This window comes from Pseudomonas sp. ADAK7, from assembly GCF_012935675.1.
Classification (GTDB): domain Bacteria; phylum Pseudomonadota; class Gammaproteobacteria; order Pseudomonadales; family Pseudomonadaceae; genus Aquipseudomonas.
In genome coordinates this window covers 2,161,916-2,274,422 of record NZ_CP052861.1, presented here as the reverse complement: position 1 = coordinate 2,274,422, position 112,507 = coordinate 2,161,916, and the positions used below count along the sequence as shown (strand labels likewise).

105 protein-coding genes and 2 pseudogenes are annotated in these 112,507 nt (G+C 59.0%); 54 read left to right on the top strand and 53 right to left on the bottom strand.

What is annotated here, in order from left to right; translation table 11 throughout:
* Positions 1–40 precede the first annotated feature (40 nt).
* The 5 genes from HKK53_RS10565 to ccoG form a co-directional block, all read right to left on the bottom strand.
* The gene (locus HKK53_RS10565; protein WP_169370778.1) at positions 41–724 is read right to left on the bottom strand and encodes a sulfite exporter TauE/SafE family protein; all 684 of its coding nucleotides are present in this window, start codon (positions 722–724) and stop codon (positions 41–43) included.
* Entirely contained in the window at positions 717–935 is a 219-nt protein-coding gene (gene ccoS / locus HKK53_RS10560; protein ID WP_047531427.1) for a cbb3-type cytochrome oxidase assembly protein CcoS, read from the bottom strand. Before ccoS ends, HKK53_RS10565 begins: the two co-directional genes overlap by 8 nt.
* A 24-nt stretch (positions 936–959) precedes the next feature.
* Positions 960–3,410 (bottom strand): heavy metal translocating P-type ATPase, encoded by a 2,451-nt coding sequence (locus tag HKK53_RS10555; protein ID WP_169370777.1) that lies wholly within the window; start codon positions 3,408–3,410, stop codon positions 960–962.
* A 146-nt stretch (positions 3,411–3,556) separates the two neighbouring features.
* Entirely contained in the window at positions 3,557–4,096 is a 540-nt protein-coding gene (locus HKK53_RS10550) for a FixH family protein (protein WP_169370776.1), read from the bottom strand.
* Between the two features lie 11 nt (positions 4,097–4,107).
* Positions 4,108–5,523, bottom strand: a complete 1,416-nt coding sequence (gene ccoG, locus HKK53_RS10545; protein ID WP_169370775.1) for a cytochrome c oxidase accessory protein CcoG — start codon at positions 5,521–5,523, stop codon at positions 4,108–4,110.
* A gap of 740 nt (positions 5,524–6,263) precedes the next feature.
* On the opposite strand from ccoG, the gene HKK53_RS10540 reads away from it, so the two are divergent.
* Positions 6,264–7,280 carry a metallophosphoesterase family protein gene (locus HKK53_RS10540; protein WP_169370774.1) on the top strand — a complete coding sequence of 339 codons (1,017 nt, stop codon included), beginning with the start codon at positions 6,264–6,266 and terminating at the stop codon, positions 7,278–7,280.
* 120 nt (positions 7,281–7,400) lie between these two features.
* Here the strand turns inward: HKK53_RS10540 and HKK53_RS10535 are convergent, their stop codons facing one another.
* From HKK53_RS10535 to ccoN (HKK53_RS10490), 10 genes are all read right to left on the bottom strand, one after another.
* Positions 7,401–7,811 carry a type II toxin-antitoxin system VapC family toxin gene (locus tag HKK53_RS10535; RefSeq protein WP_169370773.1) on the bottom strand — a complete coding sequence of 137 codons (411 nt, stop codon included), beginning with the start codon at positions 7,809–7,811 and terminating at the stop codon, positions 7,401–7,403.
* Positions 7,811–8,065 (bottom strand): type II toxin-antitoxin system Phd/YefM family antitoxin, encoded by a 255-nt coding sequence (locus HKK53_RS10530; protein WP_178117483.1) that lies wholly within the window; start codon positions 8,063–8,065, stop codon positions 7,811–7,813. Before HKK53_RS10530 ends, HKK53_RS10535 begins: the two co-directional genes overlap by 1 nt.
* Before the next feature lie 179 nt (positions 8,066–8,244).
* Positions 8,245–9,228, bottom strand: a complete 984-nt coding sequence (ccoP, locus tag HKK53_RS10525; RefSeq protein WP_169370771.1) for a cytochrome-c oxidase, cbb3-type subunit III — start codon at positions 9,226–9,228, stop codon at positions 8,245–8,247.
* Entirely contained in the window at positions 9,225–9,410 is a 186-nt protein-coding gene (locus HKK53_RS10520) for a CcoQ/FixQ family Cbb3-type cytochrome c oxidase assembly chaperone (RefSeq protein WP_003175465.1), read from the bottom strand. The genes ccoP (HKK53_RS10525) and HKK53_RS10520 overlap by 4 nt, the downstream gene beginning before the upstream one ends.
* 5 nt (positions 9,411–9,415) lie before the next feature.
* Complete coding sequence (gene ccoO / locus HKK53_RS10515; RefSeq protein ID WP_054054085.1) at positions 9,416–10,024, bottom strand: cytochrome-c oxidase, cbb3-type subunit II; 609 nt, start codon at positions 10,022–10,024, stop codon at positions 9,416–9,418.
* Complete coding sequence (ccoN, locus tag HKK53_RS10510) at positions 10,024–11,466, bottom strand: cytochrome-c oxidase, cbb3-type subunit I (protein ID WP_133836741.1); 1,443 nt, start codon at positions 11,464–11,466, stop codon at positions 10,024–10,026. Before ccoN (HKK53_RS10510) ends, ccoO (HKK53_RS10515) begins: the two co-directional genes overlap by 1 nt.
* A 481-nt stretch (positions 11,467–11,947) precedes the next feature.
* Entirely contained in the window at positions 11,948–12,901 is a 954-nt protein-coding gene (ccoP, locus tag HKK53_RS10505; RefSeq protein WP_169370770.1) for a cytochrome-c oxidase, cbb3-type subunit III, read from the bottom strand.
* Positions 12,898–13,116: a cbb3-type cytochrome oxidase subunit 3 gene (locus HKK53_RS10500; protein WP_169370769.1), complete on the bottom strand. Its 219-nt coding sequence runs from the start codon at positions 13,114–13,116 to the stop codon at positions 12,898–12,900. Before HKK53_RS10500 ends, ccoP (HKK53_RS10505) begins: the two co-directional genes overlap by 4 nt.
* A 3-nt stretch (positions 13,117–13,119) precedes the next feature.
* A complete protein-coding gene (gene ccoO / locus HKK53_RS10495) occupies positions 13,120–13,728 on the bottom strand; it encodes a cytochrome-c oxidase, cbb3-type subunit II (RefSeq protein ID WP_169370768.1) in 609 nt (202 codons plus the stop codon).
* 10 nt (positions 13,729–13,738) lie between these two features.
* The gene (ccoN, locus tag HKK53_RS10490; protein WP_169370767.1) at positions 13,739–15,163 is read right to left on the bottom strand and encodes a cytochrome-c oxidase, cbb3-type subunit I; all 1,425 of its coding nucleotides are present in this window, start codon (positions 15,161–15,163) and stop codon (positions 13,739–13,741) included.
* Positions 15,164–15,258: 95 nt separating this feature from the next.
* On the opposite strand from ccoN (HKK53_RS10490), the gene HKK53_RS10485 reads away from it, so the two are divergent.
* Entirely contained in the window at positions 15,259–15,936 is a 678-nt protein-coding gene (locus tag HKK53_RS10485) for an alpha/beta family hydrolase (protein WP_169370766.1), read from the top strand.
* Between the two features lie 130 nt (positions 15,937–16,066).
* Here HKK53_RS10485 and HKK53_RS10480 read toward each other — a convergent pair whose 3' ends face one another.
* From HKK53_RS10480 to acnA, 3 genes are all read right to left on the bottom strand, one after another.
* Positions 16,067–17,632 (bottom strand): methyl-accepting chemotaxis protein, encoded by a 1,566-nt coding sequence (locus HKK53_RS10480; RefSeq protein ID WP_169370765.1) that lies wholly within the window; start codon positions 17,630–17,632, stop codon positions 16,067–16,069.
* Between the two features lie 103 nt (positions 17,633–17,735).
* Entirely contained in the window at positions 17,736–18,527 is a 792-nt protein-coding gene (locus HKK53_RS10475; RefSeq protein ID WP_169370764.1) for a CPBP family intramembrane glutamic endopeptidase, read from the bottom strand.
* 142 nt (positions 18,528–18,669) lie between these two features.
* Positions 18,670–21,411 (bottom strand): aconitate hydratase AcnA, encoded by a 2,742-nt coding sequence (gene acnA / locus HKK53_RS10470; protein ID WP_169370763.1) that lies wholly within the window; start codon positions 21,409–21,411, stop codon positions 18,670–18,672.
* 210 nt (positions 21,412–21,621) lie between these two features.
* Between acnA and rlmM the strand changes: the two genes are divergently transcribed.
* Positions 21,622–22,695: a 23S rRNA (cytidine(2498)-2'-O)-methyltransferase RlmM gene (gene rlmM, locus HKK53_RS10465; protein WP_133836750.1), complete on the top strand. Its 1,074-nt coding sequence runs from the start codon at positions 21,622–21,624 to the stop codon at positions 22,693–22,695.
* 185 nt (positions 22,696–22,880) lie between these two features.
* On the top strand, positions 22,881–23,132 hold the full coding sequence (gene tusA, locus HKK53_RS10460; protein ID WP_123403368.1) for a sulfurtransferase TusA: 252 nt from the start codon (positions 22,881–22,883) through the stop codon (positions 23,130–23,132).
* Here tusA and HKK53_RS10455 read toward each other — a convergent pair.
* Positions 23,129–24,538: an MATE family efflux transporter gene (locus HKK53_RS10455; RefSeq protein ID WP_169370762.1), complete on the bottom strand. Its 1,410-nt coding sequence runs from the start codon at positions 24,536–24,538 to the stop codon at positions 23,129–23,131. The two genes, tusA and HKK53_RS10455, sit on opposite strands and share 4 nt — an antisense overlap.
* A gap of 162 nt (positions 24,539–24,700) precedes the next feature.
* On the opposite strand from HKK53_RS10455, the gene pdxB reads away from it, so the two are divergent.
* Positions 24,701–25,843, top strand: coding sequence for a 4-phosphoerythronate dehydrogenase PdxB (gene pdxB / locus HKK53_RS10450; protein WP_169370761.1), 1,143 nt, complete (start codon positions 24,701–24,703; stop codon positions 25,841–25,843).
* Positions 25,844–25,979: 136 nt separating this feature from the next.
* On the opposite strand, the gene HKK53_RS10445 is transcribed toward pdxB, so the two are convergent.
* The gene (locus tag HKK53_RS10445; protein ID WP_169370760.1) at positions 25,980–26,159 is read right to left on the bottom strand and encodes a PA1571 family protein; all 180 of its coding nucleotides are present in this window, start codon (positions 26,157–26,159) and stop codon (positions 25,980–25,982) included.
* Between the two features lie 257 nt (positions 26,160–26,416).
* Here HKK53_RS10445 and HKK53_RS10440 point away from each other — a divergent pair, with 257 nt between their 5' ends.
* Complete coding sequence (locus HKK53_RS10440) at positions 26,417–28,204, top strand: ABC transporter transmembrane domain-containing protein (RefSeq protein WP_169370759.1); 1,788 nt, start codon at positions 26,417–26,419, stop codon at positions 28,202–28,204.
* A gap of 18 nt (positions 28,205–28,222) precedes the next feature.
* A pseudogene (locus HKK53_RS10435) lies at positions 28,223–28,777 on the top strand (Fic family protein); the annotation flags it as partial.
* A gap of 169 nt (positions 28,778–28,946) precedes the next feature.
* Here HKK53_RS10435 and HKK53_RS10430 read toward each other — a convergent pair.
* Complete coding sequence (locus HKK53_RS10430; RefSeq protein WP_169370758.1) at positions 28,947–30,875, bottom strand: transglycosylase SLT domain-containing protein; 1,929 nt, start codon at positions 30,873–30,875, stop codon at positions 28,947–28,949.
* 213 nt (positions 30,876–31,088) lie between these two features.
* Between HKK53_RS10430 and HKK53_RS10425 the strand changes: the two genes are divergently transcribed.
* Positions 31,089–33,005: an ATP-binding cassette domain-containing protein gene (locus HKK53_RS10425; RefSeq protein ID WP_169370757.1), complete on the top strand. Its 1,917-nt coding sequence runs from the start codon at positions 31,089–31,091 to the stop codon at positions 33,003–33,005.
* Positions 33,006–33,090: 85 nt separating this feature from the next.
* Here HKK53_RS10425 and HKK53_RS10420 read toward each other — a convergent pair whose 3' ends face one another.
* Positions 33,091–33,528 (bottom strand): universal stress protein, encoded by a 438-nt coding sequence (locus tag HKK53_RS10420; RefSeq protein WP_008151425.1) that lies wholly within the window; start codon positions 33,526–33,528, stop codon positions 33,091–33,093.
* A 104-nt stretch (positions 33,529–33,632) separates the two neighbouring features.
* Between HKK53_RS10420 and HKK53_RS10415 the strand changes: the two genes are divergently transcribed.
* From HKK53_RS10415 to HKK53_RS10385, 7 genes are all read left to right on the top strand, one after another.
* Positions 33,633–34,070, top strand: coding sequence for a hypothetical protein (locus HKK53_RS10415; protein WP_169370756.1), 438 nt, complete (start codon positions 33,633–33,635; stop codon positions 34,068–34,070).
* Between the two features lie 540 nt (positions 34,071–34,610).
* Complete coding sequence (fadB, locus tag HKK53_RS10410; RefSeq protein WP_169370755.1) at positions 34,611–36,758, top strand: fatty acid oxidation complex subunit alpha FadB; 2,148 nt, start codon at positions 34,611–34,613, stop codon at positions 36,756–36,758.
* A 32-nt stretch (positions 36,759–36,790) separates the two neighbouring features.
* Positions 36,791–37,966: an acetyl-CoA C-acyltransferase FadA gene (gene fadA, locus HKK53_RS10405; RefSeq protein ID WP_010456360.1), complete on the top strand. Its 1,176-nt coding sequence runs from the start codon at positions 36,791–36,793 to the stop codon at positions 37,964–37,966.
* 100 nt (positions 37,967–38,066) lie between these two features.
* Complete coding sequence (locus tag HKK53_RS10400; protein ID WP_092270764.1) at positions 38,067–38,303, top strand: DUF1653 domain-containing protein; 237 nt, start codon at positions 38,067–38,069, stop codon at positions 38,301–38,303.
* 114 nt (positions 38,304–38,417) lie between these two features.
* Positions 38,418–41,045: a type I DNA topoisomerase gene (gene topA / locus HKK53_RS10395; protein ID WP_133836760.1), complete on the top strand. Its 2,628-nt coding sequence runs from the start codon at positions 38,418–38,420 to the stop codon at positions 41,043–41,045.
* Positions 41,046–41,187: 142 nt separating this feature from the next.
* Positions 41,188–41,712, top strand: a complete 525-nt coding sequence (locus tag HKK53_RS10390; protein ID WP_149660501.1) for a DUF6586 family protein — start codon at positions 41,188–41,190, stop codon at positions 41,710–41,712.
* Positions 41,713–41,865: 153 nt separating this feature from the next.
* Positions 41,866–42,099: a hypothetical protein gene (locus HKK53_RS10385; protein ID WP_123403749.1), complete on the top strand. Its 234-nt coding sequence runs from the start codon at positions 41,866–41,868 to the stop codon at positions 42,097–42,099.
* 93 nt (positions 42,100–42,192) lie between these two features.
* On the opposite strand, the gene sulA is transcribed toward HKK53_RS10385, so the two are convergent.
* Both sulA and lexA read right to left on the bottom strand, forming a co-directional pair.
* Positions 42,193–42,666 carry an SOS-induced cell division inhibitor SulA gene (gene sulA, locus HKK53_RS10380; protein WP_169370754.1) on the bottom strand — a complete coding sequence of 158 codons (474 nt, stop codon included), beginning with the start codon at positions 42,664–42,666 and terminating at the stop codon, positions 42,193–42,195.
* 10 nt (positions 42,667–42,676) lie between these two features.
* Positions 42,677–43,285 carry a transcriptional repressor LexA gene (lexA, locus tag HKK53_RS10375; protein WP_092270751.1) on the bottom strand — a complete coding sequence of 203 codons (609 nt, stop codon included), beginning with the start codon at positions 43,283–43,285 and terminating at the stop codon, positions 42,677–42,679.
* A gap of 229 nt (positions 43,286–43,514) precedes the next feature.
* Here lexA and HKK53_RS10370 point away from each other — a divergent pair, with 229 nt between their 5' ends.
* The 3 genes from HKK53_RS10370 to HKK53_RS10360 all read left to right on the top strand — a co-directional run bounded on the left by HKK53_RS10370 (position 43,515) and on the right by HKK53_RS10360 (position 46,141).
* Positions 43,515–44,222: a TetR/AcrR family transcriptional regulator gene (locus tag HKK53_RS10370; RefSeq protein ID WP_169370753.1), complete on the top strand. Its 708-nt coding sequence runs from the start codon at positions 43,515–43,517 to the stop codon at positions 44,220–44,222.
* 158 nt (positions 44,223–44,380) lie between these two features.
* On the top strand, positions 44,381–45,391 hold the full coding sequence (gene nagZ, locus HKK53_RS10365) for a beta-N-acetylhexosaminidase (RefSeq protein ID WP_169370752.1): 1,011 nt from the start codon (positions 44,381–44,383) through the stop codon (positions 45,389–45,391).
* Positions 45,392–45,403: 12 nt separating this feature from the next.
* The gene (locus tag HKK53_RS10360) at positions 45,404–46,141 is read left to right on the top strand and encodes an S-methyl-5'-thioinosine phosphorylase (RefSeq protein ID WP_169370751.1); all 738 of its coding nucleotides are present in this window, start codon (positions 45,404–45,406) and stop codon (positions 46,139–46,141) included.
* Positions 46,142–46,258: 117 nt separating this feature from the next.
* Here HKK53_RS10360 and HKK53_RS10355 read toward each other — a convergent pair whose 3' ends face one another.
* From HKK53_RS10355 to mfd, 3 genes are read right to left on the bottom strand one after another with little or no spacing between them, the layout of a single operon-like run.
* A complete protein-coding gene (locus HKK53_RS10355) occupies positions 46,259–48,949 on the bottom strand; it encodes a DEAD/DEAH box helicase (RefSeq protein ID WP_169370750.1) in 2,691 nt (896 codons plus the stop codon).
* A gap of 10 nt (positions 48,950–48,959) precedes the next feature.
* Positions 48,960–49,526, bottom strand: coding sequence for a CsiV family protein (locus HKK53_RS10350; RefSeq protein ID WP_169370749.1), 567 nt, complete (start codon positions 49,524–49,526; stop codon positions 48,960–48,962).
* A 10-nt stretch (positions 49,527–49,536) separates the two neighbouring features.
* On the bottom strand, positions 49,537–52,986 hold the full coding sequence (mfd, locus tag HKK53_RS10345; RefSeq protein ID WP_169370748.1) for a transcription-repair coupling factor: 3,450 nt from the start codon (positions 52,984–52,986) through the stop codon (positions 49,537–49,539).
* Between the two features lie 364 nt (positions 52,987–53,350).
* Here mfd and HKK53_RS10340 point away from each other — a divergent pair, with 364 nt between their 5' ends.
* Positions 53,351–54,814: a glyceraldehyde-3-phosphate dehydrogenase gene (locus HKK53_RS10340; protein WP_123403407.1), complete on the top strand. Its 1,464-nt coding sequence runs from the start codon at positions 53,351–53,353 to the stop codon at positions 54,812–54,814.
* A gap of 170 nt (positions 54,815–54,984) precedes the next feature.
* On the opposite strand, the gene HKK53_RS10335 is transcribed toward HKK53_RS10340, so the two are convergent.
* Positions 54,985–56,286: an MFS transporter gene (locus HKK53_RS10335; RefSeq protein ID WP_169370747.1), complete on the bottom strand. Its 1,302-nt coding sequence runs from the start codon at positions 56,284–56,286 to the stop codon at positions 54,985–54,987.
* A gap of 294 nt (positions 56,287–56,580) precedes the next feature.
* On the opposite strand from HKK53_RS10335, the gene HKK53_RS10330 reads away from it, so the two are divergent.
* A complete protein-coding gene (locus HKK53_RS10330; protein ID WP_169374223.1) occupies positions 56,581–57,570 on the top strand; it encodes an FAD:protein FMN transferase in 990 nt (329 codons plus the stop codon).
* A gap of 207 nt (positions 57,571–57,777) precedes the next feature.
* Positions 57,778–59,172, top strand: coding sequence for a Si-specific NAD(P)(+) transhydrogenase (sthA, locus tag HKK53_RS10325; RefSeq protein ID WP_007907752.1), 1,395 nt, complete (start codon positions 57,778–57,780; stop codon positions 59,170–59,172).
* 42 nt (positions 59,173–59,214) lie between these two features.
* Here the strand turns inward: sthA and HKK53_RS10320 are convergent, their stop codons facing one another.
* On the bottom strand, positions 59,215–59,937 hold the full coding sequence (locus HKK53_RS10320) for a glycerophosphodiester phosphodiesterase (protein ID WP_169370746.1): 723 nt from the start codon (positions 59,935–59,937) through the stop codon (positions 59,215–59,217).
* Positions 59,938–59,950: 13 nt separating this feature from the next.
* Positions 59,951–60,532 carry a PilZ domain-containing protein gene (locus HKK53_RS10315; protein WP_169370745.1) on the bottom strand — a complete coding sequence of 194 codons (582 nt, stop codon included), beginning with the start codon at positions 60,530–60,532 and terminating at the stop codon, positions 59,951–59,953.
* 94 nt (positions 60,533–60,626) lie between these two features.
* On the opposite strand from HKK53_RS10315, the gene HKK53_RS10310 reads away from it, so the two are divergent.
* From HKK53_RS10310 to HKK53_RS10300, 3 genes are all read left to right on the top strand, one after another.
* Positions 60,627–61,877, top strand: coding sequence for a lipoprotein-releasing ABC transporter permease subunit (locus tag HKK53_RS10310; protein WP_169370744.1), 1,251 nt, complete (start codon positions 60,627–60,629; stop codon positions 61,875–61,877).
* A 7-nt stretch (positions 61,878–61,884) separates the two neighbouring features.
* Positions 61,885–62,568 carry a lipoprotein-releasing ABC transporter ATP-binding protein LolD gene (gene lolD, locus HKK53_RS10305; RefSeq protein WP_169370743.1) on the top strand — a complete coding sequence of 228 codons (684 nt, stop codon included), beginning with the start codon at positions 61,885–61,887 and terminating at the stop codon, positions 62,566–62,568.
* A 66-nt stretch (positions 62,569–62,634) separates the two neighbouring features.
* Positions 62,635–63,879, top strand: coding sequence for a lipoprotein-releasing ABC transporter permease subunit (locus HKK53_RS10300; protein ID WP_169370742.1), 1,245 nt, complete (start codon positions 62,635–62,637; stop codon positions 63,877–63,879).
* Positions 63,880–64,003: 124 nt separating this feature from the next.
* Here HKK53_RS10300 and HKK53_RS10295 read toward each other — a convergent pair whose 3' ends face one another.
* Both HKK53_RS10295 and HKK53_RS10290 read right to left on the bottom strand, forming a co-directional pair.
* Positions 64,004–65,344 carry a heavy metal sensor histidine kinase gene (locus tag HKK53_RS10295; RefSeq protein WP_169370741.1) on the bottom strand — a complete coding sequence of 447 codons (1,341 nt, stop codon included), beginning with the start codon at positions 65,342–65,344 and terminating at the stop codon, positions 64,004–64,006.
* Positions 65,344–66,024 (bottom strand): heavy metal response regulator transcription factor, encoded by a 681-nt coding sequence (locus HKK53_RS10290; protein WP_169370740.1) that lies wholly within the window; start codon positions 66,022–66,024, stop codon positions 65,344–65,346. Before HKK53_RS10290 ends, HKK53_RS10295 begins: the two co-directional genes overlap by 1 nt.
* Before the next feature lie 155 nt (positions 66,025–66,179).
* Here HKK53_RS10290 and copI point away from each other — a divergent pair, with 155 nt between their 5' ends.
* Entirely contained in the window at positions 66,180–66,701 is a 522-nt protein-coding gene (copI, locus tag HKK53_RS10285; RefSeq protein WP_169370739.1) for a copper-resistant cuproprotein CopI, read from the top strand.
* A gap of 61 nt (positions 66,702–66,762) precedes the next feature.
* Positions 66,763–67,593, top strand: a complete 831-nt coding sequence (gene queF / locus HKK53_RS10280; protein WP_169370738.1) for an NADPH-dependent 7-cyano-7-deazaguanine reductase QueF — start codon at positions 66,763–66,765, stop codon at positions 67,591–67,593.
* A gap of 65 nt (positions 67,594–67,658) precedes the next feature.
* Here queF and HKK53_RS10275 read toward each other — a convergent pair whose 3' ends face one another.
* Positions 67,659–67,922 (bottom strand): DUF4404 family protein, encoded by a 264-nt coding sequence (locus tag HKK53_RS10275; protein ID WP_169370737.1) that lies wholly within the window; start codon positions 67,920–67,922, stop codon positions 67,659–67,661.
* Positions 67,923–68,031: 109 nt separating this feature from the next.
* Complete coding sequence (locus HKK53_RS10270; protein ID WP_169370736.1) at positions 68,032–68,652, bottom strand: HAD family phosphatase; 621 nt, start codon at positions 68,650–68,652, stop codon at positions 68,032–68,034.
* Between the two features lie 199 nt (positions 68,653–68,851).
* On the opposite strand from HKK53_RS10270, the gene HKK53_RS10265 reads away from it, so the two are divergent.
* The gene (locus tag HKK53_RS10265; RefSeq protein ID WP_169370735.1) at positions 68,852–69,541 is read left to right on the top strand and encodes an MlaA family lipoprotein; all 690 of its coding nucleotides are present in this window, start codon (positions 68,852–68,854) and stop codon (positions 69,539–69,541) included.
* A 62-nt stretch (positions 69,542–69,603) separates the two neighbouring features.
* On the opposite strand, the gene HKK53_RS10260 is transcribed toward HKK53_RS10265, so the two are convergent.
* Entirely contained in the window at positions 69,604–69,903 is a 300-nt protein-coding gene (locus HKK53_RS10260; protein WP_169370734.1) for a PilZ domain-containing protein, read from the bottom strand.
* Between the two features lie 276 nt (positions 69,904–70,179).
* On the opposite strand from HKK53_RS10260, the gene rssB reads away from it, so the two are divergent.
* Positions 70,180–71,361 (top strand): two-component system response regulator RssB, encoded by a 1,182-nt coding sequence (rssB, locus tag HKK53_RS10255; protein WP_169370733.1) that lies wholly within the window; start codon positions 70,180–70,182, stop codon positions 71,359–71,361.
* Positions 71,361–71,843 carry an anti-sigma factor antagonist RssC gene (gene rssC, locus HKK53_RS10250; protein WP_123403442.1) on the top strand — a complete coding sequence of 161 codons (483 nt, stop codon included), beginning with the start codon at positions 71,361–71,363 and terminating at the stop codon, positions 71,841–71,843. The genes rssB and rssC overlap by 1 nt, the downstream gene beginning before the upstream one ends.
* A 237-nt stretch (positions 71,844–72,080) precedes the next feature.
* Here rssC and tal read toward each other — a convergent pair whose 3' ends face one another.
* Together tal and HKK53_RS10240 are read right to left on the bottom strand one after the other, a co-directional pair.
* Positions 72,081–73,007 (bottom strand): transaldolase, encoded by a 927-nt coding sequence (gene tal, locus HKK53_RS10245; RefSeq protein ID WP_169370732.1) that lies wholly within the window; start codon positions 73,005–73,007, stop codon positions 72,081–72,083.
* Between the two features lie 186 nt (positions 73,008–73,193).
* Positions 73,194–74,147 (bottom strand): glycosyl hydrolase family 5, encoded by a 954-nt coding sequence (locus HKK53_RS10240; RefSeq protein ID WP_169370731.1) that lies wholly within the window; start codon positions 74,145–74,147, stop codon positions 73,194–73,196.
* Positions 74,148–74,445: 298 nt separating this feature from the next.
* Here HKK53_RS10240 and HKK53_RS10235 point away from each other — a divergent pair, with 298 nt between their 5' ends.
* The 8 genes from HKK53_RS10235 to HKK53_RS10200 all read left to right on the top strand — a co-directional run bounded on the left by HKK53_RS10235 (position 74,446) and on the right by HKK53_RS10200 (position 84,103).
* Entirely contained in the window at positions 74,446–74,886 is a 441-nt protein-coding gene (locus tag HKK53_RS10235; protein WP_169370730.1) for a low molecular weight protein-tyrosine-phosphatase, read from the top strand.
* Positions 74,887–74,925: 39 nt separating this feature from the next.
* A complete protein-coding gene (locus HKK53_RS10230) occupies positions 74,926–77,145 on the top strand; it encodes a polysaccharide biosynthesis tyrosine autokinase (protein ID WP_169370729.1) in 2,220 nt (739 codons plus the stop codon).
* Positions 77,146–77,184: 39 nt separating this feature from the next.
* Positions 77,185–78,267, top strand: a complete 1,083-nt coding sequence (locus HKK53_RS10225; protein WP_169370728.1) for a glycosyltransferase — start codon at positions 77,185–77,187, stop codon at positions 78,265–78,267.
* Between the two features lie 14 nt (positions 78,268–78,281).
* Entirely contained in the window at positions 78,282–79,394 is a 1,113-nt protein-coding gene (locus HKK53_RS10220) for a polysaccharide pyruvyl transferase family protein (protein ID WP_169370727.1), read from the top strand.
* Positions 79,391–80,611 (top strand): phosphoribosylaminoimidazole carboxylase, encoded by a 1,221-nt coding sequence (locus HKK53_RS10215; RefSeq protein WP_169370726.1) that lies wholly within the window; start codon positions 79,391–79,393, stop codon positions 80,609–80,611. Before HKK53_RS10220 ends, HKK53_RS10215 begins: the two co-directional genes overlap by 4 nt.
* Entirely contained in the window at positions 80,608–81,705 is a 1,098-nt protein-coding gene (locus HKK53_RS10210) for a hypothetical protein (protein ID WP_169370725.1), read from the top strand. The genes HKK53_RS10215 and HKK53_RS10210 overlap by 4 nt, the downstream gene beginning before the upstream one ends.
* A gap of 12 nt (positions 81,706–81,717) precedes the next feature.
* Positions 81,718–82,749: an acyltransferase family protein gene (locus tag HKK53_RS10205; protein WP_169370724.1), complete on the top strand. Its 1,032-nt coding sequence runs from the start codon at positions 81,718–81,720 to the stop codon at positions 82,747–82,749.
* A gap of 223 nt (positions 82,750–82,972) precedes the next feature.
* Entirely contained in the window at positions 82,973–84,103 is a 1,131-nt protein-coding gene (locus HKK53_RS10200; RefSeq protein ID WP_169370723.1) for an SGNH/GDSL hydrolase family protein, read from the top strand.
* Between the two features lie 125 nt (positions 84,104–84,228).
* Here the strand turns inward: HKK53_RS10200 and HKK53_RS10195 are convergent, their stop codons facing one another.
* Entirely contained in the window at positions 84,229–84,651 is a 423-nt protein-coding gene (locus HKK53_RS10195) for a mannose-1-phosphate guanylyltransferase (protein WP_169370722.1), read from the bottom strand.
* 45 nt (positions 84,652–84,696) lie between these two features.
* Positions 84,697–85,530, bottom strand: coding sequence for a UTP--glucose-1-phosphate uridylyltransferase GalU (gene galU / locus HKK53_RS10190; RefSeq protein ID WP_169370721.1), 834 nt, complete (start codon positions 85,528–85,530; stop codon positions 84,697–84,699).
* Between the two features lie 309 nt (positions 85,531–85,839).
* On the opposite strand from galU, the gene galE reads away from it, so the two are divergent.
* The 6 genes from galE to HKK53_RS10160 all read left to right on the top strand — a co-directional run bounded on the left by galE (position 85,840) and on the right by HKK53_RS10160 (position 92,036).
* A complete protein-coding gene (gene galE, locus HKK53_RS10185) occupies positions 85,840–86,856 on the top strand; it encodes a UDP-glucose 4-epimerase GalE (protein WP_169370720.1) in 1,017 nt (338 codons plus the stop codon).
* A 235-nt stretch (positions 86,857–87,091) separates the two neighbouring features.
* Entirely contained in the window at positions 87,092–87,328 is a 237-nt protein-coding gene (locus tag HKK53_RS10180; RefSeq protein WP_169370719.1) for a hypothetical protein, read from the top strand.
* An 83-nt stretch (positions 87,329–87,411) separates the two neighbouring features.
* Entirely contained in the window at positions 87,412–88,527 is a 1,116-nt protein-coding gene (locus HKK53_RS10175) for a polysaccharide biosynthesis/export family protein (protein ID WP_429514163.1), read from the top strand.
* 10 nt (positions 88,528–88,537) lie between these two features.
* Positions 88,538–89,203, top strand: coding sequence for a YjbF family lipoprotein (locus HKK53_RS10170; protein ID WP_169370717.1), 666 nt, complete (start codon positions 88,538–88,540; stop codon positions 89,201–89,203).
* Positions 89,200–89,961, top strand: a complete 762-nt coding sequence (locus HKK53_RS10165) for a capsule biosynthesis GfcC family protein (RefSeq protein WP_169370716.1) — start codon at positions 89,200–89,202, stop codon at positions 89,959–89,961. The genes HKK53_RS10170 and HKK53_RS10165 overlap by 4 nt, the downstream gene beginning before the upstream one ends.
* Positions 89,958–92,036 carry a YjbH domain-containing protein gene (locus HKK53_RS10160; protein ID WP_169370715.1) on the top strand — a complete coding sequence of 693 codons (2,079 nt, stop codon included), beginning with the start codon at positions 89,958–89,960 and terminating at the stop codon, positions 92,034–92,036. Before HKK53_RS10165 ends, HKK53_RS10160 begins: the two co-directional genes overlap by 4 nt.
* 114 nt (positions 92,037–92,150) lie before the next feature.
* Here the strand turns inward: HKK53_RS10160 and HKK53_RS10155 are convergent, their stop codons facing one another.
* The 4 genes from HKK53_RS10155 to HKK53_RS10140 all read right to left on the bottom strand — a co-directional run bounded on the left by HKK53_RS10155 (position 92,151) and on the right by HKK53_RS10140 (position 96,079).
* Complete coding sequence (locus HKK53_RS10155; RefSeq protein WP_169370714.1) at positions 92,151–93,545, bottom strand: undecaprenyl-phosphate glucose phosphotransferase; 1,395 nt, start codon at positions 93,543–93,545, stop codon at positions 92,151–92,153.
* A 323-nt stretch (positions 93,546–93,868) separates the two neighbouring features.
* Positions 93,869–94,540: a winged helix-turn-helix domain-containing protein gene (locus HKK53_RS10150; RefSeq protein WP_169370713.1), complete on the bottom strand. Its 672-nt coding sequence runs from the start codon at positions 94,538–94,540 to the stop codon at positions 93,869–93,871.
* Between the two features lie 18 nt (positions 94,541–94,558).
* Positions 94,559–95,314 (bottom strand): EAL domain-containing protein, encoded by a 756-nt coding sequence (locus HKK53_RS10145; RefSeq protein WP_169370712.1) that lies wholly within the window; start codon positions 95,312–95,314, stop codon positions 94,559–94,561.
* A 24-nt stretch (positions 95,315–95,338) separates the two neighbouring features.
* Positions 95,339–96,079 (bottom strand): helix-turn-helix domain-containing protein, encoded by a 741-nt coding sequence (locus HKK53_RS10140; protein ID WP_169370711.1) that lies wholly within the window; start codon positions 96,077–96,079, stop codon positions 95,339–95,341.
* Between the two features lie 530 nt (positions 96,080–96,609).
* Here HKK53_RS10140 and HKK53_RS10135 point away from each other — a divergent pair.
* Positions 96,610–97,443, top strand: coding sequence for an undecaprenyl-diphosphate phosphatase (locus tag HKK53_RS10135; RefSeq protein ID WP_169370710.1), 834 nt, complete (start codon positions 96,610–96,612; stop codon positions 97,441–97,443).
* 10 nt (positions 97,444–97,453) lie between these two features.
* Here HKK53_RS10135 and dusA read toward each other — a convergent pair whose 3' ends face one another.
* The 6 genes from dusA to HKK53_RS10105 form a co-directional block, all read right to left on the bottom strand.
* On the bottom strand, positions 97,454–98,449 hold the full coding sequence (gene dusA / locus HKK53_RS10130; RefSeq protein ID WP_169370709.1) for a tRNA dihydrouridine(20/20a) synthase DusA: 996 nt from the start codon (positions 98,447–98,449) through the stop codon (positions 97,454–97,456).
* A 215-nt stretch (positions 98,450–98,664) separates the two neighbouring features.
* Positions 98,665–98,964, bottom strand: coding sequence for a DUF3077 domain-containing protein (locus tag HKK53_RS10125; RefSeq protein WP_169370708.1), 300 nt, complete (start codon positions 98,962–98,964; stop codon positions 98,665–98,667).
* Positions 98,965–99,557: 593 nt separating this feature from the next.
* A complete protein-coding gene (locus HKK53_RS10120; RefSeq protein WP_169370707.1) occupies positions 99,558–99,704 on the bottom strand; it encodes a hypothetical protein in 147 nt (48 codons plus the stop codon).
* A 152-nt stretch (positions 99,705–99,856) separates the two neighbouring features.
* On the bottom strand, positions 99,857–100,144 hold the full coding sequence (locus HKK53_RS10115) for a hypothetical protein (RefSeq protein ID WP_169370706.1): 288 nt from the start codon (positions 100,142–100,144) through the stop codon (positions 99,857–99,859).
* 52 nt (positions 100,145–100,196) lie between these two features.
* Positions 100,197–100,532 carry a DUF6572 domain-containing protein gene (locus tag HKK53_RS10110; protein ID WP_169370705.1) on the bottom strand — a complete coding sequence of 112 codons (336 nt, stop codon included), beginning with the start codon at positions 100,530–100,532 and terminating at the stop codon, positions 100,197–100,199.
* A gap of 131 nt (positions 100,533–100,663) precedes the next feature.
* Entirely contained in the window at positions 100,664–101,368 is a 705-nt protein-coding gene (locus HKK53_RS10105; protein ID WP_169370704.1) for a murein L,D-transpeptidase catalytic domain family protein, read from the bottom strand.
* Between the two features lie 77 nt (positions 101,369–101,445).
* Here HKK53_RS10105 and HKK53_RS10100 point away from each other — a divergent pair, with 77 nt between their 5' ends.
* The 3 genes and pseudogenes from HKK53_RS10100 to HKK53_RS32865 form a co-directional block, all read left to right on the top strand.
* Positions 101,446–103,179: a L,D-transpeptidase family protein gene (locus HKK53_RS10100; protein ID WP_169370703.1), complete on the top strand. Its 1,734-nt coding sequence runs from the start codon at positions 101,446–101,448 to the stop codon at positions 103,177–103,179.
* Between the two features lie 27 nt (positions 103,180–103,206).
* Complete coding sequence (locus tag HKK53_RS10095) at positions 103,207–103,728, top strand: AAA family ATPase (protein ID WP_169370702.1); 522 nt, start codon at positions 103,207–103,209, stop codon at positions 103,726–103,728.
* Between the two features lie 16 nt (positions 103,729–103,744).
* A pseudogene (locus tag HKK53_RS32865) lies at positions 103,745–103,819 on the top strand (cupredoxin domain-containing protein); the annotation flags it as partial.
* Between the two features lie 146 nt (positions 103,820–103,965).
* On the opposite strand, the gene HKK53_RS10085 reads toward HKK53_RS32865, so the two are convergent.
* Entirely contained in the window at positions 103,966–104,448 is a 483-nt protein-coding gene (locus HKK53_RS10085; protein ID WP_169370701.1) for a hypothetical protein, read from the bottom strand.
* Positions 104,449–104,606: 158 nt separating this feature from the next.
* Here HKK53_RS10085 and HKK53_RS10080 point away from each other — a divergent pair, with 158 nt between their 5' ends.
* The 4 genes from HKK53_RS10080 to HKK53_RS10065 all read left to right on the top strand — a co-directional run bounded on the left by HKK53_RS10080 (position 104,607) and on the right by HKK53_RS10065 (position 107,205).
* Entirely contained in the window at positions 104,607–105,272 is a 666-nt protein-coding gene (locus tag HKK53_RS10080) for a ribonuclease T2 family protein (protein WP_169370700.1), read from the top strand.
* Between the two features lie 171 nt (positions 105,273–105,443).
* Positions 105,444–105,941: a PAAR domain-containing protein gene (locus tag HKK53_RS10075; protein WP_169370699.1), complete on the top strand. Its 498-nt coding sequence runs from the start codon at positions 105,444–105,446 to the stop codon at positions 105,939–105,941.
* Positions 105,942–105,944: 3 nt separating this feature from the next.
* A complete protein-coding gene (locus HKK53_RS10070) occupies positions 105,945–106,673 on the top strand; it encodes an alpha/beta hydrolase (protein WP_169370698.1) in 729 nt (242 codons plus the stop codon).
* Position 106,674: 1 nt separating this feature from the next.
* Positions 106,675–107,205: a hypothetical protein gene (locus tag HKK53_RS10065; protein WP_169370697.1), complete on the top strand. Its 531-nt coding sequence runs from the start codon at positions 106,675–106,677 to the stop codon at positions 107,203–107,205.
* Between the two features lie 20 nt (positions 107,206–107,225).
* Here HKK53_RS10065 and HKK53_RS10060 read toward each other — a convergent pair whose 3' ends face one another.
* Positions 107,226–108,077 carry a LysR substrate-binding domain-containing protein gene (locus tag HKK53_RS10060; protein WP_169370696.1) on the bottom strand — a complete coding sequence of 284 codons (852 nt, stop codon included), beginning with the start codon at positions 108,075–108,077 and terminating at the stop codon, positions 107,226–107,228.
* 108 nt (positions 108,078–108,185) lie between these two features.
* Here HKK53_RS10060 and HKK53_RS10055 point away from each other — a divergent pair, with 108 nt between their 5' ends.
* Together HKK53_RS10055 and HKK53_RS10050 are read left to right on the top strand one after the other, a co-directional pair.
* On the top strand, positions 108,186–108,890 hold the full coding sequence (locus HKK53_RS10055) for a haloacid dehalogenase type II (RefSeq protein ID WP_169370695.1): 705 nt from the start codon (positions 108,186–108,188) through the stop codon (positions 108,888–108,890).
* Between the two features lie 17 nt (positions 108,891–108,907).
* Positions 108,908–109,675 (top strand): aldolase, encoded by a 768-nt coding sequence (locus HKK53_RS10050; protein ID WP_169370694.1) that lies wholly within the window; start codon positions 108,908–108,910, stop codon positions 109,673–109,675.
* 61 nt (positions 109,676–109,736) lie between these two features.
* On the opposite strand, the gene HKK53_RS10045 is transcribed toward HKK53_RS10050, so the two are convergent.
* Positions 109,737–110,378: an HAD family hydrolase gene (locus HKK53_RS10045; RefSeq protein WP_169370693.1), complete on the bottom strand. Its 642-nt coding sequence runs from the start codon at positions 110,376–110,378 to the stop codon at positions 109,737–109,739.
* 156 nt (positions 110,379–110,534) lie between these two features.
* Between HKK53_RS10045 and HKK53_RS10040 the strand changes: the two genes are divergently transcribed.
* A complete protein-coding gene (locus tag HKK53_RS10040) occupies positions 110,535–112,103 on the top strand; it encodes a sensor domain-containing diguanylate cyclase (RefSeq protein WP_169370692.1) in 1,569 nt (522 codons plus the stop codon).
* Positions 112,104–112,162: 59 nt separating this feature from the next.
* On the opposite strand, the gene HKK53_RS10035 is transcribed toward HKK53_RS10040, so the two are convergent.
* Positions 112,163–112,483, bottom strand: a complete 321-nt coding sequence (locus HKK53_RS10035) for a hypothetical protein (RefSeq protein ID WP_169370691.1) — start codon at positions 112,481–112,483, stop codon at positions 112,163–112,165.
* Between the last annotated feature and the right edge of the window lie 24 nt (positions 112,484–112,507).

The following is a 112,507-nucleotide window of genomic DNA, read 5'->3' as shown; positions in this document are numbered from 1 at the left end:
CGCAGCCTCGCAGGCTCGGCAGCTGCTAAAGGGCTGCGATCTAATGCCCCATGAGCCAATGCTGATGCGGCCCCGGCAATGTCCAGATCCCGAACAACATCACCAACAAACCGCCACTCATCCGCACACTGCGTTTGCGCAACAGCGCCGTGACGCGTTCGGCCGCCAGCCCCGTGGCCAATAAAACCGGCCATGTCCCCAGCCCAAACGCCAGCATCAACAACGCACTATCCAGCGCATTGCCCTGGCTCGCCGCCCACAGCAACGTGCTGTAAACCAGTCCGCACGGCAACCAGCCCCAGAGGGCGCCCAGCAGCAGGGCGCGGGGCAGGCTCGACACTGGCAGCAGTTTGTTGGCAACCGGCTGAATATGCCGCCACAGGCCGCGACCGAGGCTTTCAATGCGGGTCAGGCCGCTCCACCAGCCGGCCAGGTACAAACCCATGCTGATCAGCAGCAATCCGGCGAGGATGCGCATGAACATCGCCGCCGGGCTGTTGGCCACGGCCCAGCCGGCGAGCCCGATCAACAGGCCCGCGGTGGCGTAACTGAGAATTCGGCCCAGGTTGTAGGCCAGCAATAATCTGAAGCGGCGGCTGCGTTGTTCCTTGGGGATCGCCAGGGTCAACGCGCCCATCAAACCGCCGCACATGCCCAGGCAATGGCCGCCGCCGAGCAGGCCGAGGATCACCGCAGACACCAGCAGAGGCGCCAGTTCAAGCATGGGGTGGCGCCTTGTCGTCCGGTTTGGCTGGGTGACCGCTGGCCTCATCGACCGCAGCGGTGTGGTTTGGGTCCTGGTCGTCGAACAGAATGCTGTGGGCCGGGCCGTCGAGGTCGTCGTACTGACCGCTGTCGACCGCCCAGAAGAAGATGTAGACGGCGATGGCGACGATCAGCAGCGCGGCCGGGATCATCACGTAAAGAGCTGGCATTGGAAGACTCCATGCCCGCGCGGCTCAGGCCGGCAGCGGGCGGGTTTCTGGCGTGGCGCTCGCCTTGGGCATGCTCGGCATCCGAGTCAGGCGCAGGGCATTGAGCACCACGGTCAACGAACTGATCGACATGCCGACCGCGGCCCACACCGGAGTGATCCAGCCGAGGGCGGCAAACGGCAACATGAGGCCATTGTACAACCCGGCCCACAACAGGTTCTCGATGATGATCCGGCGGGTGCGCCGCGCCAGGCTGAAGGCTTGCACCAACGCGTCGAGGCGGTTGGACAGCAGCACCGCGTCGGCGCTGGTTTTCGCCAGGTCCGTGGCTGAACCCATGGCCACGCTGATATCGGCCGCGGCCAGCACCGGCACGTCGTTGACCCCGTCGCCGAGCATCAACACCTTGCGTCCTTCCTTGTGCAGCTGTTGCAGCACTTGCAACTTGTCGTCGGGACGCAAGCCGCCACGGGCTTCGTCAATCCCCAATTCGGCAGCGACGCTGGCGACCATCGGCGAACTGTCGCCGGACAGCAACAGCGTGCGCCAGCCGCGCGCCTTGCAGGCAGCGAGCAGGGGCGGGGCATCGGCGCGCAAGCGGTCGTCGAGGACAAACCACGCCAACGGCCCGGTTTGATCGCCCAACAGTAGCCATTGGCCGGCCTCGTCCGGCATCAGCGGTACGGCAGCGCCGCTGAGTTCACAGACAAAACCCGGCTGGCCGATGCGCAGCCGTTGCTCACCCACCAAGCCTTCAAGGCCCAGTCCTGGTGTGCTCAGGACTTCTTCGGCGGCCAATGGTGCGCGGCCAAAGGCGCGGGCGATCGGGTGTTCGGAGCGATTTTCCAGTGCTGCCGCGAGCCCCAGGCATTCATCGCTGCCGAGGGCGCCGAGCGGGCGAATCGAGCGCAGCGCCAGGCGACCTTCGGTCAGCGTGCCAGTCTTGTCGAAAATCACCGTGTCGATCTGGTTCAGACCTTCCAGCACATGGCCGCGGGTCAGCAGCAAGCCGAGTTTATGCAGTGTGCCGGTAGCGGCGGTCAGCGCGGTCGGCGTCGCGAGGGACAGGGCGCATGGGCAGGTCGCGACGAGCATGGCGAGCACGATCCAGAACGCCCGCGACGAATCCAGTTCCCACCACAGCAAGCCAATAGCGGCCACAGCCACCAGCGACAGCAACAGGAACCATTGGGCGGCGCGGTCGGCGATTTCCGCCAGGCGCGGTTTCTCCGCCTGGGCGCGGTCGAGCAGGCGGACGATGGCGGACAGTCGCGTGTCGTGCCCCAGCGCCAGCACTTCAACGGTCAATGCGCCTTCAACATTCAAGGTGCCGGCGGTGACCGCATCGCCGAGGGTGCGCGGTTGCGGCAGGTACTCGCCGGTGAGCAGGGACTCGTCGATGCTCGACTGGCCGTCGAGGATCTTGCCATCGGCCGGTAGGATCGCGCCAGGGTGCACCAGCACCTGATCACCGACGCGCAACTCGCTGAGCAGGATGCGTTCGCTCTGGCCATCGGCACTCAGGCGCAAACACGAAGCGGGCAATAGATTCACGAGCTGCGCGGTGGCGGCGGCGGTGCGTTCCCGGGCGCGACGTTCCAGGTAACGCCCGGCCAGCAGGAACAGGGCAAACATGCCGACGGCATCGAAATACAACTCGCCGACCCCGGTGATCGAAGTCCAGATCCCCGCAAGGTAGGCGCTGCCGATGGCCAGCGACACCGACACGTCCATGGTCAGGTGCCGGGTGCGCAAATCGCGCATGGCGCCCTTGAAGAATGGCGCGCAGCTGTAAAACACGATCGGCGTGGTCAGGAACAGCGCAACCCAGCGCAGGATGGTGTGCAGCTCGGGGCTGAGGTCGATGTTGAATTCCGGCCAGGTGGCCATGGTCGCCATCATCGCCTGGAACCACAGCAACCCCGCCACACCGAGCTGACGCAGGGCGAGGCGATTTTCGCTGGCCAGTTGTTCACTGGCGCGGTCGGCCTGGTAGGGGTGAGCGACGTAACCGATATGGCGCAACTCACTGAGCACTTGGCTCAGCGGTAATTGAGCGTCGGCCCAGCGCACGTGCAAGCGATGGTTGGACAGGTTCAGCCGCGCCTCGGCCACGGCGGGCAAACCGCGCAGGTGTTTCTCGATCAGCCAGCCGCAGGCGGCGCAACTGATGCCTTCCATTAACAATGTGGTTTCGGCGAGTTCGCCTTCGTGACGGACGAAGGGCTTCTGGACGTCGGCGCGGTCGTACAGCGCCAGTTCATCGACCAATTGCACCGGCAAGGACTCGGGGTTGGCCGAGGCTTCGCTGCGATGCTGGTAATAACTTTCCAGCCCACCAGCCACGATGGCTTCGGCCACAGCCTGGCAACCCGGGCAGCAGAGCTCGCGGGTTTCACCGAGGACGACGGCGGTGAAGCGGCTGCCGGCCGGGACGGGCAGGGCGCAGTGGTAGCAGGGGGTTGGGGTGGTCATGGGGTTTTCACAGGGTGTTGTCCGATGATCGTTCCCACGCTCTGCGTGGGAATGCCTCCCCGGACGCTCCGCGTCCGCTTCGGCTGGGACGCGGCGCGTCCCTGGCTGCGTTCCCACGCAGAGCGTGGGAACGATCAAAGTGAGGCTTACTTCTTCAGGTCTTCAGCGCCTTGCAACGGCTCGTCGCCCAGCAGCAGGTCTTTGTCGTGGCTGACCTGTTCTTCCTCGAACATGCGCCAGGTCTTGTCGTCCTGCACGCCCAGCAATTCGACAAAACGCCGACCTTCAACCTTGTCGCTCATCTGGCCGATGTAGCGGCCCTGTTCGGTTTCGCTGTGGGTCAGGGTGATCTTGCGATCCTTCTCCGGCTGGGTCGGCGAGATCAGGTTCAGCTCAACGGTCTTGGGTTGACTGTTGCCGCTCAGGCGCAGGTCGACTTCACCGGTCAGCTCATCCAGATGCACGCTGGCGCGCAGTAACAGGGTCTGGGCCAGCAACTCACGGTCCAGGGAACGGTTGATGCCTTTGCCGGCCTCGTAGTAGTTGTCGTTGACCAGGTTGTCCGGATTGTTGACCGCGATGGTCACCATGGACAGGGTCAGGGTCACCGAGCACGCGAGAATCCCGATGATGATCCACGGCCAAAGATGCTTGTACCAAGGGCTTGCGGCAGTTGCTGCGGGCATGATCACTTCTCTCAACGAATTTGTGGGCCGATGAATCGGCTCTTGGCTTCAACGTGGACGCTGTCGTCATCGGCATCCTTGAGGGTGAATTTCACCTCATTGGTGCTCGATGGCAATTGCTCCGGCGCGCTGGACAGCTCCACCGGCTGGCTGAAAATTTCCCCGGCGGCGACTTTGATTTCACGCCGGCCTTGCAGCTTGAGGTCCGGAAGGCCGCTGGCTTCCAGCACATAGGTGTGGTCGCGCTGGTCCTTGTTCATGATCTTCAGGCTGTAGACGTTTTCGATCCGGCCTTCGGCGTTCTCGCGGTACAGCACGCGGTCCTTGCTGACGTCGAAGCCCACCAGCGAACGCATGAAGAAGGCGGTCACCAGCAAGCCGATCATGGTCAGCAGCACTAACGCATAGCCGATCAGGCGCGGGCGCAGTTTATGGGTTTTCTGCCCGGACAGGTTGTGCTCGGTGGTGTAGCTGATCAGGCCGCGCGGGTAGTCCATCTTGTCCATGATGCTGTCGCACGCATCGATACACGCGGCACAGCCGATGCACTCGATTTGCAGGCCGTCGCGGATGTCGATGCCGGTCGGGCAGACCTGGACGCACATGGTGCAGTCGATGCAATCGCCCAGGCCCTGGGCCTTGTAATCCACGCCTTTCTTGCGCGGGCCACGGGATTCGCCACGACGCGGGTCGTAGGAAACGATCAGGGTGTCCTTGTCGAACATCACGCTCTGGAAGCGTGCGTACGGGCACATGTAGATGCATACCTGCTCGCGCAACCAGCCGGCATTGCCGTAGGTGGCGAGGGTGAAGAAACCGACCCAGAAGTACGACCAGCCATCGGCCTCGCCAGTGAAGAAGTCGATGGTCAGTTCGCGGATCGGCGAGAAGTAGCCGACGAAAGTCATGCCGGTAACGAAGCCGATCAACAGCCACAGGCCGTGCTTGCTGAACTTGCGCAGGAATTTGTTGGCGCTCATCGGCGCCTTGTCGAGCTTGATGCGCTGGTTACGGTCGCCTTCGGTGACCTTTTCGCACCACATGAAGATCCAGGTCCAGACGCTTTGCGGGCAGGTATAACCGCACCAGACGCGCCCGGCGTACACGGTAATGAAGAACAGGCCGAAGGCACTTATGATCAGCAGGCCCGAGAGCAGGATGAAATCCTGGGGCCAGAACGTCGCACCGAAGATGAAGAACTTACGTTCCGGCAGGTTCCACCACACGGCCTGGTGGCCGCCCCAGTTCAGCCACACCGTACCGAAATACAGCAGGAACAATCCGGCCCCGCCCATCATGCGCAGGTTGCGGAACAGGCCGGTAAAGGCACGGGTGTAGATCTTTTCTCGAGAGGCGTAGAGGTCGACGCTGTTGTTCGCGTTCTTGGCAGGCGGGGTAACGTCGTGTACCGGAATCTGATTGCTCATCATTGCATCCCACGGCAGTGGAAAAATGCCCCGGTCAGTACATGCCGACCGCGGTCAAAAAGAGGTGTTGCAGTGGCGCAATGATACGCCTGTCGCTCTAGCTCAAGGGTGCGACCTTTGGTCGCGTTGGGAGAAAAGCGAAGATGGTGTAGCAGATGTAACAAATCATGATCCAGATCAATTGACTATAGACGATCGACGATTTGCCTTGAGAGCAGCGCGTGGGCGCTGCTCTGCGTCAGGGGAGCCGTTAATTTCCCGGGAGACGACCGCCACCCAGGCCGTCCAGCCCACCTGTGCCGTTTCCAGGTTCCAGCGCCGAGAATAAAGGGATTGTTTCAAGTGACCGGGAGCGGGAATAGCTGTTTTCCGAATGGGACATGTCATTTCTTCCTTGGTGATTACCTGTGAATGCATCTCTCGTTCCTTGAAAACTCCACGTCGTGACGTGGGCGTTCAAGCTGAAGAAAAACTACAGGCCCCAAGGCATCCGGTCGATTAAAAGTCCGTCTCAAATTGTGAACGGTTTTGCCACTGCGTCGAATTCATCCATCTCATGGATTGATCACAGCAACACCGTTGAATTGAAAGTCACCGATGTGCCGGTAGTCGGGACACATTTTTTATTATAGTAAGACGGAGAGTTATTTGTTTTTAACGGGTGGCTGGCATAACGTTGGATCGAGAACTAACGAGGGTGCTCTGTTAGTGTGATTAATCAAAAACGGAAATGGATGTCTATGAATGTATTTGCAAGGACTGGGTCGTTATTGGGTCTGGTGTTGTTATTTAATGTGCCTGCGTACGCTGAACAAGTTAATTATTCACCTCGGCATCTGGTATTTGCTTCCGATCCACAATACCCCTGGACCGAAAATTCGGACAGCGGCGCCGCCCAGACTGACGGCGAACGGGATGCCCGTTCCAAATGGCTGATTGAAACCCAGTATTCGGATATCGCCAGTTTCAGGACATTTAATGGCGGTGCTTCGAAAGTGCCGGTAATGATTAACGGTGATATGACTGCCTTCGGCCATGGCTGGCAGAGATCGACCGTTAAACCGATTCTGGATAAATACCTGGCAGGGCAATACGACTACGGCCTGGGTAATCACGATTATGAGAATAACGTGGACGATTGTTTTTTAAATAATTGTGCGGCGGGCAGTGTTGTAGATTTCAAGGATCGTTACTTCGGTAAGTTGGACTCGCTCGATATGACGGCGGGGAGTGAGGGTTCTATTGTCGGGTCGGTAGCCGGTAGCCTGGCTTATTCCAGGACTTTTGGTGATGTCCATCTGGTGCAGTTACATAATGAGCCCACCTATGTCACTACCTTCACAGCTTGGGATTGGGGTGTACCGACCCTCTATAAAATTACCGACTCCCTCGACTGGCTGGAGCAGGACCTGAAGGCGGCCCGGCAAAAAGGGCGGGTCATCCTGCTCAATATGCACAAGCCGGATAAGTGGAAGTGCAGTCCTCAGCAGGTTGAGCGGTTCAGGTTGATGATTCAGAAGTACCAGGTGACCGCTGTCTTTGCCGGGCACTATCACCGGAGTGTCGGTACTTGGTGGGGCTATGACCAGCGCACTTTCTTTGGTGACGTGCCGGTTTTTCTGAGCGGTGGGGCTTCGCAGCAGACTTACCTGACGGCCAGCTTTTCCGAGGATCGCAAAAACCTTACGGTGAGAATGGTCAAGGAAAACAAATGGCCGAAGCAGACCGAGGTGAAGACAATCCCGGTTCACCGCTAGGATTATTGCGCCACTAAAAAAGGCTCCGTCAAATGATGATGGGGCCTTTTCGTATTGCGCTCAGGCGTTGGCCTTGCGGGCATCCGCCGCCGGAGCCGTCTCACGGTGATTGCGGCGCATTCATTCATCCCATGGGTTGATCAATGCGACACCGCTGGATTGAAAATCACCGGTGTTTCGGGTGACCACGGTCAGGCCATGCACCAGTGCAGTCGCAGCGATAAGGGCGTCGCTTTCATTTGCTTGATCCGGAACATGCAAGCTGGCACAGCGCAGAGCCACGGCGGCATCGACCGGCAAGATCCTGGCATCGAAGGCCGGTATGACGTGACGCTTCAACCACGTGCGTAACACTTTCCCCTGAGCGGGATCACGACGTTCCATTCGAAGAACTCCGGTCTCCAGTTCCTTCAAGGTAATGGCCGAAATAAACAGGCGTGGCGCAATGACGCTTTTGGCCCAGGCGACAACGTTCACATCTGCCTGGGGTTTACGCAGCTCAGAAATCACATTGGTGTCGAGTAGAAACATCAAGACAGGTCCACAGGTCGATGAGTGATCACGGCACGCTCGGTTTCGAAGTCAATGTCTGCCGCTTCTGGCATGACGAGCAGGTCGACGATATTGGCGTTGATGCCGGTGAGTTTTTGGTACTCCTCAATGCTTAGCAGTACGTGGGCTGGCTTGCCACGGTCGGTGATAATAACCGGCCCCTGACGCGTGGCTTTTTTGGCACTACTTGTATCCTGGTTGAATTCCCGGCTTGAAATCGTGGTGATGGCCATCATGGCAGCCCCCTCTTTAAAGTACTTTGTAGAAACGTTACTACTCGATGGCAACTCTCGCAACCCAGGAGGGGAGAGCGGCACTACCACTGGTCGCCATGGTCACGCGCGGCCACAAACAAAACGGCCCCGCCAATTCACATTGGCGGGGCCGTTTTTTATTGCTTCAAGCGTTTGCCTTACTGGGCATCCGCCGCCGGAGCCTTCTCACCGTGAGACAGGCTGTAGACGTAAGCGGCCAGCAGGTGAACCTTGTCGTTGCCTTGCAGCTGTTCTTGCGCAGGCATCTGGCCCTGACGGCCGTAACGGATGGTCTGCTGCAATTGAGCGAAGCTCGAACCGTAGATGAACGCGGCCGGGTGGGTCAGGTTAGGCGCGCCCATGGCTGGCGTTCCTTTGCCTTCCGGACCGTGGCACACCGCACAGTTGGCGGCGAACAGCTTCTGCCCGGCCACCGGGTCGGACTTGGTGCCTTCCGGCAGCTTGCGGCCATCGAGGTTGGTCAGCACGAAGCCGGCAACATCGGCAACGCCTTGCTCGCCGATCACTTCAGCCCATGCCGGCATCACGGCATGACGACCGCCCATGATGGTGGTCTTGATGGTTTCCGGTTCGCCGCCCCAGCGCCAGTCGGCGTCGGTCAGGTTCGGGAAGCCATAAGCGCCCTTGGCGTCGGAACCGTGGCAGACCGAGCAGTTGGAGGCGAAAAGGCGGCCACCCATCTTCAGGGCTTGCGGGTCCTTGGCCACGTCCTCAATCGGCATGGAAGCGAACTTGGCGAAGATCGGGCCGAACTTGGCGTCCGACTTGGCCATTTCCTTTTCCCACTCGTGAACGCCGGTCCAGCCGGTCTGGCCGTTGGCGAACGCGGTCTGCTTGTCGGTATCGAGGTAGTTGTAGCCCGGCAGCAGGCCTTTCCAGTTGCCCAGGCCCGGGTACAGCACCAGGTAGCCGAGGGCGAAGATGATGGTGCCCACGAACAGCATGAACCACCATTTCGGCAGTGGGTTGTCGTACTCCTCGATCCCGTCGAAGGAGTGGCCAACCGTCTCTTCGGTGGCTTCGCTGCGCTGGCCCTTGCGGGTGGACAGCAGCAGCCAGGTCAGGGCGAAGATGGTACCCAGGCTCAGGACTGTGACGTACAGACTCCAGAACGTAGTCATTCTTTGTTACTCCTAGAAGCTTGCTCGACGTGCTTGATGGCTTCGGGATCATCCGCGAAAGGCAGCAAGGTCGCGTCTTCAAACTCCGACTTGCGCTTGGGGCTGAACACCCACAACGCCAGACCGATAAAGGCCACCATCACGACAACGGTGCCCAGGCCACGAATCATCCCGATATCCATCTAGATCACCGTTTGCTTTTGATGATGGTGCCCAGGCCTTGCAGATAGGCCACCAGCGCGTCCATTTCGGTCTTGCCCTTCACCGCATCCTTGGCACCGGCGATGTCTTCGTCGGTGTAAGGGACGCCGAGCGTGCGCAGGACTTCCAGTTTCTTGGCGGTGTCCTTGCCGTCGAGCTTGTTTTCCACGAGGAACGGGTAGGCCGGCATTTTCGACTCAGGCACCACGTTGCGCGGGTTGTACAAGTGCGCACGCTGCCAGTCATCGGAGTAACGACCGCCGACACGGGCCAGGTCCGGACCGGTACGCTTGGAACCCCACAGGAACGGGTGGTCCCAGACGCTTTCACCGGCGACCGAGTAGTGGCCGTAACGTTCGGTTTCAGCACGGAACGGGCGGATCATCTGCGAGTGGCAGCCGACACAACCGTTGGCGATGAACACGTCGCGTCCTTCGACTTCAAGCGCGGGACGAGGCTTCATGCCTTCGACCGGCTTGTTGGTGACGTCCTGGAAAAACAGCGGAACGATCTGGGTCAGGCCGCCGATGCTGACGGCGATAACCATGAAGAAGGCCAGCAGGCCAATATTCTTCTCGACTGCTTCATGCTTCATCAGTGAGCTCCAACTACAGCAATCTGAGCGGCGGCTTCGGCTTCAACCGGGTTCGAGGCGCGTACGGTACGGAATACGTTGTAGGCCATGAACAGCATGCCGCTGGCAAAGAACGCACCGCCCAGGGCGCGAACGATGAAACCAGGGTGGCTGGCTTGCAGCGCTTCAACGAACGAGTAGGTGAGGGTGCCGTCATCGTTGATTGCACGCCACATCAGGCCCTGGGTGATGCCGTTGACCCACATCGAAGCGATGTACAGCACGGTACCGATGGTCGCGAGCCAGAAGTGCGTGTTGATCAGGCCGATGCTGTGCATCTGCGTGCGACCGAACAGTTTCGGGATCATGTGGTAGATCGCGCCGATCGAAATCATCGCTACCCAGCCGAGCGCGCCGGCGTGTACGTGGCCGATGGTCCAGTCGGTGTAGTGCGAGAGCGAGTTGACGGTCTTGATCGCCATCATCGGGCCTTCGAAGGTCGACATGCCGTAGAACGCCAGCGAGACCACGAGGAAGCGCAGGATCGGGTCGGTGCGCAACTTATGCCAGGCGCCCGACAGGGTCATCATGCCGTTGATCATGCCGCCCCAGCTTGGCGCGAGCAGGATGATCGACATCGCCATGCCCAGGGACTGCGCCCAATCCGGCAACGCGGTGTAGTGCAAGTGGTGCGGACCGGCCCAGATGTACAGGGTGATCAGCGCCCAGAAGTGCACGATGGACAGGCGATAGGAGTAGATCGGACGTTCGGCCTGTTTCGGCACGAAGTAGTACATCATCCCCAGGAAACCGGTGGTCAGGAAGAAGCCCACCGCGTTGTGGCCGTACCACCACTGGATCATCGCGTCCGTCGCACCCGAGTAGGCCGAGTAGGACTTGAACAGGCTGACCGGCAGCGACATGTGGTTGACGATGTGCAGCATCGCGGTCACGACGATGAACGCGCCGTAGAACCAGTTACCGACATAGATGTGCTTGGTCTTGCGCTTGACGATGGTGCCGAAGAACACCAGGCCGTAAACGACCCAGACGACGGCCAGCAGAATAGCCAGTGGCCATTCCAGTTCGGCGTATTCCTTGGTGGTGGTGTAACCCAGCGGCAAGGTGACGATGGCGCCGATGATCACCGCTTGCCAACCCCAGAAGTGGAAGGCCGCGAGGCTGTCGGAAATCAGTCGCGTTTGGCAGGTTCGCTGCACGACGTAATAAGAAGTGGCAAACAGTGCACAACCACCGAAGGCGAAAATCACCAGGTTGGTGTGCAACGGGCGTAAGCGTCCAAAAGTCGTCCACGGCAGACCGAAGTTCAATTCCGGCCATACAAGCTGTGAGGCGATGAAGACACCAAGCCCCATGCCAAGGATCCCCCAGACCACCGTCATGATGGCGAACTGGCGGACTACCTTATAGTTATAAGCAGTCGGACTGATTGCTGTGCTCATTCTAAGGTTCCACGGTTTGGGTGTTTTATTAGGATAAAAATCGGCCGCAAGTATGTAGAAAGCAGGGGGGCATTGCAACGCACCATGACCTGGGTCAATGCTTTCAGAAGCTGATTCTGCGGCCTTTCCATGCGCCGCGTAAGGACAAAATCGGCCCCGGACAAAATGTCGCAGCAGACGAAAAAGGCGAGGGGTTCAGGTCAGTTGTAACGGGGTGTGTTGAAACGCAACGAAAGGGTGAGCGATGGCATTTGGCACGACAGCCGGTATCTACCAGCCTTTGCGGCCTGTCATCGAGCAGATTCGTTGAACACATCGGCTAATGTCGACCTGGAACCGGTACTTTGCCAGTCCGCATCGAGCAAGCGTAGACCCGAATCCGGGGAACCGAAAGGGCGACTAATTGAGGGTGCGACAATGGGTCGCAAAGAAGCAGGGAACTGCCGCATCCGGGAGAATGCGGCAGCAGAGCGGTCAAGAATTATTCGCTTTTGCCTTCAGCCTGCAAGCGCTCGGTGCTGACACCGTTCGACAAGCTGAAAACATAGGCGGCCAGCAGTTGCACCTTATCGTTGCCGAGCAGTTCGTTCTGCGCCGGCATATGGCCCTGGCGGCCATGACGAATGGTTTGTTGCAGCTGCGCCAGGCTTGAACCGTAGATGAATCCGGCCGGGTGCGTCAGGTTCGGCGCGCCCATGGCTTCAGTGCCCTGGCCGTTTGCCCCGTGACAGGCTACGCAAGTGGTGCTGAACAATTGCTGACCGGCTTGTACATCGGCGTTGCTGTCGGCGGGCAACGGCAGGCCGGCCAGTTCATGACGCACATACGCGGCCACGTTTTTCACGCCAGCCTCACCGAGAATTTCACCCCAGGCCGGCATCGCTGCCATCCGACCGCCCATGATCGTGGTCTTGATCATGTCGGCGTCGCCGCCCCAGCGCCAATCACGGTCCGCCAGGTTGGGGAAGCCGAAGGCGCCCTTGGCGTCCGAGCCGTGACACACCGCGCAATTGGAGGCAAACAGGCGACCGCCCATTTTCAGCGCTTGCGGGTCTTTCGCCACTTCTTCCACCGGCATCGCGGCGAATTTGGCGAAGATCGGTCCGAACCGGGCGTCAGCCTTGTTCATTTCCTTTTCCCACTCGTGGACGCCGGTCCAGCCGTCCTCGTAGCCCGGCAGTACGCCTTTCCAGTTGCCCAGGCCCGGATACAGAACCAGATAGCCCACGGCGAACACCAAGGTGCCGGCGAACAGCATGAACCACCACTGCGGCAGCGGGTTGTCGTACTCCTCGATGCCGTCGAAGCTGTGGCCCATGGTCTGGTCGACGCTGCCCTTGGTCTCGCCCTTGCGGGTGCCGATCAACAGCCAGGTCAGGCCGATCAGGCTGCCGATGGTCAGTACGCAGATCCACGTACTCCAGAAGGTGGTCATGGCCGGGTACTCCTTGGTTCAGGTTCTTGGGTGGCGTCATCGGGGTTCAACTCGTCGGCGAACGGCAGCATTCGCGCTTCAGCGAATTCCGGGCTGCGCTTGCCGCTGAACACCCACAACGCCAGGCCGACGAAGGCCACGAACACCACGACCGTGCCCAGGCCGCGGATCATTCCGCTGCTCATCACGCTGACTATTTCAAAGGGAATGGCCATGGCTCACCTCTTGCTCTTGATGGCAGTGCCAAGCACTTGCAGGTAGGCGACGAGTGCGTCCATTTCGGTCTTGCCCTTGAGCGAGGCGACGGCACCGGTAATGTCGTCGTCGCTGTATGGCACGCCGAGGGTGCGCATGGCCTTGATCTTGGTTTCGGTGTGGCTGCTGTCGAGCGAGTTGGCGACCAACCATGGGTAGCCGGGCATTTTCGATTCCGGCACGACGTTGCGCGGGTTGTACAGATGCGCGCGGTGCCAGTCTTCGGAGTAGCGACCGCCGACCCGTGCCAGGTCCGGCCCGGTACGTTTCGAGCCCCACAGGAACGGGTGATCCCAGACGCTTTCACCGGCGACCGAGTAGTGGCCGTAGCGTTCGGTTTCGGCGCGGAACGGCCGGATCATCTGCGAATGGCAGCCGACGCAACCTTCGCGGATGTAGATGTCGCGACCTTCCAGTTGCAGCGCGGTGTAGGGCTTCATGCCTTCCACCGGTTTATTGGTTACGTCCTGGAAGAACAGCGGGACGATCTGGGTCAGACCGCCGATGCTGACGGCCAGGACCATCAGCAACAGCAGCAGGCCGACGTTTTTCTCGATGGTTTCGTGTTTCATGGCGGACTCCTCAGGCCATCTGCGCGGCAGCGGCGGCTTCGGCAGGCTGCGAGGCCCGCACGGTGCGCCAGGTGTTGTAGGCCATCAGCAACATGCCGCTGAAGAAGATCGCACCGCCCACCAACCGCACGACGAAGCCTGGGTGGCTGGCCACCAGGGTTTCGACGAAGGAGTAGGTCAGCGTGCCGTCTTCGTTGACAGCGCGCCACATGAGGCCCTGGGCGATGCCGTTGACCCACATCGACGCGATGTAGAGCACGGTGCCGATTGTCGCGAGCCAGAAGTGCGCGTTGATCAGGCCGAGGCTGTGCATCTGCTGGCGGCCGAAGATTTTCGGGATCATGTGGTACAGCGCGCCGATGGAAATCATCGCCACCCAACCGAGCGCGCCGGCGTGAACGTGGCCGATGGTCCAGTCGGTGTAGTGGGAGAGGGCGTTGACGGTTTTGATCGCCATCATCGGCCCTTCGAAGGTCGACATGCCGTAGAACGCCAGCGAGACCACGAGGAAGCGCAGGATCGGGTCGCTGCGCAACTTATGCCAGGCGCCGGAGAGCGTCATCATGCCGTTGATCATCCCGCCCCAGCTTGGCGCCAGCAGGATCAGCGACATCACCATGCCCAGCGACTGTGCCCAGTCCGGCAACGCGGTGTAGTGCAAATGGTGCGGGCCGGCCCAGATGTAGAGGGTGATCAACGCCCAGAAGTGCACGATCGACAAACGATACGAGTACACCGGACGCTCGGCCTGTTTCGGCACGAAGTAATACATCATCCCGAGGAAGCCTGCGGTCAGGAAGAAACCCACCGCGTTGTGGCCGTACCACCACTGCACCATGGCGTCGGTTGCGCCGCCGTACAGCGAGTAGGACTTGGTCCAGCTGACCGGGATTTCCAGGTTGTTGACGATGTGCAGGATCGCCACGGTGACGATGAACGCGCCGAAGAACCAGTTACCGACGTAGATGTGCTTGGTCTTGCGCTTGGCCAGTGTGCCGAAGAACACGATGGCGTAGGCGACCCAGACGATGGTGATCAGGATGTCGATCGGCCATTCCAGCTCGGCGTATTCCTTGGAACTGGTGTAGCCCAGCGGCAGGCTGACGGCCGCCAGGACAATCACCAGTTGCCAGCCCCAGAAGCAGAACTGGGCGATTCTTGGGGCAAACAGTTGGGTCTGGCAGGTGCGCTGCACCGAATAGAACGAACTGGCGAACAGGGCGCAACCGCCGAAAGCGAAGATCACCGCGTTGGTGTGCAGCGGGCGCAAACGGCCGAAGCTGGTCCACGGCAAATTGAAGTTGAGTTCGGGCCAGACCAATTGAGCGGCGAGAAAAACCCCGAGCCCCATGCCGACGATGCCCCACACCACCGTCATAATGGCGAATTGGCGGACCACCTTGTAGTTGTAGGCGGTACTGATAGAAGTGTTCATGGTTCCCCATCCACGGTTCAGCCGAAGTGAAGGCGCTGCGCAAGGCAAGCGCTTCCTTCGCCTGGAGTTATAGGCAGACTAAAAGCGAGGCAAGCATGGACAAAGAGCACAAGGCCAGTATTGACGGGGATCAATGGGCGCGGTGTGTGCAGGATCATGGCTGGCTGTGGAATGCCGCCTCGACGCCGTCATCGACCACGCTTATTCTCGCCCACGGCGCGGGTGCGCCGATGGACAGCGGCTGGATGAACGACATGGCCGCGCGCCTTGCCGCCTCTGGGGTCAACGTGTTGCGCTTCGAGTTTCCGTACATGGCACAACGGCGCATCGATGGCGGTAAACGCCCACCGAATCCGGCACCGAAACTGCTCGAATGCTGGCATGAGGTGTATGCCCAGGTGCGACGCCATGTCACTGGGCGCCTGGCCATTGGTGGCAAGTCCATGGGCGGGCGGATGGCCAGTTTGCTGGCGGATGAATTGGGCGCGGATGCGCTGGTCTGTCTGGGTTATCCGTTTTATGCCGTGGGTAAGCCGGAGAAACCGCGGGTCGAGCATTTGGCCGGGCTGAAGACCCGGACCTTGATTGTCCAGGGCGAACGGGATGCGTTGGGCAATCGCGAGGCGGTCGAGGGTTATGCGTTGTCACCGAGCATCGAGGTGTTCTGGCGAGTGGCGGGGGATCATGATTTGAAACCGTTGAAGGCTTCGGGGTTTAGCCATGAGCAGCATTTGGCGGCTGCGGCGCAGAAGGTGGCTGATTTCCTTCGCTAAGTGATCGTTCCCGCGCTCCGCGTGGGAATGCAGCCCGGGACGCTCCGCGTCCCAACAGCGGACGCAGAGCGTCCATTGAGGCATTCCCACGCAGAGCGTGGGAACGATCATCACGCCCTGGCAACGAAGATCAGCGGTTAAACCGCTCCACCAGCGAATACTGGGTACTGGCCGTCTTCGTCAGCTCTTCACTCAACAACGCCGAGTGTTGCGCCTGTTCAGACGTCTGGTCCGCCAGTTGCGAGATGTTGCTGATGTTGCGGCTGATCTCTTCGGCCACCGAGCTTTGCTCTTCGGTAGCAGCGGCGATTTGCGTAGTCATGTCGGTGATATGGGCCACCGCTTCGCTGATGCCGATCAAGGCCTGGTCGGCTTCCAAGACCCGCGCCACACCTTCTTCGGCCTGGCGATGCCCGGCGTCCATGGTTTGTACGGCGGTGTTGGCGGTTTGTTGCAGCTTGGCGATCAGCGCGTGAATCTGTCCGGTGGACTCGCTGGTGCGTTGCGCCAGTTGGCGCACTTCGTCGGCCACGACCGCGAAACCACGGCCCATTTCACCGGCGCGCGCCGCTTCGATGGCGGCGTTCAGTGCCAGCAGGTTGGTCTGGTCGGCGATGCCTTTGATCACATCGACCACGCCACCGATTTCGTCGCTGTCCTTGGCCAGTTGGGTCACGGTCAGGCCGGTTTCACCCACCACCACCGACAGGCGCTGGATGGCTTCGCGGGTTTCCCCGGCAATGTCACGACCGCGACTGGTCAGGCGATTGGCTTCCTGGGTAGCGTCAGCGGTGCGTTGCACGTGGCTGGCGACTTCCTGGGTGGTGGCGGCCATCTGGTTGACGGCGGTGGCCACTTGCTCGGTTTCGACGCGCTGACGTTCCAGGCCGTTGGAGCTGTTGTGCGCCAGGGTGTCGGACTGCTTGGCTTGCTCGGTCAGGTGCTCGGCGGTGTCCTGCAGACGGGTCAGGCAGGTCTTCAGACGCGCTTCCTGGCTGAGGATCGACATCTCCAGACGCGCCTGGGCACCACGGCTGTCGGTGTACATCTGCGCGATCAGCGGGTCGGATGTGGTTTGCCCGGCCAGGACCAGCAGGCGCTTGAGCCCGCGCTGTTGCCAGCTCAAACCCATCAGGCCCAGCGGCACCGACAAACCGGCGGCCAAGGCAAAACCCCACTGGGAGTTGAGCGAGGCACCGATCATGAAGCTGATCTGGCTGATCAGAATAAACGGCACCCAGTCCTGCAGGATCGGCAGCCATTTGTCTGACGAAGGAATCGCCGACTTGCCCTGGTTGATGCGTTGGTAGAGCGCTTCGGCCCGGCGGATCTGCTCGGCGGTGGGTTTGATCCGCACCGACTCGTAACCGACCACCTGATTGCCTTCGAACACCGGCGTGACATAGGCGTTAACCCAGTAGTGATCACCGGTCTTGCAGCGATTCTTGACAATGCCCATCCATGGCAAGCCTTGTTTCAATGTGCCCCACATATGCGCGAACACCGCTGCCGGGACGTCAGGGTGACGAACCAGGTTGTGCGGCGCACGGATCAGCTCTTCACGGGAAAACCCACTGATTTCGACGAAAGCGTCGTTGCAGTAAGTGATCACGCCCTTGGCGTCGGTCGTGGAAATCAACCGTTGCTGAGCCGGAAAGGTCCGTTCGCGTTGTGTAGTGGGTTGGTTATTACGCATGGCTTTTTCAATCCGCAAGGCTTTGACAGGGTGTCGGCATGGTCAGGAATTTATTGAAATTATTTTTCAATAATCAGCGCCGCGTCGCAAAACGACTGTTGCGTCATGCCGCGAGCATCGGATAGGTGAACAGGCCGAAATGCAGCAGGTTCAAGCCGAAATGGGTAGCGATGGCCGCACCCAACCCGCCAAATCGGTAGGCCAGACCATAGCCGACCCCTGCCAGGCCCGCCAGTAACACCCATTGCCAGCCAGCGCCCAGATGCGCCAAGCCGAACAGCAGCGAAGCGAGCAACAACGCGAGGTTTTCGCCATAGGGCAGGTGTTTGAAACGCCGGCTCAAACCGCCCTGGATGTAGCCGCGAAACAGCGCTTCTTCGACCAGGGTCACCAGCAGCAGATTGTTCAAGACCCACAGCCAGGCGTGGTCCGGCCATTTTGGTGCCCAACTGATCATGCCCAACAGCAAGGCACCACCGAGGGCGAGCACGACACTCAGGGTCAAGGCGAGGGCGGTGGCGTAGATCGACAGCCGCAGCGAGCGCCGGCCAACAATCCATGGGCAGACCAGCAACAACCAGAAACCAATCAGTGGTTTGTCCTGGTTCACATACATGGAAAACGGCACGGCATCGTCGGTGAACCGCTGCGGGTCGATGCCGCGACCGTTGTAGAAGCCCGGCAGCCAATGCATCGCCAGCGCCAGGGCCAGGACGATGAACAAGCCGTGGCCGATGTAGCGGCCGGCCTGAATCTTTTGCTGGCGTACGGCGAAACCGGCGAACAGCAGCAGTGCGACTGTTATCGCAGCGAGCCAGCCGAGCTGGCCGTAGATCAGCGCTATTGCATAGCCGATGGAGAGGAGTGCCAGGTGGAGCCATGGCAGAGCGAGCATGGGAAGTCCTTTTTGAGCGATGGTGCTTTTGTCGCCGCGAAGATCGAAGGCTGCGAACTTTTCTGGGGCGCGCGATTATAAGGACGTACACCGCACAAACAAAAACACCGCCCGAAGGCGGTGTCTCTGTCAGCAACGATGCTTACGAGGCAATCAACTGTCGCAACACGTAATGCAAAATCCCCCCGGCCTTGAAGTACTCCACTTCATTCAGCGTATCGATCCGGCACAACACCTCGATCTTCTCGCTGCTGCCGTCTTCGCGGGTGATGACCAGCGTCAGGTTCATGCGCGGCGTCACTTCAACGCCGGTCAGACCAAGAATATCCACAGTCTCCTTACCGGTCAGGTTCAGGCTTTTGCGGTTCTGATCCAGCTTGAACTGCAACGGCAACACGCCCATGCCCACCAGGTTGGAACGGTGAATCCGCTCGAAGCTCTCGGCGATCACCGCCTTCACCCCCAGCAGATTGGTACCTTTGGCCGCCCAGTCGCGGCTCGAGCCGGTGCCGTATTCTTGCCCGGCGATTACCACCAGCGGCGTGCCCGACGCCTGATAACGCATCGCCGCGTCGTAGATCGGCAGGCGTTCGCCAGTGGGAATGTAGATCGTGTTGCCGCCTTCTTCGCCGCCGAGCATTTCATTGCGGATACGAATGTTGGCGAAGGTCCCGCGCATCATCACTTCATGGTTGCCGCGACGGGAGCCATAAGAGTTGAAGTCCCGCGGTTCAACGCCTTTCTCGCGCAGGTAATGACCAGCAGGGCTGTCGGCCTTGATGTTACCGGCGGGGGAGATGTGGTCGGTGGTCACCGAATCGCCGAGCAGCGCCAGCACGTTGGCCTTTTTCACGTCCCGGATGACCGGCGGCGGCCCACCGATGTCATCGAAGAACGGCGGATGCTGGATGTACGTCGAGTCTTCCTGCCACACATAGGTCGCCGCTTGTGGCACTTCAATCGCCTGCCACTGTTCGTCGCCGGCAAACACTTCGGCGTATTCCTTGTGGAACATCGCGGTGTTGACCTGATTCACCGCGTCGGCAATCTCCTGGGTGCTCGGCCAGATGTCGCGCAGGTACACCGGGTTGCCGTTCTGGTCATTGCCCAGGGGTTCACTGCTGATATCGATCCGCACCGTGCCGGCCAGCGCATAAGCGACGACCAGGGGCGGGGAGGCCAGCCAGTTGGTTTTCACCAGCGGATGCACCCGGCCTTCAAAGTTGCGGTTGCCGGACAGCACCGAAGCGACGGCCAGATCGGCCTTCTGAATGGCTTTCTCGATCGGTTCCGGCAGCGGCCCGGAGTTACCAATGCAGGTGGTGCAGCCATAACCGACCAGGGCAAAACCCAGTTCATCAAGGTATTGGGTCAGGCCAGCCGCCTTGTAATAGTCGGTGACCACTTTCGAGCCAGGCGCCAGGGAACTCTTGACCCACGGTTTGCGTTTCAGGCCTTTCTCGATGGCTTTCTTCGCCACCAGCCCGGCCGCCATCATCACGCTCGGGTTGGAAGTGTTGGTGCAAGAGGTGATCGCAGCGATGACCACCGCCCCGTTCTTCAGGCGATAGGTATGGCCTTCGGACTCGTAGTCCGCCTCGCCGATCAGGTCGGCATTACCCACCGCGACGCCACCGCCGCCTTCACTTTCCAGGCGACCTTCTTCCTTGCTGGTGGGTTTGATCTGCAGGCCGAGGAAATCGCTGAAGGCCTGGGCGACATTGGGCAGTGACACGCGGTCCTGCGGACGTTTCGGCCCGGCGAGGCTGGCTTCGACGCTGGCCATGTCCAGTTCCAGGCTGTCGGTGAAGATCGGTTCCTTGCCCGGCAGGCGCCACAGGCCTTGGGCCTTGGTGTAGGCCTCGACCAGCTTGACCACTTCCGGTGGGCGGCCGGACAGGCGCAGGTAGTCCAGCGTCACGTCGTCCACCGGGAAGAAGCCGCAGGTGGCGCCGTATTCCGGGGCCATGTTGGCGATGGTCGCGCGGTCTGCCAACGGCAGGTCGGCGAGGCCGTCACCGTAGAATTCGACGAATTTGCCGACCACACCCTTCTTGCGCAGCATCTGCGTGACGGTCAGCACCAGGTCAGTGGCGGTGATGCCTTCCTTGAGCTTGCCGGTGAGTTTGAAGCCAATCACTTCCGGAATCAGCATCGACACCGGTTGGCCGAGCATCGCCGCCTCCGCTTCGATCCCGCCGACGCCCCAGCCGAGCACGCCGAGGCCGTTGATCATGGTGGTATGGGAGTCGGTGCCGACCAGGGTGTCGGGGAACGCGTAGGTGCGGCCGTCCTCGTCCTTGGTCCAGACCGTACGCCCGAGGTATTCCAGGTTGACCTGGTGACAAATCCCGGTGCCCGGCGGCACCACGCTGAAGTTGTCGAAGGCACTCTGGCCCCAGCGCAGGAAGGCGTAACGCTCGCCGTTGCGCTGCATTTCAATGTCGACGTTCTGTTCGAACGCGCTGGAACTGGCGAATTTGTCGACCATTACGGAGTGGTCGATCACCAGATCCACCGGCGACAGCGGATTGATCCGCTGCGGATCGCCGCCAGCCTTGGCCATGGCGGCGCGCATGGCGGCGAGGTCGACCACGGCGGGTACGCCGGTGAAGTCCTGCATTAATACCCGGGCCGGGCGGTACTGGATTTCACGGTCGGAGCGGCGTTCCTTGAGCCACGCGGCAATCGCCTTGAGGTCGGCGCCGGTGACGGTTTTTTCGTCCTCCCAGCGCAGCAGGTTTTCCAGCAGCACTTTCAACGACATCGGCAGCTTGTCGAGATCACCGAGGCTCTTGGCAGCGTCGGGCAGACTGAAATAGTGGTACGTCTTGTCGTCGATTTGTAAGGTTTTAAGGGTTTTCAGGCTATCGAGGGACGGCATTTGAAATAACTCCTTTGGGTCCGCACGGCTACGGACTGACGGGACAAACAGAGCCTTTAACCTAGCCCTGTTTTAAGTAGCTGGCTAATTACTGGACTCTATCGACAAGTCCAAGGTTCCGAACTCGGCTATCATGCGCCGGTTTTCGTGACAGGCTTTGCTACAGGGCAAGTTTGCGCATCGATCATTGCCGATTGCCCAGGAGATTCAATGAACACCCTCTTTATGCATTGCCGGCCGGGCTTCGAAGGCGAAGTCTGTTCCGAGATTTCCGAACACGCCGCACGGCTGAACGTGGCCGGTTATGCCAAGGCCAAGACCGCCAGCGCCTGCGCCGAATTCATCTGCACCGAAGAAGACGGCGCCGCGCGCCTGATGCGCGGCCAGCGTTTCGCCGAGCTGATCTTCCCGCGCCAATGGGCGCGCGGGATGTTCATCGACCTGCCGGAAACCGACCGCATCAGCGTGATCCTCGCGCACATCGTCGACTTCCCGGTGTGCGGCAGCCTGTGGCTGGAAATGGTCGACACCAACGATGGCAAGGAACTGTCGAACTTCTGCAAGAAGTTCGAAGGTCACCTGCGCAAGGCGCTGATGGCCGCCGGCAAACTGGTGGAAGACGCCAGCAAGCCGAGGCTGCTGCTGACTTTCAAAAGCGGTCGTGAAGTGTTTGTCGGCCTGGCCGAGTCGAATAACTCGGCGATGTGGCCGATGGGCATTCCACGTCTGAAATTTCCGCGTGACGCGCCAAGCCGTTCGACCCTGAAGCTGGAAGAGGCCTGGCACCACTTTATCCCCCGGGATCAGTGGGACGAGCGCCTGCACAGCGACATGACCGGCGTTGACCTCGGTGCCGCACCGGGCGGCTGGACTTGGCAGCTGGTCAATCGCGGGATGCTGGTGACCGCCATCGACAACGGTCCTATGGCCGAAAGCCTGATGGACACCGGCCTGGTGCAGCACTTGATGGCCGACGGTTTCACCTTCAAGCCGCGCCAACCGGTGGACTGGATGGTCTGCGACATCGTCGAGAAACCGGCGCGCAACGCCGCGATGCTGGAAGAATGGATTGGTGAAGGCCATTGCCGTGAAGCGGTGGTCAACCTCAAGCTGCCGATGAAACAGCGTTACGCGGAAGTGAAGCGCTTGCTCGAACGCATCGCCGAAGGCTTCAAGGAGCGCGGGATCAAGGTCGAGATCGGCTGCAAGCAGCTGTACCACGACCGTGAAGAAGTGACCTGCCATTTGCGCCGGATCGATGTGAAGAAACCCAAGTCCCGCTGAGTTTGCACATTGATCGTTCCCACGCTCTGCGTGGGAATGCCGCCGGGGACGCTCCGCGTTCCGCCTTTGGATGTGACGCGGAGCGTCACGGGATGCATGCCCACGCAGAGCGTCGGAACGATCAGCTGTCAGTGACTAGAACCCCGGCAATGCGCGACAATGCCGGCCAGTTTCAGGAGTGAATCATGAGTGAAATGATTGATACGCCGGTAGACGGCACCCTCGACGCCACCGGCCTCAACTGCCCGGAGCCGGTGATGATGCTGCACCAGCACATCCGTGACCTGGCGCCCGGCGGCTTGCTGAAGGTGATCGCCACCGACCCGTCGACCCGTCGCGATATCCCCAAGTTCTGCGTGTTCCTCGACCATGAACTGGTCGGCCAGCATGAAGAGGCAGGCACCTACCTCTACTGGATCCGCAAGAAACTCGCTTAACCCGCCGACTTGCTGATGCGGATCCGCTTGCGTGCACTGCGCGCCAGGCGGATCGACAGCATCAGCGCCGCGCAACTCAAGCCCACGATCAAACCCTGCCACAGCCCGCTCGGGCCGCTCGGTGCGCCGAGCCAGTCGGTCAGGCCCAGGGCGTAACCCACCGGCAAACCAATCCCCCAATACGCGAACAAGGTCAGGATCATCGTCACCCGTGTGTCCTGATAACCGCGCAGTGCGCCGGCCGCGGTGACCTGGATCGCATCGGAAAACTGAAACAACGCCGAGTACACAATCAGCATCGCCGCGACGTGAATCACCGTCGGGTCAGTGGTGTAGATCGTGGCAATGTGTTCACGCAGCAACAGCATCATGCTCGCCGACAGGCAGGCATAGGCCAATGCGCTGCCCATGCCGACGCCTGCGGCGAAGCGCGCTTCCCGCGGTTCATTGCGGCCCAGGGCCTGGCCAACGCGTACGGTGACGGCCATGCCCAGCGAGTAAGGAATCATGAACACCAGAGAGCTGACGTTCAGCGCGATCTGGTGGCCGGCGACGACGGTCGCGCCGAGGCTACCGATCAGCAAGGCGATCACCGCGAAGATGCTCGATTCGGCAAACACCGCGATGCCGATTGGCAAGCCGATGCTCAGCAGGCGTTTGATCACCGTCCATTGCGGCCAGTCGAAACGGCTGAACAGCTCGCTTTTTTGGTAGGCCGGGGCCCAGTGCGTATAGGCGACCATGCCGAGGGCCATGAACCACATGACAATCCCCGTCGCCCAGCCACAGCCGGCGCCGCCCATGGCCGGTACGCCGAAGTGACCATAAATGAACACGTAATTGAGCGGGATGTTCAGCGCCAGGGCGCATAACCCGAGAATCATCGCCGGGCGCGTGCGGCCCATGCCGTCACTGAAACAGCGCAACACGTGATAGAACGCGACAGCGGGCAAACCGGCGGCAATGCCGTGCAGGTATTGCATGCACGGACCGATCAACTCGGGGTCGACCTTCATGAGGTGCAGGATCGGTTCGGCAGCGATGAGCATGGCGGTCGCCATCAACCCCACCACCAGTGCCAGCCACAGTGCCTGGCGCACGATCGGGCCGATTTCGCTGTGCGTGCCGGCGCCGAAACGCTGGGCGACTTTCGGCGTGGTCGCCAGCAAGGTGCCGGTCATCAACAGAAACACCGGCACCCAGATCGAGTTGCCCAACGCTACAGCCGCCAGATCTCGCGGCCCGACCCGGCCGGCCATCACCGCATCGACGAAGCCCATGGCGGTGGTCGCCAATTGCGCGATCATGATTGGCAGCGCCAGGGCGAACAGGGTTTTCAGCTCCAGACGAATCCGGGCCGGACGGGTGAGGGCGGTTGCAGCGGGTTGATCAGTCACGGAATTCAAGGGCGAAGCGTCCAAGGGTATTTGATGCGCAAGGGCGGCGCATTCTACCCGTTGACGCAGTAGTCAGGAAAAGAGCTGTGTTAGGGATTTGTAATCCTTTGGTGTGCTAGGCGTGACAGGTCATCTACAACTACACTGCCGATCCGCCAAAGGAGCCTCGCCATGCTGATTGTTGCCGATGAAAATATCCCGCTGCTTGATGCCTTCTTCGAAGGTTTCGGCGAAATTCGCCGGGTGCCGGGGCGTTCCATCGACCGCGCCACGGTTGAACAGGCCGATGTGCTGCTGGTGCGTTCGGTGACCAACGTCAACCGCGCATTGCTCGAAGGCAGTAACGTGAAGTTTGTCGGCACGTGCACCATCGGTACCGATCACCTGGACCTGGATTACTTTCAACAGGCCGGCATTACCTGGTCCAGCGCCCCCGGCTGCAATGCCCGGGGCGTGGTTGACTATGTGCTCGGCAGCCTGCTGACCCTGGCCGAAATCGAAGGCGCCGACCTGACTCAACGCACTTACGGTGTCGTCGGTGCCGGTGAAGTGGGCGGGCGGTTGGTCAAGGTCCTGCAAGGCCTGGGCTGGAACGTGCTGGTCTGCGATCCGCCACGGCAAGCGGCGGAAGGTGGCGATTACGTCAGCCTCGAACAGATCATCGAGCAGTGCGACGTCATCAGCCTGCACACCCCGTTGAAGAAGCACGGCGCGCAATCGACCTGGCATCTGTTCGACAAACCGCGTTTGAACCGGCTCAAGCCCGGCACCTGGCTGATCAACGCCAGCCGTGGCCCGGTGGTGGATAACGCCGCCCTGCGTCAGGTGTTGCTGCAGCGTGAAGACCTGCAAGCGGTGCTGGACGTCTGGGAAGGCGAACCCGAAGTCGATGTGGCGCTGGCTGACCTCTGCGTCCTGGCGACCCCACACATCGCCGGTTACAGCCTCGATGGCAAGCAGCGCGGTACGGCGCAGATCTATCAGGCGTATTGCGATTTCCTTGGTCAGCCAGCCCAGGTCAGCCTCAGCGAGTTGCTGCCGGCACCATGGTTGTCGCAGGTAACCCTGCACGCTGACAGCGATCCGGCCTGGGCGCTGGCGATGATGTGCCGTGGCGTGTACGACCCGCGCCGCGACGATGCGGATTTTCGCCGCAGCCTTGTCGGTAATGTGAACGAGCAGCGGGCGGCGTTTGATGCGCTGCGCAAGCATTATCCGGCGCGCCGGGAGATTGATGGGTTGCAGGTAAGAATCGAGGGAGATTCGCCGGTGTTGAGCCAGATCGTGGCGGCGTTGGGTGCGACGGCTGTCTAGGGACCGCATTGGCCCTTTCGCGGGCAAGCCTCGCTCCTACAGGGTGGGCGACCGCGAATGCCGCGCCGCAATCTCCTGACGAACACCCATAAAAAACCCGGCCAACCTGGGCCGGGTCAAGAAGACGGTGGCTATATCACTTTTGTTCGGCAGGCTTGACCAATCGCTGTTCCAGTTCACGGCACGCGTCCTGGATCATGTGTTCAGTGATCGGTACTTCGCGCCCATCCTTATCGATAATCGAGCAACCCAGAGACTGGTCGGGCTGTGTGCGGATCACTTGAATCTTGTCTTCGCTGCTGTTTTGCAAGGACATGGCCTGTCTCCTCATCAGGTTGTGTGCTTACTCTAAAACCGCCAGGTGACCGGGCTATGACAACTCCCTACGGTCTCTCGAGGCCGGCAATATCAGTCCACCAGAAATACCGCGACCTTGCCACCCGGACTTTAGACCAATAGCGTCTAGCCGCTAGTCTCGGCGGGCATAATTAACCTGACTCATTGTGATTTACAGAGTTCCACCCCATTGAGTGTGTAGGCGGGCCCTATCAATCGCTTGGGCTGCGAACCTGGATGAACCCGATGCTCTCTTCCCGTCACCGTCGTGCCTTGCGCCTGACCAGTCATTTTCTTGCGCCGTATCGCTGGCCGGCCTTTGGTGCCTTGCTCGCGCTGATTGTCACGGCGGGCATCACCTTGTCCATGGGCCAGGGCATTCGCCTGTTGGTGGATCAGGGCTTCATGACGCAGTCGGCGCACTTGCTCAACCAGACCATTGGCTTGTTCATGTTGCTGGTGCTTGGCCTGGCCGTCGGCACCTTCGCGCGTTTTTACCTGGTGTCGTGGATAGGCGAGCGGGTCGTCGCGGATATTCGGCGCCAGGTGTTCAACCACCTGGTTTACCTGCATCCGGGGTTCTATGAAGACAACCGCAGCTCCGAGATTCAGTCGCGGCTGACCGCTGACACCACGCTGCTGCAATCGGTGATCGGCTCGTCGCTGTCGCTGTTTTTGCGCAATCTGCTGATGGTGATCGGCGGGATCGTGCTGCTGTTTATCACTAACCCCAAGCTCACCAGCATTGTGGTGATTGCCTTGCCCTTGGTGGTGGCGCCGATCCTGATCTTCGGTCGTCGGGTGCGCAGCCTGTCGCGCCTGAGTCAGGACCGGATCGCCGATATCGGCAGCTACGTCTCCGAAACCCTCGGCCAGATCAAAACCGTGCAGGCCTACAACCACCAGGTCCAGGACGAGCAACGTTTCGCCGCGACCGTGGAAGAGGCGTTCAACACCGCACGCAAGCGCATCTTCCAGCGGGCCTGGCTGATTACCCTGGTGATCGTGCTGGTGCTGGGCGCGGTCGGGGTGATGTTGTGGGTCGGCGGCATGGACGTGATTGCCGGGCGGATTTCCGCAGGTGAGCTGGCAGCGTTTGTCTTCTACAGCCTGATCGTCGGCAGCGCCTTCGGCACCTTGAGCGAAGTGATCGGCGAGTTGCAGCGAGCGGCCGGTGCGGCGGAGCGGATTGCCGAATTGCTGCGCTCGGAAAACATCATCCAGCCGCCGACCACGGGGTTGGTGACCTTGCCCGAGCGGGTCAAGGGCAATCTGGAATTGCAGGAGGTGCGCTTTTCCTACCCGTCACGTCCCGAAAGCTTTGCTGTCGATGGCTTGAATCTGACCATCAAAGCGGGGGAAACCCTGGCGCTGGTCGGGCCATCCGGCGCGGGCAAGTCCACGGTGTATGACTTGCTGTTGCGATTCTACGACCCCGCCGAAGGGCGCATCCTGCTCGACGGCGTGCCGCTGACGCAGCTCGATCCGCTGGACCTGCGCCGCTGCTTCGCCCTGGTCTCGCAAAACCCGGCGCTGTTCTTTGGCAGCATCGAGGAGAACATCCGTTACGGCAATCCGACTGCGACCCTGGCCCAGGTCCAGGAAGCCGCGAAAATCGCCTACGCCCACGACTTCATCGAACAAATGCCCAACGGCTACCAGACCCACCTCGGCGACGGCGGCCTCGGTCTGTCCGGCGGCCAGCGCCAACGCCTGGCCATCGCCCGGGCGCTGCTGGTCGACGCACCGATCCTGCTACTCGACGAAGCCACCAGCGCCCTCGACGCCCAAAGCGAACACCTGATCCAGCAAGCCCTGCCCAGCCTGATGAAAAACCGCACCACCCTGGTCATCGCCCACCGCCTGGCCACGGTGAAAAACGCCGACCGGATTGCGGTGATGGATCAAGGGAAACTGGTAGCCGTGGGCACGCATCAGGAACTGGTCGCGAGCAATGCGTTGTATGCGCGGTTGGCGGCGTTGCAGTTCAACGACGGCAAGGCCGAATTCGACCTTCACGCGTAGGCGCGGTGTAGGAGCGACTCCGACTGGCATCCGCTGATCATCAGCTGTATGTTTCATTACGAATTCGAATTCATCCATCCCTTTGCCGATGGCAATGGGCGGATGGGGCGGCTCTGGCAGACTTTGATCCTCAGTCAGTGGCGTCCCGTGTTGGCGTATTTGCCGGTTGAAGCGGTAATACGTGAGCAGCAGGATGCCTATTACGCTGCGCTGTCGGCGGCCGACCAGATGGCCGAGTCGACGCCTTTTGTTGAATTCATGCTCCAGTCATTGAGTCTAGCGCTCGCCGAAGCGGCTCGGAGCGAACCTATGACCGACCAAGTAACCGACCAAGTAACCGACCATGTAGCAAAATTGCTTCGGGTGCTTCATGACGGCAGTTCGCTCAAGGTCAATGAGTTGATGGCAGAGGTCGGTATGGCTCACAAGGCGACCTTTCGAGCTAACTATCTCAAGCCCGCATTGGTCGCCGGTTTGATCGAAATGACTGATCCCGATTCACCTAAGAGTCCGGCTCAACGCTATCGCCTGACCAAACCCGGCAAGGCGTTCGTAGGGGCTGGATCGGCGTAGGGGCTGCGTAGGTGCGGTGTAGGAGCTGTCGAGAGAAACGAGGCTGCGATCTTTTGATCCTGCTTTGAACCACAAACAAAAATGCCCGCATCGGTTGATGCGGGCATTTTTTAGAACCAAATCAAAAGATCGCAGCCTTCGGCAGCGCCTACATGATCGGCATCACCGATCATTGATCATCAAAATACCGCTCATGCCAATCCACCAGCGGTTGCGGCGAGTTGAGCTTCTGGCCGTAGATCACCGAGTACGACAGCACGTTCTGCACGTACTGGCGGGTTTCGTCGAACGGGATGCTTTCCACCCAGACGTCGAAGCTCAGGTGATCCGCGCCGCGCAGCCACTGACGCACGCGGCCGGGGCCGGCGTTGTAGGCGGCGGAGGCGAGGACGCGGTTGCCGTTGAACTGGCTGTGGACCTGGCTCAGGTACGCGGCGCCGAGCTGGATGTTCTTGTCCGGGTCGAGCACTTGCTGTGGCGAGGCCAGGGGAATGCTGAACTTGCGCGCGGTTTCCTTGGCGGTGCCCGGCATCAGTTGCATCAGGCCGCTGGCGCCGACGCCGGATCGGGCGTCGTCCATGAAGGCACTTTCCTGGCGGGTGATGGCGAACACCCAGCTCGAGTGCAGGCCACGGACCTTGGCTTCGCGCACCAGGGTTTCGCGGTGAGCCATCGGGAAGCGAATGTCCAGATCGTCCCAATATTGCGCCTGGCTAATGGTGCGGATCGCCGGGAAATACCATTTCAGGTCGTAGGCCAGTTTTGCCTGGGCGACCATCTCGTCACGGTTGAAGTGGCGGCTGACGTGGTACCACTCGCGACGACCGTCGACGATCTGCCCGCGGGCGTGGAATTCCAGGGCGCGACGTACGCCGGGGGTGTTGCGCACCTTGTTGATGATCGCCTGGCTGAGCACCAATGGCTTGTTGAGCAGCGAATAGGGCAGTTGCGAACGGTCCGCGGCGAGGAAGCCATAGAAATCACGCTCGCGGGCGAGGCCTTTGTAAAGCGTCTGCGCTTCCGGGTTCTGCGGCTGCGCCAGTTCCAGGCTGCGGGCCTGCCAGTAGCGCCAGCGGTTGGTGGTGGCCAGGTCCTGCGGCAAACGACGGGTCAACTGATAGGCGTCGTCCCAGCGGGCCAGACGCAGCAACAGACGCAGGCGCCATTCCGACACGGTGTTGTCGCGAAGTTCCGGGTCGTACTTGGTCATCACGTCCAGTGCGCGCGGGTCGTAGCGCCGGGCCAGGGTCAGGCCGATTTCCCGGGCGATCGCCACTTTTTCATCCCGGGAGAAGTGCATGCTGCTGGCATAACCGTCGAGCAGGTCCATGGCCTTGTCCGGGTCCTGCTTGGCCAGACGGCGTAAGCCGAGGCTGACGATGTCGGACATCGGCTCGTCGGCCGGGCTGAACCGCGACGGCTGATTAAGCAGTTCGGGTTTCTGCGCCACATCCACCAGCAAGCGACCGCGCGGGGCAAGGGTGGTCAGGCCGCTCACCAGGCTGTTGGCCAGTGGGTAGTTGCGCGCCTGGGCCGCGAGCTTGGTGCGTTCCCAGCGTTTCTGCTCGGTCAATTGACCTTCGGCGGCCCAGATTCCGAACAAGCCATCGCAGGCGGCGGGCTGGGATTTGCCGGTCAGCCAGAGCTTGTCGGCGTTGGCATAACCGACAGTCTTCTGGTTATGCCCGATCTGATATTGCGCGTTCAGGCAATCCAGTTCGGTGAAGTTGAGCTTGGGGTCGTAATACTTGACGAAGGTCGCCCAGTCACCGCGATCGGCCAGCCAGCGCAACCAGCGCAGTTTCATCCAGTTGGCCTGGGGCAGGTCACCGTGTTCGGCGAGGAATTTCTCGATCTCGGCATTGCTCGCGGTTTTAAGGCGCGCGGTCAGTTCGTCATAGGCGAGGTACGGTTCCAGCGGATAATCGCTGAGGGCCTGGCTGTAGCGGAAATAAGGCCCCGAATCGCCTTTGGCCAAGGCACGCTTGGCCTCATCGTAATACTGGCGTTGGGTGGACAGGTCTACCGCCTGGACTGATTGAGCGGCAGTGGCAGAAAGAAGCAAACACGATAAAAGACTGAAAAGGCGACTGCGCATGAGACATCCGGGCAGAAAAATCATGACAAGTGCTGACAGGGTCGGCACTGAATAATCTGTAGCTTAGCCTTTTGCCAGCAACGGGCGAAAGCTTTGCCGGCCTGTCGGTGCAAGATCGCAACAATTGTCATGCAGAGTGCTACAGAGGTGAAATTGCCGGCCTTCTGAAGCCTCAAGTCAGGTAGAATGCGCGCCCGGTTTTTGGAGAAGCTCATGACCCTGCTCAAATTCAGCGATGTGTCCCTTGCTTTCGGCTCTACGCCGTTGTTGGACAAGGTGTCCTGGCAGATCGCCCGTGGTGAGCGGGTGTGCATCATCGGCCGCAATGGCACTGGCAAGTCCAGCATGATGAAGCTCGTCAAGGGCGACCAGAAGCCCGATGACGGCTCCGTTTGGCGCGCACCCGGCCTCAAGATTGGCGAATTGCCGCAAGAATTGCCGGTAGCCGACGAGCGGACCGTGTTCGACGTTGTGGCTGAAGGCCTGGACGGTGTGGGCGAGCTGCTTGCGCAGTATCACCACCTGAGCCAGAACATCGTCACCGACGCCGACCTGGACAAACTGATGCACGTCCAGCACGACCTCGAAGCCCGCGACGGCTGGCGTTTGCAGCAATTGGTCGACAGCACCTTGAGCCGTCTGCAACTGCCGGCCGACAAGACCCTCGCCGAATTGTCCGGCGGCTGGCGTCGCCGCGTCCTGCTGGCCCAGGCCCTGGTTTCCGAACCGGACCTGTTGCTGCTCGACGAACCGACCAACCACCTGGACATCGGTGCGATCGCCTGGCTCGAAGAAGCGCTGAAGGATTTCCAGGGCGCCGTGCTGTTCATCACGCACGACCGTTCCTTCCTGCAGAACCTCGCCACCCGCATCCTCGAACTGGATCGCGGCGGCCTGATCGACTGGAACGGCGACTACGCCAGTTTCCTCGTGCACAAAGAAGCCTCGCTGGCCGCTGAAGATACCGCCAACGCGCTGTTCGACAAGAAACTGGCCCAGGAAGAAGTCTGGATTCGCCAGGGCATCAAGGCGCGCCGCACCCGTAACGAAGGCCGCGTCCGCGCCCTGAAAGCCCTGCGCAACGAGCGCAGCGAGCGTCGTGAGCGCACTGGCAAAGCCAACATTCAGCTCGATACCGCCGACAAGTCCGGCAAGCAGGTGATGGTCCTCGAGAACGTGAGTTTCGCTCACCCGGGCGGCCCGTTCCTGATCAAGGACTTCTCGATGGTCCTGCAGCGCGGCGACCGTATCGGTCTGCTGGGCGCCAACGGTACCGGCAAGACTACCTTGCTGAAACTGATGCTCAACGGTCTGCAACCCACCAGCGGCACCGTGGAAGAGGGGACGCGCATTGACGTGGCCTACTTCGACCAGTTGCGCCATCAGCTGGACCTGGAAAAGACCGTGATCGACAACGTGGCCGAAGGTCGCGACTTCATCGATATCGATGGTCAGAGCCGTCACGTGCTGAGCTACCTCGGCGACTTCCTGTTCAGCCCGCAGCGTGCCCGCACGCCGGTCAAGGCGCTGTCCGGTGGTGAGCGTGCTCGCTTGCTGTTAGCCAAACTGTTCAGCAAACCGGCGAACCTGCTGGTACTCGACGAACCGACCAACGACCTCGACGTCGAAACCCTCGAGTTGCTGGAAGAGGTCCTGCTGACCTTTAACGGCACTGTGCTGATGGTCAGTCACGACCGGGCATTCCTCGACAACGTTGTGACCAGCACCCTGGTCTTCGAAGGTGAAGGCAAGGTTCGCGAATACGTCGGTGGTTATCAGGACTGGCTGCGTCAGGGCGGCTCGCCGCGCCTGCTGGGCGTGACCGAGAGCAAGTCCGGCAAGGCCGACCTGACCTCCGCTGTGGTGACGGCCGAGGCGGCGCCAGTCGCTGCAGTCGAAGCGCCGGTGGCAAAGAAAAAGCTCAGCTACAAGCATCAGCGTGAGCTGGAAATGCTGCCGGCTCAGATCGAAGCCATGGAAACGCAGATTGCGGCGGTTGAAGCGCAGATGGCGGATTCCGCGTTCTATCAGCGCCCGGCAGCCGAGACGGCTGCGGTGATTGCTCAGCTTGAGCAATTGCAGGCTGAACTCGACGTGATGGTCGAACGCTGGGCCGAGCTGGATGCCTGATTGATCCTGCTGCATTAAAAAAGCCCGACCTCGGTTATTCGAGTGTCGGGCTTTTTGTAGGAGCTGCCGAAGGGAGTTTGTGTTGTCAGCTTTTGATCAGGCGTACGGCGAGCACATCACACGGCGCACCGTGCAGCACGTCGTTGGCGGTGGAGCCCAATAGCAGCGCCAGGCCATGCCGGCCATGGCTGCCGACCACGATCAGGTCGCAGGTCTGTTCCTTGGCCAAGTGATGAATCTCCTGGCGCGGCTGGCCGTAAGTCAGGTGGCTGTATTCCTTGGAGAGTTCCGGGTATTTCACGATCAGCCGATCAAGTCGCTCCTTGGCCTGGTCGAACTGCTGTTGTTGCAGTTGTGACAGGTCCATTGGCACGTCGCCGCCAAAGGCCATGGCCATCGGCTCGACAATGTGCACCAGGGACAGCTTCGCGCCGTTGCTCACCGACAGTTCGCGGGCGCGGTGGATAACAGGATCGCACTCTTCGGTTAGATCTACAGCGACCAGAATATGGTTGTAGGGCATGAGGTGCTCCTCCTGAGGATTGCAATATTGGTAAGTATGGCTGGTTTCAAGCGCAATGGTTCCAAAGTGACCCAAAGCGCTCATCAAGAATCGGGAGTACAGATATGACGGTCTGGATAGTGGTGTCAATCCTGCTGGTGGTCCTGAGTCCGCTGGCATGGTTGCGACCGTCCCGCCACCAGAGCGGCCGCATGGCCTTGCGCATGGAGGCGCGACGTATCGGGCTGGCCATGCAACTGGCGCCTCAGGAGTGGCCACACTGGCTGAGCCACGAGCCGCCGAGCCCGTGTGCGCAGTACCATCGACCGCGTCGAGGCAATCAGCCGAAGTGTTGGAGTTATTGGCAAAAAGCGCCAGGTGTGTGGGTCAATCAGTGGCAGGAAGTTTGTGAAGATCCGGCGTTGCTGATTCATTTCGAAAAATTGCCGGACAACGTCTACAAGATCGAAGCGGACAAGCAGATGATCACGTTGTACTGGGGCGAGAAGGGCGAAGCGACGGTTTTGCAGACGATTGATGCAGTGCTGAAAGCGCTGGCATGACGTGCGGAAATTTCGCGCTGCAATGGCGCGAAACGTCTGGCAGACAGGCAATAAAAAGCCCGACATCATCATCGGGCTGGAGTTGGCCAGGCAGGCCGGAAATTCTTTGTGGCGCTGATCTTACGCTGGGCATTCGCCAAAAGCGTTCAAAATTTTTCCTCAATGCCCCGCTAGCGTAGCTGCTTAAACACAGATTGCCGTGAATTAGGGCGACTTTTCTAACTATTGATTCTATGAATGGCTTCACATGCATCTGCGTGTTGTTGGCCTTCGTGTTACGGAAATGACTGGAAAGTCGCGTTTCAACCAGCATTTTGGGCGATTGACAATTGTCGGAAATTCCGTGAAGGTGGCGTACCCAAATCAAACGGGCGTATGAATTGAGCGTTTGTATTGCAGAACGCTCCTACAGAATCCCGACTATCGCGTTGGCGGGTGTGCCGGGTGGATTGGCGTTAGCATCGACGAAAAGCGTCCTGCCGAGCCATTCGCCTGCGTCCGACGTGTACTGTTCAGCTTCCATATCGTGGAGATCAGTTGATGATTTACGAAGGTAAAGCCATCACGGTTAAGGCTCTTGAAAGTGGCATCGTCGAACTGAAGTTCGATCTCAAGGGTGAGTCCGTCAACAAGTTCAACCGTCTAACCCTGAACGAACTGCGTCAGGCCGTAGACGCCATCAAGGCAGATGCTTCGATCAAGGGTGTGATCGTCAGCAGTGGCAAGGACGTGTTCATCGTCGGCGCCGACATCACCGAATTTGTCGAGAACTTCAAGCTGCCTGATGCAGAGCTTGTCGCTGGCAACCTCGAAGCCAACAAGATTTTCAGCGATTTCGAAGACCTCAACGTCCCGACTGTCGCCGCGATCAACGGTATCGCCCTGGGTGGCGGTCTGGAAATGTGCCTGGCGGCGGACTACCGCGTCATGTCCACCAAGGCCAAGATCGGTCTGCCGGAAGTCAAACTGGGCATCTACCCAGGCTTCGGCGGCACCGTGCGCCTGCCGCGCCTCATCGGTGCCGACAACGCCATCGAGTGGATTGCCGCCGGCAAGGAAAACCGTCCTGAAGACGCGCTGAAAGTCGGCGCCGTCGATGCCGTGGTTGCCCCTGAGAAACTGCAGGAAGCGGCCCTGGAGCTGATCAAGCGCGCCATCTCCGGCGAGTTTGACTACAAGGCCAAGCGTCAGCCCAAGCTTGAAAAGCTGAAGTTGAACGCCATCGAACAAATGATGGCTTTCGAAACCGCCAAAGGTTTCGTGGCCGGTCAGGCTGGCCCGAACTACCCGGCGCCGGTTGAAGCGATCAAGACCATCCAGAAAGCGGCGAACTTCGGTCGCGACAAAGCACTGGAAGTCGAAGCCAACGGTTTCGTTAAACTGGCCAAGACCTCTGCCGCGCAGAGCTTGATCGGTTTGTTCCTGAACGATCAGGAACTGAAGAAAAAGGCCAAGGCCTACGACGAAATCGCCAAAGACGTGAAGCAGGCCGCCGTATTGGGCGCCGGCATCATGGGTGGCGGTATCGCTTATCAGTCGGCGTCCAAAGGCACGCCGATCCTGATGAAAGACATCAACGAGCACGGCATCGAGCAAGGTCTGGCTGAAGCCGCCAAGCTGCTGGTGGGTCGCGTTGATAAAGGTCGCATGACCCCGGCGAAAATGGCTGAAGTGCTCAACGGCATTCGTCCGACACTGTCTTACGGTGATTTCGGTCACGTTGATCTGGTGGTTGAAGCGGTCGTCGAGAACCCTAAGGTCAAGCAAGCCGTACTGGCTGAAGTCGAAGACAAGGTCAAAGAGGACACCATCCTCGCGTCCAACACCTCGACCATTTCCATCACCTTGCTGGCCAAGGCCCTCAAGCGTCCGGAAAACTTCGTCGGCATGCACTTCTTCAACCCGGTGCACATGATGCCGCTGGTTGAAGTGATTCGTGGCGAGAAGTCCAGCGAACTGGCTGTTGCCACCACCGTTGCCTACGCCAAGAAAATGGGTAAGAACCCGATCGTGGTCAACGACTGCCCGGGCTTCCTGGTCAACCGCGTGCTGTTCCCGTACTTCGGCGGTTTCGCCAAACTGGTCAGCGCCGGTGTGGACTTCGTCCGTATCGACAAGGTCATGGAAAAATTCGGCTGGCCAATGGGCCCGGCCTACCTGATGGACGTGGTCGGCATCGACACCGGCCACCACGGTCGTGACGTGATGGCTGAAGGTTTCCCGGACCGCATGAAAGACGATCGCCGTTCGGCCATCGACGTGCTTTACGAAGCCAAGCGCCTGGGCCAGAAGAACGGCAAGGGTTTCTACGCTTACGAGACCGACAAGAAGGGCAAGCAGAAGAAAGTCGCCGACCCGTCGGTACTGGAAGTGCTCAAGCCGATCGTTTACGAGCAGCGCGAAGTCACTGACGAAGACATCATCAACTGGATGATGATCCCGCTGTGCCTGGAAACCGTGCGTTGCCTGGAAGACGGCATTGTCGAAACCGCCGCCGAAGCCGACATGGGTCTGGTCTACGGTATTGGTTTCCCTCCATTCCGTGGTGGTGCGCTGCGCTACATCGATTCGCTCGGTGTTGCAGAGTTCGTTGCCCTGGCTGACCAGTACGCTGATTTGGGCGCGCTGTACCACCCGACCGCGAAGCTGCGTGAAATGGCCAAGACTGGCCAACGGTTCTTCGGTTAAGCGTCCCAACTTTTGAGCGAGAGTGAAATTTTATGAGCTTGAATCCAAGAGACGTCGTGATTGTCGACTTCGGTCGTACTCCGATGGGCCGCTCCAAGGGCGGCATGCACCGCAATACCCGCGCCGAAGATATGTCGGCGCACCTGATCAGCAAATTGCTGGAACGCAACGTCAAGGTTGACCCGAACGAAGTCGAAGACGTGATCTGGGGCTGCGTGAACCAGACCCTGGAGCAGGGCTGGAACATCGCTCGCATGGCGTCCCTGATGACGCAGATCCCGCACACTGCCGCCGGCCAGACCGTCAGCCGTCTGTGTGGTTCGTCGATGAGCGCGCTGCACACTGCCGCGCAAGCGATCATGACCGGTAACGGTGACGTGTTCGTGGTGGGTGGCGTCGAGCATATGGGTCACGTGAGCATGATGCACGGTGTCGATCCGAACCCGCACATGTCCCTGTACGCGGCGAAAGCCTCGGGCATGATGGGCCTGACCGCTGAAATGCTGGGCAAAATGCACGGCATCACTCGCGAACAACAGGACGCTTTCGGCGTGCGCTCCCACCAGCTCGCCCACAAGGCGACCCTGGAAGGCAAGTTCAAAGACGAAATCATCCCGATGCAGGGCTACGACGAGAACGGTTTCCTGAAACTGTTCGACTACGACGAAACCATTCGTCCGGAAACTACCCTGGAAAGCCTGGCGGCGTTGAAGCCAGCGTTTAACCCGAAGGGCGGCACCGTGACAGCCGGCACGTCGTCGCAGATCACCGATGGTGCTTCGTGCATGATCGTGATGTCGGCACAGCGTGCCCAGGACCTGGGTATCCAGCCGTTGGCGGTGATTCGCTCGATGGCGGTGGCAGGTGTGGATCCGGCAATCATGGGCTATGGTCCAGTTCCGGCGACACAAAAAGCACTGAAGCGTGCGGGCCTGGGGATCAACGATATCGACTTCTTCGAGCTCAACGAAGCTTTCGCCGCACAGGCCTTGCCAGTGCTGAAAGATCTGAAAGTGCTCGACAAGATGAACGAGAAGGTTAACCTGCACGGCGGCGCAATTGCCTTGGGTCACCCGTTCGGTTGCTCCGGTGCCCGTATCTCCGGCACTTTGCTGAACGTGATGAAGCAAAATGGCGGCACCTTCGGGGTAGCCACCATGTGCATTGGTCTCGGCCAAGGCATCTCCACCGTCTTCGAACGCGTTTAAGCGTCTCGTTGATGGAAGCCGGGGCCAAGTGCCCCGGTTTTTGTTTTTCTGAATTTATTTTTTGTTTTTATTTTTAAAAGATTTGAGAGAGGGCCGAACCATGCCGATACAACCTGGGCTCTACCAACATTACAAAGGTCCGCAGTACCGTGTATTTAATGTCGCGCGGCATTCCGAGACCGAAGAAGAAGTGGTCTTCTACCAAGCCCTGTATGGCGATTACGGCTTTTGGGTACGTCCCTTGAGCATGTTCCTGGAGTCGGTCGAGGTTGACGGCGAACAGGTCCCACGCTTTGCTTTGGTGCAAGCCGAACCGAGCCTTTTTTCCAAGCCATAAGCTGAGTGCGCGCTGAACCCTGCGCTTGACCTCACCTTGTAGCCACTATATATAGCGGTGCCGCGTCAGGCGCCAACCGCCTTTCACTTCTAGAATTCAGGAATTTTCTGATCCATGGGCAAATCGCTGGTCATTGTGGAATCCCCGGCTAAGGCCAAGACCATCAACAAGTATCTGGGTAACCAATACGTGGTGAAGTCGAGTATCGGCCATATCCGAGACCTGCCCACCAGCGGTTCGGCTAGCGCCAGCAAAGAGCCAGCCGCCAAGCGCGGCAAGGCCGCCGCAGGTGAAGGTCCGGTGCTCACGCCGAAAGAGAAGGCGCGCAAACAGCTCGTCTCGCGCATGGGTGTCGATCCCGATCATGGCTGGAAAGCCAAGTACGAGATCCTCCCGGGCAAAGAGAAGGTCATCGAAGAGCTGCGCCGGCTCGCCAAAGATGCTGACACCATCTATCTCGCAACCGACTTGGATCGCGAGGGGGAAGCCATTGCCTGGCACCTGCGCGAAGCCATCGGTGGTGATGACAGCCGCTACAAGCGCGTGGTGTTCAACGAAATTACCAAGAAGGCGATTCAGGAAGCCTTCTCCAAGCCGGGCGAGCTGGACATCGACCGTGTCAACGCCCAGCAGGCGCGTCGTTTCCTCGACCGCGTCGTCGGTTATATGGTTTCGCCGCTGCTGTGGGCCAAGGTCGCTCGCGGTCTGTCCGCCGGTCGTGTGCAATCGGTTGCGGTAAAACTGGTCGTCGAGCGTGAGCGTGAAATTCGCGCGTTCAACCCGGAAGAGTACTGGGAAGTCCACGCTGATCTCGGCACCGCCAAGGGCGCCACCGTGCGCTTTGACGTGGCCCGCGAGAAAGGCGAAGCCTTCAAGCCGCTCAACGAAACCCAGGCCATGGCCGCGCTGGAGAAGCTCAAGTCTTCCAGCTACAGCATCGTCAAGCGTGAAGACAAACCGACCAGCAGCAAGCCGTCGGCACCGTTCATCACGTCCACCCTGCAGCAGGCCGCGAGTAACCGCCTGGGCTTCGGGGTGAAGAAAACCATGATGATGGCCCAGCGTTTGTACGAAGCGGGCTACATCACGTATATGCGTACCGACTCCACCAACCTCTCGGTTGATGCGGTGGCGATGGCGCGTACTTATATTGAAGGCGAGTTCGGCAAGAAGTACCTGCCGGAAAACCCGAACGTCTACAGCAGCAAGGAAGGCGCACAAGAGGCTCACGAAGCGATTCGTCCCTCCGATGCCAATACCGAGCCAAGCAAGCTGTCGGGCATGGAGCGTGATGCTGAGCGGCTCTACGAGCTGATCTGGCGCCAGTTCCTCGCTTGCCAGATGCTGCCAGCCCAATACCTGTCGACCACGGTGACCGTGGGTGCCGGTGATTTCGAGCTGCGCGCCAAGGGCCGCATCCTGAAGTTCGACGGTTACACCCGCGTCATGCCGCAAATCGCCAAGCCTGGCGATGATGACGTGCTGCCGGACATGGCCCAGGGCGACGCGATGAAGCTGATCAAGCTTGATCCGACCCAGCACTTCACCAAGCCGCCGGCGCGTTACTCGGAAGCGAGCCTGGTAAAAGAAATGGAAAAACGGGGCATCGGTCGTCCTTCGACCTACGCCGCAATCATTTCGACCATCCAGGACCGCGGCTACGTGGCGCTGCACAACCGTCGTTTCTACTCGGAAAAGATGGGCGACATCGTCACCGAACGTCTGGCCGAGAGCTTCTCCAATCTCATGGACTACGGCTTCACCGCCGGCATGGAAGAGAACCTCGATGACGTGGCCCAGGGCGAACGCGACTGGAAAAACGTGCTCGACGAGTTCTACGGCGACTTCAAGAAGAAACTCGAAGTAGCCGAAAGCGCTGAGGGCGGTATGCGCGCCAACCAGCCAGTGATGACCGACATTCCGTGCGTGGTGTGCGGTCGTCCGATGCAGATTCGTACCGCATCGACCGGCGTGTTCCTCGGCTGCTCGGGCTACAGCCTGCCGCCGAAGGAGCGCTGCAAGGCCACCGTCAACCTGGTGCCGGGCGATGAAATCGCTGCGGACGACGAGGGTGAGTCGGAATCCTTGGTGCTGCGTGGCAAGCACCGCTGCCCGATCTGCAGCACGGCGATGGACGCTTACCTGCTGGATGAGAAGCGCAAGCTGCACATCTGCGGTAACAACCCGGATTGCGACGGCTACGAAATCGAAGAAGGCAGCTATCGCATCAAGGGTTACGAAGGTCCGAGCCTGGAATGCGATAAGTGCGGCAGCGAGATGCAACTCAAGACCGGCCGCTTCGGCAAGTTCTTCGGTTGCACCAACGCGACCTGCAAGAACACCCGCAAACTGCTGAAAAGCGGTGACGCGGCGCCGCCGAAGATGGACCCGGTGAAGATGCCTGAGCTGAAATGCGAAAAGGTCAACGACACCTACATCCTGCGCGACGGTGCTTCCGGTCTGTTCCTGGCGGCGAGCCAGTTCCCGAAAAACCGCGAGACCCGTGCTCCGCTGGTGATCGAGATCGTGCCGCACAAGGACGAGATCGATCCGAAGTACCACTTCCTCTGCGAAGCACCGAAGAAAGATCCGGATGGTCGTCCAGCTGTGATTCGCTACAGCCGCAAGACCAAGGAGCAATACGTGCAGACCGAAGTCGAAGGCAAGCCAACTGGCTGGAAGGCTTTCTACGACGGCGGCAAGTGGACGGTTGAAGACAAGCGTACCCCCGCGAAGGCTTAATACCGCGCTGCACTGAAAAGGCCGCATGACAATCCTCGGATTTTCATGCGGCCTTTTTGTTTTGGGCTTGCGGTCAGATCGGCTGATCCACGACACTGTCGGGTCTGTGTGACGCAATTATTTCGCTGTGGAGGCTGCCGTCATGGCCCACGAACTCTATACCCGTACCAACCAGAAGATTTATTTCGCCGGCCTGTCGCTCGAAGCGCTCGCCAGAGCCGAAGAGGGGCGGGCGATGAACTCCCTGGCACTGATTCAGGCCGGTCGCGAATCGGCGCTGTTTCACCTTTACGGTGCGCTACTGGGGCTGTGTCATGAAATCGCCGGTTTCTATCGTTTGCCGCAGGCCAATGCGCCACGGGCGGAGATGTTGCTGACCCGCGAAGTACTGGAGGCCATCGCCATTCCGGAAATGGCCGAACTGGTGGAGCTGGCGGGTAATTCGGAAACCTGGCTGGCTAAACTGCTGGCCGCTCACGCAGCCCTGTTTCAGCCGCCACGGGTGCCGCACAAACCAAAGGGCGACGTGACGCAGCCGTTGATCATGGCGGTTAACCTGGATGAAGAGGAGGCACCTCAAGAGCTGAGCCGCGAGGAGCTGGAGAGCTGGCGGCAGAACCTCAAGGGGTTGGCGCTTCGCTTCCGTGAAGGGTTGAATGAGTGCTAAGGATTTGATCGATTTTGACGGATGACCCGTTAGGTTGTCCGTTCAGAGTTAAGTACTAACAGATATTTCATCGTGATGACTTCTGGTCAAGATCCCGAGCGAAGCCTGGCCGATGCCTATATAATCCCCGCCTTTCGTGGAGAACAGACCTTTATGCCAACGTCCTTTCTAGAAATTGTCGAGTTACCAGACGGCCGAATCGAGCTGCGCAGGGCTGAGGACGAGGGTTCTCTGGTTACTTTGGATTTCTCCGAGGATGCCAAGGCGTTCCTTCAAGGTAACCACGTGGAAGTCGCCAAGGCGATGTTGAGCGTCGGCGTGCAGATGGCCGGACGCCTGGTTGAAGGCGAATTCAATAAAGATGAAGAGCCGCGGATCCTGCATTGATTCCGTCGGTCGGTTACTGCTGATACCGCTACAGATCGGCTTCTCTATCCCTGGAGAAGCCAGGCCCTGTTCAGGGCGCGAATTGCTTGTCAGTTATCCCAATCGAATGTTCAGGCTTTGAGCGTCCCCGGTACGGGCGGCGCTGATCAACTGTTGCCGTGAATTGGCATTCAGCGGGTTGAGCCAGCTGACGACCGTGTGACTGCGGCCCAGTCGCAAGGCTTCGCAGGTCAGCTGTTGAGCGCTCTGGGTGCCACGCGGTTGCAGCAGCAGGATGCGTTCGCGGTTCAGGCCGGCGTCTCGCAGCCAGGTCTGGGTCAGGCTGGCGGGCGGGGCGATCAGCGTGAGCCAGCGTGCATCCTGGTCCTGGCTCAATTCCCGGAGAATTGGCGCCAGAAGGTTCAGGCAGCTCCCTGCTGCACCACGCAGCGACAGCTCGCTGAAGACTTCGGGCTCGGCGCTCCAGGGCGACTCGACCACGTCTTTCAGGATCGGCGCCAGCGGTTGCGCCATGAACGCCTCGAACAACGGCAGTTGGGCTTGCTGTGGTGTATGTGGGAACTGCATAAAGCCTCCTTTAGCGGCGAATCACGCCGACACTCAAGCCTTCGATCACCAGTTCCTGATCTTTCAGGTTGACTTCAATTGGGGCGAACTCAGGGTTTTCGGCAATCAGCCAAACTTTGCTGCCATCGCGCTTGAAGCGTTTGACGGTCACTTCGTCGCCAATCCGCGCCACCACGATCTGGCCATTGCGGGCCTCGCGTGTGGTGTGGACGGCCAGCAGGTCACCGTCGAAAATGCCCACATCCTTCATGCTCATGCCATGCACCCGCAGCAGATAGTCAGCGCGGGGGTGGAAGAACGTCGGGTTGATGTTGCAGGACTCTTCGATGTGTTGCTGGGCCAGGATGGGGGCGCCAGCCGCCACACGACCGATGATTGGCAGGGTGGATTCGTCAGCCTTGGCTTCGAAACCTGGAATGCGGATGCCGCGAGAGGCGCCAGGCGTCATCTCGATCGCACCTTTGCGGGCCAGTGCCTTTAGGTGTTCTTCCGCTGCGTTGGGCGATTTGAAACCCAGTTCCTGAGCGATTTCCGCACGGGTTGGCGGGTAGCCGTTGTCGTCGAGGCAACGTTTGATGAAGGCCAGAATCTCTGCTTGGCGTGGCGTCAGCTTTAGCATATTGATCGCTCTGTCTTTTTATACAGTGACTGGGATTATATACAGTGAAAGCTTCTTGGCAATGCCCCTTTTTTAGCGCGCCGCTGGACGGTCAGTCAGCTCGCTGATTAACGACGCCGAGTTGTATGGTTAAATAGCTGACCGACCATTCCCAAAACGAACCGGCAGGCTTGACAATGCACAGGCTGAAACGTATGTTTCAAACAAGTGTTTGTCAGGCGGAGTAGCCATGGCCCAGTCGGAAACCGTTGAACGCATTCTCGATGCTGCCGAGCAGTTGTTCGCGGAAAAAGGTTTCGCCGAAACCTCGTTGCGTCTGATCACCAGCAAGGCTGGAGTCAATCTGGCGGCGGTGAATTATCATTTCGGCTCCAAGAAGGCGCTGATCCAGGCAGTTTTCTCGCGCTTCCTCGGGCCGTTCTGCACCAGCCTCGATAAAGAGCTGGAGCGACGTCAGGCCAAGCCGGAAAACAAACCGACGCTGGAAGACCTGCTGGAAATCCTCGTCGAGCAAGCCCTGGTGGTACAGCCTCGCAGCGGCAACGATCTTTCCATCTTCATGCGGTTGCTGGGCCTAGCCTTCAGTCAGAGCCAGGGCCACTTGCGTCGTTATCTGGAAGACATGTACGGCAAGGTTTTCCGTCGATACATGATGCTGGTCAACGAAGCCGCGCCGCGTATTCCACCGATCGAACTGTTCTGGCGCGTGCACTTCATGCTTGGCGCTGCGGCGTTCAGCATGTCGGGGATCAAGGCATTGCGGGCGATTGCCGAGACCGATTTTGGCGTCAACACCTCCATTGAGCAGGTGATGCGCCTGATGGTGCCGTTCCTCGCTGCCGGCATGCGTGCCGAAACCGGCGTCACCGACACGGCCATGGCCACCGCGCAGTTGCGTCCTCGCAGTAAAACGGCCCCAGTGGCCGCCAAGGTTTAACCGCACACGGGTGGGCGCGGCAGCTGACATCCGCTAAGCTAGCCGCCCATGCCGACTCTCGTTCTGAACCCGCTCCCCATTGATATCGCCGACCTGCCGGGCACAGCCCTCGGCGGCGAAATCGTGCGGGCCGGGTTTATCGTTTTCAAGGAATCTCTATGACTGCTGGCCTGCAAGGCTCGTTGATGGTGGACGTCGCCGGTACCTGGCTGACGGCCGAAGATCGCCAATTGTTGCGCCAGCCCGAAGTAGGCGGCCTGATCATTTTCGCTCGCAACATCGAGCATCCACGCCAGGTGCGTGAGCTGAGCGCCGCGATCCGCGCCGTTCGTCCTGATTTGCTGCTGGCGGTGGACCAGGAGGGCGGGCGGGTTCAACGCTTGCGCCAGGGCTTCGTGCGACTGCCGGCCATGCGCGCCATCGCCGACAATCCGAATGCCGAATACCTGGCCGAACAGTGCGGCTGGATCATGGCCACGGAAGTCCTCGCCGTCGGCCTCGACCTGAGCTTCGCCCCGGTGCTGGACCTGGATTACCAGCGTAGCGCTGTGGTCGGTACCCGCTCGTTCGAAGGCGACCCCGAGCGCGCGGCGTTGCTCGCCGGTGCCTTCATTCGCGGCATGAACAGCGCCGGCATGGCCGCCACCGGCAAGCACTTTCCGGGTCATGGTTGGGCCGAGGCAGACTCCCACGTCGCCATTCCCAATGACGAGCGCAGCCTCGACGAGATCCGCGCCAACGACCTAGTGCCGTTCGCTCGATTGAGCAAGCAACTGGCCGCCGTCATGCCCGCCCACGTTATTTATCCACAGGTCGACTCGCAACCCGCCGGTTTCTCCCGGCGCTGGTTGCAGGACATCCTGCGCGGTGAGCTGCAGTTCGACGGCGTGATCTTCAGTGATGATCTGTCGATGGCCGGTGCCCACGTCGTCGGCGATGCCGCCAGCCGTATCGAAGCCGCGCTGACTGCCGGTTGCGACATGGGCCTGGTGTGCAACGACCGTGCTGCCGCTGAATTGGCCCTGACCGCCGCCCAGCGCATGAAGGTCACGCCGTCACCGCGTATCGCGCGGATGCGCGGGCAATCGTTCGCCGGCACCGAATATCGTCAAGATCCGCGCTGGCTTGCTGCCATCGGCGCGCTCAAAGACGCTCAACTGATTGAATAAGGACTCTTTGTTATGACGATCTACGCGATTATCGGTGGCACCGGCCTGACGCAACTCGAAGGCCTGAGCATTCGTCAGTCACTGGCGGTGGACACGCCTTACGGTCCGCCATCGTCCGAGGTTCATATCGGCGAATACGCGGGCAAGGAAGTGCTGTTTCTCGCGCGTCACGGCCACCCGCACAGATTGCCGCCGCATCAGGTCAACTACCGCGCCAACCTCTGGGCGCTGAAACAGGCCGGGGCCGAAGCGATTCTCGCGGTCAATGCCGTGGGCGGGATTCATGCGGCGATGGGCACCGGACATTTCTGTGTGCCCCATCAATTGATCGACTACACCAGCGGCCGCGAACACACCTATTTCGCCGGTGACCTGGAACAGGTCACCCACATCGATTTCAGCTATCCCTACAGCGAGTCGCTGCGTCAGCAGTTGATCGCCGCATTGGCGGCCGAAGGCGTTGGCTACAGCAGTCATGGCGTGTACGCCTGCACCCAAGGGCCTCGCCTGGAAACCGTGGCTGAAATCGCGCGACTGGAACGTGACGGCTGCGACATCGTCGGCATGACCGGCATGCCGGAAGCTGCGCTGGCTCGTGAGCTGGAGCTGGATTACGCCTGCCTGGCGCTGGTGGTGAACCCGGCGGCGGGCAAGTCAACGGCGGTGATTACCATGGCCGAGATTGAGCAGGCGTTGCACGACGGGATGGGCAAGGTTAAGTCGACGCTGGCGCGGGTTCTGAAGGGCTGAGTCAGGCTCTATACCAAGGTAAAATCTTCGCGGGCAAGCCTCGCTTCCACAGGATCACCGTGATCCTTGTAGACGCGAGGCTTGCCCGTGAAAGCGATCTACTAGGCGCCGAATATCTCAGCGCTTCTCCAACTTATCCGGCAACGGCGCAAACAACGCTTCGATATCATCACTCTGCAACTTCCAGTCCCCAGCCGAGCGTCCATCGAGTACGCCCGCCGCCAGGTCGGACTTTTCCTTTTGCAGATGCTGAATCTTCTCTTCGACCGTGCCCCGGGCAATCAGCTTGTAGACGAACACCGGTTTTTCCTGGCCGATGCGATAAGCGCGGTCGGTCGCCTGATTTTCCGTCGCCGGGTTCCACCACGGATCATAGTGAATCACCGTGTCGGCTTCGGTGAGGTTCAAGCCGACACCACCCGCCTTCAAACTAATCAGAAAGATCTGACGCTTGCCGCTCTGGAAGTCTTTCACCGGCGCGCGTCTATCGCGGGTTTGTCCGGTCAAGATCGCGTATTCAACGCCGCGTTTCTTCAGTTCGTCCTCGATCAACGCCAACATCGACGTGAACTGCGAGAACAGTAAAATCCGCCGACCTTCTTCAAACAACTCTTCCAGCATCTCCATCAAGCTGTCGAGCTTGCCGGACGTGCTGCCGCGCGTGGGCAGTACGGCGTCGTTGACCAGGCGCAAATCGCAGCACACCTGCCGCAACTTCAGCAGCGCTTCCAGGATGATGATCTGGCTGCGGGCCACGCCTTTGCGGGTGATCTCATCGCGAACTTTCTTGTCCATGGCCAGGCGCATGGTTTCATACACGTCGCGCTGGGCCTCGTTGAGATCGACCCAATGGATGATCTCGGTTTTTGGCGGCAATTCTGTTGCGACCTGTTCCTTGGTCCTACGCAGCAGAAACGGTTTGATCCGACCGTTGAGGTGCTGGAGCCGGACTTCACTGCCGCGCTTTTCAATCGGCACACGGTAGTCGCGATTGAAGCTTTTGACATCGCCGAGCCAGCCGGGCAGCAGGAAGTGGAACAGCGACCACAGCTCGCCCAGGTGATTTTCCAGCGGCGTGCCACTCAGGCACAGGCGCTGCCGCGCATTCAGTTCACGAGCCGCCTGTGCGGCCTTGCTGTTGGGGTTCTTGATGTACTGCGCTTCATCCAGAACCAACACGTGCAACGGCACCGCGGCCAGGGTTTCCACGTCCTTGGGCAGCAGCGCATAGGTGGTCAGGATCAGATCGTAGTCGGTCAGGTTCTCGAAGTGCTTTTTGCGACTGGCACCGTACAGCGCCAGCACGTTGAGCTGTGGCGTGAAGTGCGCCGCTTCGTCGAGCCAGTTGGGGATCAGGCTGGTGGGCATCACCACCATGCATGGCCGATCGAGACGCCCGGCGATTTTCTCACTGAGAATGTGCGCCAGAGTCTGTAGGGTTTTACCCAGGCCCATGTCATCCGCGAGAATCCCGCCGACTTCCAGTTGCCGCAGCGACTGCATCCAGCTCAGACCTTCGAGCTGATACGGCCGCAACGTGGCGTTCAAGCCTTCCGGCGCGGTCGTGGTGAAGTCCTTGATGTCCCGCAGACGCTGGGCAAAGCTGCGGATCTGCTCGCCGCCTTCCCATAGCAACGGCATATCTTCCAGCGGATTCAGCCGGATCGCATCGGCCTTGCTCAAGCGCAGCGTGGTTTCGCCGGGCCCTTGCAGGTAGAACTCGCCAAGGGTTGCCAGCACCGGCTTCAAGCGGCCGAAGGGCAGGGCGACCTGCAACGGGCCGTACTCGGAGTTCGGGCGATTGGGGATGTTCACCAGGATCAACTCGTCGTCGCGACGACGGGCCAGGCGTTCCGGATTGAGGATTTCAGTGTGCGAGCGCATCAGGTTCAACAGGATCGGCAGCAGGCTCAATCGTTCGCCATTGACGATGATCCCCAGCTCCAGATCAAACCAGTCGCGTTCCGGCGCCTGTTCGACGGTGGCGTACCAGTCGTCCACCGCGGTCAGGTCAAAACCGAAGTCCTCGTCGATCTGCAACTCCCAGCCCTGGGAACGCAGCTTCGGCAGCTCATTGAGGGTGAAGGTCAGCCAGGCACTGTCGTTGACCATCTCGAACAGTTCGCCAGCACTTTCCGGCAAGGCCTTGCTTTGGCGGGTGGCGATCTTGAAACCAAGGATTCGTAGCTGTTCCCTGTAGGCCTGTTCGACTTCCGGGTGACGTTTTATCCGTAATGTCTGTGTTTCCTGACGAATCAGGACGTCGGCATTCTTCTGTCCGGACACGTACTCGTCGAGATAGCTGAAGGACAACGCTGCGCGATGCTGGATGTAACGCTGCATCTTGCCGTTACGCGGTTCGAAGGCGCTGAACTCGATGCTCGCCAGCCACAGGCGCGGCAGCGGTTGCACGTTATCCACCGGAATTTGCGGCAGCGCTTTCGGGCTGCGGTTTTCCAGTACGGCCTGGAGTTTTTCCAGCAATTCGGCGTCTTGCGCTGCGGCGGGGTAGGCCAGGGTTTCCTGGACCTTCAGCAGCACCGCTGCGCAATGTTTGCAGTTGCTATGGACCGGGCACGTGCAATTGGCGTCGACCATCAGCAGCGTGCCTTTGGCCGACTCACGCAGGCGAATGGTCTGACGGTAAACGTTACCGCCCGAGCCTTCGCACGCGGCGATGACCGTGGCGTCGCCGACCTCGACAATCCTGACGCGGTTCTCCAGAGCGTAGCGACGGCCACGCTCCAGGCTCTGTTCCTTGAATCGGCTGACCCAGGAAGGTGCGAGGGGTTTGCTCAGGGTCGACATAGGGACTCAATCAGTCCGGAATTTCTTCGGGGGCTGGCCGAGGCGCAGGAGCGGTCAGCGAGGTGATTTTGATCAGCAGGCCCAGGTGGCCGGCGTCGAGGAAATTCAACTGCCCGTTCTTGGTATGGCTTTCGGTTTTCAAGCGTTCACTGGCGGTGACCAGGCCATCGGGGTTGATCTGATTGACCCAGAAATCCGCGTCGACGTCGGTGAAACGCCCCAATTTCATACTCAACGTGCCCTCGATGGGGAATTGACCGAATTGCTCGGTGCCTTCGCTGATCGCAATTTTGCTGGCTTCTTCACCCAGGGGCTGTTGCCAGGCCTTGTGCAACAACACCGTGTAGTCGGCGCTGGCCGTGAGTTTTTCTATCTCGCCATTGAGGCTTGGCGTGCGCTGGCTGTCGGGGCTCAGGCGCTGGGCGCCGGCGGCCCAGTCTTCCGGCGCGGCACGGCTGACGATGGCCGGCACGGCGTTTTGCCGGACCAGAATCATTTCGACCTGATACAGGTCATCGGCAAACGCCGAAGGGGTGACCAGGGCAATCAACAAGGTCAGTGAGCGAAACAGGCGCATGCGGCGTCCTTCAAGCAGTTTTCGGGAGGAGGCGCTCAAACAGCGCCTCTACAGTATTAAAGCGCTCTTCCGGGCGCTCCATCGGCACCATGAATTTGAACATCGTGGCGCCTTCGAATTTGTAGCGTTTGGGTTGGCTCTGGATCAGTTTGATCAACGTCAACGGGTCCACCGGCGTCTGTGCCGCGAACTCGATTCGACCGCCTTGCGGGCCACCGTCGACTTTCTTGATGCCCAGTTGTTCGGCCTGCAATTTCAGCAAGGTGATCCGCACCAGGTTCTTGGTCGGCTCCGGCAGCAGGCCGAAACGGTCGATCATCTCCACTTGCAGGTCCTTGAGACCTTCCTCGTCGGTCGCCGAGGCGATGCGCTTGTAGAGAATCAAACGGGCGTGAACATCCGGCAAGTAATCCTCGGGAATCAACGCCGGTACCCGCAAGTTGACTTCCGGACCGCCACCCAGCGGTTGATCGAGGTTCGGTTGTTCGCCCTTGCGGATCGACTTCACCGCGCGCTCGAGCATTTCCATGTACAGCGTGAAACCGACCGCCTGGATCTGTCCGCTCTGGCCGTCGCCCAGCAGTTCGCCGGCGCCACGGATTTCCAGATCGTTGGTCGCAAGCACGAAGCCCGCGCCGAGGTCCTGGGTGTTGGCAATCGCTTCCAGACGCTTCTCGGCGTCGCCGGTGATTTGCTGGCGCGGTGGCGTCAGCAAGTACGCGTAAGCCTGGTGGTGACTGCGACCGACCCGGCCACGCAACTGGTGCAACTGCGCCAGGCCGAACTTGTCGGCACGCTCGATGATGATGGTGTTGGCGCTCGGCACGTCGATGCCGGTCTCGATGATGGTCGAGGCGATCAGCACGTTGAAGCGCTTGTGGTAGAAGTCGCTCATCACCTGTTCGAGTTCGCGTTCGCGCATCTGCCCGTGGCCGATACCGATGCGTGCTTCCGGCACCAGTTCGGCGAGGTCGGCGGCGCATTTCTCGATGGTTTTCACGTCGTTGTGCAGGTAATAGACCTGACCACCACGGAGCAACTCACGCAGCAGGGCTTCCTTGATCGTGCTTTTGTTCTGCTCCATGACGAAGGTCCGCACCGACAGGCGACGAGCCGGCGGCGTGGCGATGATCGACAGGTCGCGCATCCCCGACACCGCCATGTTCAGCGTGCGCGGAATCGGTGTAGCGGTCAGCGTGAGGATGTCGACCTCACTGCGCAGGGCCTTGAGCTGTTCTTTCTGACGGACACCGAAACGGTGCTCTTCGTCGATGATCACCAGCCCGAGGTTTTTGATTTTTACATCGTCGGACAGCAGTTTGTGCGTGCCGATAACGATGTCGATCTTGCCTTCGGCCAAGTCCGCAATCGCGGCATTCACTTCCTTGGTCGACTTGAAGCGGCTCATCACTTCCACGCTCACCGGCCAGTCGGCAAAGCGGTCGCGGAAGCTGTTGTAGTGTTGCTGGGCGAGCAGGGTGGTCGGCACCAGAATGGCTACCTGACGACCGCCGTGCACCGCGATGAACGCGGCACGCATCGCCACTTCGGTCTTGCCGAAGCCGACGTCGCCGCAGACCAGTCGATCCATTGGTTTGGGCGCGAGCATGTCGGCGCGAACGGCGTCGATGGTGGTCTGCTGGTCCGGGGTTTCTTCGAACGGGAAGCCGGCGCTGAAGGTTGCGTAGTCCGCTTTTGGATCGGCGAAGGCATAACCCTCGCGGGCGGCGCGGCGGGCATAGATGTCGAGCAACTCGGCGGCGACGTCGCGCACCTGTTCGGCGGCTTTGCGCTTGGCTTTCTGCCAGGTCTCGGAGCCGAGACGGTGCAGCGGGGCCAGGGCATCGTCGCTGCCGGTGTAACGGGCGATCAAATGCAGGTTGGCCACCGGCACGTAGAGCTTGGCGCCCTCGGCGTATTGCAAGGTCAGGAACTCGGCGGCCTGGTCGTCGATTTCCAGGGTTGCCAGGCCGAGGTAACGGCCGACGCCGTGATCGATGTGCACCACCGGCGCGCCTTCGCGCAGCTCGGTGAGGTTCTTGATCACCGCATCGTTGTTGCCGTCGGCGCGTTTTTCCCGACGCCGACGTTGCATCACCCGTTGACCGAACAACGGACTTTCCGCGATCAACGCCAGTGCCGGATCATCCAGCACCAGGCCTTCATCCAGCGGCGCAATGGTGATCGCCAGGCGATCCTTGCTCGCGACAAAATCCGGCCAGCTGTCGACGGTTTTTGGTCGCAGCTTCAGGCGTTCGAGCAACTCCAGCAGCACTTCACGGCGGCCCGCAGACTCGGCGGTAAACAGCACGCGACCGGGGAACTCGTCGAGGAAACCGGCCAGCGCTGCCAATGGCTGGGTGGCCTTGGCTTCGATAGCCAGGTTCGGCAGCGCTTGCGCCGGGAAACGTTCGCGGCCGACACCGGTTTCCACGTCTTGTTGGCTGGCGACTACGCGTGGCCAGTTCTTCAGGCGCGCGAAACAGTCTTCCACTGGCAGGAACAACTCGGCCGGTGGCAATAAAGGACGGGAAGGGTCGACGCGGCGCTCTTCATAGCGATTGCGCACGTCATTCCAGAAGTTCTCTGCGGCCTGTTCGATGCCCGGCAGGGAAAACACTTGGGTGTCCTGGGGCAGGTAATCGAACAGCGTCGAGGTTTCATCGAAGAACAGCGGCAGGTAGTACTCGATACCGGCTGGCGTGATCCCGCTGCTCAGATCCTGAAAGATCGGGCAGCGACGGAAGTCGACATCGAAACGCTCGCGGAAGCGCGCCTTGAAGCGGGTGACCGCGTCTTTTTGCAGCGGGAATTCCCGCGCTGGCAGCAGGCGAACCGTGTCGACCTTGTCGATGGAACGCTGATTGTCCGGATCGAACGTACGCAGGGTCTCGATTTCGTCATCGAACAGATCGATGCGGAACGGCAGTTTGCTGCCCATCGGGAACAGATCGATCAGCGAGCCACGCACGGTGAATTCGCCATGCTCATACACCGTATCGACGTAGCGATAGCCGCTGGCCTCGAGCCGGGTGCGCATTTGCTCGACGTCGAGCTTCTGGCCGACGTCCAGCACCAGGCTGCTGCCGAGCAGAAACTTGGTCGGCGCCAGGCGATGCAGAGCCGTGGTGATCGGCACTACCAGCACACCATGGGTCAGCTCCGGCAACCTATATAAGCTGGCAATGCGCTGGGAGATGATGTCCTGGTGCGGCGAGAACAGGTCGTAGGGCAGGGTTTCCCAATCGGGAAAATGCAGCACGGGTAAATCCGGGGCGAAGAAACTCAGCTCCTGTTCCAGCCGTTCGGCACTTTGGCTGTCGGCGGTCAGCAGCAGGGTAAAGCGCTTGGCAGCGCTGGCGGCCTCGGCGATGGCCAGGCTCAGGGCGGCACCGGGCAGGTTGCCCCAGTGCTGTTTACCTGCCGCGGCAGGGAGAAGCGGTAGACGCAGAACGGGCACGGAAGGTTGAGCTCCAAGCGTTGCGACAAAGTCGGTAATTGTAGCGGTCTCGGGTGCCGGCTGTCAGTTGCAGATATGTCTATTACACGGGTTGGGCGAAATGTAGTGGTAAAGACAAAATCCGCCGGTTTTTTAGGGAAAATTAGCGATTATGTAGTGGCAAAACCAACCAGTGTTACGGATGGTTACGGACAAGGCAGCGCTACCTCCAAAAAATTGACTGCGCTGCAAGCCCCGTATTTACTGGGCTCCAGCGCAGCGTAATTTTTTTGAACGGAAATTTGTTACGGCTCGCACGACAGGCGCGCATTGCTACGAGAGGCACTCGGCGGCATAATGTAGCCCCTTTTTTCTGCCCCTACATATGTGGAAGGTTCCCGTGACTCAGAAGCCCGACCAGTGTCTTGGTGAATGGATCGACCGTGAAGCACTCGCAGAAGCGATGATTCCGCTTATCGGTCAGCTCTACCGCAATAACAACGTGGTGAGCTCGATCTATGGCCGCAGCCTGATCAATCGTTCAGTCATTGCGATTCTCAAAGCTCACCGCTTCGCTCGCCATCGCCAGTCCGATGACAGCGAACTGTCCGTCCACGAAACATTCCCGCTGCTCAAAGCCATGAGCGAGCTCAAGCTCGGCGCCGCTTCGGTCGACCTGGGCAAGCTGGCGGTCAAATTCAAGGCCGAAGGCAATGGCCGCACCGCCGAGCAGTTCGTCCGTGAAGAACTGGCTGACGTGGTTGGCCAGCAAAACGTTGCCGCGCGCAAAGGCACCGACGTTGTCCTGTACGGCTTCGGTCGTATCGGCCGTCTGCTGGCACGTATCCTGATCGAGAAAACCGGTGGTGGCGACGGCCTGCGTCTGCGCGCCATCGTCGTCCGCAAGGGCGCCGAGAACGACCTGGTCAAACGCGCCAGCCTGCTGCGTCGCGACTCGGTTCATGGTCCGTTCGATGGCACCATCACCATTGATGAAGCCAACAACACCATCACCGCCAACGGCAACCTGATCCAGGTTATCTACGCGAAAAACCCGACTGAAGTGGATTACACCCAGTACGGCATCAAAGATGCGCTCCTGGTGGACAACACCGGTGTTTGGCGTGACGCCGAGGGCCTGGGCCAGCACTTGGCTTGCCCGGGTATCGACCGCGTTGTGCTGACCGCGCCTGGCAAAGGCAAGCTGAAGAACATCGTTCACGGCATCAACCACGGTGAAATCACCGCTGATGACAAGATCGTTTCCGCCGCTTCCTGCACCACCAACGCCATCGTGCCGGTGCTGAAGGCTGTCAACGACAAGTTCGGCATCGTCAACGGTCACGTTGAAACGGTTCACTCGTACACCAACGACCAGAACCTGATCGACAACTTCCACAAGGGCGATCGTCGTGGCCGTAGCGCCGCGCTGAACATGGTCATCACCGAGACCGGTGCTGCCACCGCTGCTGCCAAGGCATTGCCTGAGCTGGCCGGCAAGCTGACCGGTAACGCGATCCGCGTTCCAACGCCGAACGTGTCGATGGCCATTCTCAACCTGAACCTTGAGAAAGCCGCGACCCGTGAAGAGATGAACGATTACCTGCGTTACATGGCGTTGCACTCCGATCTGCATAAGCAAATCGACTACGTCAACTCGCAGGAAGTGGTTTCCACCGACTTCGTTGGCTCGCGCCACGCAGGCGTTGTGGACGCCGAAGCGACCATCACCCAAGACAACCGCGTTGTTCTGTACGTTTGGTACGACAACGAATTCGGTTACAGCTGCCAAGTGGTTCGCGTGATGGAAGACATGGCCGGTGTAAACCCGCCAGCATTCCCGCGCTAAGCGTTAGCTGCAAATGAAAACGCCCCGACTTTGGTCGGGGCGTTTTTGTTTGTGCGGTGATCGTTCCCACGCTCTGCGTGGGAATGCAGCCCGGGACGCTCCGCGTCCCATTGGAACGCGGAGCGTCCCTTGAGGCATTCCCACGCAGAGCGTGGGAACGATCATGTCGCCTAGCGGGCGCCAACTACTACAGCTGCTTGCGCAGTGCGCAGTTCATGCTTGTTGCCGCGGAACAACACCAGCGTCGCAATCAACCCCAACACCGCCGCACCACTGAGCCAGATCCCTGGCGCAGCCTTGTTATCCAGCACGTGAATCAGATACGTACAGGCCGCCGGCGTAAACCCACCGAAGGTCGCGGTCGCCAGGCTGTAGGCCAGGGAGAAGCCGGTTGTACGAACTTCTACCGGCATGATCTCGGTCAGGGCCACCACCATGGCGCCGTTGTACGAGCCATACAGGAACGACAGCCACAACTCGACGATCAGCAGATGGCTGAAGCTCGGGTTGGCCACCAGCCACGACAGGGCCGGGTAAGCCGTGAGGATCGCCAGAATGGTCGCCGCCAACAGTAGGGGTTTACGCCCGACCTTGTCGGAAACGGCACCCATCACCGGCAGCCAGAAGAAGTTCGACAGGCCGATACATACGGTCACCAGCAACGCATCCAGATCCGACAAGTGCAGTTCGGCTTTACCGAAAGTCGGGGTGTAGGCGGTGATCAGGTAGAACGACACAGTGGTCATGACCACCAGCGCCATGCCGGCGATAACGATGCCAAAGTTCTGACCGACCGAACGGATGATTTCCTGCAGGGTAGGGCGATGTTTACGCGCCTGGAATTCAGGCGTTTCTTCCAGCGAACGACGAATCACGAAGATCACCGGCACGATCATGCAGCCGATCAGGAACGGCACGCGCCAGCCCCAGTCACCCATTTGCTCCGGACTGAGCCAGTGGTTCAAACCGACCCCCAGCAAACCGGCGAACACCACAGCAGCTTGTTGGCTGGCGGACTGCCAACTGACGAAGAAGCCCTTGCGGCCCGGGGTGGAAATCTCGGCCAGGTACACCGACACACCGCCCAGTTCCACGCCCGCCGAGAAACCTTGCAACAGGCGACCGAACAGCACGATCAGCGGCGCGGCCACACCCAGGGTGGCGTAGCCCGGCACGCAGGCAATCAATACCGTGCCGGCGGCCATCAAGGCGAGGGTGATGATCAGTCCTTTGCGGCGGCCATGACGGTCGATGTAGGCGCCAAGGAAAATCGCACCCAGCGGACGCATCAGGAACCCGGCGCCGAATGTCGCCAGGGACAGCATCAGGGAGGCGAAGGCGCTGTCGGCAGGGAAGAAGGTCTTGGCAATGGCCGTGGCGTAAAAGCCGTAGACCATAAAGTCGAACATCTCAAGAAAATTACCGCTGACAACGCGAAAGATCGCTTTGCCTTTGCCCGTATTCGAGGACATTTGAACGCTCTCACTTTGGCTGTCTTGTTGGAAATCCCTGGTCTTGACGCTTCCATGCTGTCGGCCTAAGGCATGCAGGCACGCGCCGAACAGTTTTGTAACGATATGTGTATGAGGATAGATAGGCAACCACTAGTTAGCTTGCTGCTTAAACGTAATAGCCATTACGCGGCACGAATTTAGAGGTGGAGCGAATTAGCCTCCTGCTCCTGCAGGAAGGGCATAATGGCCGGCCTTGGCGTTGTGTCAGGGTATTTAGGGGAAGTGAGCGTGTTGAAACGGCAGGGTATTTCCATGGTGCTGTGCGTTGCCCTGTCCGGCTGTGGCAACGGCGATTCCATGGAAAGCTTCGGTGGCCCGACTATGGGCAGCACCTATTCGATCAAGTACGTACGCACCGAAGGGTTGCCCGCACCGAAAGACGTACGGGTCGAAGTCGAAAAAATCCTCGCCGACGTCGACCGGCAAATGTCCACCTACCGCAGTGACTCGGACATCGAGCGCTTCAACGATCTACCCGCCAATCGCTGTCAGACCATGCCCGCGCCGGTCCTCGAATTGGTCCGTGTCGGCGAGCAACTTTCGCTTCTAAGCGAAGGCTCCTACGACCTGACGGTCGAACCACTGATGAACCTTTGGGGTTTCGGCCCACAGGCTCGCGAAGAAAAAGTCCCGAGCGCCGAAGCACTGGCCGAAGTGATGCGCCGAGTCGGCCACACGCACCTGCGCATCGACGGCGATCAGCTCTGCAAGGACGCCGCCGTCGAGGTTGATTTCAACAGCATCGCCGCCGGCTACTCAGTCGACACAATTGCCGCCAGACTCGAAGCGATGGGCATCCACGACTACCTCGTCGAAGCTACAGGCGAACTCAAGGCGGCCGGCAAAAAGCTCGACGGCTCAGCGTGGAAAATTGCCCTGGAAGAACCCCGGGACGATCAGCAAGTGGCCGAGCGCATCATCAATGTCGACGGCTACGGCGTCTCCACGTCCGGCGACTACCGAAACTATTTCGAACAAAACGGCCGCCGCTATTCCCACACCGTCGACGCCCGGACCGGCGTGCCGATTACCCACAACCTTGCCTCCGTCACGGTGATTAATCCTTCAACCCTGATGGCCGATGGCTTATCAACGCTGTTGCTGATTCTCGGTCCTGAACGTGGATGGGACTACGCACAAAAACACAACATCGGTGCATTCTTTGTGATTCGTGCCGATACAGGTTTCGTCACACGGACCAATCAGGCTTTTGAGCTTCTCAGTGGCGGCAAAACCGAATGATTGCGGCGATCCGAGCATTGAAGACTGGCGTTGTAGCGCCGGCAAAAGTAGCCTGTGACGCGACCAAGGGTTAATGTGCGCGGCGTTGACGCTTCTATAGACTGTGTCCGGGTTCTGCACTGACCCAAAATTGTTCCTTCACGCCGCAGATCGGCGTGATTTAGCCGCAGGTGCCGATGGCGCCGCGGCCTGTTCTGAGGAGTACGCATGGCTGTCTACAACTACGACGTGGTGGTGCTGGGTTCCGGCCCGGCAGGAGAAGGCGCGGCAATGAACGCCGCCAAAGCAGGACGCAAGGTGGCGATGGTCGACAGCCGTCGCCAGGTCGGCGGCAACTGCACCCACCTGGGTACCATCCCGTCCAAGGCATTGCGTCACTCGGTCCGGCAGATCATGCAGTTCAACACCAACCCGATGTTCCGGGCCATTGGTGAGCCGCGTTGGTTCTCGTTCCCGGACGTGCTGAAAAGCGCTGAAAAAGTCATTTCCAAACAAGTCGCCTCGCGTACCGGCTACTACGCCCGTAACCGTGTCGACGTGTTCTTCGGCACTGGCAGCTTCGCCGACGAGCAAACCATCGAAGTGGTCTGCGCCAACGGTGTAGTCGAAAAGCTTGTCGCCAAGCACATCATCATCGCCACCGGTTCGCGTCCGTATCGCCCGGCGGACATCGATTTCCATCACCCGCGTATCTACGATAGCGACACCATCCTCAGTCTCGGCCACACTCCGCGCAAACTCATTGTTTACGGCGCCGGCGTGATCGGTTGCGAGTACGCGTCGATCTTCAGTGGTCTGGGGGTGCTGGTTGAGCTGGTGGACAACCGTGGTCAATTGCTGAGCTTCCTCGACTCGGAAATTTCCCAGGCCCTGAGTTATCACTTCAGCAACAACAACATCACGGTTCGCCACAACGAAGATTACGACCGCGTCGAAGGCGTGGACAACGGCGTGATCCTGCACCTCAAGTCCGGCAAGAAGATTAAGGCCGACGCCTTGCTCTGGTGCAACGGCCGTACCGGTAACACTGACCAGTTGGGTCTGGAAAACATCGGTGTGAAGGTCAATAGCCGTGGCCAGATCGAAGTCGACGAAGCCTACCGCACCTGCGTGCCGAATATTTACGGCGCCGGTGACGTGATCGGCTGGCCGAGCCTGGCCAGTGCCGCCCACGACCAGGGTCGCTCGGCGGCTGGCAGCATCGTCGATAACAACAGCTGGCGCTTCGTGAATGACGTGCCGACCGGCATCTACACCATTCCGGAGATCAGCTCGATCGGCAAGAACGAGCAAGAGCTGACCCAGGCCAAAGTGCCGTACGAAGTGGGCAAGGCGTTCTTCAAGAGCATGGCGCGTGCACAGATTGCCGGCGAGCCCCAGGGCATGCTGAAGATCCTGTTCCACCGCGAGACCCTGGAAGTGCTGGGCGTTCACTGCTTCGGCTATCAGGCGTCGGAAATTGTTCACATCGGCCAGGCGATCATGAGCCAACCGGGCGAACTGAACACCCTCAAGTACTTCGTCAACACGACGTTCAACTACCCGACCATGGCCGAAGCCTATCGGGTAGCGGCGTACGATGGCCTCAACCGGCTTTTTTGAGCGGCTCCGGCCGGTGGCCTGAGCCGGCCGGGGAGACCGATTTCAGCAATTCTCGAGGGTGGCAGTGGCCAAACCGGGAAAGTCTGTAATCAGGCTGTCAACGCCGAAGTCGGCGAGTCTGCGCATCAGCGCGGGCTCGTTGACTGTCCATACCGACACATGCAACCCCTGACGTTGCGCCTTCTGCAGGCGTTCCGGCGTACACAGGGTCCAGTTCAGCGCCAGAATCTCACAGCCATAGCTTTGCGCGACCTTCAACGGGTCGAGCCAGGCGTATTCGGCGACCAATCCGCGGGACACGTCCGGCACCAGGTCCAGCGCGGCTTTCAATACTTCCCGTGAACTGGAAGTGATGGTCACCTTGTCCAGCACGCCATGACGCACCGCCATTTCTCGAATCGCCAGCACCGTGGTCGCGGCGCGGGTGCGTGAAGCGCTTTTGACTTCCAGTTGCCAGTGCTCGAAATCGCATTTCTCGAACAGTTCTTCCAGCGTCGGAATCGGGCACGGCTTGATCCAGCCCGGGCCGCCCTTGCGCGCGTCGTAGGTCACCAGATCCTTGGCGCTGTGCTCGACCACTTTGCCGCGGCGGTCGGTGGTGCGCTTGAGCGTCGGGTCATGGATGACCATCAGCTCGCCGTCCATGGACAGGTGCAGGTCCAGTTCGCAGCGGCGCACGCCGTGCTTGAGACATTCCTGAAAACTGGTCAGGGTATTTTCCGGTGCTTCGCCTTTGGCGCCGCGATGGCCGTAGATGAGGGTCACGGTTCTTCCTTAATTAAATGCCTGATTCGTTTTGTTCGCGGGCCAGACGTCGTTCCTGGGCCTGCTTTTGCAAGATGTAGCGCGCGAGCAATTGGCGTTGGGCATCGGTCGGGTACTCGAACTCGGTGCCGACGTCATAGCCGTCGCCCTTGCGGTCACAGTGGGTGACCCTGGCTCGCAGCAACAGGCCCAACGCTTGCGGCATCAACACCAGTTTGACCGACAGGTGCGCGCCGACGGCAATCGGTGTCGGGTACTGAAAGTCGATGCCGCCTTCGGAGATGATCACCGGTTGCGGCTCGCCGATCTGCCCGAGCACGGTCAGGGCGACCACCTGGCTGAGCAGGTCGATGCGTTTGTTCTGGGATTTCAGGAAGGCAGCAATCGCCCGGTCGCGCTCACTGATCTGGCGCAACAGGTGCTGCGACTCGAATTCGCTCAGGTGCAGTTCGCTGAGCAAGTTGAAGAGCGGGGAAGCATCCTGCAATACTTCCTGGCCTGCGGCTTCGGGAGCGGACAGGGGCCGAATTTCCAGTGCGATCGCGTCCTCGATACGGTAGTATTCGCGGCGATCTTCTTCATCTAATGTCGACATGGCGAACCCATGGTAGCGGCGGTGGTCTGAGTGTAAAGCTGGTTATCGACCCCCGCCACAAGGACGTTCCTTTTCCCTCCGAACAAGCCCCGACATGTTCAGACCTCTCTTCGTATTTATTGGCACGCGTTATACCCGTGCAAAGCGTCGCAATCATTTTGTGTCGTTCATTTCCCTGACTTCGATGATCGGGCTCGCCCTTGGCGTGGTCGTGATGATCGTTGTCCTGTCGGTCATGAACGGCTTCGATCATGAGATGCGCACCCGCGTGCTGGGCATGGTGCCCCACGCGACCATCGAGTCCGGTGAACCGATCAACGACTGGCAAGGCCTGGCCACCCAGGTCAAGCAGAACCCGCAGGTGACGGCCGTTGCGCCGTTTACCCAGATGCAGGGGCTGCTGACCAACAATGGCAAGGTGTCCAAGGTGTTGCTCAATGGCATCGACCCGGCGCTGGAGCGCCAGGTCTCGATCATTGATAACTTCATGCAGCAGGGCAAGCTCGACGACCTGGCTCCCGGCAGCTTCGGCATCGTCATCGGTGACAAGGCCGCGGCCAAGCTCGGCGCAGCCATCGGCGACAAGCTGACGTTTGTCGCGCCGGAAGTCACCGTGACCCCGGCCGGGATGTTCCCGCGCATGAAACGCTTTACCGTGGTCGGCATCTTCCATGTCGGCGCCGGTGAGCTGGACGGCTACCTGGGCGTGACCAACCTGCAGGACCTGGCCAGGCTGCATCGCTGGAAGCCGGATCAGGTCCAGGGCATCCGCCTGAAATTCGACGACCTGTTCCAGGCGCCACGCGTGGCGTGGACCATCGCCCAGCAACTCGGCGAAGACCATTACTACGCCCGCGACTGGACTCGCACCCACGGCAACCTGTATCAGGCAATCCGCATGGAAAAAGCCATGATCGGTCTGTTGTTGCTGCTGATCGTCGCCGTCGCGGCCTTCAACATCATCTCCACGCTGGTGATGGTGGTGAATGACAAGAAGGGCGATATCGCGATTCTGCGCACCCTTGGCGCCACGCCAGGGTCGATCATGGCGATCTTCATGGTCCAGGGCACGGTCATTGGCGTGGTCGGTACGCTGATCGGCGCCGTGGTCGGGATCTTCGCCGCGCTGAACGTCAGCGCCGCGATCTCGGCTCTCGAAGGCTTGATCGGGCATAAATTCCTCAACGCCGACGTGTATTTCATTGATTACCTGCCATCGCAAGTGCAGAGCCAGGATGTGTTGATGGTCTGCGCCGCCGCGTTGGTACTGAGTTTCCTCGCCACCCTGTATCCAGCCTGGCGTGCCGCGCGCACCCAGCCTGCGGAGGCGCTACGTTATGAGTGAGTCGGGCATGAGTGAAAAAGCAATCTTGAGCTGCCGCAACTTGGGCAAATCCTACGAGGAAGGCCCGGAGTCGGTAGAGGTTTTGGCCGGTCTGCAACTGGAACTGCATCCAGGTGAGCGCGTGGCGATTGTCGGCACTTCGGGTTCGGGCAAAAGTACTTTGCTCAACCTGCTGGGCGGTCTCGATACGCCGACCAAGGGCAGCGTCTGGCTCGACGGTGAAGAGCTTTCGGCCCTGAGCGAAAAAAACCGTGGGCTGCTGCGTAACCGTTCCCTCGGGTTCGTGTACCAGTTCCACCACTTGCTGCCAGAATTTACCGCACTCGAAAACGTGTGCATGCCGCTGCTGATCGGCAAGACCGCGATCCCGGAAGCACGCCGGCGTGCCACCGCGTTGCTGGAGCGGGTAGGGCTGGGGCATCGTCTGCAGCACAAACCGTCGGAACTGTCCGGTGGCGAACGTCAGCGTGTGGCCATCGCCCGAGCCTTGGTGAACAACCCGGGGCTGGTGATGCTCGACGAGCCGACCGGCAACCTCGACTCCCACACAGCGCAAGGCATTCAGGATTTGATGCTGGAACTCAGCACCTCGATGCGCACGGCGTTCCTGGTGGTGACTCACGACATGAACCTGGCTCGCCAGATGGATCGCGTCCTGCATTTGCAGGAAGGTTGCCTGACGCCCATCTGATTGACCGAAACCCGGCGCGGCTGAAAAGTCCGTCGGGTCTTTTATTTTTATACGGTGCCCAAGCGAATGTTCAGACCGTTATCGATCTTTATCGGCGCGCGCTACACCCGCGCCAAGCGCCGCAATCGCTTTGTTTCCTTCATCTCGATGACCTCGATGATCGGCCTCGCCCTGGGCGTGCTGGCGATGATCGTGGTGCTCTCGGTGATGAACGGCTTCCAGCGCGAAATGAGCTCGCGCATCCTCGGCATGGTGCCCCACGCGACCATCGTCGGCGTGAACCCGATCGACGATTGGCAGCCAGTGGCCGCCGCGGCGATGAAAAATCCCGAGGTGACGGCCGCCGTGCCGTTCACCGAGATGGAAGGCATGCTCTCCTATAAAGGCGCGATGCAGCCGATCCAGGTCAGCGGCATTGATCCTGCGCAGGAAGGCAAGGTCTCCATCGTCGCCCAGCACATCGTGCAAGGTCGCCTTGATGCCCTGAAGCCTGGTGAGTTCGGCGTGGTGGTCGGTGAAATCACCGCGCGCCGCTTCCGCTTGAACGTCGGCGACAAACTCACCTTGATCGTGCCGGAAGTCAGCACCGCTCCCGGCGGCATCACCCCGCGCATGCAGCGACTGAACGTGGTTGGCGTGTTCAAGGTCGGCGCCGAACTCGATGGTTCGATGGCGCTGATCCACATGGCCGACGCCGCGCAAATGCAGCATTGGCAGCCGAACCAGGTGCAGAGCGTGCGCCTGGCGGTGAAGGATCTGTACGCGGCGCCGAAGGTGTCGAACGACATCGCCAACAGCCTCGGCACGGCTTACAAGGCTGACGACTGGACCCACACCCAGGGCAGTCTGTTCAGCGCGATGAAAATGGAAAAAACCATGATCGGCCTGCTGTTGCTGATGATCGTCGCGGTGGCGGCGTTCAACATCATCGCGACGTTGATCATGGTGGTGAACGACAAGGGCGCGGACATTGCGATCCTGCGCACCATCGGCGCCACGCCACGGCAGATCATGGCGATCTTCATGGTCCAGGGCACGGTGATCGGCATTGTCGGCACCTTGATCGGCGGCGTGCTGGGGGTGATTGCGGCGTTGAACGTCAGTGAGCTGGTGGGTTGGCTGGAACGCGTCAGCGGGCAGCACATCTTCAGTTCGGATGTGTATTTCGTCAGCAACTTGCCTTCGGAATTGCAGGGCGGGGATGTGTTGTTGATCTGCTCGGCGGGGTTCATCTTGAGCTTCCTGGCGACGGTTTACCCGGCCTGGCGTGCGGCGAAGATCGAGCCTGCTCACGCGTTGCGGTATTCGTAAGCCACCCACGATCGTTCCCACGCTCTGCGTGGGAATGCCTCACCGGACGCTCCGCGTTCGGTTTTGGATGTGACGCGGAGCGTCACGGGCTGCATTCCCACGCAGAGCGTGGGAACGATCAGGCTCAAGGCAACTCGATCACAAACCGTGTCCATCCGTTATCCGATTCGCAACGAATCTGTCCGCCATGGGCGCGAATGATCGACTGGGTAATCGCCAAACCCAACCCCGCATGCTCACTACTCCCTTCCTGACGCGCCGGATCAGCTCGATAGAAGCGGTCAAACAAACGCGGCAGCAGCGCCTCATCAACCCCGTCCCCACTGTTCTCAACCGTCAGGCTCAAACCTTTGGGCTGCTCGACTATTCGCACCCGAACTTCGCCGTTAGCCGGGGTAAACCGCAGCGCATTGTCCAGCAGATTGGAAAGCGCCCGGCGCAACATGCTGCGATCGCCCGCCATCCGCGCCATGCCGTCACGGCTCAGTTTGACCTGCGCGTCCTCGGCCAGCGGCGCGAAGAACTCCAGCAATAGGTCCACTTCTTCCGCCAGTTCCAACGGTTCACGCTTGGGCATTAGCAAGCCGTGGTCGGCCTTGGCCAGGTACAACATGTCGTTGACCAGTTGCGCCATCCATTGCAGCTCTTCGAGGTTGCTGTGCAGCGCTTCGCGGTAGTCCTCGATGGGGCGCGGGCGGGTGAGGGTGACCTGAGTGTGGGTCAGCAGGTTCGACAGCGGCGTGCGCAGTTCATGGGCGATGTCAGCGGAGAAAGCGGAGAGCCGTTGAAAAGAGTCGTCGAGGCGTCCGAGCATGGCGTTGAAGTTGTGGGCCATTTCCGCCAGTTCCGGCGGCATGTTCTCTTCCGGCAACCGCGCATTGAGCGAATGCGCCGAAACCCCGCTGGCCACCACGCTCATCCGGCGCAAGGGGCGCAAACCACTGCGTGCCGCCCAGGCCCCGAGCAGGGCAGTGGCCAGGGCCGAGAGGCCAACGGTCAGCCAGATCAGGTGCTGCATGCGTTGCAGGAAGTGTTGGTGATGGGTGATGTCCAGCAGCAACGTCAGTTGCGGTGAATCAGGTTTATCGAGGAACAGCGGGGCGTTGAGGACGCGATAGTCGGTGCCGTCATCGTTCACGGTCGACAAGCCCGGTTTTTGCGGGAGCTTCGTGGGCAGGTGCGTCGAACTGTCATACCAACGCTGGCCATCGCTGCCGGTAATGCGCAGCGACAAATCAGCCTGCCGACTCAACTCGTCTTGCAGTTTTACTTCACTTTCACTGGACTGAATATCGTGCAACGCCCGACGCAAGCCGATCAACTTGCCGTCCAGCAATTGCTGGTCGAGTTCAATAAAGTGCGCTTCGCTGGCGCGGCTGAACAATACCCCGGCAAACAACGACACCACCGCCGTGCAAGCGGCGAATAGCAGGGCCAGGCGATTACTTAATGAAAGCCGGCGCATCAGGCGTCGCGCTCTTCAAGCACATAACCCATGCCGCGCACGGTGTGGATCAGCTTGTTGGGGAAGTCGTCGTCGATCTTCAGGCGCAGACGCCGGATTGCCACTTCGATGACATTGGTGTCGCTGTCGAAATTCATGTCCCACACCTGGGAGGCGATCAGCGACTTGGGCAACACTTCAGCTTGCCGGCGCAGGAGCATTTCCAACAGGGCGAACTCCTTGGCGGTGAGGTCGATGCGCTGACCGCTGCGTTCGACCCGGCGCCGGATCAGATCCAGGCGCAAGTCGGCCAGTTGCAGGGTGGTCTCCTGGGGGGTGGCACTACCACGACGCAACAGACTGCGGACACGCGCGAGCAGTTCGGAAAATGCGAAAGGCTTGACCAGATAGTCGTCGGCACCCAGTTCCAGACCGTGAACCCTGTCCTCCACCGCGTCCCGGGCGGTCAGAAAAAGTACAGGTGTGTCGAGGCCGGCACCGCGCACCGCTTGCAGAATCTGCCAGCCATCGCGGCCGGGCAGCATCACGTCGAGGATCAGCAGGGCATATTCACCGGTCAGCGCCAATTGCTGGCCGGTGCTGCCGTCGGCCACCAGTTCGGTATTGAAACCGGCCTCGGTCAGGCCTTGGCGCAGGTAATGGCCGGTTTTGGCCTGGTCTTCGACGATCAGCAGTTTCATTGATAACTCTGTTTAAGTGGAACGAACGCTTTATACCGTGGGTGGCTGCGGTGCAGGCCAACCTGACAAAGTTGTAATCTGCCTGTCAGGTTGCGGGCAGGCGTGTCAGTTTAGAGTTTTCCACAGGCTGAACCTTATCTTGTTGGAGTACGACTATGTTTTTGCGCAATCCCCTGGTGCTGGCCGCGTGTTTGCTGACGTTGAGTGCGCCGGCGTGGGCATCGCCTGCGCAGACCTACGACTTCGGGCAACCGGCACCGGCGGCCAAGGCCAGCCGCAGCGTGGAAGTGGTGATGGGCGATATGTCGTTCGATCCGAAGACCATCGATATCAAGGCCGGTGAGACGATTCGCTTTGTGCTGGTGAATAAAGGCCAGTTGCTGCATGAATTCAACCTCGGTGACGCAGCGATGCATGCTGCGCACCAGCAGGAAATGTTGAAGATGCAGCAAAGTGGCATGCTGACGCCTACGGCCATGAAGGACATGGACCACGGCGCGATGGCCGGCATGGATCACGAAATGAAGCACGACGATCCGAATAGCGTACTGGTGCCGCCGGGGAAAACCGCCGAGCTGACCTGGACTTTCACCAAGGCCACCAGCCTGGAATTTGCCTGCAACATCCCAGGTCACTATCAGGCGGGCATGGTCGGCAAATTGACAGTCAGTCAGTAAGCACTCAATGGCAGGCGCAAAGGCTGGTAGAATCCGCTGATTCTTCAGTCAGGTTTCCGCCATGCATCCCGCAGCCGAACATTCGCCGCTGGGCAAATCCAGCGAATACATCGCCACCTACACGCCGTCCTTGCTGTTCCCGATCCCACGCACCGCGAAATGGGCTGAACTGGGTCTGACGGCGGACACCCTGCCGTATAAAGGCGTGGACTTCTGGAACTGCTTCGAGCTGTCGTGGCTGTTGCCGTCCGGCAAGCCGGTGGTGGCGATCGGTGAATTCAGCATTCCGGCGGATTCGCCGAACATCATCGAATCCAAGTCGTTCAAGCTGTACCTCAACTCCCTGAACCAGACGCCGTTCGCCGACACTGCGAGCCTTGAAGCGACGCTGGTCAAAGACCTGTCGGCGGCTGCCGGTAAACCGGTTGGCGTGCGCATTCGCAGCCTGCGCGACGTTGAAGCCGAAGGCGTCGTCGCGTTGCCGGGCGTGTGTATCGATGACCTGGACATCAGCGTCAGCAACTACGAGCACCCGCGTCCGGAACTGCTGCGTTGCGATGACTCGCGCATTGTTGAAGAGGCCGTGCACAGCCATTTGCTCAAATCCAATTGCCCGGTCACCAGTCAGCCGGACTGGGGCAGCGTCGCGGTGGAGTACCGTGGTTCTGCGCTGGATCATGCGAGTTTGCTGGAGTACCTCGTCAGCTTCCGCCAGCACTCGGACTTTCATGAGCAGTGCGTGGAGCGGATCTTTCTCGATTTGCAGCGGTTGTTGAAACCGGAGAAACTGACGGTGTATGCACGGTATGTGCGTCGTGGTGGGTTGGATATCAATCCGTATCGCAGTACTGAAGATGTGCAGTTGCCGAACCATCGTCTGGTCCGCCAATAGATCTTCTGCTTCAAACACGAAAAAGCCCTGCTATCACTAGCAGGGCTTTTTTGCATCTGACGGCTTCAGATCCCGATATTGCCCAGTGTTTGCACGATGTTGCGCAACGTACCGGCAATGGCGGGGTGATCGAGTTCGAAGCGTTCGACGGCCAGGTTTACGCCGTCGGCGAGGTTGGAATCCTGGGTCTTGGTTTCGAGTTCAAGCTCAAGTTCGATCTGTTCCATCAGCGCGTGCAGATCGGCGCGCTCGGCTTCGGAAAGCGGCGGATTCTGTTCCAATTGCTCGCGCAGAGTATTGAGCTGTTCTTGCAGTTCGCGGGCAGGCATGGCGTTCTTCCTTTTATCGATAGGCACTGGCATAGACCGCAGCGGCACGCCAAAGGTCTATGGCTGACCTTTAGATTAATCCACTCTCGGGCAACCTGCATGATCTCGATCAGGGCTTTTCGCCCTTGAGTCGGCGCAGGCTGATGTCGGCCAGGCAGGTGTCGAGCTCCCCGAGGTGATCGATCACCGAATGCACCCCCAGGCCAAACAGCTGCACCGTCGCCTTGCCTCGCAGGTGTTCACGGTCCTTCTGGCTCAAGGCTTGCCATTCGCTCGGCGCCAGCCCGCACAGCGAACCGCAGGACGCCAGGCCAATGGTCCACAACCCGGCATTCAGCCCGGCCTGCAACAATCGCGGCTCGCCGCTGACCAGCACGCAGCCATCCAGACGCTCGACATTTAACGCCATCAAGGCTTGCCAGCAGGCGTTCGGTGCCGGCCATGGATTGATTGTTGCTGGATGTTGCGAGGATTTGATCCATGCCGGCAGGCCAGCGGCCAAGGTGTGGCTGAGGGCTGGGGGGAGTTCATCGAGCCAGGCGCAGGGAATCTGTTGGCGCTGCAAGCTGCGCAGGCTGTCGAGGGCGCCGGGGGTGGCTTCAGCGTGTGCGGCAGTGGGCGGGCCAGGTTGACCCGTGCGGGCACCGAAATCTACCAGGCAACCACTGAGGCCGAATAATACGGCGGTCAGGTTTGGCGCGGCGACAGGCAAGGCTTCGGCAGGCGGCATATCAACGTCCCTGAAATAGCGCCAAGGCTAGGGGAGGACGGTGACAGTTGAGTGACATTGATGTGAATCACCCACAGTCATTTCGCCTCATCGGCAGGGCGACTGTTAGGGTGCTGCCTAAATCGGCCTTTCCGTCTTATACTAGCCGACTTAACGCTTGGGCCGCGCGCCCGCGCCAGTACAATCCAAGGAGTTTTCTATGCGCTGGAGCAATCAACTCGCTCAGCTATGTATGTGTGCCAGCGTGTTGCTGGTTCCGTTTGTTGCCCAGGCAGCTTCGGAAGATGATCCTTGGGAAAGCGTCAACCGCCCGATTTATCAGTTCAATGATTTTGTCGATACCTACGCGCTGAAGCCTATTGCCCAGGGCTATGAGTTCGTGACGCCGCAGTTCCTGGAAGACGGCATTCACAACATGTTCCGCAACGTCGGGGATGTCACCAACCTGGCCAACAACGTCTTGCAGGCCAAACCGGCTGCCGCGGGCGTTGATACTGCTCGGCTCATTTTCAACACCACCTTCGGTTTGCTGGGCTTCTTCGATGTCGGGACCAAAATGGGCCTGCAACGCAGCGACGAAGACTTCGGCCAGACCCTGGGCTACTGGGGCGTCGGCAGCGGTCCATACGTGATGCTGCCATTGCTCGGCCCAAGCACCTTGCGTGATGCGCCTTCCAAGTTCGTCGACGGCTACACCGGCCCGTACCGCTACATCAACGACGTGCCAGTGCGTAACTCGATCTTCGGCCTGAACATCGTCGATACTCGCGCCAGCCTGCTGTCGGCCGAGAAGCTGATCAATGGCGACAAGTACATTTTCATCCGCAATGCGTACCTGCAAAACCGCGAATTCAAGGTCAAGGACGGTCAAGTCGAAGACGATTTCTGATTTGGCGCGGTAAAACGAAGAAGGCGGCCATTGGGCCGCCTTCTTTCGTTGTGGGTTCGTGGTTATTTCATTTTCAAGATTGTAAGCCCGAGTTTCTGGTTTTCGCCGTCCTGCTCCTTCACCCACACCACTTCAGTATCGGCCTCCAACCCTTTGAGGGCCGCATGATCGGAATCGATGCGCACGCTGAGCCGGTCCCCGACCTTGAACAAACGCGGTGCCTCCACCTGCATGCCACTGCTGGAAAGGTCGATGCAGACGGCTGGCACCTCATCGCCCTCGTGAATCAGCGACACATCGGCATCGACTCGCATGCGGATGAAATCGCGCTTTTCGCTGTAGTCCCGATCGGTTTGACTCATGGGCTCGATCCTTCCATTGGGTTACGGTTTTGCCTGTTCTTATAACTCCCGGTGATTTGAGAAGTAAAGACGTCAAGCGACCATCGGCGTGAGCTTGAAACGCCCCGCGGATGGGAGTACCGTCTGCGCCTTAGAAGGGCACCTCTGGTGGACCTGTGTGTAGGGCAAACGCTCGAAAACAGTGCAGCAGAGAGGCTAGAAAGCGAATCCAGTAGTGTGAGCCGGGATAAAACCCCTGCCTGCTACGCCAACCTAATTCTGGCGCCGTTTGCCCACATGCCAAAAACCAGTGCCACGCTGCTGATAATCGATGATGACGAAGTAGTGCGCGCGAGCCTCGCCGCCTATTTGGACGACAGTGGTTTCAGTGTCCTGCAGGCCAGCAATGGCCAACAGGGTCTTCAGGTATTCGAGCAAGACAAGCCCGACTTGGTCATCTGCGATCTGCGCATGCCGCAGATGGGCGGACTCGAACTCATTCGCCAGGTCACCGAGCGGTCGCCGCAAACCCCGGTGATCGTGGTGTCGGGCGCCGGCGTGATGAACGATGCGGTCGAGGCCCTGCGCCTGGGCGCGGCGGACTACCTGATCAAGCCTCTCGAAGATCTGGCCGTGCTCGAGCACTCCGTGCGCCGGGCCCTGGATCGTGCGCGCCTGCTGCTGGAAAACCAGCGCTACCGCGACAAGCTCGAAAAGGCCAACCGCGAACTCGAAGCCAGCCTGAACCTGCTCCAGGAAGACCAGAACGCCGGTCGCCAGGTGCAGATGAACATGCTGCCGGTCAGCCCCTGGACCATCGACGAGTTCCAGTTTGCACACCAGATCATCCCGTCGCTGTACCTGTCGGGTGATTTCGTCGACTACTTTCGGGTCGACGAGCGTCGGGTAGCCTTCTACCTGGCGGACGTTTCCGGGCATGGCGCCTCTTCAGCCTTCGTCACCGTGCTGCTGAAGTTCATGACCACGCGCTTGCTGTTCGAGTCCAAGCGCAATGGCACATTGCCGGAATTCAAGCCTTCAGAGGTACTTGGTCATATCAACCGGGGCCTGATCAGTTGTAAGCTGGGTAAACACGTCACAATGGTCGGTGGTGTCATCGACGAGGAGACAGGTTTGTTGACCTATAGCATCGGCGGTCATCTGCCGTTGCCTGTGTTGTACACGCCAGACAGTGTTCGTTATCTGGAAGGGCGTGGTCTGCCGGTGGGCCTCTTCAATGAAGCCACCTACGAAGACCACGTGATGGAGTTGCCACCGACGTTCAGCCTGACGCTGATGTCCGACGGCATTCTGGACCTTTTGCCAGAACCGACACTCAAAGAGAAAGAAGCGGCGTTGCCCCAACGGGTCAAGGCTGCGGGCGGCACCCTGGATGGGCTGCGGCAGGTTTTTGGATTGGCCACGCTAGGGGAGATGCCGGATGATATCGCCCTGTTGGTGTTGAGCAGGAATCTTTAATGAGTACCGGTAGAATCCAATTCGCCGAGCAGGATGGCACCTTCGTCCTCAAGTTCGTCGGTGAAGTTCGCCTGACCCTGTGTTCGGCGTTGGATGCGACTATTGAGCGGATCTTCACGGCGTTGAACTTCAACGCGATCGTGATCGACCTGACCGAAACCCGCAGCATCGACAGCACCACGTTGGGCCTGCTGGCCAAACTGTCGATCCTGTCGCGGCAGAAGGTCGGCCTGCTGCCGACCGTCGTCACCACCCACGAAGACATCACCCGTCTGCTGCAGTCCATGGGCTTCGAGCAAGTGTTCAACATCGTTGACCGCCCGATCCCATGCCCTGAATGCCTGACCGACCTGCCAGACCAGGATCAGTCGGAAGAAATCGTGCGAATCAAAGTCCTTGAAGCCCACAAGATCCTCATGGGCCTGAACGACTCCAATCGTGAAGCGTTTCATGATCTGGTGAATGCGCTCGAGCGCCATTGAGCCCAGGCCATCCGCTGGCCTGTGGCGAGGGAGCTTGCTCCCGCTGGGCTGCGAAGCGGCCCTAAAACCATTTACCTCGTTATGTCAGTCAGACCCCAGTCAGGCCGATTACGACTGCTGCGCAGCCGAGCGGGAGCAAGCTCCCTCGCCACAGGTCCTCATCGCCGCATAACCAGCCAAACACAAAAAAGGGCGAACCCACTGGGTTCGCCCTTTTTGCATTGCGCAGAAACTAGATCACAGCTTGGCTTGCAGCAACGCCTCAAGCTTTTCCTGGTCGCGAGCAAACTGACGGATACCTTCAGCCAGTTTCTCGGTCGCCATCGCATCTTCGTTGGACAACCAACGGAACTGCGCTTCGTTCAAGTTCAAACGCGCTTCCCCGGCATGCCCAGGCGCCAGTTTGCGCTCCAGCTTGCCGTTGTCCGCCGCCAGTTTCTCCAGCAGGTCCGGGCTGATGGTCAGGCGGTCGCAACCGGCCAACTGCTCGATCTGATTCAGGTTACGGAAGCTCGCGCCCATCACTACGGTTTTGTAGTCATTGGCCTTGTAGTAGTTGTAGATGCGCGTGACTGATTGCACACCCGGATCATCCGCGCCGGTGTAGTCGTTGCCGTTGGCCTTCTTGTACCAGTCGTAGATGCGGCCCACGAACGGCGAAATCAGGAATACGCCAGCGTCGGCGCAAGCCGCGGCCTGGGCGAAGGAGAACAGCAGGGTCAGGTTGGTCTGGATGCCTTCCTTTTCCAGGATCTCGGCGGCGCGGATGCCTTCCCAGGTGGAGGCGATCTTGATCAGTACGCGGTCACGGCCAATGCCGGCCTTGTCGTACAGCTCGATCAGACGGTGCGCGCGCTTCAATACGGCGTCAGTGTCGAACGACAGGCGCGCATCCACTTCGGTGGAAATGCGGCCAGGGACCACTTTGAGGATTTCTTGCCCTACCGCAACGCCAAAACGGTCGCTGGCCAGGCCCACATCGCCCTTGCAGTCGTGAACGCAGGCGTTCAGCAACTCGGCGTAACCGGGAATGGCGGCGGCTTTGAGCAGCAGGGAAGGGTTGGTGGTAGCGTCAACGGGTTTAACGCGAGCGATGGCTTCGAAGTCGCCGGTGTCGGCAACGACGGTAGTGATTTGTTTGAGTTGTTCCAGCTTGGAAGTCATGGGCGTGCTCTGTCCTATGGGTCTGATGACATTACCCGAGCGCTGACAGCCACTCAAGGGCGGGTGTGCGTATCGATGGCCCCAGCGGCAACATCCGCGAAACGGGTGTTTGAATGGCGGGGCGCGGTTTCGGTAAATACGATGCCGAAACCGGGCACAGGTTCAAAGCAACTGACCGTTGACGGCCTACTTCGCATTGAGCAGCGTCCTGACGGCCGTTTCGACCGGCTTCGGCCGACCATCTGCCGTCAACAGGCCGAAATTCTTCTCCCGATCATTTCCTCCCGAATCACTGTTCTTCCATTCATAAACGGAGGTCAGCGGGATGTTGAGTTTTTTCACATCGGAGATAAACGTGCTGACTTTACTGGCCTGTCCAGCGTCCCCGCCGTTGGAGCTGAGCGCCGACACGCCCCACTCGCTGATTACCCCCGGCAAATGGAAATTCTGCTGAATGAACGCCTGGGCCGCGCTGATCTGCGCACTGGACAAACCATAGGGGTGATAGGAAATCGCACTCAGGCATTTAGGGTATTCACTCACAATTCGGTTCAGCGCCACCGTGGACGCGGAGCCCGCGCTCGGCGCTTTCGCGAAACCGAAGCCGACTAGCGGCGTGGTGGGCGCTGTTGGCCCCAGGGAACGGCACATGGCGCTCATGAACGGCACGAAGGTCGTCTCGAAGTGACCGGTAGGCCAGTACTTTTCCAGGTCCGGCTCGTTCCAGATTTCAATGGCCACCAACTGCGTGCGGTAGGTCTGTTCCAGTTCGAGCACCGACTTGGCGAGGGATTCTCCCGCCGCCACCAGCTCACTGGCGTCGCCCGTGGTGGTCAGCGCCTCGGTTGCACGAATGGTCAGCAGTACCGGCAACCCGGCGGACCTGGCGGCCGCGAACGCGTCGCTGACCTGTTTTTGATAAGCCGCGTTATCGAGGTTGTCCGTCCAGGCGCCAAAACGCACGAAGGCGAACCCCGCGGATTTGATCTGCCCGGCGTCGGCGGCGGTGAAATTCTGGATCTTGACCTGCACACCGAATGTCTTGTCAGCGCCGAGGACGGGGAACAGTTCATTGGCGTGAACCTGACTGGCACTGCTGAACATCAGCAGCGTTGAAGCGGCAAGGCGTTTGAAATGCATGGCGAATGCCCTCTCGTCGAGCTGGAAATAACATTGATTATTAGTTTTTCGAGGCTATTAGTTCGATGGCAATGAGGCTGCGAAGTGCGTGACTGTTATGTTTTGTCGGATAGCCAATGTTAGAAAACGTTCGTTATTTTTGGTCCGGTTATTCTGGTTGGGTGGTTTTTAGATGGCGTGGTACTTAATACGCTTGTATTGCAAGGCTGATCCGTTTCTGAGTGCGGAGTGAACCCGTGGGTTCATTCAAATTCCCACTGCGCATTGGTTGATTGGACATTACACGGGAAGCATTGCCTTGTTCAGAAATATTCTTGTCGTCTGCGTAGGCAATATCTGCCGAAGTCCTACAGCAGAAATGCTGCTGCGTAACGCGCTGGCATCCTCAACCATCGCCGTGACCTCTGCGGGCCTGTCCGCCAGGGTTGGCGAGGCCATGGAGCCTGCGGCGCTCCAGGTCCTGGAGGACAAAGGGCACAGCGCCCAGGCGTTTAAAGCGCGGCAAATCACCCCGGACATCGTTAATGAATCAGACCTGATTCTGGTCATGGAAAAACAGCATGTAACCCAAGTGCTGAAGATGGCATCGCACGCCAGGGGCAAAGTGTTTCTTCTCGGGAAGTGGCAGGGCGAGCGAGAAATACAAGACCCGTATCGTCAAGGAAAAGCAGCTTTTATTCATGCCCACGCATTGATTGAAGATGCTGTTTGCTCATGGGCACAGCGCCTTGGGCATTGATGAATAATTTTCAGATCAGTAAATGGTAAGAACGAACTTATGCAGTTACCGTCAGTAGTCGGCACCCGGGATAACGAACGAGATGATATTGATCTTCTCGGTATATTCGGCAGTTTAATTGATCAGAAATGGCTGATCGGTGCGCTCACCGGTGCATTTATGCTGACCGGCGTGGCCTATGCCATTTTGTCGACGCCAGTGTATCTGGCGAACGCCGTGGTACAGGTCGAACCGAAAAAGAACGACATTCTCGGTTTCTCCGATCTCAACAGCATGCTCACCGGGCAATCGCCGTCGGTGACCGAGATCGGCATCATCAAGTCGCGCGCAGTGATCGGCAAAGCCGTCGACGATCTGCACCTGGACATCGACGTCACCCCCAACACCTTCCCGGTCATTGGCAGTTTTCTGGCCCGGCGCTATAAGGGCGACGGTGTCGCCGCCCCGCGTTTCGGCTTGAACAGCTACGCCTGGGGCGGTGAACGCCTGGAGATCGCCCGGCTCAATCTGCCGGAAGAGCTGTTGGGCAAGAAACTGACGTTGATCGCCGGTGAGCAGCAGCGATTCCAACTGCTCGATGACAACGACAACCTGCTGGTGGACGGCGTCGCCGGCGAAGTGTTTGCGCAAAACGGCGTCGAGGGACGGATTGCCGATCTGGCGGCCAATCCTGGCACCCGTTTCGAAGTGGTGCGCGATCCAAGAATTGTCACCATCCTCGACTATCAGGATGCGCTGGATGTGTCCGAACAAGGCAAGGAGTCTGGGATCATTCGCCTGGCCCTGGCCAGCCCGGACCACGCCCAGGCGGTGAAGATTCTCAATAAAGTCGCCACGCTATACGTGCAGCAAAACGTCGAGCGCACCTCGGCGGAAGCGGCGCAAAGCCTGGATTTCCTGCAAGCCCAGTTACCCCAGGTCAAGAACGACCTGATCAAGGCCAGCAATGCGCTCAACGGTTATCAAACCCGCGGCAAGACCGTCAACATTTCCCTCGAAACCCAATCGGTGCTGGAACAGATTGTCGGCCTGGACACGCGTATTTCCGAGTTGAAGCTGCAACAGGCAGAGCTTGATCGCAAGTTCACCAAACAGCATCCGGTCTATCGCGCGTTGATGACGCAGATCGGCGAATTGACCCGGCAACAGAAGAGTCTGGAGAGCAAGGTCCAAGACCTGCCCGCCACGCAACAGGAGTTGCTGAACCTGACCCGCGACGTGGAAGTGGCGTCGCAGATCTACACGCAGTTGCTGAACAAGTCCCAGGAGCTGGACATCGTCAGGGCCGGGGCGGTGGGCAATGCGCGGTTGATCGACGCCGCGGATGTCGACAAGACCACCCCGGTCAAACCGCGCAAGGCGCTGATCGTGTTGATTGCGACCTTCCTCGGCGGGTTTGTCGGTGTCGCCCTGGTGCTGGTGCGCAAATCCCTGAGTCGCGGCCTGGAAGGCCCGGAAGCCATCGAGCAACTTGGATTGCCGGTGTATGCATCGATTCCGTACAGCGCACTGCAACAGGAAGAGGACAGTAAAAAGCTGCGTGTGAGTGACGAGTCGCGCCGTCAGGCGTTTCTGTTGGCGATGCGTAACCCGACCGACCTGTCCATCGAGTCGATCCGTAGCTTGCGCACCTGCCTGCACTTTGCCGGCCTGGACTCGACCAACAACCGCATCATGATTTCCGGCCCGAGCCCGCAGGTCGGTAAAACCTTCGTTTCGTCCAACCTCGCGGCGGTCATGGCGCAGAGCGGGCAAAGGGTTGTGCTGATCGATGCCGACATGCGCAAAGGGCATTTGCACAAGACGCTCAACACGCCGATCACCAATGGCTTATCGGACTTGTTGGTCAAGCGCTGCAGCCTTGAACAGGGCCTGCATCAAACCGAGATCGATAACCTGCACTTCATCAGCCGCGGACAGGTCCCGCCCAATCCGTCGGAGCTGTTGATGCACGCGAACTTCCGTGAGCTGCTGGCCCAACTCAGCGACCTGTATGACGTGGTGATCATCGATACACCACCGCTACTGGCCGTGACCGACGCCGCGATCGTCGGGCGTGAAGCGGCGATCAGCCTGATCGTCACCCGCTTCGGAGTGAACCCCGCCAAAGAGATCGAACTGACGATCCGTCGATTTGCCCAGAACGGCATCCAGTTGAAAGGCGCTGTGTTCAACGGCGTCGAGAAGCGCGCGGCGAGCTATTACGGCAACGGCGGTTACGGCAATTACAGCTACGAGTATGCGTCCGACAAGGCTTGATTCGGCGATGGTCATTACCTGCATGGAAATGGGTGGATTGTGAAAAAAATACTGCACGTGGCCGAAACGATCAAAGGTGGCGTGGCCACTGTGATCCGCACGATATCGGTGCCACCTGAGGGCGAGGCGGCGAACTATGAACTGGTCTATTTGATCCCGCTCGATCAGAAAAAAGAGCTGGTCGGCATCGATGAGCAACAGATCAGGACTTTCGACCGGACCAAGCGCGATGTGCGCTCGCTGCTGCGCTTCGCCTGGCAACTGGCCCGGGTGATTTTCAAGGAAAAACCCGATGTGGTGCATTTGCACAGCACCTTTTCCGGGGTCATTGGCCGTTGTGTGTGCCTGCTCCTGCGGCCATGGCGTTCGCCGAGGATTATCTACTGCCCCCATGCCTTTTCGTTTCTGATGGAAAGTTCGCCGGCCAAGCAGAAAGTCTATTCGCTGATCGAGCGGCTCTTGCAGAAGGTTACGGACACGATCATTTGCGTCAGTCAGTACGAGCTGGATAAAGCCGCGCGCTTTGGCATCGATCGCCACCGAATGAAACTGATCTACAACGGTATTCATCACAAAGACGATGAGCCGAAGACCCAGGGTCAAGCGCCGATCCATTTGCTGTTTGTCGGGCGACTCGACTATCAGAAAGGGTTCGACGTCTTGCTTAAGGGGTTTGCTGGCGTCCAGCGCACCGATCTGAAGCTGACGGTGGTAGGCAGTGCGGTCAACGAGGACACCGTCGATTGCCCGGTGATGGCAGGGGTCGAGTACGTGCCTTGGGTGACACCGGCCGAAGTGAATGCGCTGTATCAGTCGGCGGATGCGCTGATCGTTCCCAGTCGCTGGGAAGGCTTTGCCATGGTGCCTCTGGAAGGCATGGCCATGGGCTTGCCAGTGATTGCCAGTGATTGCACGTCTTTGCCCGAGTTGGTCACCCACGGAGTGACCGGCTACGTCTTTCCCGCCGGGGATCACCAGGCATTGACCCGGCTGTTGGTGAAAATCCAGAAGCCCGGCTTGCTGGCGCTCGGCGTTCAGGGTCGCGAAATAGTCCGTGAGCGGTTCAGTGCCACGTTGATGATCAAGCAGACTTATGCCGCGTATTCCGCTCCCTCTTATTAAGTAGATATTCGCTCATGAACGTAACGATTTTGCATGGCTACAGCGCCTCCAACTCCGGTGATGGCCTGCTCGTGGATCTGGCCATCGCCCTGGTGCTGCGCAACTTTGGCGCCGACACTTCGATCAATGTCGTGGCTTCGGACCCGCAATCATTCAGCTACTTGCCCTACAAGCGCTATGACGCACCGGTCATGGCGGCCAAGGGCCTGGGGCGGGTCAAGCAAGCGCTGTTCCTGGATCAGTCCTATGCCGGCCTTGCAGACCTGCTGAGTACCACGGACTTGATCGTCGGTGTCGGTGGCGGCTACATGCGCTCCAAAAGCGCCTTCGAACACATCAAGTTGAAACTGGGGCACGCCAAGCAACTGGAAACGGCGATCCTGAGCAAAGTGCCGTCGGTGTACCTGCCGCAAAGCATTGGTCCGTTCCACGGCGAAGGCAGCAAGATCGTCGAGCATTACGCCCAGGCCGACGCGGTGTTTGTCCGCGATAACCGGTCTTCGGAGATTTTCGGCACTCATGCCAATGTTTACCGCGCCCCTGACCTGGCGGTACAGGCCTTGGCCAGCAAGATTCTGCTGCAGCCCAAGTTCACCCGTTGTGCGCCGTCGCCAGCGACAGTCTGCGTGGTGCTGCGCAAACCGCCGGCGTGGAGCAAGGAAAAGAAGGCCGGTTATGTGGCCAACTTGAAGCTGCTGCTACAGCGCTTGAAGAACAAAAGCAAAGTGGTCTGCGCGGTGCAAAGCGCGGTGCGCGGCAATGATGACGGCGCGTTCTATCGCGAGTTGGGCATCACCGAAGATTTGCTGCCGTTGAAGGCAACCCTCGCCAAGCATCAGCCGGACCTGGTGATTTCTGTGCGCCTGCATGGCGCCATCGAATCGTTGCTGTCGGGCGTCCCGGCGTTCCATATCAGCTATGAGCGCAAGGGCTTTGGCGCCTATCAGGACATGGGCGTGGAAGACTGGGTGATCAACGGCGGCGACATCAACGTCGACACCATCATCGACACGGTTTACGCGCCGAATGCCTTGTCCCGGTTTGGCCAACGGTTGACGGACACCTGCCGGGAGATCGAAGCCAAGACCCTGGTCATGGACGGGATCATCAAGGGTATCGTTCGATGATATTTCGGCTACTGCTCCGAGGCGGGGCATTAGGCGCGAAGTTCTTGCTGGTGTTGGCCATCACCCATTACCTGGGCTATGACGCGCTGGGCTTTTATGGCGTGGTGGTGGCCGCGTCGTTGATTGCGTCGAAGTTCTACAGCGTCGGCTTCAGTTCCGAAATCAATCGGCTGATCAGCGTTGGCCGCAGTTCGCGCTGGGTGGTCGACCGGGTCTTGCTGTTGTACCTGGCCGTGGGCATCGTGTTATCGGTGGCGACGGTCATGGTCTATTCGCTGTTCCAGCAGGTCGAGGCGAGTGCCACGCTGATCGTTTGTGTGGCGTTGCTGTTGTTGACCGAACACCTGTCGTTCGAAATCAATTCATTCGTGTTTTCTGCGCAGAAAGCTACTTGGGGCGCGCTGCTGTTCTTTATCAAGACCGGCCTTTGGGCGTTGTTGGCGCTGGGCGGGATGATGCTCGGCTGGGTGTCCGACATCGCCAGTGTGCTGTGGTTGTGGGTGGCGGCCAACGTGGTAGTGATCGTTGCCGGTTACCTGATTGTGGTGAACGTGCACCGAGGACGGGTGACCGCTGCGCTGACCACGGCCTCGGTGTGGAAAGCCGGGTTGCCGTTTTACCTGGGCACGGGTTTGATCGCGTTGAGTCAGTACGCCGAGCGTTTTCTGATTATCGACCTCGAACCGTACGCCAGCCTGGGCAAGTACGTTTATGCCTGGTCGGCGGCCAACACCTTGCAAGCGCTGTCCTACGCCGTGGTCGCAGTGGTGGGTATTCCTGTGCTCGCCAAGCGCTATCAGAAAGACCAGCAAGCGCCGACCGTGCGCCAGTTGTTCGTGAATAAGTGGGTGATGCGCGCGTTGGTGTTGTCCGGCGGCGTGGCGCTGATGATTTTTCTGTTCTTCAACGTCGTCCTCGATTACGTCGCGACTTCGGTGCCGCGTCCGGACAACGGCATCCTCGGCGTGCTGATTTTTTCCTTCGCCCTGCGTGCGGTCGGCGACATTGTCTGGGGCGGTCTCATCGCTTCGAAAAACAGCCGGGTATCACTCGCCAGCGCGGCGATCTGCCTGCTGGTTTCGCTGCCGGTGAGTTACCTGTTGATCCAGCACTACTCGATCTACGGTGCAGCGTGGGGGAACGTCTTTTCCATCACCGTGCAACTCGGCGTTATCGCTTTGCTGACCCGGTTTACCCGAGTGAAGGTGACCGCGTGAAGCTGCCTTCAATCGAGTTTCGCGGCAGACGACTCGACGCGTCGATCTCGTTCCTGATTCTGTTCAGCGGCCTGTTCCTGTCGGTGGCCATGCCGCTGCTGATGCACCGCGATCCGGGCCCCGACGCCATGACGTTGTGGTCGTCCTACGCCCGCGCCGACAACTGCAACTTCTGGAACCCGTTCTCGCCAGACCGTTCTTCCTACGAATGCTCGGCGTACCTGCTGCGACCCACCGGCATCAACCTGACCAATGCCTGGGCCTACGGAATGGCGTGCAATCTGTTCCTCACGGCGGTGCCGGTGTTGATGTTCCGGCGCATGCCGCTGACGATCTTTTTCACCCTGTGTTTGTGGGGCGTGGTCCGCTCGTTCTTCCTGGAAAACCTGACCAAGGAAATCATTGTCTCGGTGGCGATGATCTCCATTTTGCTGTTCTCGTTCTCCCGGCGTTATCGCGGCGGATTTTTCTGCTCGGCGGTGATTTATGGCGTGTTGATCCGGCCCTACTGGATCCTGTTTTCCCTGGCCTGGTTCGGCGTGTGCGTGATGAAGAAATACGTCTCGCGCATGACTTTCTTCCTGATGCTGTTCCTGTTCTACCTGGCCATCGCCACCGCGATTCAACTGGTGGTCGGCTATTCGGTGTCGTCGATTCGCGCCAGCAACAACGAACTGCGCACGGCGGGCGAGGAGGGCTCGAAGTCGCTGATCGTGTCCTGGATCAGTGGCGGTGATTTCGTGTCGCAAGCGCTGGACTCGATGAGCATCTTTTTCCGCCTGTCGTTCCCCGTGGAGCTGATCCTGCTCTCCGGCCTGGGCCAGATCATCTTCGTGGTGTTGATGATGATGACCTCGTTGCTGATGTTCAAAATGATCACATCCAGCGACTACAAGGGCGTGCGCATCGACACCAAAGTCAAAGAGCTGATCGCCATTCCGCTGTCCTTTCTGCTGGTGCAAGGCTTGTTCGAACCGGACTTCGGTTCCTTCGCCCGGCATTTTTCCATGGTGGTGCCGGTGCTGTTCATGGGCCTGGGTTTGCAGCTGCGCGCAAAGAAACCTGAGTTGGTTGAATCAAGAATCCTGAGCTGAGGTTGGTGTTTTATGTCGAGCAAGAAGAAGTCGCTGGAGATCGAAACCCTGCGCGGCCTGGCCTGTTTGCTGCTGGTGCTTTACCACGTGATCGGGCCGTTGGGTGGTGGCTTGAAAATAGACGTGGGCTCGCCGTTCCGGGTGATCGCCGACTCCATGGTGTACGTGCGCATGCCGCTGTTCACCTTTATCTCGGGCTACATCTATTCCATCTACAAAATCCGCGGCAATGACTTTTCCGCCTACTTTGTCGGCAAGGTCCGGCGGCTGATCGTGCCGTTGTTTTGCGTCGGTGTACCGTTCTCGGTGCTGCAAGCGGTCGGGCCCGGGGTGAACAAGGACGTTGGCTTGATCGATGCGTTGTTGTCGTTCTACGTGCCGATCAACCACTTCTGGTTTTTGCAGGCGGTGTTCATCATCTTCATGTTTGTCGGCTTGCTGGAATGGCGTGGGCTGTTGCAGACCATGACGCGGCAGTACCTGTTGTTGGCGTTTGCGGCGGGGGTGTTTCTGCTGCCACCGTTTGCGGTCGATGCGTTCGGCATCAACGGTGCGATCTATTTGCTGCCGTTTTTTGTGCTGGGGATGATTGGGCATGAAAAGGTGACCGAGATCCGGCAAACATTCAGGGTGATCGGGCCGTTGGTGTTTATGTTGATTTCTCTGGTGCTGTTGTATGTGGCGACGGTGGATCGCGGGTTGATCGTCGATCGCCGGAGCCTGGTCGGTTTGCTGGTAGGGTGTGTGTCTTGTGTGGCGCTGCTGTCGAGTAATTTACAGGCGCGCTGGCTGATCTGGCTCGGTGGTTATTCCTACGCGATTTTCCTGTTCCATGTGTTGTTTGCCGCCACTTCGCGATCTGTGCTGGGACGATTGGGGGTCAACGTTGACGCCGTTCTGGTGCTCAGTGGCGTGACCTGTGGCTTGTTGGGGCCGGTGGTGTTGGCGAGTATTTTCAGTCGATTTACTGTCACCTCCATTCTGTTTCTGGGTGAGCGAGCGACACGTAAAACACCACCGATTGTCGTAATGCCAGTCAGCTAAGCCGCGACCCGTAGCAGCTGTCGAGTAGCGCGAGGCAGCGTTCGGCGGCAAAGCCGTCGTGAATTCAGACCCCGCGGTGTTTCAGGAAGACCGCGTGCTCAGGTTTTGCGACGGCTTCGCCGCCGAACGCTGCCTCGCGTTGCTCGACAGCTGCTACGAAGAGTGTGTTTCGCTTTGGACGATACCGCGATCCAGATGATCGTTTTGATGAAGGAAATGACGCATGTTTGCAGTCGATGAAGTGCGTCCCCCAGCGGCTTCGGTGATCGAAGTCGGTGATGCTCGCGAACGGTTTGCGCAATGGCGCGAAGGTAAGGCGGGGAAGGTGCTGGCCATCTCGGTGATCGGTGACAGCTACAGCGCCGGGCAGGATTTTTACCTGAACAAACTCGTCCAGCGGCTCACCCACAAAGCGGGTTTCGCCGGGCCGGGTTATGTCGGCTTCAACCACGGTGCGGCGCTCGGTGGCACTCATTACAAATACACTCGCAGCAGTGAAAAGTATTTTGGCGGTGATTGGGACGTGTCCGGACTTGGCCAGGCCAGCCCCGACAGTCGCACCGTCACGGGCCGCCCCGGAGCTTATCTGGAGATCGATGCCCGCCCGACGCCAACCGTGGATACGTCCGTTGCCCAAGCGAAATTGCTTTACCTGGGAGATGGGAAATCCAGTGAGGTGCGCTATCGGTGGACGGCTTCAGACACTTGGCACTCATTGAAACTCGAAGGCTCAGGTGTCCAGGAAGTCCCGTTATCTGGCTTTTCTGGCCAGGCCAATTGGGCGTTTCGGTTGGAAGTGGTCAACGGTGCGCCGACGCTGTTTGGGCTGTGGATGAGCAATCAGAAGGGCGGCGTGCGGGTGTCCAAACTCGCGGCGTCTGGCGCGGCTTCCGCTGATTTCTATCACAGCGATGGCCAGTGGCAGACGCAGTGGAAAGCGGTGGTGTCGAAGATCCCAGCGGACATTTACCTGATCATGTTGGGCGGCAACGACCAGGGATTTGGCGTGAAACCCGAACAGTACCTGCAGAACATCCAAGGTCTGGTGCGGATGGTGCGCGAGGTTCACCCGAAGGCGAGTATCAACCTGATCCTGCGCCAGGACACTACACGTTCAAGTGCTTATCCGATGTCGGCTTATGCGCAGGTGCTGGAGCCTTGGGCGCGCGGGGAAAACCTGGGTTACGCGAATATGCAGTGTGCGTTTGGTATCGACGTCAAACGTTATGCCTTGGGCGGCGTGGCGCCGATGATTGGCCCGGACAAGATTCACCCCATCCCTGGGGCGGGAGGGCGGGTGATTGCGGATTATCTCTACAGCTTGATCGCCGCGCCGAAGAACACCTGCCAGTGAGCCAAAAACACACCACCTGTAGGAGCAAGGCTTACCCGCGAAGGCGGCGTATCAGTCGGCATCATCGTTACTGACACACCGCTTTCGCGGGCAAGCCTCGCTCCTACAGGGATAGCGGTGTTCGCCTATTTATCCGACAGGCCTTTCTCGAAGTGCTCCAACTGACCCAGCAACTCAGCAGTCTTGAGCGGCATCAACTGCGGATCACACCGGGTTTCTACGGTAATAACGATCGCCGAATCGCCGCCGACGCTGCGCGCGCGGAATCGCCAATCGCTGAAAATCACTTTCAGCCCGTTGCGCTCATCGACATCCAGCGCTTGCTCGGCGTAGAGGTTTTTCAGATGGGCGAGGAGCGAGCCGGGATCGTTAATCGGCCGACGGATTTCCCCGGACGAGGGGAACACGCCAATCCGTTCCACCATCAGTAGAGAACCCAGCCAGGTCTCAGTGGGCGAGGACAACGACGGATACCGTGACATCCATGACATCACCCCGACGTTGCCCCTCTCCCGTTCACTGTCTGCCGCGCGTTTTGCATTGTTCATAGTGGCCTGCCTGAATGAAGAGTGGGGCGACGGGTGAGGGGCGGGTCAGAGGCCCTTGAGATACAGGTGCTCGTAACAGAAATTGGTCGCTTCGAGGTAGCCCTCGGCGCCGCCGCAATCGAAGCGCAGGCCGTCAAACTTGTAGGCCAGGACGCACCCGTTTTGCGCCTGCTTCATCAGAGCATCGGTAATCTGGATTTCCCCGCCTTTGCCGGGCTGGGTATCGGCGATCAGGTCAAAGATGTCGGGCGTCAGGATGTAGCGGCCGATGATCGCCAGGTTGGACGGGGCGTCCTCCGGTGCGGGTTTTTCCACCATGCTGCTGACGCGGTAGACGTTGTCGGCGATCAACTCGCCGGCGATCACCCCGTACTTGTGGGTCTGGTCCCGGGGTACTTCCTGGATGGCAACGATCGAGCAGCGGTAGCGCTTGTAGAGCTGGATCATTTGCGTCAGTACGCCATCGCCTTTCAAGTTGAGGCACAGGTCATCCGCCAGCGACACGGCGAAGGGTTCATCGCCAATCAACGGGCGACCGCTGAGAATCGCATGGCCCAGGCCCTTCATTTCCACTTGGCGGGTGTAAGAGAAGGTGCAGGTTTCGATCAGCTCGCGGGTGCCGGCGAGGAATTTCTCTTTTTCGGTGCCGCGAATCTGATGTTCCAGCTCGTAGCTGATGTCGAAGTGATCTTCCAATGCGCGCTTGCCCCGCCCGGTGACGAGGGCCATGTGTTGCAGGCCGGCGTCCCGTGCTTCCTCGACGGCGTACTGGATCAACGGCTTGTTGACGATCGGCAGCATCTCCTTGGGCATGGCTTTGGTGGCCGGGAGGAAACGCGTGCCGTAACCCGCGGCGGGGAATAAACATTTACGAATCATAAAAATATCCTGGAAGTCATGGATCACAGCCAACTGACAAGCGCAATAAACAGTGATTGGAAGTTTCTTAACTAAGCGACTACTTTAATACCTGAGATAGGTTGTTAATGGCAATTATTGTCAGGGCCATAACAATGGAATGTTATGAGTTGTCCGTCTGTTACCCGTTAGTTATTTTTCGTCGGTATCTGTTGATAGTGGTGGGCGTTTCATAGTGCTAAATAAGTAGTCGGTATGACTGTCTGGTCGAAGTAAATATTGACCGGTACATGTTGTTGCGCACTATACGACCCCACTATGGACCGCTCTATGAAGATTCTGGTAACGGGTGGCACCGGGTATATCGGTTCGCACACCACACTTGCGCTGCTTGAAGCGGGCTTTGAAGTGGTGGTGCTGGACAATCTTTGCAACAGCTCCGACGCTGCGTTGCACGCCGTGGAAGCCATCTGCGGAAAAAGTGCGCTGATGATTCACGGCGATGTCTGCGACCGGGCGTTGCTGGACCGGATTTTCCAGCAGCACGCCATTGATGCGGTCCTGCATTTCGCCGGGCTCAAGGCTGTCGGCGAGAGCGTGCGCAAGCCGCTGGAATATTACGAAGCCAACGTCGGCGGCAGCATCACGCTGTGCCAGGCGATGGCCGCCGCCGGGGTGTTTCGCCTGGTGTTCAGTTCATCGGCCACGGTGTACGGCGCGCCGGAGCAGATGCCGATCAGCGAGGATGTGCCCACGGGCAGCCCGACCAACCCCTACGGCCAATCCAAGTTGATCGTCGAAAACGTGTTGCGCGACCTGTGCTCGGCCGAGCCGCGCTGGAGTGTCGCGCTGTTGCGCTACTTCAATCCGATCGGCGCCCACGCCAGTGGCCACTTGGGTGAAGACCCCAACGGCATTCCCAATAACCTGGTGCCCTACATCAGCCAGGTCGCGGTCGGCAGCCTGAAAGAGTTGTCGATTTTCGGCGACGATTACCCCACGGCGGATGGCACCGGTGTGCGTGACTACATCCATGTCGTCGACCTGGCGGACGGGCATCTCAAGGCCTTGCAGTCGATTTCCCAAACGACCGGCATCAACACCTGGAACCTGGGCACCGGCGACGGCTACAGCGTGATGCAAGTGCTGCACGCGTTTGAACAGGCGTCGGGCCGGCCCGTGCCGTATCGGATATTGCCGCGCCGTTCGGGTGATGTCGCCGAGAGCCTGGCCGACCCGTCCAAGGCTGAGCGTGAACTGGGCTGGAAGGCTACGCGCAGTTTGCAGCAAATGATGACGGACACCTGGCGCTGGCAATCGACTCATCCGAAGGGCTACCTCGGATAAGTATTGAGTGTGCTGAATGTTATAAACCGACAGCAATGTTAAGTAAGGTCGGGAAATTAGGCTGGAGTTACATCTGGCAAATCCGTAGATATAAGCCCTGCCGTTCGACATTTATCAGTTGCGTTTGACTGTGAATGAACAACGGATCTTGTTCGCAGTTTTTGCGGCTTGATCTTTCCACCTCTAACGGCACGCTTTGTTTTCTAACAGGGCCGAATGTTAGAAAGGAGTTGATATGAAAAAAGTGATGGCAATTGCCCTGTTGTCGATGGTTGGCAACTGGGCGTCCGCAGCGGAAGCACCGCTGACACAGGCAACTAATGTCGCCGGTAACGTAGCCGCTTCCCAAGCGCCTGCGGCCAGTACGGCGATGGTTGCAGGTGCAGTGGCTGCTTCCAACAGTGGTGGCAACGCCAACGGCGGAACTACCGGGACCACAGGTACTACCGGTACCACCGGCACCAGTAACTGAAAACCCTGTAGGTGTAATACAAGGTCGCCCGATGCAAGTCGGGTGACCTTGTTGGATTTGCCCTTGAATAGCGTAGTGCCATTATGAATCGTAGTTTTCCTTTTTTGATGTTGGCCAGTCTCGCTTTGCAAGGTTGTATGTTTTCCCCGGGGCAATACCTGAGCACCAGCGATATCACGCGCCAAGGGGCGAGTGAAAGCAGTCGCGTCGAGCTGATTCCGATCACGCCCAAGCTCATTGCGATGGACCGGGCGACGCAGAAACGCACGTCGCTGCCGGCGGAATTGCTGGCGACCCCGGCGGAGTACCGCATCGGCAGCAACGATGTGTTGTACATCACGGTCTGGGACCACCCCGAACTGACGGCGCCTTCCGGGGCGCAACAGCAGATTGATGCCAACGGTCGTCTGGTGCGTTCCGATGGCACGCTTTACTACCCTTTTATCAAGGAAGTCCAGGCGGCCGGCAAAACCATCCAGCAACTGCGTTCGGACATCTCCGAACGGCTGTCAGCCTTCATTGCCGACCCGCAAGTGGATGTCGCCGTGTTGCGCTTTGCCAGCCAGAAAGTAGTGGTGTCGGGGGCGGTATCAAAGGCCGGTGCGCAACCGATTTCCACCAACCCGCTCAACGTGGTCGAAGCCCTCGGTGCTGCCGGTATCGACCCGATCAATGCCGACTTGTCCGGCTTGCTGCTGACGCGCAACGGACGGGTTTTTCCGCTGGATCTCGACGCGCTCAATCAGCAGGATTCGGAGTTGCAGAACGTCTACCTCAAGGGTGGCGATCAGCTGTACCTGCCGTACAACGACAACAAGCGCATCTACGTCATGGGCGAAGTCAATCAGCCCCGGGCGCTGACCTTCAAGACCGGCACCATGAACCTGTCTGATGTCCTCGGCTCGGTCGGCGGCTTGAGCCAGACCACCTCCAACGGCAACGCCGTGTACGTGATCCGCGGGGTGGAAAACCTCGATGTCGAACCGGCGAAAATCTACCAGTTGAAAGCCGAGTCGCCGACCGCCATGGCGCTCGCCACGCACTTCAATGTACGGCCCCAGGACATCGTCTACGTGGGCCCCGCCAACGTGACGCGCTGGAACCGCTTCATCAGCCAGTTGGTGCCATCGGCCGCCATCCTCGGTGTGGGCGCTTCCTCGGCGAAGAACCTGAGTGAAGTCAGAGACAACGGCAAATAAGGTCAGGTCTGTGAGAACGTTGAATGTTGGCGTCTGCGTGATAGCGGCCGTGATGTTGTGTGGCTGTAACCCGCTGATGACCGCGTCCTTGGGCAACTTCAAGGCAGCGGTGGTCGGTCCCGATGAGGTGCACGTCACCCCAGAGCAAGTAGCCAGAGTTGAATTCCCCCAGCTCACCTTGACCACGCCGTCCGGCTCCGGGGTGTTGGCGATGGTGCGCGAGCGGGGCGACCTGCAGTTCTGGGTCGCCTCCGGCAAACAGGTATTGCTGCTGCGCGATGGACTCGCAGTGCGCACCATCGGCCTGGGTGTCGATGGCGATCTGGACGGCACGCGGCTGGCTGCCGCCTCACCCTTCAAGCAAGGCCTGCACACGCTGCCGGATGGCTACACCAGCCAGCGCTGGATTGACCTTTATCAAGGCAGCGAAACGGGCGTGACCTTGAACAGTCGCTTCTCGCGAAAATCCATGGAAACCCTCCAGATCCTCAACAAGGAATACGCCGTGCTACGTGTCGATGAGCAGATTGACGCCCCGGCCATTGGCCTGAGTGCGACCAATCGTTATTGGGTCGATCCCGTTGACGGTTTCATCGTGCAGAGCGAGCAACAGCTGACCACGCGGCTGCGGGTCAAGATCGTTCAATTGACTCCTGAACGCAGGGCCGCCCGTTGAAGCGGCTACAACTTCTGTCGGCATGCCTGCTGTTGCTCAGCAGCGTCAGTCAGGCGGTGGTTACCGTTTCCGGCGACGTACAAGTGCCGGGGCCGGTGGAGTTGCCGCCGGGAGGGCGGTTGTCGGACGTGATCAGCGTCGCCGTGCCCAATGCCGAAAGCTACTGGCTCGCCGCCGCGTTGCTGCGTCAGTCGTTGCTGGAAGAGCAGGCCCGGCTCAAGACCGGGGTGTTGTTCGATTTGCAGGTGTTGCGCCGTGAAGCCTTGATCTTCGACCGGCCCGGCCGAGCGGATTTGGCGACGCGTCTGTACGAGCAAGTCAGCGCCATGCCGGTCACTGGGCGCCAGGTCACGGTTTTGGACCCGGTGGCGATCGAGGTCGGGTTCGCCCGTAACGTCCGTCTGGGCGATGGCGATCGCCTGATCTATCCGTTGCGCGTCGACGAAGTTGAAGTGCTCGGCGCCGTCGCCGAGCCGTGCCGCTTGCCTCATGTCCCCCGGCAGGAGGCCCTGGATTACTTGCAAGGCTGCACAACCCTGGCCGATGCCGAGGCCGATTATCTGTGGCTGATCCAACCCAACGGCGTCACTCGCCGGGTCGGTATCGCGCCGTGGAATCGCGAGAGCGGGCAGGTCCCTGCCGCGGGCAGCAAGATCCTGGTCCCGGTGAAAAATGATGATCTCGATCCGCCTATCCCTGAACTGAATCAGCAGTTGGCCGAATTTCTTGCCACGCAATTGGCTGAGGTGGTTCATTGAATTTACGTTTTGCAGCTGTGTTGTTATTGCCCTGTGGTTTGGCTCATGCCGAGCCGCGTCTGACCCAGAACGATTTCGGTGGCGTCGGCTTGTGGCAGACGCCGACCGCGCGGATGTCCCCGGCCGGCGAGTTGAGCGTGAACGCCAACCGCACCGAGCCCTATAGCCGCTACAGCGTGGCGCTACAGCCGTTCGATTGGCTGGAAGGCGCGTTTCGCTACACCGCCATCACCAACCGTCCTTACGGCCCCGAATCGTTGAGCGGCAACCAGAGCTATAAGGATAAGGCGGTCGACCTCAAAGTCCGGTTGTGGCAGGAAACCCATTGGGCGCCGGACGTTGCGCTGGGCTTCCGAGATATCGGTGGTACCGGCCTGTTCTCCAGTGAATTCCTGGTGGCCAGCAAACGCTATGACGATTTCGATTTCAGTGCCGGCATTGCCTGGGGTTACCTGGGCAATCGTGGCGACTTCGACAACCCGGCGGGTTGGCTCGACGATCGCTTCAAGACCCGGCCGGACATGGAAGGCACCGGCGACGTCAACGCTGGCGCCTACTTTCGCGGCAAGCCTTCGTTGTTCGGCGGCGTGACCTACCAGACACCCTGGGACCGCCTCAGCCTGAAACTCGAGTACGAAGGCAACGACTATCAACACGAGCCCAAGGACAACGTGATCGAGCAAGACTCGCCGATCAACCTTGGCGCGGTGTTCAAAGTCACCGACTCGCTGGACCTCAGCGCCGCCTGGGAGCGGGGCAACACCGCGATGTTCGGCCTGACCTTCCACACCAATTTCGTCAGCCGCAAGGCCCCGACCAAGAGTTTCGATCCGCCCGCCGAGCCGTTGCCGGCCAAGGCTCCGGCCGTAGCGATGGATCAGGTCGATTGGCCGGATGTGTCCCGGCGCCTGCAGCAAAATGCCGGCTACAAGGTCGAGCGCATCAGCCAGCGTGGCCCCGAGCTGATCGTCTACGGCGAGCAGGGCCGCTATTTTCATTCGGCCAAAGCGGTCGGTCGGGCCAGCCGGATTCTCGACAACAGCGTCAACGCCGATATCGACTGGTTCACCCTGGTGAACAAGCGCTACGACCTGCCACTGGAAGAAACCAGCGTGCCTCGGCAAACCTTTCGCGAAGTGCTGAACAACGAGGAACCGCTGCAAGCGTTGCACCGCACCACCGAAACCAACCCGGCGATGCCGCACAACGAGAAAACCCTCTACACCGAAGCCCGCGACCCGTTCAGCTACGGCGCCGGGCTGGGCTTCAAACAGAACGTCGGCGGTCCTGACGGCTTTTTCTATCAGTTCAGCGCCGACGCAGATGCCGAGTATCGCTTCAACCGCAACACCTGGTGGAGCGGCCTGATCAGCGCCAATCTGCTAAACAACTTCGACGGTTTCAAGTACGACGCCCCCAGTGGTTTGCCGCGGGTTCGCACGGATTTGCGGCAGTACCTGACCACGTCCGAAGTCACCATGCCGCTGTTCCAGGTCAGCCATGCCGAGCAATTGGACAAGGACCTGTATGGCATGGTCTACGGCGGCTATCTGGAATCGATGTTTGCCGGTGTGGGCGGTGAAGTGTTGTTTCGTCCGCAAGGCCAGCGCTGGTCGGTCGGGGCGGATTTGAACTACGTGCGTCAGCGCGAATTCGACCAGGGCTTTGGCTTGCGGGACTACTCGGTCGTCACTGGCCATATCACTGGCTATACGGATTTGCCTTACGACACGCTCGCGGCGGTCAGCGTCGGACGCTACCTGGCGGGGGATTGGGGTACCACGATCGATCTGTCGCGGGAATTCTCCAACGGCGTGCGGTTCGGCGCCTGGGCGACGATCACCACCGCCACCGGCCCGGAATATGGCGAAGGTAGCTTCGACAAAGGCCTGTACCTGTCCATTCCGTTCGATGAATTGATGAGCATGTCGACCATGCGCCGCGCCAACCTCGTCTGGTCACCGCTGACCCGAGACGGTGGCGCACGGCTCAATCGCAGCTTCCAGCTGCACTCGATGACCGACAGCCGCGACAACGACATGTTCTACCGCAACTTCGAGAAGATCACGGAGTAAGGGCTGGCGGTCTGCGGGGCTGCATGCCCTGTAGATCGCGAACATGTTCCAACCCCTGAATGACAGCCACGAAAAAGGGGACTTTCGTCCCCTTGTGGTGTTGCTGTCACGTTATCAGTAGATGTCTTTCGAGAGCAGCGTGAAGGGCGTCTTCACCAGGATCTTCAGGTCCAGCCACAACGACCAATTGTTGATGTACTTGAGGTCGATCTCCACACGTTTCTGCATCTTGTCGATGGTGTCCGTCTCGCCGCGGCAACCGTTGATTTGCGCCAGCCCGGTGATCCCCGGCTTGATTCGGTGGCGCGCCATGTAGGCCAGAATCTTCCCCGAATAGTAGTGGTTATGCGCGACGGCGTGAGGGCGCGGGCCGACCAGTGCCATGTGCCCTTGCAGCACGTTGAACAGTTGCGGCAGTTCATCGAGCGAGGTGCGACGGATGAAGCGGCCGACAGCGGTGATGCGCGAGTCGTTGCGGCTGGCTTGCTTGACTTCATGGTCGTCGTGGACACGCATCGAGCGAAACTTCCAGACCTGGATCACCTTGCCATTCCAGCCGTGGCGGTCCTGTTTGAAGAAGATCGGGCCGGGGGAGGTGAGTTTCACCGCCAGCGCAATCACCGCCAGCACCGGGCTCAGCAGGATGATTGCCAGCAATGCCACGGCTTTTTCCACCAGGCTCTTGCTCAGCGCGGCGGTGGGTTGGCTGGTCAATGGACTTTCGTTCAGATAGATCGCCGGCAGACCGTCCACGACCCGCACCGAGTGATTGAGCAGCGTCAGGCAGTTCAAGTCCGGGACCCAGACCACGTCGACATTGGCCCCCAGCAAATCGACATACATCGCTTCGATTTTTGCCGCTTCACTCAGTGGCAGCGTGATGTACAAGCGTCGAATGTCATGGGTTCTGATCAGTTCCAGAAGGTCTTCCTGGGCACCGACGATGTGCGGTGCGTCGGGCTCAAGCGTGGCAACGGCGCCGGTGCTGACCAGACCCACCAATGGCAGGTTTTCGACGTTGCTCAACTTCTTGGCCAGGCCCAGCGCCAGTTCGCCCGTCCCGACGATCAGGGTTCGATGCTCGCTCTTTCGAGTCCGCTGATAGTACTTGGAGAACCCGTGCAAGGGCGCGTACAGCAACGCCTGCCCGAGGAAGCCGTACACCGCCCAACTGAGAATCACCTGTCGGGAAAACAGGGCATCGGCCTTGCAGATAAAGGCCATGAAAGCCAGTGCCGCCATGGTCATGGACCAGCCCATGAGCAGGCGACCCAACCCTGTCAGGTAGTTGTCTCTTTTTCGGTATACGCCGCTGAACGTATAGGCCGGAACCGAGGCCAATACGGCCAATGTCGCGCACACCCGGTAATAGAACTCTACCGCGCCGGTATGCTGTTCAGCGAGTATGAACAGCAATGAAACAGCAAATCCCTGCGCCAGCGCCCATTGACCCCAAAAGGTAAGTCCCTTGAGGCCGGTATTTCGATTGATACGAAGAGTAAGATCCATGCGATATCCCCAAAAGACGTCCATTCAGGTATCGACAGTCGAACCGTGAGTTGTTTTAAGCAGGATTGTTATTGTTTTAACTAATGCCCTGGGACTAACAACGCCAATAGGTCGAGCTGTCGTCAGTCAATAGATTAAGTTATTGATGGGGGCGTCTGTCTGACGAGTTCTAACAAGATGGCAAAGTGCCAACTTTCGGGTGAAAGTGCAGAGTGTTAGAAAAGGTCGATATTGAAAGGGGGAATGGAGAGGGAGGCGGGAGTAACAAACAAAGTGCACTTTTTGTTTTTGTAATAGCACTGTCATATGTTTGTTTGAGTGGGTCAGGCCGGATGGGCCTCTGTTACAACTTCCTGGATAAGGCAGTAGCCGCGATTTCTCACCGCACGAAAGAGTCGTTCACCTTTGCTGGCGCTTTTGAACTTGTCCTGCAATCGGCTCAAACACATCTCCAGACCGCGATACTGCTCCGGTTCTCTGCCAATACTTAGAATCAGATCATCGCGACTGACGACACGCTCTTCATGATGCAGCATCTTCTTGACGAGGGCGGCTTCCAGTCCAGTGAGGTTGATCTCGACGTTTTCTTTGATCAGCACACTTTGATCGTCGTCAAGTTGCCAGACTTCACTGTATGGATTGTTATCCTCGTTTTCGTGGGCTATATCACAGAACTCAGCAGAATCAGGCGTGACGCTGGCGCGCGCTCCTGATTGCGCTGCCAACCACTCCGCTTCGAGGGTGGCAAGTATCTTTTGTGTTTCATGTTCGATTGTGTGGGCGACATGTTTCCTTGTCCCACTGGGGTAGGTGAACTCCATCAGCACGGGGGCGGAAGAGGGCGGGGCAACACCTTCGATAAACATTTGTGCCTGGGAAGTACCAAACGAGTTGAAACGCTCGCTGGACAGTATGGTCTCGAGCTCACGCTGGGATGTTGTGCTGTGAGTCACGACGACAAAATATTTTCTGGGGAGGGTTGTACTGATTTCCACGTCTCTCTCCTAAAGTAGTCACCAATGTTCGGTTAAAAGATGATCGGCAGGGGAGTAATAGCTCCCTTGGAAGTAATCAAAGGGCAGCGCCCGGGCCAATGAATGGCTCTCGATATGCTCTACACGATCGGCAATAAAAGAAATCTTGTTGTTGTGGCTCAGTGTCACCATACGGTCATGGAGGCGATTGAAAAACTCAGGATTGCCATTGAGTTTTAAACACTGGTCCAGGGACGAAATCGATACCTTGATGTAATTAAACAAATTCAAAGTGCTGAAGCGTGTAAGGGCTTCCCGTTGGAGAGTGTAACCATCCAGCGCGATTTCTATACCATGATCTTTCAAGCGATACATATTATGAGTGATGTTTTTTTTATATTTGGAATCCACTTCCCAGAATGGTTGCTCATTGAGTGACACGACCAGTGTGTGGCCGAGATCGCGCAAGTTGTTGCCAGACCGGATCAGCTCGTCAGCCAGCGCGAAGCTGGCAAGGCTCGGTTCAGACAGGCAGAGAACCGTTCGGTTCAAATATTTATCGGGGTTGTGCGAGCGATGGTCTTTAAGGGAGGAAAGCTTGCGGTGCAATGGCCTGTATGCGTCGTCGCGCTCACACGGGTGGGCCGCCAGCGGCGTACGGGACGACGGAGCAGGAAGGGGGCATACGGTTCTTATCTCACGGGCAAAAGGGCGACTATCACGTGACAGGATCAGTTGCCGGGTCAGATAGCGATACGGGGCCTTTGCGGGTGAGAAACCTCCAGTCGCATTCATTCAACAACTCCTTCCATGGTTGAATCAGGCGGTCGAGATCAGACCCCTCATCAAACGGTATCCATATCCACGAATGCTCTGAATAGCATTGGTGCCATACATGTCTTTAATTTTTCCGCGAAGACGACTGATGGACTTCTCCAAAGCCCTGGGGTCATAAAAGTTGCTATTGAGCCCCATGATTCTGGCGATTTCATCGTGACTTAATATGTGGTTGCTGGTTTGCGCAAAGGCTTCCAGAATTTTCATTTCTGCAAACGAGATGTCCAGCTTGTTACGGGTGCCCAGCAGGCATATACGCGTGGAGTCCAATACCAGGTTAACTTCCCTTTGCCACTCATCGCTGCAGAAAAATTCGGACAGAAACTCTGAGCTTTCTTCGGACAGTGTATTGAGTTTGATGCAGCAGTCGGCGCCGGCAAGATAATACTTCATCTTGTTGTAAGTGCCTCGGCCCGTAATAACGGCGCAGATGATTGGATTTAAATTGATGGCGCGCAGGTTTTCCACCAGCGCCAGGCTTTCATCGAATGCGTGAGGGCTGTCGATAATGATGAAGATGGCGCGATACACATCCGGGTGTTCATTTTTCTTATGCGAATTAGTGTATGAGCTAGCATCAAGAGTTATATCGGAATGCACATGCCTTGCGACTAAGGCTCTAAAGTTCTCGGCCACGCTACGGGTGCGACCCAAGGTGAGAACCCCTGGCTCCTCATTTGTCGGACGCTGGCTTCCAGTCGCTAATTTCCCTGTAAGCATCATGCTTTTTGACTCGAATGGGTGCTGACATCAGGATGTTAAAGCACCGGTTCTCATCTGTGACTGACAATTGGTAACATTCAAAACGGTTTTCAGGCGCGGTTTTCGAGTTTTCTAACATAAACAAAAGGTTTTCAACCGTTTAGTTGCTTCTCGTGGCCGGCTGAACTAATGAAATGGCGCTATTAGATGATGGCAATATGGAATTGTGCCACTATTTTGATTCGGTTGCGATTGGTTTTTTATAGCCAAAAGGCCATCACGATCGTGAGCGGTGATTCCGGGCTATTGACCCATTAAGAATGTGAATGTGTGCGCTCCGTCACATTTCTTTGTCGGCCGCATCTAGTCGACCTGCATCAAAGTTCTGGTGATTCGTTAGCCGGACGATTAATAACAAATCTTGAGTGCGTGGATTGATAAGACTTATTATCTATCGGTGCAAGTGTCTGCCTGCCGCCTATTGTTGTTCAGTGATTTAATATCTAATGAGTTTAATGGGCGTTCAATATGAATGACCTGACGGAGGATGGATGGAGTTTTGGACCCTTGTGCAGGTATTGGTTTTAGGTGCGGTAGAAGGCCTGACAGAGTTTTTGCCCATTTCCAGTACAGGCCACCAGATTATTGTGGCGGATGTGTTGGGGTTTGGCGGTGAACGCGCCATGGCGTTTAATATTATTATTCAGCTGGGTGCCATTCTGGCCGTTGTCTGGGAGTTTCGTCCGAAGATAGTCGAGATCATCAAAGGCTTACCAACCCAGCGCAACGCACAACGTTTTACGTTGAACTTGCTGATTGGTTTTCTTCCAGCCGTCGTCCTGGGTGTGTTATTCGCCGATAAAATTCATGAGTACCTGTTTAATCCGATCACCGTAGCCGTGGCTCTGGTAGTGGGCGGAATAATCATGTTGTGGGCCGAACAAAGAGAGCATGTGGTAAGCGTTGAACATGTTGACGACATGCGCTGGTCAGATGCTTTGAAAGTGGGGTTCGCGCAGTGCCTGGCGATGATTCCGGGTACTTCTCGTTCGGGATCGACCATTATCGGCGGATTGCTGTTTGGACTGTCGCGCAAGACAGCAACCGAGTACTCGTTTTTTCTGGCAATGCCAACGATGGTCGGTGCCGCGGTGTATTCCGGCTACAAGTATCGCGACCTGTTTCAGGCCGGCGACCTGCCTGTATTCGCCTTGGGTTTTGTGACCGCCTTCATCTTCGCGATGATCGCAGTGCGGGGCTTGCTCAAGTTCATCGCCAACCACAGCTATGCGGCCTTCGCCTGGTACCGGATTGCCTTCGGTTTGCTGATTTTGGCTACATGGGGGTTCGGGTGGGTGAACTGGACGGCGGCAACCGCCGCCTGACCGTGAGGGGCTAGCGCCCCTCAAGCAACTCCGCTGCCTGATCCAGCAATACCAAAGGCTCTTTAGCCTTATGAATGTCCACCGACAACAACTGCCGAAACTTGCGCGCCCCCGGAAACCCGGTGCCCAGCCCCAGTACATGCCGAGTGATATGGTGCATCGAGCCACCGGCCTCAATGTGCGCCGCAATATAAGGCCGCAACTGCGCCAGCGCCTCGGCCCGGCTGATCACCGGCGCCGTGCTGCCGAACAACTGCTGATCCACCTCAGCCATCACATAAGGATTGTGATACGCCTCACGACCCAGCATCACACCGTCGAACGTCTGCAAATGTTCGTGACAGGCTTCCAGCGTCTTGATCCCGCCGTTGAGAATAATCTCCAAGTCGGGAAAATCCTTCTTCAGCTGCGCCGCCACGTCATAGCGCAACGGCGGAATGTCCCGATTCTCCTTCGGCGACAACCCCTCCAGAATCGCAATCCGCGCATGCACCGTAAAACTCGTGCACCCCGCATCCCGAACCGTACCGACGAAATCACACAACTGCTCGTAACTATCCCGCCCGTTAATCCCGATCCGATGCTTCACCGTCACCGGAATCGACACCGCATCACGCATCGCCTTCACACAATCCGCCACCAACTGCGGATGCCCCATCAACACCGCACCGATCAAATTGTTCTGCACCCGATCACTTGGGCAGCCGACGTTCAGATTAACCTCGTCGTAACCGTGGTCCTGGGCCATGCGGGCGCAGGCTGCGAGGTCTAGAGGGACGCTGCCTCCGAGTTGCAGGGCGAGTGGGTGTTCGGCTTCGTTGTGACGCAGGAAACGGTCGTGGTCACCGTTTAGAAGCGCGCCGGTGGTGACCATCTCGGTGTAGAGGAGGGCGTGTTTGGAAAGGAGGCGTAGGAAAAAGCGGCAGTGCCTATCAGTCCAATCCATCATCGGGGCGACGGAGAAGCGGCGGGAGAGTGGGGCGGGTGTGGCGGTGATTGGGGGCATTGGGGATCTGGTTTGGGTGAGGCTGGGAGGACAGGAGTTTATCAGGATTGGGGTTGTGGGGTTCAGACGAGTCTGGGCGCGAAGCGCACGGGCGTAAAAAAATAAGTCGCGTTATTTCTATTAGATAAGCCGTTTCCATTGTGCATGCGTATTGGCCCGCTCAATCACGTTCGAACGCCCCGAATGTTCGGGGCGAATATGGGAATTGCTAACCGCTATTTTGCAGTTTTCTTACCTGAAAGATTAGGTCGCGGCGAAACCGCCTTCACCACATCATCAATAATTGCCTTCCCCATCGCCGTCAGATAGTGCGCGGCCCAGGCGTGACGGTCGGTGTCTCTTTCGAAAGCGGCGTCCTGTGCGAGCGCCTTCGCTAGGAACAGCAGGTCAGACGCCTTTGACAATGCTTCGTCGACGGGTACGTCAGCGCTGACGTGGAACATTGCCAGTTCTGAACCTGGGCAGTATATGCAGGGAGTGAAGCCGAGGGTTTTTGCGTTCGTTGGTTCGCTCATTTGCAACCTCCATTAATGCACAGGTGAAGGCTACGAAGCGTGGAGCTACGCGGAGCTAGTGGGCGAGTTTTGTACGGATTTACTAGAGTCATTAACAGTTTCCTTGATTGGTGAAAACTGCCACTTAGCCGTCTCAAAAGCTTGGGTGGCAGCCGTGCGTGGTGTGAGACCCGGCAATCAAGGTAACCGGTAGGCCCGAAGGCCTTCCACGCACAGCCGCCATAAAACCGTACCGCAGACGAAAAAACGCTGCGATGGGTTCTGTGACGCTTTGCGCCTTGATTGGTATCCGGGGTCTCACGCCCGGTCGCTGAATGTGCAGCGACGTCTGGAGAGTATCCAGACCTAGATATGACCAACAAGGAGGTAATCTGCCCACAAGCACAGCAAACGTACCCTCTTACGCAACTCTCGGATTTTGCCTACAACTTCATCGAGAGTCACCCAGCGATTCTGACTACCGTACAACACAACATCTGAACATCAGGCACGCAGAGGCTGCTCAGGTCGCCAGGTTAATCACCAAGGCGCCTACCCAAAATACTAGTGAGCTGTTGACGTGCTTGAAGCAAATTGGATCACCGGTACTTGGCCTACTTTGTAATAGGAAGCTTGCCAGTGATCACAAACGTATCGAACACTTTTTGCCCTTCGCACGCGGCTTCCCGAACATCCAGAAACGTCAGTGTCTTGTGGATGACCTTCCTGCGGGGCTTGTCGGTTTTTTTACTGGTGGCCATCGGAGCCTCCAAAGGATGTGTATTTATGCTGTTCAGCGAATGTGATCGATCTTATCCGGGAAAACCGTGATAGAGGTATACGGGTGCCAATGAAACCGAAAGGGCGTCCGCGAAGGCTACCCATTTTTTAAACCAGGCGCTCCGCAGAACACTTATTTCTTACTACACCTCTCAACATCCCCCTGCGTCTTCAACTCCGTCTCAATCCCCAACCGATATTTACAATAATCAATAATCAACCCCCGCTGCTCATCCGTCAGCCGTTCCACTTTTCGATAGTCACCGTCATTGGCATGGATGTTGTGGAATTTGATTTGCAAGGTAGGGTGTTTCTTGACGAAGAGGATGGTTTCTACGTCGCCGTCTTCCAAGGCGTTGTAGTACCCGATGTTCAGCACGCCCAACAAAATCAGCAGAGCAACAGCGATCAGTTTTTTCATCCTTGAATCCTTGTGAACATGTTTTTTTGATGTGACATCAAGACGAATGCCGTCATTCGTAGTGCTGTTCTACTTCCAGCCCGATACCCACGCCTTCCAGCACCTCTGTCACGCGCGCGATGAAGTATTCCGCTTGTTCTGGCAGTTCGTATTTGGCGATCAGGCGAATGGTGGGGGACTTACCGAGGGCGCCGGGGATTTCGGTGTAGATTTCGCCGCTTTCAATGAAGGCGATGTAGGTATTGATCTTCTCTTGCAGCAACAACAAATGTTCGCCTTCCTCGGCTTTATTGCCCCATTCCAGGTGGTCGGTGATGACGAGCAATATCTGCGGCTTTTCTTTAGGTATTGCCCAGAAATCAATGATGCGAGCATCGGTGATAGACATGCCTGTTCCTTCAGGTGAGTCGTGGGATTTCAGTGGGGGCTTTTAACACAGCGTGAAAAAAGGTGCTCCGTTTGGGCACCTTTTCTTGGTTCGAAAACCGGGAGGAATCGACTTGAAACGAGCAACCCGACTCAACGAGTCGTTTTCGGCCCGGAGGCATCCGCCATTGTCCCGCTCCCGCAATTCACAAACGAAGACGTCTTAAGCCAACGCTGATCCGGATAATAAGAAAACAACAGTTGCCCATTCTTCATCGAATCAATCAACCGATGGGCAATCGCCGGCCGCACAGCCGGGCATCCGAGGCTGCGACCGATCCGGCCATTGGCTCGGGCGAGGACGGGACTGACGTACGGCGCGCCATGAATCACGATCGCTCGTTCAAACGCGTTGTCGTTAAATCCAGGCTCCAACCCTTCCATGCGCAACGAATAGCCGTTTTGCCCGACATAACTGGCCTGGGTGCGGTATAAGCCAAGGCTGGTGGCGAAGCTTTCGTTCTGATTGGAGAAGTTGACCGCCATGTTTTCGCCGCTGTTGCGGCCATGGGCGACGAGTTCATGGAACAGCAGTTTGCGCTTCTTTAAATCGAAGACCCACAGGCGTTGTTCGGTCGAAGGCAGCGAGTAATCGATGACGGCGAGCCTCTGGACCGGAGCTGCGCCGCGGGCGATGCTGCACTGGGAGGCGCGTACGGCCAGCCCGATGACTTTGGCGTTAGCGCCAGGGGCCGCTTTGGCGAGGGCGGCAGCGAGAGAATCGGCGTACGCTGCTGGTATGGACGTTACCGTCAGCAGCAGGGCCGAGCATAGAAAGCCAAAGCGGTTTAGCGCCATAGAGATGTCTCATCAAGTTATTTCGAGTTTAGCAGGGCAAACGACAAGTGCTGAACGCACGAGATTAAGGATTATCCATGGGGCAACTATCAAGGTTATTCGTCATAAGCCGCATCTTTTTTATGGGCTTTCTGATCAGCGGCACCGCGTTCGGTGAAACTTCGCCGATTACGGAGGAAACTCCGCCGATCAGCATGATGGAAGCGATACCCGACGATAACGTCGCCCAAGTGATTCATGCGACGCTGGAGCCGATGATCTCGGCTTTCCCACCGCTGCAGACCCGGCCGCGTCACCAGCGCATCGACGTTAACCGTGTGGTCCTGGATTTTTATACCCATCGGCAATTCCGGGCTGCCTGGACCCATCCTGACGATGTCACGCAGTTGTTGAAAAACCTCAACGAAACGCAAATCGATGGCTTGGAGCCGGCGGATTTTCGTGGTGATGATTTGGCCATGGCCCAGGCGTCGATGCAGAGCACCGCGCCAACACCTGAACAGCAAGCAGCTTTTGATCTCGCGGCCACCCGGACCTATCTCACGGCATTGCTGCAATTGCGTCGGGGCAAGGTCGATCCGGCGCGGCTGGACATGCATTGGAATTTCGACATTACCGGCGCCGATCCCCGGGACGACGTGCAGAACTTTTTTACCGCTCTGGACACCCATGACGTCGCCCGCGCCTTCGCGCAAGCGCCGCCGCAAGAGGCGGTGTATGTCGGTTTGCGCCAAGCCTTGGCGCAGTTGCGCATGATTCGTGACAGAGGCGGTTGGCCTAAAGTTTCCGAAGGGCAATCGCTCAAGCCGGGGATGGACGGCGCCGCGGTGGCGCAGTTGCGCGCGCGGTTGGCGGCGGGTGGTTATCTGGATTCCAGACATAGCAAAAACAATGATTACGACGATGCGGTGATGGCCGCCGTGAAGAAGTACCAGACCGAGCAATACCTGGGCGCGGATGGCGTTGCCGGCGCGGCGACCCTCGCCGCGTTGAACGTGCCGGTGCAGGCGCGTATCGATCAAGTGCGGGTCAACATGGAGCGGGCGCGCTGGTTGCTTTATAAGCTGCAGGGCACGTTCGTTATTGTTGATATTGCCGGTTATAAAGTGGCGTTGTATCGCGACGGCCAGCCGATCTGGCGCTCCCGGGTGCAGGTTGGTAAACCGTTTCGCAGTACGCCGATCTTTCAGGCCGAGATCACTTACGTCACGTTCAACCCCACTTGGACTGTGCCGCCGACGATTCTGAAAGAAGACGTGTTGCCGAAAATCCTCAGTAACCCGAATTACCTCAGCAACAACCGCATCCGTCCGCTGGATCGGGAAGGGAACATACTTGATCCGTCGACGATCGACTGGAGCAATCCGCGGGGCATCACGTTGCGCCAGGACGCAGGACCGGAAAACTCCCTGGGCCAGGTGGTCATCCGCTTCCCCAATGACTATGCGATTTACCTGCACGACACCCCGCACCGCGAGCTGTTTGCGAAGAACGTGCGGGCGACCAGTTCGGGCTGTATCCGCGTGGAAAACCCGCTGCAATTGGTGGAGTTGTTGTTCAACGATCCGGTGCGCTGGAACAGCGCCGGGATTCAAAAGCAGCTGGCCAATGGCAAGACCGAGAACATCCGCTTGCCGGTGAAAGTGCCGGTGCTGTTGGCGTACTGGACGGTGGACATGGGCAGCAATGGCCGGGTCGCGTTTAAACCGGATGTGTATGGCTACGACAGTCCGGTGTTGAAGGCGTTGAACTTGCCCGCGAAGTTGCCGGCGCTGGATTTGCAGGCGGCGGTGGGGCAGGGCAGGCCATAAACTCCATTGGATATTGAAGGACAACCAATGCTCATCGTTTTCAGCGGGCTCCCGGGCACTGGCAAAACGACCATTGCTAAAGGCCTGGCAGCCCGGTTAGGTGCCCTGTATTTGCGGATCGATTCGATCGAACAGGCGATTCGAGACGCTGATGTGCTCGCGAGTGATGTCGGTCGCAGCGGCTATCTGGTTGCCAATGCGCTGGCGCTGACCAACCTCGACATGGGCAGCCGTGTCGTTGTCGATTGTGTTAACCCCGTGCAGGAAAGTCGCGATGCCTGGCGTGAAACGGCCAGTCGGGCACAATCATCGTTGATCGATATCGAAGTGACTTGCTCTGACCGGGAGGAACACCGGCGTCGGGTTGAGACGCGCCAGATCGATGTTCCCGGCCTGAAAGCGCCTGATTGGCAATCGGTGTTGGACCATGACTATGAGCCGTGGGGCTGCAAGCCGTTTGGTATAGACACTGCGTTGATGTCAGTCGATGAAGCTGTGGCCGGGATCATTGAGCGAATTTTGTTGAATCCGCTCAGGCGCCATTCTTGAGCAACCGACTGAAGGCAACACGCCGGGCGAGTTCGAGTATTTCTGTGCGCTGCATCCTCAGATGATCGGGAAGATTGTGGTCAGCCAGTGAGTGTTCGGCCCCAGGATTTGTGATCAATACTGAACCCTTGTGGGAGCGGGCTTGCTCGCGAAAAGCGGTGTATCAAGCGCCATCGATGCTGGATGTGACGGCCTCTTCGCGAGCAAGCCCGCTCCCACCGGGGGAAGTGTTAAAGCCTAGAGATCCAGTCCTTCCTGCACCACTGACAACAAATTAACCTCAGTCAGCGCCACCGCATCCGGCTGTTGCCCGGACTGCTCGATCGACTGCAGCCACCACTGCGTTTCGCCGTGTTCGCTGACGGTTCGCAGCAGCGGGATCTCCTTGCCCTTGAGGTGGATCTCGACCCGGCCTTCGCCGTCAGCGGTGAAGCGCACGATCGGCACGAAAGTGATGCTGTGGTGGTTACCTTCGATCAGCAATTGGTCGATGGAATAGGCGTAGGTCGCACCCTCAGGGTGGCGTTCGAACACATGGGTCGGGTTGCGCCGGATGCTCAGGCCAGCCTCAAGCAATGGCTTCAGCCAGGCTTCTATCTGGTGATACATTGCGTAAACTTCGCCCGGCCAACTGTCGATTGCCTGATCGGTGCCAGTGGTCGCATCAGCGGCCTGTCGGGTTTCTTTCAGTTTTGCGGCGAGCTCGTCTGCCTTACTCATTTCGATTCCCTGTCGTGATGTAAGTGTGATCGTAGCCCCTTCAAGGTAATGCACGTTTTGCCCTGCGTCATGCGATTGAAACACCGGCATGACAAAACAACCCCTGGCCGATCGTCGGCCAAGGACGACACCCGTCATAATTCCCAAGGAGTGGGTATATGAAGAAGCTTTACGCAGTCATCGCAATTCTGGCGATTACATTCGGCCACATCGGCCTGAGCAACGCTCGACAATCACAGCAAGGCAAAGCCCCGGTCGAGTCAGTGGCGGGGGTGTTCGATTACTACTTGCTGACGCTGTCCTGGTCACCGACGTTCTGCCTGACCCACAAAGACGACGCGCAATGCTCCGGCAAAGGTTACGGCTTCGTGCTCCACGGCCTCTGGCCGCAATACGCCAAGGGCGGCTGGCCGGAATCGTGCCCGCCGATGGTGGCGCTGTCCCCCGCCGAGCGCACGCAAGGGCTGACGTTGTTCCCGACCCCCAAGTTGCTTGAACACGAGTGGGCCAAACACGGCACCTGCAGTGGTCTCGGCGCCAAGGGGTATCTGGACGCGGCGGACAAGGCTGTCGGCACCGTGAAGATCCCGGAGCAACTACAACCCTTCAGCAGCACTCATTACTTCCAGGCCCAAGAGATCGCCAACCTGTTCCGTCAGAGCAATCCCGGGATTGCAGCAGACGGCATCGCGGTGATCTGCAATGGTCCCGAGTTGTCGGAAGTGCGGGTGTGCATGGGCAAGGACCTGGGGTTTGGCGCTTGCGGGAAAGGTGTGAAGACTTCGTGTCGTGATGGGGATATTCGGGTTCCGCCGTCGCGCTAAGTCGCCCGGGTAAAACTCAAAAACTGTGGGAGGGGCAAACCCGTTCCCACAGGGATTGCAGTGGATGGAGTTTTTGATGATCCCTACACCCGGCATTTGATCCAATCCGCCACATCCTTCATCCTTGTGCGCTTCAATGGATTGCCAGAAAAGCCTGCAAGGAGCTTTAGCATGAGCGGAAAACCCGCCGCCCGCCTCACCGACCCCACCGCCTGCCCGCTGCCGGGACACGGCACGAACCCCATCGCCAGCGGTTCGCCCAACGTCAATTTCGATGGCCTCGCTGCGGCGCGCATGACCGACAAATCGGCCTGTGGCAGCCCGATCACCGGCGGCGTCTCAGCCACCGTATTCATCAACGGCTTGAACGCCGCAACCCTCGACAGCGTGGGGGCTCACGGCAATGTGGTCATTGGCGGATCGGGCACGGTGATTATTGGCGACACCGTCGTCACGGCGCCATTCACCGGGCTATTGCCGATGCCGGTCAACTTCACCGACAAGTTGAAACTGGTGAACGCGACGACCGGCGAACCGATGCCGAATCACCCGTACATGATTTTGCGTGCGGATGGCCGGCAGGAGCACGGGGTGTCTGATGCGGCGGGGTTCACCCACGCGATCAGCTCGCATCTGCCTGAAAGCATCAAGTTGTTTTTGGAGGAGTGAGGCATGAGTGGTGGAACGGTTACTTGTGCGAAAGGTATTACTTATAAGCAACAAGGCGAATTCATGCTGACGGATAAGAAGGATGTCAGTGAGAAGAGGGTGCCGATTGAGAGTACCAAGGCAATTGTCTTTTTTGTGGGTGGGGCGGGAGATAAGGAGAAATACTATTTTTCCGGAACGTTTGGAAACGCCCAAGATGCCCAGACAGCATTCGATCCACGAACGCTATGCTTGAAAGAACTAGGTCAGTATCGTTCCGAATGGTTAGGGTATAACGAAGTCAGGGGTAAAAAGGACATTCAGAAATTCGTACTGGATGTTATTCCCTATAAGTCCTGCCCTGTATATATCGTGGGGCATAGTTTGGGCGGGTGGAATGGTGCGCATTTATCCAAAATAATGTCTGATTGGGGGTACAAGATAAAAATGTTGATCACCCTCGACCCAGTGGGTGAAGGAGCATTGGTCTGGCTAGGTTCGGATATCTACCGGGAGACGCCCACTCCGGTAGCTGAGCAATGGATAAATGTAAAAGCAATGCCTACGAAGAAGGATCAGTCTGACTCGGTTGCAGAATTTGGTGAGAAATGGCGGGTTTCGGGTGGTCCCGCTATTAACGTCACGATGGATACCAATCATTACAATGCAGTCGCAATGCTAACTAGACCCATTGCAGGTGCGAAGTCTGCAGGCGACATAATGTACGAATCCATCATGAAAGAGTTTCCATGATATGAAAAGGATAGTGCTGGTTCTTTTGATTTTGGCCTGCGCATCATGTGCCAAAGATCATAATAAGCCTTCAGCAGATTTGGCGTTTGTATCCGTTGAGCGGGAAGGAGACTTGCCTCTTTATGATGTCAGTTTCAGCTCCAGCGTTAATCTGCAGGACCTTTATGGGCAAGGCGAGGGATTGGGGCAGGCTTCAACTAAGCTTATCTGCGCGTTGGAAAATGACAGTGATTTCTCTGTCGGCAACATTATCGAACGCTCCGCCTATGGTTTGCTTGAAAAAAGTGCTATCGGTCATTCTTCAGCGGCGTTCAATTATGTCACTCGCGCCTTTTTGAGCGAGACACGTAATAAAGGTACTTCCCGAAGAAATCTTTCAGTCAGCGAACTGAACTCGATGTTGGCAAAGAAGGCAGATATTCCATGCAAGGTCGTCATTACGGCCTACGGTTACAAGCCTTACTACACTAACACCCTGTACATCCCCACCGTCGACCTCCTACGCGAAATCAACAAACCCAAATCCAACTGAAAAAACCGGAGGCGCGAGCTTCAACCCCGCGCCTCCTCACTCAACGCCCCCTTCAAAAACTCCACCAACCCCCGCTGCATCCCGGTCAACGTGCCCTCGCGACTGACCAACGCCAACTCCGACGCCGGTAATTCAGGCAAATCGGTACATACCGTATGCTCCGGCAACACCGCCGACTCCGGCAGCACGGAAATCCCCAACCCTGAAGCCACCGCCGCTTGAATCCCGGTCAAGCTATGGCTACCGAAAGCCACGCGCCAGGGCCGTTGGGCCACATCCAGCAATCGGGTGGCGCGCTGGCGATAAATACAGCCCTGGGGAAACAACGCCAGTGGCAACACTCCGTTAGCCGAGTCAACACCCGCACCTTTGACCCACACCAACACCTCCGGCCAGGACGCCCAGCACGGTCCGCTGTCCGGTTCGCGTTTGATCAGGGCGATGTCGATGTCACCGGCGTCGAGTTTTTGCTTGAGGTCCAGGCTCATGCCGCTGATGGTTTCCAGTCGGGCGTGGGGCCGGGCCTGGATGAAACCGGCGAGCAGCACGGCCATGCGCCGGGCGTCGAAGTCTTCCGGCACACCGAGGCGCAGGATCTCCAGATCGACGTCGCTGGCCAGGGCCTGCACCGCCTCCGAGGACAGTGCCAGCAAGCGGCGGGCATAGCCGATCAGGCGTTCGCCATGTTCGGTGACCGTGACGTTCTGCCCGGTGCGATCACGGATCAGCAGCGGGTGGCCGATCAGCTCTTCGAGTTTGCGCAGCTGCTGGCTGACGGTCGACTGGGTGCGGTGCACGCGCTCGGCGGCGCGGGTGAAGCTGCCTTCGTCGACCACGCAGACGAAGCTCTTGAGCAATTCAAGATCGAGCATGGCGGTCTCCTTGATATTCGAATTTCAACTGAGATGGCGGTATGGATTTAATTTCACACTATCACCAAGCGCTCTTAAGCTGAAGCTCTCATCTCAGAGGAAACGCTCATGACACTCCAGCACACCCCGCGCCCCGAATGGTTGACCTTCGATTGCTACGGCACGCTGATTCAGTGGGATGAAGGCCTGAAAGCCGTGGCCGCCGACATCTTGCAGGACAAGGGCGAGCACTCGATCGACGTCGATCGCCTGATCGCGGTGTACGACCGGCATGAACATCAACTGGAGCAGACCCCGCCGCACCGTTCGTTTCGCCAATTGAGCACCCTCGGCTTGCAACGGGCCCTGGAGGAGTTGGGGTTGGCGAGTCTGCCCGAAGACAGTCAGCGCCTGGCCGGGGCGATTCCACGGATGTCGCCGTTTCCCGAGGTGATTGAGACGCTGGCGCGGCTCAAGGCCATGGGCTTCAAGTTGTGCATCGTGTCCAACACCGATGACGACATCATCGCTGGCAATGTCGCGCAACTCGGCGGGCATATCGATCGGGTCATCACCGCGCAACAGGCCGGCGCCTACAAGCCGAATCCGCGGTTGTTTGACTACGCTCATGAGCAACTGGGCGTACGACGGGATCAGGTGGTGCATATTTGCGCCAGCCCGATGCTGGACCACGCCGCCGCGCGGGACATGCAGTTTCGCTGCGTGTGGATCGATCGCGGCACCGGTCGGCAATTGCTGCCGGACTATCGGCCGGACGCCATCCTTCACACGCTGGACCAGGTCGTGCCCTTGTTCACCTCCCTTGGCTGGTAACACATGGAGTCGTCGCTATGGCACACACCCTTGCAGGCAGTTCCCGCCCCGCGCGCTACGCCGATCTGAACCTGGATTCGGAGGCCGCCATCATTGCCCGCACGGAACTGGCGGCGTGCTTCCGACTGGCGGCGCTGCACGGTTTGGAGGAGGGCATTTGCAACCACTTTTCGGCCATGGTGCCGGGGCGTGATGATCTGTTTTTTGTGAACCCCTACGGCTATGCGTTTGCCGAGGTCAGCGTCGACAACCTGCTGGTCTGTGACTTCCACGGCAACGTCGTGGCCGGTGACGGGCAGCCGGAGGCGACCGCGTTCTACATCCATGCCCGGCTGCATAAACAGCTGCCACGGGTAAAAGTGGCGTTCCACACGCACATGCCGAATGCCACGGCATTGTGTTTGCTACAAGGCCCTCCGTTGCTGTGGCTGGGGCAGACGGCATTGAAGTTTTACGGGCGCACGGCGGTGGATGAGGACTACAACGGCTTGGCCCTGGACGAGTCCGAAGGCGATCGGATTGCCAGTGTGCTGGGCGCTGCCGATATCCTGTTTTTGAAGAATCACGGGGTGATTGTCTGCGGGCCGGCCATCGCTGAGGCCTGGGACGATTTGTATTACCTGGAACGTGCCGCCCAGGTGCAGTTACTGGCGATGGCGACCCAGCGCGAGCTCAAGCCTGTTCCCCACGAAATTGCCCAGCGGGCGTATGAGCAGATGCGTTTGGGGGATGCCGAAAGTGCTCGGGCGCATTTGCAGAGTGCGATGCGGCGGTTGGCTGGGTGAGTGTTTGTGGCGACTGCGGGGGCCTCATCGCGAGCGAATTCGCGATGAGGTCTGCGCCATTTCAGCCTGCTCGAACCGGCAACCCCAACGCCAGCAGATCCTTACGCAACTGCGCCGGGTTAAAGAACTGAATCCCGTGAAGCCCCACCCGCTGCGCCCCTTCAATATTCGGCCGGTGATCATCAATGAACACCGCACGACTCATATCTACGTCGTAGCGTGAGGCAAGCAACTGGAAGATTTCCGGCGATGGCTTGATCACGCCTTCGGCGCCCGACACCAGAATCCCTTCGAAACGCTGCAGGAACTCAAAACGTTCAAGGGCAATCGGAAAGGTTTCAGCGGACCAGTTGGTCAGCGCCAGCAGGCGAACGCCGTTGGCGTGCAGTTCATCGAGGATGGCGACGGTGTCTTCGATGGCACCGTCGAGCGTTTCTTCCCAGCGTTCGTGGTAGGCGCGGATCAGCGCTTCCTGGCTCGGATGGCGGGCGATGGCTTCCTCGATCGCTGCCTGCCAGGTCCGGCCTCTGTCCTGTTGTTCGTTCCAGGCGGTGTGGCAGACCTCGGCCAGGAAGGTTTCCATGGCTTCTACGTCGTCACCGAACAACTTCTTGTAAAGGTTTCTGGGGTTCCAGCGGATAAGTACATTGCCGAGATCGAAAACGGCGGTATTGAAAGTGATCGGGTGAGACTGAGTGCTCATGTTTTCCTCCGTGGATGAACCTGCGGCACAGGTGCTGAAGCCTTTCATCCTAGCAGAGCGGGTTTTCCCATTGGCCCCGGACAACCCCGTAGACTAAGCTCACAAAAAATAAGGGCTTTGGGCCTTCGCCCGTGCCGTGCCCTCCAGGAAACCCTTTTGCCAATCCCCATTCATGACTCGCACCATGCCCCCGGCGCACTGAAACGCTTGCCTCTGCTCAAGGCTTCGGCGTTTTTCATCGCGGCGGTGTGCCTGTGCCTGTGTGGTTTGCTGTACTTGCAACTGGAGCAATCGCGGCGCCATGACCTGGCACTGGCCGAAGTCGCGTCGTCGAACCTCACGCGGGCCATGGCGCAGCAGGCCGAAGATACGTTCATGAAGGCCGATCTGGTGCTGACCAGCCTGGCGGACTGGATTCAGGCGGACGGCTATGACGCCGCCCAAGTGCCGCGCCTGCAGAAAACCTTCGTCAGTCGGGTCCAGGCACTGCATCAATTGCACGGGATTTTCCTGTTCGACCAGCAAGGGCAGTGGGTCATTACCTCGTTCGCGGACTTGCCTCACGGGTCCGGGGTATCGGATCGCGAGTACTTCAAGTTCCACCAGCAGAACGTCTCGTCCCTGGCGCACATCGGCCCGGCCATCCGCAGTCGCGAGAACGGCGAGTGGATCATTCCGGTGTCCAGGCGGGTCAATGACAAGAACGGCAATTTCCAGGGCGTGTTGCTGGCCGGCATCAAAATGGCGTACTTCGACCAGTTCTTCAAAAGCTTCAGCATCGATGACCAGGGCGCGATGTTTCTGGCGCTGACCGACGGCACGCTGTTGGCGCGGCGGCCGTTTATCGAATCGCAGATCGGCACGTCGGTGGCCCAGGGCGCGATTTTCCAGAAGCATCTGCCCAACGCCAACGCAGGCAACGCGATGATCAACTCGGTGGTCGACAACACGGTTCGCTTGTATGGCTACCGGCAGTTGGAGGCGTATCCGCTGGTGGTGTCGGCGGCGTCCTCCAAGGACGCGATTCTCAAGGACTGGTACGCCACGGCGTTTCAGTCCAGCGTCATTGTGGCCCTGGTGGTGCTGGGCGTGGGGCTGTTCGGCTGGGTGTTCATTCATCAAGTGCGCGATGGCGGGCGGATCGAAGCCGATCTGCGCACGGCCCAGGAAGCGCTGGAACTGATCGCGACCCACGACAGCCTGACCGGCCTGGCCAATCGGCGCCTGTTCGAGCGGGCGCTGGACATCGAGTTCGGCCGCGGTGCCCGACAGGCGAGCCCGCTAAGTCTGGTGATGCTCGATATCGATTTCTTCAAACGCTACAACGACACTTATGGCCATGTGGCGGGAGATCATTGCCTGGCCGAAGTGGCGCGAGCGCTGAAGACGTGCTGCCATCGCAAGGCCGATCTGGCGGTGCGCTACGGCGGCGAAGAATTCGCGGCATTACTGCCGGACACCGACATTCACGGCGCGATGGTGATTGCCGAACAGATCCGCCGCAGCGTCATGGACAAAAACATCACCCACAGCGGCTCGCCCACCGGTTACGTGACCGTCAGCCTGGGCTGCTATTCGTTCGTGCCCACCGGGCGGGACAGCATCGAAGTGTTTATCCAGCGTGCGGACGCCGCGTTGTATCAGGCCAAGCACTCGGGGCGAAACCGTTCAGCGGTGCTGTCGATGGAAGGTGGCGTGGAAGCCTTGCTGCGCTCGGACCGTTGATTGGGTGAACAGGCAGGCCCTGATTCCAGACGTCGAAATCAGAAGCTGCCTTTACGCGTTCAGCTGCCTGTCCCACCACCAGCCCCGCCCGTACCGCCGCCGGCCGCACCGGTGCCACCGCCCGCGCCCGAACCACTGGTCCCGCCATTGCTGCCATTGACGCCCGAGCCCGTGCTCGATGAGCCGGAACCGCTGCCATTGCTGCCCGAACCGTTGGCGCCTGATGGCGCGCCGGGCGTGCTGTTGGGCGGCAGCGTCGAACCACTGACGCCGCCGGACTTGGTGCCCGTGCCATCAGCAGCATCGTTGGCGGCATAGGCCACAGACGCGGTGCACAGCAAACCGGCCAGCAGCAGCGAGGTGATTTTTGTCGTGATCATGGTACGTCTCCAGAATTGAGTCGT

Bases quoted from the DNA above. Each gene is read 5' to 3' on its own strand.
- HKK53_RS10565 (WP_169370778.1), bottom strand. From the start codon at position 724: ATGCTTGAACTGGCGCCTCTGCTGGTGTCTGCGGTGATCCTCGGCCTG.
- ccoS (WP_047531427.1), bottom strand. From the start codon at position 935: ATGCCAGCTCTTTACGTGATGATCCCGGCCGCGCTGCTGATCGTCGCC.
- HKK53_RS10555 (WP_169370777.1), bottom strand. From the start codon at position 3,410: ATGACCACCCCAACCCCCTGCTACCACTGCGCCCTGCCCGTCCCGGCC.
- HKK53_RS10550 (WP_169370776.1), bottom strand. From the start codon at position 4,096: ATGCCCGCAGCAACTGCCGCAAGCCCTTGGTACAAGCATCTTTGGCCG.
- ccoG (WP_169370775.1), bottom strand. From the start codon at position 5,523: ATGAGCAATCAGATTCCGGTACACGACGTTACCCCGCCTGCCAAGAAC.
- HKK53_RS10540 (WP_169370774.1), top strand. From the start codon at position 6,264: ATGAATGTATTTGCAAGGACTGGGTCGTTATTGGGTCTGGTGTTGTTA.
- HKK53_RS10535 (WP_169370773.1), bottom strand. From the start codon at position 7,811: ATGTTTCTACTCGACACCAATGTGATTTCTGAGCTGCGTAAACCCCAG.
- HKK53_RS10530 (WP_178117483.1), bottom strand. From the start codon at position 8,065: ATGGCCATCACCACGATTTCAAGCCGGGAATTCAACCAGGATACAAGT.
- ccoP (WP_169370771.1), bottom strand. From the start codon at position 9,228: ATGACTACGTTCTGGAGTCTGTACGTCACAGTCCTGAGCCTGGGTACC.
- HKK53_RS10520 (WP_003175465.1), bottom strand. From the start codon at position 9,410: ATGGATATCGGGATGATTCGTGGCCTGGGCACCGTTGTCGTGATGGTG.
- ccoO (WP_054054085.1), bottom strand. From the start codon at position 10,024: ATGAAGCATGAAGCAGTCGAGAAGAATATTGGCCTGCTGGCCTTCTTC.
- ccoN (WP_133836741.1), bottom strand. From the start codon at position 11,466: ATGAGCACAGCAATCAGTCCGACTGCTTATAACTATAAGGTAGTCCGC.
- ccoP (WP_169370770.1), bottom strand. From the start codon at position 12,901: ATGACCACCTTCTGGAGTACGTGGATCTGCGTACTGACCATCGGCAGC.
- HKK53_RS10500 (WP_169370769.1), bottom strand. From the start codon at position 13,116: ATGGCCATTCCCTTTGAAATAGTCAGCGTGATGAGCAGCGGAATGATC.
- ccoO (WP_169370768.1), bottom strand. From the start codon at position 13,728: ATGAAACACGAAACCATCGAGAAAAACGTCGGCCTGCTGCTGTTGCTG.
- ccoN (WP_169370767.1), bottom strand. From the start codon at position 15,163: ATGAACACTTCTATCAGTACCGCCTACAACTACAAGGTGGTCCGCCAA.
- HKK53_RS10485 (WP_169370766.1), top strand. From the start codon at position 15,259: ATGGACAAAGAGCACAAGGCCAGTATTGACGGGGATCAATGGGCGCGG.
- HKK53_RS10480 (WP_169370765.1), bottom strand. From the start codon at position 17,632: ATGCGTAATAACCAACCCACTACACAACGCGAACGGACCTTTCCGGCT.
- HKK53_RS10475 (WP_169370764.1), bottom strand. From the start codon at position 18,527: ATGCTCGCTCTGCCATGGCTCCACCTGGCACTCCTCTCCATCGGCTAT.
- acnA (WP_169370763.1), bottom strand. From the start codon at position 21,411: ATGCCGTCCCTCGATAGCCTGAAAACCCTTAAAACCTTACAAATCGAC.
- rlmM (WP_133836750.1), top strand. From the start codon at position 21,622: ATGAACACCCTCTTTATGCATTGCCGGCCGGGCTTCGAAGGCGAAGTC.
- tusA (WP_123403368.1), top strand. From the start codon at position 22,881: ATGAGTGAAATGATTGATACGCCGGTAGACGGCACCCTCGACGCCACC.
- pdxB (WP_169370761.1), top strand. From the start codon at position 24,701: ATGCTGATTGTTGCCGATGAAAATATCCCGCTGCTTGATGCCTTCTTC.
- HKK53_RS10445 (WP_169370760.1), bottom strand. From the start codon at position 26,159: ATGTCCTTGCAAAACAGCAGCGAAGACAAGATTCAAGTGATCCGCACA.
- HKK53_RS10440 (WP_169370759.1), top strand. From the start codon at position 26,417: ATGAACCCGATGCTCTCTTCCCGTCACCGTCGTGCCTTGCGCCTGACC.
- HKK53_RS10430 (WP_169370758.1), bottom strand. From the start codon at position 30,875: ATGCGCAGTCGCCTTTTCAGTCTTTTATCGTGTTTGCTTCTTTCTGCC.
- HKK53_RS10425 (WP_169370757.1), top strand. From the start codon at position 31,089: ATGACCCTGCTCAAATTCAGCGATGTGTCCCTTGCTTTCGGCTCTACG.
- HKK53_RS10420 (WP_008151425.1), bottom strand. From the start codon at position 33,528: ATGCCCTACAACCATATTCTGGTCGCTGTAGATCTAACCGAAGAGTGC.
- HKK53_RS10415 (WP_169370756.1), top strand. From the start codon at position 33,633: ATGACGGTCTGGATAGTGGTGTCAATCCTGCTGGTGGTCCTGAGTCCG.
- fadB (WP_169370755.1), top strand. From the start codon at position 34,611: ATGATTTACGAAGGTAAAGCCATCACGGTTAAGGCTCTTGAAAGTGGC.
- fadA (WP_010456360.1), top strand. From the start codon at position 36,791: ATGAGCTTGAATCCAAGAGACGTCGTGATTGTCGACTTCGGTCGTACT.
- HKK53_RS10400 (WP_092270764.1), top strand. From the start codon at position 38,067: ATGCCGATACAACCTGGGCTCTACCAACATTACAAAGGTCCGCAGTAC.
- topA (WP_133836760.1), top strand. From the start codon at position 38,418: ATGGGCAAATCGCTGGTCATTGTGGAATCCCCGGCTAAGGCCAAGACC.
- HKK53_RS10390 (WP_149660501.1), top strand. From the start codon at position 41,188: ATGGCCCACGAACTCTATACCCGTACCAACCAGAAGATTTATTTCGCC.
- HKK53_RS10385 (WP_123403749.1), top strand. From the start codon at position 41,866: ATGCCAACGTCCTTTCTAGAAATTGTCGAGTTACCAGACGGCCGAATC.
- sulA (WP_169370754.1), bottom strand. From the start codon at position 42,666: ATGCAGTTCCCACATACACCACAGCAAGCCCAACTGCCGTTGTTCGAG.
- lexA (WP_092270751.1), bottom strand. From the start codon at position 43,285: ATGCTAAAGCTGACGCCACGCCAAGCAGAGATTCTGGCCTTCATCAAA.
- HKK53_RS10370 (WP_169370753.1), top strand. From the start codon at position 43,515: ATGGCCCAGTCGGAAACCGTTGAACGCATTCTCGATGCTGCCGAGCAG.
- nagZ (WP_169370752.1), top strand. From the start codon at position 44,381: ATGACTGCTGGCCTGCAAGGCTCGTTGATGGTGGACGTCGCCGGTACC.
- HKK53_RS10360 (WP_169370751.1), top strand. From the start codon at position 45,404: ATGACGATCTACGCGATTATCGGTGGCACCGGCCTGACGCAACTCGAA.
- HKK53_RS10355 (WP_169370750.1), bottom strand. From the start codon at position 48,949: ATGTCGACCCTGAGCAAACCCCTCGCACCTTCCTGGGTCAGCCGATTC.
- HKK53_RS10350 (WP_169370749.1), bottom strand. From the start codon at position 49,526: ATGCGCCTGTTTCGCTCACTGACCTTGTTGATTGCCCTGGTCACCCCT.
- HKK53_RS10340 (WP_123403407.1), top strand. From the start codon at position 53,351: ATGTGGAAGGTTCCCGTGACTCAGAAGCCCGACCAGTGTCTTGGTGAA.
- HKK53_RS10335 (WP_169370747.1), bottom strand. From the start codon at position 56,286: ATGTCCTCGAATACGGGCAAAGGCAAAGCGATCTTTCGCGTTGTCAGC.
- HKK53_RS10330 (WP_169374223.1), top strand. From the start codon at position 56,581: ATGGTGCTGTGCGTTGCCCTGTCCGGCTGTGGCAACGGCGATTCCATG.
- sthA (WP_007907752.1), top strand. From the start codon at position 57,778: ATGGCTGTCTACAACTACGACGTGGTGGTGCTGGGTTCCGGCCCGGCA.
- HKK53_RS10315 (WP_169370745.1), bottom strand. From the start codon at position 60,532: ATGTCGACATTAGATGAAGAAGATCGCCGCGAATACTACCGTATCGAG.
- HKK53_RS10310 (WP_169370744.1), top strand. From the start codon at position 60,627: ATGTTCAGACCTCTCTTCGTATTTATTGGCACGCGTTATACCCGTGCA.
- lolD (WP_169370743.1), top strand. From the start codon at position 61,885: ATGAGTGAAAAAGCAATCTTGAGCTGCCGCAACTTGGGCAAATCCTAC.
- HKK53_RS10300 (WP_169370742.1), top strand. From the start codon at position 62,635: ATGTTCAGACCGTTATCGATCTTTATCGGCGCGCGCTACACCCGCGCC.
- HKK53_RS10295 (WP_169370741.1), bottom strand. From the start codon at position 65,344: ATGCGCCGGCTTTCATTAAGTAATCGCCTGGCCCTGCTATTCGCCGCT.
- HKK53_RS10290 (WP_169370740.1), bottom strand. From the start codon at position 66,024: ATGAAACTGCTGATCGTCGAAGACCAGGCCAAAACCGGCCATTACCTG.
- copI (WP_169370739.1), top strand. From the start codon at position 66,180: ATGTTTTTGCGCAATCCCCTGGTGCTGGCCGCGTGTTTGCTGACGTTG.
- queF (WP_169370738.1), top strand. From the start codon at position 66,763: ATGCATCCCGCAGCCGAACATTCGCCGCTGGGCAAATCCAGCGAATAC.
- HKK53_RS10275 (WP_169370737.1), bottom strand. From the start codon at position 67,922: ATGCCTGCCCGCGAACTGCAAGAACAGCTCAATACTCTGCGCGAGCAA.
- HKK53_RS10270 (WP_169370736.1), bottom strand. From the start codon at position 68,652: ATGCCGCCTGCCGAAGCCTTGCCTGTCGCCGCGCCAAACCTGACCGCC.
- HKK53_RS10265 (WP_169370735.1), top strand. From the start codon at position 68,852: ATGCGCTGGAGCAATCAACTCGCTCAGCTATGTATGTGTGCCAGCGTG.
- HKK53_RS10260 (WP_169370734.1), bottom strand. From the start codon at position 69,903: ATGAGTCAAACCGATCGGGACTACAGCGAAAAGCGCGATTTCATCCGC.
- rssB (WP_169370733.1), top strand. From the start codon at position 70,180: ATGCCAAAAACCAGTGCCACGCTGCTGATAATCGATGATGACGAAGTA.
- rssC (WP_123403442.1), top strand. From the start codon at position 71,361: ATGAGTACCGGTAGAATCCAATTCGCCGAGCAGGATGGCACCTTCGTC.
- tal (WP_169370732.1), bottom strand. From the start codon at position 73,007: ATGACTTCCAAGCTGGAACAACTCAAACAAATCACTACCGTCGTTGCC.
- HKK53_RS10240 (WP_169370731.1), bottom strand. From the start codon at position 74,147: ATGCATTTCAAACGCCTTGCCGCTTCAACGCTGCTGATGTTCAGCAGT.
- HKK53_RS10230 (WP_169370729.1), top strand. From the start codon at position 74,926: ATGCAGTTACCGTCAGTAGTCGGCACCCGGGATAACGAACGAGATGAT.
- HKK53_RS10220 (WP_169370727.1), top strand. From the start codon at position 78,282: ATGAACGTAACGATTTTGCATGGCTACAGCGCCTCCAACTCCGGTGAT.
- HKK53_RS10215 (WP_169370726.1), top strand. From the start codon at position 79,391: ATGATATTTCGGCTACTGCTCCGAGGCGGGGCATTAGGCGCGAAGTTC.
- HKK53_RS10205 (WP_169370724.1), top strand. From the start codon at position 81,718: ATGTCGAGCAAGAAGAAGTCGCTGGAGATCGAAACCCTGCGCGGCCTG.
- HKK53_RS10200 (WP_169370723.1), top strand. From the start codon at position 82,973: ATGTTTGCAGTCGATGAAGTGCGTCCCCCAGCGGCTTCGGTGATCGAA.
- HKK53_RS10195 (WP_169370722.1), bottom strand. From the start codon at position 84,651: ATGAACAATGCAAAACGCGCGGCAGACAGTGAACGGGAGAGGGGCAAC.
- galU (WP_169370721.1), bottom strand. From the start codon at position 85,530: ATGATTCGTAAATGTTTATTCCCCGCCGCGGGTTACGGCACGCGTTTC.
- galE (WP_169370720.1), top strand. From the start codon at position 85,840: ATGAAGATTCTGGTAACGGGTGGCACCGGGTATATCGGTTCGCACACC.
- HKK53_RS10180 (WP_169370719.1), top strand. From the start codon at position 87,092: ATGAAAAAAGTGATGGCAATTGCCCTGTTGTCGATGGTTGGCAACTGG.
- HKK53_RS10175 (WP_429514163.1), top strand. From the start codon at position 87,412: ATGAATCGTAGTTTTCCTTTTTTGATGTTGGCCAGTCTCGCTTTGCAA.
- HKK53_RS10155 (WP_169370714.1), bottom strand. From the start codon at position 93,545: ATGGATCTTACTCTTCGTATCAATCGAAATACCGGCCTCAAGGGACTT.
- HKK53_RS10145 (WP_169370712.1), bottom strand. From the start codon at position 95,314: ATGAATGCGACTGGAGGTTTCTCACCCGCAAAGGCCCCGTATCGCTAT.
- HKK53_RS10140 (WP_169370711.1), bottom strand. From the start codon at position 96,079: ATGATGCTTACAGGGAAATTAGCGACTGGAAGCCAGCGTCCGACAAAT.
- HKK53_RS10135 (WP_169370710.1), top strand. From the start codon at position 96,610: ATGGAGTTTTGGACCCTTGTGCAGGTATTGGTTTTAGGTGCGGTAGAA.
- dusA (WP_169370709.1), bottom strand. From the start codon at position 98,449: ATGCCCCCAATCACCGCCACACCCGCCCCACTCTCCCGCCGCTTCTCC.
- HKK53_RS10125 (WP_169370708.1), bottom strand. From the start codon at position 98,964: ATGAGCGAACCAACGAACGCAAAAACCCTCGGCTTCACTCCCTGCATA.
- HKK53_RS10120 (WP_169370707.1), bottom strand. From the start codon at position 99,704: ATGGCCACCAGTAAAAAAACCGACAAGCCCCGCAGGAAGGTCATCCAC.
- HKK53_RS10115 (WP_169370706.1), bottom strand. From the start codon at position 100,144: ATGAAAAAACTGATCGCTGTTGCTCTGCTGATTTTGTTGGGCGTGCTG.
- HKK53_RS10110 (WP_169370705.1), bottom strand. From the start codon at position 100,532: ATGTCTATCACCGATGCTCGCATCATTGATTTCTGGGCAATACCTAAA.
- HKK53_RS10105 (WP_169370704.1), bottom strand. From the start codon at position 101,368: ATGGCGCTAAACCGCTTTGGCTTTCTATGCTCGGCCCTGCTGCTGACG.
- HKK53_RS10100 (WP_169370703.1), top strand. From the start codon at position 101,446: ATGGGGCAACTATCAAGGTTATTCGTCATAAGCCGCATCTTTTTTATG.
- HKK53_RS10095 (WP_169370702.1), top strand. From the start codon at position 103,207: ATGCTCATCGTTTTCAGCGGGCTCCCGGGCACTGGCAAAACGACCATT.
- HKK53_RS10085 (WP_169370701.1), bottom strand. From the start codon at position 104,448: ATGAGTAAGGCAGACGAGCTCGCCGCAAAACTGAAAGAAACCCGACAG.
- HKK53_RS10080 (WP_169370700.1), top strand. From the start codon at position 104,607: ATGAAGAAGCTTTACGCAGTCATCGCAATTCTGGCGATTACATTCGGC.
- HKK53_RS10075 (WP_169370699.1), top strand. From the start codon at position 105,444: ATGAGCGGAAAACCCGCCGCCCGCCTCACCGACCCCACCGCCTGCCCG.
- HKK53_RS10070 (WP_169370698.1), top strand. From the start codon at position 105,945: ATGAGTGGTGGAACGGTTACTTGTGCGAAAGGTATTACTTATAAGCAA.
- HKK53_RS10065 (WP_169370697.1), top strand. From the start codon at position 106,675: ATGAAAAGGATAGTGCTGGTTCTTTTGATTTTGGCCTGCGCATCATGT.
- HKK53_RS10060 (WP_169370696.1), bottom strand. From the start codon at position 108,077: ATGCTCGATCTTGAATTGCTCAAGAGCTTCGTCTGCGTGGTCGACGAA.
- HKK53_RS10055 (WP_169370695.1), top strand. From the start codon at position 108,186: ATGACACTCCAGCACACCCCGCGCCCCGAATGGTTGACCTTCGATTGC.
- HKK53_RS10050 (WP_169370694.1), top strand. From the start codon at position 108,908: ATGGCACACACCCTTGCAGGCAGTTCCCGCCCCGCGCGCTACGCCGAT.
- HKK53_RS10045 (WP_169370693.1), bottom strand. From the start codon at position 110,378: ATGAGCACTCAGTCTCACCCGATCACTTTCAATACCGCCGTTTTCGAT.
- HKK53_RS10035 (WP_169370691.1), bottom strand. From the start codon at position 112,483: ATGATCACGACAAAAATCACCTCGCTGCTGCTGGCCGGTTTGCTGTGC.